98 protein-coding genes, 2 tRNA genes and 1 pseudogene (1 of these 101 running past the window's edge) are annotated in these 115343 nt (G+C 57.0%); 54 read left to right on the forward strand and 47 right to left on the reverse strand.

Translation table 11 applies throughout. The features are described 5' to 3' along the window. Both ABJO75_RS20570 and ABJO75_RS20575 read left to right on the forward strand, forming a co-directional pair. On the forward strand, positions 1-477 hold a 477-nt coding region (locus ABJO75_RS20570; RefSeq protein ID WP_348432558.1), incomplete at its 5' end, for an enoyl-CoA hydratase-related protein. Next, positions 474-1973: a class I adenylate-forming enzyme family protein gene (locus tag ABJO75_RS20575; RefSeq protein ID WP_348133590.1), complete on the forward strand. Its 1500-nt coding sequence runs from the start codon at positions 474-476 to the stop codon at positions 1971-1973. The genes ABJO75_RS20570 and ABJO75_RS20575, both read left to right, overlap by 4 nt. 130 nt (positions 1974-2103) lie before the next feature. Here ABJO75_RS20575 and ABJO75_RS20580 read toward each other — a convergent pair whose 3' ends face one another. Together ABJO75_RS20580 and rpsU are read right to left on the reverse strand one after the other, a co-directional pair. Then, positions 2104-2928: a CAP domain-containing protein gene (locus tag ABJO75_RS20580; RefSeq protein WP_348133593.1), complete on the reverse strand. Its 825-nt coding sequence runs from the start codon at positions 2926-2928 to the stop codon at positions 2104-2106. A 293-nt stretch (positions 2929-3221) separates the two neighbouring features. Then, complete coding sequence (gene rpsU, locus ABJO75_RS20585) at positions 3222-3428, reverse strand: 30S ribosomal protein S21 (protein ID WP_008207378.1); 207 nt, start codon at positions 3426-3428, stop codon at positions 3222-3224. A 108-nt stretch (positions 3429-3536) separates the two neighbouring features. On the opposite strand from rpsU, the gene ABJO75_RS20590 reads away from it, so the two are divergent. Both ABJO75_RS20590 and ABJO75_RS20595 read left to right on the forward strand, forming a co-directional pair. Next, positions 3537-4232 carry a COQ9 family protein gene (locus tag ABJO75_RS20590; protein WP_348133597.1) on the forward strand — a complete coding sequence of 232 codons (696 nt, stop codon included), beginning with the start codon at positions 3537-3539 and terminating at the stop codon, positions 4230-4232. Between the two features lie 61 nt (positions 4233-4293). Beyond that, on the forward strand, positions 4294-5280 hold the full coding sequence (locus tag ABJO75_RS20595; protein ID WP_348133599.1) for an NAD(P)H-quinone oxidoreductase: 987 nt from the start codon (positions 4294-4296) through the stop codon (positions 5278-5280). A 6-nt stretch (positions 5281-5286) separates the two neighbouring features. Here ABJO75_RS20595 and ABJO75_RS20600 read toward each other — a convergent pair whose 3' ends face one another. Continuing rightward, positions 5287-6141 carry a DUF2189 domain-containing protein gene (locus ABJO75_RS20600; protein ID WP_348133602.1) on the reverse strand — a complete coding sequence of 285 codons (855 nt, stop codon included), beginning with the start codon at positions 6139-6141 and terminating at the stop codon, positions 5287-5289. A gap of 217 nt (positions 6142-6358) precedes the next feature. Between ABJO75_RS20600 and ABJO75_RS20605 the strand changes: the two genes are divergently transcribed. The 3 genes from ABJO75_RS20605 to ABJO75_RS20615 all read left to right on the forward strand — a co-directional run bounded on the left by ABJO75_RS20605 (position 6359) and on the right by ABJO75_RS20615 (position 8936). Continuing rightward, a complete protein-coding gene (locus tag ABJO75_RS20605) occupies positions 6359-7333 on the forward strand; it encodes a quinone oxidoreductase (RefSeq protein ID WP_348133604.1) in 975 nt (324 codons plus the stop codon). A 290-nt stretch (positions 7334-7623) separates the two neighbouring features. Continuing rightward, positions 7624-8295, forward strand: coding sequence for a VPLPA-CTERM sorting domain-containing protein (locus tag ABJO75_RS20610; RefSeq protein ID WP_348133607.1), 672 nt, complete (start codon positions 7624-7626; stop codon positions 8293-8295). Between the two features lie 143 nt (positions 8296-8438). Then, the gene (locus ABJO75_RS20615; protein WP_348133610.1) at positions 8439-8936 is read left to right on the forward strand and encodes a hypothetical protein; all 498 of its coding nucleotides are present in this window, start codon (positions 8439-8441) and stop codon (positions 8934-8936) included. A gap of 5 nt (positions 8937-8941) precedes the next feature. Here the strand turns inward: ABJO75_RS20615 and ABJO75_RS20620 are convergent, their stop codons facing one another. Beyond that, entirely contained in the window at positions 8942-9568 is a 627-nt protein-coding gene (locus ABJO75_RS20620) for a ribonuclease T2 (protein ID WP_348133974.1), read from the reverse strand. 157 nt (positions 9569-9725) lie between these two features. On the opposite strand from ABJO75_RS20620, the gene ABJO75_RS20625 reads away from it, so the two are divergent. Further along, on the forward strand, positions 9726-10508 hold the full coding sequence (locus ABJO75_RS20625; RefSeq protein ID WP_348133613.1) for a cell cycle transcriptional regulator TrcR: 783 nt from the start codon (positions 9726-9728) through the stop codon (positions 10506-10508). A 218-nt stretch (positions 10509-10726) separates the two neighbouring features. Here ABJO75_RS20625 and ABJO75_RS20630 read toward each other — a convergent pair whose 3' ends face one another. Next, positions 10727-12436, reverse strand: coding sequence for a bifunctional sulfate adenylyltransferase/adenylylsulfate kinase (locus tag ABJO75_RS20630; RefSeq protein WP_348133976.1), 1710 nt, complete (start codon positions 12434-12436; stop codon positions 10727-10729). A 336-nt stretch (positions 12437-12772) separates the two neighbouring features. Next, a complete protein-coding gene (gene trxB, locus ABJO75_RS20635; protein ID WP_348133616.1) occupies positions 12773-13717 on the reverse strand; it encodes a thioredoxin-disulfide reductase in 945 nt (314 codons plus the stop codon). 204 nt (positions 13718-13921) lie between these two features. On the opposite strand from trxB, the gene ABJO75_RS20640 reads away from it, so the two are divergent. Further along, positions 13922-14422: an Lrp/AsnC family transcriptional regulator gene (locus ABJO75_RS20640; protein WP_348133619.1), complete on the forward strand. Its 501-nt coding sequence runs from the start codon at positions 13922-13924 to the stop codon at positions 14420-14422. A gap of 7 nt (positions 14423-14429) precedes the next feature. On the opposite strand, the gene ABJO75_RS20645 is transcribed toward ABJO75_RS20640, so the two are convergent. From ABJO75_RS20645 to lgt, 4 genes are all read right to left on the reverse strand, one after another. Beyond that, the gene (locus tag ABJO75_RS20645) at positions 14430-15215 is read right to left on the reverse strand and encodes a Hint domain-containing protein (RefSeq protein WP_348133622.1); all 786 of its coding nucleotides are present in this window, start codon (positions 15213-15215) and stop codon (positions 14430-14432) included. A gap of 379 nt (positions 15216-15594) precedes the next feature. After that, the gene (gene pgeF / locus ABJO75_RS20650; RefSeq protein WP_348133625.1) at positions 15595-16350 is read right to left on the reverse strand and encodes a peptidoglycan editing factor PgeF; all 756 of its coding nucleotides are present in this window, start codon (positions 16348-16350) and stop codon (positions 15595-15597) included. Beyond that, positions 16347-17414: an SAM-dependent methyltransferase gene (locus ABJO75_RS20655; RefSeq protein WP_348133628.1), complete on the reverse strand. Its 1068-nt coding sequence runs from the start codon at positions 17412-17414 to the stop codon at positions 16347-16349. Before ABJO75_RS20655 ends, pgeF begins: the two co-directional genes overlap by 4 nt. Continuing rightward, positions 17411-18289, reverse strand: a complete 879-nt coding sequence (lgt, locus tag ABJO75_RS20660) for a prolipoprotein diacylglyceryl transferase (RefSeq protein WP_348133630.1) — start codon at positions 18287-18289, stop codon at positions 17411-17413. The genes ABJO75_RS20655 and lgt overlap by 4 nt, the downstream gene beginning before the upstream one ends. Positions 18290-18382: 93 nt before the next feature. On the opposite strand from lgt, the gene ABJO75_RS20665 reads away from it, so the two are divergent. The 4 genes from ABJO75_RS20665 (at position 18383) to ABJO75_RS20680 (ending at position 20612) form a co-directional block, all read left to right on the forward strand. Continuing rightward, positions 18383-18631: an accessory factor UbiK family protein gene (locus ABJO75_RS20665; RefSeq protein WP_348133633.1), complete on the forward strand. Its 249-nt coding sequence runs from the start codon at positions 18383-18385 to the stop codon at positions 18629-18631. Positions 18632-18929: 298 nt separating this feature from the next. Next, positions 18930-19430 carry a YbjN domain-containing protein gene (locus tag ABJO75_RS20670; protein WP_348133636.1) on the forward strand — a complete coding sequence of 167 codons (501 nt, stop codon included), beginning with the start codon at positions 18930-18932 and terminating at the stop codon, positions 19428-19430. 35 nt (positions 19431-19465) lie between these two features. Then, positions 19466-20281: a pyrroline-5-carboxylate reductase gene (gene proC, locus ABJO75_RS20675; protein ID WP_348133639.1), complete on the forward strand. Its 816-nt coding sequence runs from the start codon at positions 19466-19468 to the stop codon at positions 20279-20281. Continuing rightward, a complete protein-coding gene (locus ABJO75_RS20680; protein WP_348133641.1) occupies positions 20274-20612 on the forward strand; it encodes a tRNA-binding protein in 339 nt (112 codons plus the stop codon). Before proC ends, ABJO75_RS20680 begins: the two co-directional genes overlap by 8 nt. A gap of 15 nt (positions 20613-20627) precedes the next feature. Here ABJO75_RS20680 and ABJO75_RS20685 read toward each other — a convergent pair whose 3' ends face one another. After that, on the reverse strand, positions 20628-21218 hold the full coding sequence (locus ABJO75_RS20685) for a thymidine kinase (protein ID WP_348133644.1): 591 nt from the start codon (positions 21216-21218) through the stop codon (positions 20628-20630). 328 nt (positions 21219-21546) lie between these two features. Here ABJO75_RS20685 and ABJO75_RS20690 point away from each other — a divergent pair, with 328 nt between their 5' ends. Continuing rightward, positions 21547-22008, forward strand: a complete 462-nt coding sequence (locus ABJO75_RS20690) for a hypothetical protein (RefSeq protein WP_348133647.1) — start codon at positions 21547-21549, stop codon at positions 22006-22008. Here ABJO75_RS20690 and ABJO75_RS20695 read toward each other — a convergent pair. The 6 genes from ABJO75_RS20695 to ABJO75_RS20720 form a co-directional block, all read right to left on the reverse strand. Beyond that, a complete protein-coding gene (locus ABJO75_RS20695) occupies positions 22005-23132 on the reverse strand; it encodes a beta-ketoacyl-ACP synthase III (RefSeq protein ID WP_348133649.1) in 1128 nt (375 codons plus the stop codon). The two genes, ABJO75_RS20690 and ABJO75_RS20695, sit on opposite strands and share 4 nt — an antisense overlap. A gap of 92 nt (positions 23133-23224) precedes the next feature. After that, positions 23225-23833, reverse strand: coding sequence for a glycerol-3-phosphate 1-O-acyltransferase PlsY (gene plsY, locus ABJO75_RS20700; protein ID WP_348133652.1), 609 nt, complete (start codon positions 23831-23833; stop codon positions 23225-23227). Beyond that, complete coding sequence (gene pyrC, locus ABJO75_RS20705) at positions 23833-25113, reverse strand: dihydroorotase (protein ID WP_348133655.1); 1281 nt, start codon at positions 25111-25113, stop codon at positions 23833-23835. The genes plsY and pyrC overlap by 1 nt, the downstream gene beginning before the upstream one ends. Further along, positions 25110-25499, reverse strand: a complete 390-nt coding sequence (locus ABJO75_RS20710; protein WP_348133658.1) for a hypothetical protein — start codon at positions 25497-25499, stop codon at positions 25110-25112. The genes pyrC and ABJO75_RS20710 overlap by 4 nt, the downstream gene beginning before the upstream one ends. Then, the gene (locus ABJO75_RS20715; RefSeq protein ID WP_348133660.1) at positions 25496-26017 is read right to left on the reverse strand and encodes a hypothetical protein; all 522 of its coding nucleotides are present in this window, start codon (positions 26015-26017) and stop codon (positions 25496-25498) included. Before ABJO75_RS20715 ends, ABJO75_RS20710 begins: the two co-directional genes overlap by 4 nt. Then, on the reverse strand, positions 26014-26961 hold the full coding sequence (locus tag ABJO75_RS20720; RefSeq protein ID WP_348133663.1) for an aspartate carbamoyltransferase catalytic subunit: 948 nt from the start codon (positions 26959-26961) through the stop codon (positions 26014-26016). Before ABJO75_RS20720 ends, ABJO75_RS20715 begins: the two co-directional genes overlap by 4 nt. Before the next feature lie 175 nt (positions 26962-27136). Here ABJO75_RS20720 and ABJO75_RS20725 point away from each other — a divergent pair, with 175 nt between their 5' ends. Further along, a complete protein-coding gene (locus ABJO75_RS20725; protein WP_348133666.1) occupies positions 27137-27496 on the forward strand; it encodes a hypothetical protein in 360 nt (119 codons plus the stop codon). Between the two features lie 25 nt (positions 27497-27521). Here ABJO75_RS20725 and rlmH read toward each other — a convergent pair whose 3' ends face one another. The 3 genes from rlmH to ABJO75_RS20740 form a co-directional block, all read right to left on the reverse strand. Beyond that, a complete protein-coding gene (rlmH, locus tag ABJO75_RS20730) occupies positions 27522-27992 on the reverse strand; it encodes a 23S rRNA (pseudouridine(1915)-N(3))-methyltransferase RlmH (RefSeq protein WP_348133669.1) in 471 nt (156 codons plus the stop codon). Between the two features lie 35 nt (positions 27993-28027). Beyond that, a complete protein-coding gene (rsfS, locus tag ABJO75_RS20735; RefSeq protein ID WP_348133671.1) occupies positions 28028-28390 on the reverse strand; it encodes a ribosome silencing factor in 363 nt (120 codons plus the stop codon). 162 nt (positions 28391-28552) lie between these two features. Then, on the reverse strand, positions 28553-29824 hold the full coding sequence (locus ABJO75_RS20740) for a mechanosensitive ion channel domain-containing protein (protein WP_348133978.1): 1272 nt from the start codon (positions 29822-29824) through the stop codon (positions 28553-28555). A 215-nt stretch (positions 29825-30039) separates the two neighbouring features. On the opposite strand from ABJO75_RS20740, the gene ABJO75_RS20745 reads away from it, so the two are divergent. From ABJO75_RS20745 to ABJO75_RS20770, 6 genes are all read left to right on the forward strand, one after another. Next, on the forward strand, positions 30040-30159 hold the full coding sequence (locus tag ABJO75_RS20745) for an isopropylmalate isomerase (RefSeq protein ID WP_348133674.1): 120 nt from the start codon (positions 30040-30042) through the stop codon (positions 30157-30159). Positions 30160-30211: 52 nt separating this feature from the next. Continuing rightward, complete coding sequence (gene leuC, locus ABJO75_RS20750; protein ID WP_348133676.1) at positions 30212-31615, forward strand: 3-isopropylmalate dehydratase large subunit; 1404 nt, start codon at positions 30212-30214, stop codon at positions 31613-31615. A gap of 34 nt (positions 31616-31649) precedes the next feature. Beyond that, complete coding sequence (locus ABJO75_RS20755) at positions 31650-32204, forward strand: DUF308 domain-containing protein (RefSeq protein ID WP_348133679.1); 555 nt, start codon at positions 31650-31652, stop codon at positions 32202-32204. A gap of 42 nt (positions 32205-32246) precedes the next feature. Beyond that, complete coding sequence (gene leuD / locus ABJO75_RS20760) at positions 32247-32852, forward strand: 3-isopropylmalate dehydratase small subunit (protein ID WP_348133682.1); 606 nt, start codon at positions 32247-32249, stop codon at positions 32850-32852. 312 nt (positions 32853-33164) lie between these two features. After that, positions 33165-33998, forward strand: a complete 834-nt coding sequence (locus tag ABJO75_RS20765; protein WP_348133685.1) for a hypothetical protein — start codon at positions 33165-33167, stop codon at positions 33996-33998. Further along, positions 33995-35089, forward strand: coding sequence for an endonuclease/exonuclease/phosphatase family protein (locus tag ABJO75_RS20770; RefSeq protein WP_348133688.1), 1095 nt, complete (start codon positions 33995-33997; stop codon positions 35087-35089). Before ABJO75_RS20765 ends, ABJO75_RS20770 begins: the two co-directional genes overlap by 4 nt. On the opposite strand, the gene ABJO75_RS20775 is transcribed toward ABJO75_RS20770, so the two are convergent. Beyond that, positions 35039-35947 carry a sugar nucleotide-binding protein gene (locus tag ABJO75_RS20775; RefSeq protein ID WP_348133691.1) on the reverse strand — a complete coding sequence of 303 codons (909 nt, stop codon included), beginning with the start codon at positions 35945-35947 and terminating at the stop codon, positions 35039-35041. The genes ABJO75_RS20770 and ABJO75_RS20775 overlap by 51 nt on opposite strands. A gap of 98 nt (positions 35948-36045) precedes the next feature. Here ABJO75_RS20775 and ABJO75_RS20780 point away from each other — a divergent pair, with 98 nt between their 5' ends. From ABJO75_RS20780 to ABJO75_RS20795, 4 genes are all read left to right on the forward strand, one after another. After that, positions 36046-36936: a LysR family transcriptional regulator gene (locus ABJO75_RS20780; RefSeq protein WP_348133693.1), complete on the forward strand. Its 891-nt coding sequence runs from the start codon at positions 36046-36048 to the stop codon at positions 36934-36936. Between the two features lie 82 nt (positions 36937-37018). Next, entirely contained in the window at positions 37019-38125 is a 1107-nt protein-coding gene (gene leuB, locus ABJO75_RS20785; RefSeq protein WP_348133696.1) for a 3-isopropylmalate dehydrogenase, read from the forward strand. A gap of 89 nt (positions 38126-38214) precedes the next feature. Next, positions 38215-39186 (forward strand): DMT family transporter, encoded by a 972-nt coding sequence (locus ABJO75_RS20790; RefSeq protein ID WP_348133698.1) that lies wholly within the window; start codon positions 38215-38217, stop codon positions 39184-39186. A gap of 46 nt (positions 39187-39232) precedes the next feature. Beyond that, a tRNA-Pro gene (locus ABJO75_RS20795) sits at positions 39233-39309 on the forward strand. Positions 39310-39506: 197 nt separating this feature from the next. Here the strand turns inward: ABJO75_RS20795 and ABJO75_RS20800 are convergent. Beyond that, positions 39507-39897 (reverse strand): annotated as a pseudogene (locus ABJO75_RS20800) (transposase); the annotation flags it as partial. A gap of 327 nt (positions 39898-40224) precedes the next feature. Next, positions 40225-40611: an XRE family transcriptional regulator gene (locus ABJO75_RS20805; protein ID WP_348133701.1), complete on the reverse strand. Its 387-nt coding sequence runs from the start codon at positions 40609-40611 to the stop codon at positions 40225-40227. 124 nt (positions 40612-40735) lie between these two features. Between ABJO75_RS20805 and ABJO75_RS20810 the strand changes: the two genes are divergently transcribed. The 4 genes from ABJO75_RS20810 to ABJO75_RS20825 all read left to right on the forward strand — a co-directional run bounded on the left by ABJO75_RS20810 (position 40736) and on the right by ABJO75_RS20825 (position 47878). Beyond that, complete coding sequence (locus ABJO75_RS20810) at positions 40736-42277, forward strand: recombinase family protein (protein WP_348133704.1); 1542 nt, start codon at positions 40736-40738, stop codon at positions 42275-42277. Then, positions 42277-43167: a plasmid partitioning protein RepB C-terminal domain-containing protein gene (locus tag ABJO75_RS20815; RefSeq protein WP_348133707.1), complete on the forward strand. Its 891-nt coding sequence runs from the start codon at positions 42277-42279 to the stop codon at positions 43165-43167. Before ABJO75_RS20810 ends, ABJO75_RS20815 begins: the two co-directional genes overlap by 1 nt. Beyond that, positions 43167-44066, forward strand: a complete 900-nt coding sequence (locus ABJO75_RS20820; RefSeq protein WP_348133710.1) for a plasmid partitioning protein RepB C-terminal domain-containing protein — start codon at positions 43167-43169, stop codon at positions 44064-44066. Before ABJO75_RS20815 ends, ABJO75_RS20820 begins: the two co-directional genes overlap by 1 nt. Positions 44067-44386: 320 nt before the next feature. After that, positions 44387-47878 carry a phospholipase D family protein gene (locus tag ABJO75_RS20825; protein WP_348133713.1) on the forward strand — a complete coding sequence of 1164 codons (3492 nt, stop codon included), beginning with the start codon at positions 44387-44389 and terminating at the stop codon, positions 47876-47878. 30 nt (positions 47879-47908) lie between these two features. Here ABJO75_RS20825 and ABJO75_RS20830 read toward each other — a convergent pair whose 3' ends face one another. The 11 genes from ABJO75_RS20830 to ABJO75_RS20880 all read right to left on the reverse strand — a co-directional run bounded on the left by ABJO75_RS20830 (position 47909) and on the right by ABJO75_RS20880 (position 68472). Beyond that, positions 47909-48919: a DUF429 domain-containing protein gene (locus tag ABJO75_RS20830; RefSeq protein ID WP_348133716.1), complete on the reverse strand. Its 1011-nt coding sequence runs from the start codon at positions 48917-48919 to the stop codon at positions 47909-47911. Between the two features lie 3 nt (positions 48920-48922). Next, positions 48923-49480 (reverse strand): gamma-glutamylcyclotransferase family protein, encoded by a 558-nt coding sequence (locus tag ABJO75_RS20835; protein ID WP_348133719.1) that lies wholly within the window; start codon positions 49478-49480, stop codon positions 48923-48925. Positions 49481-49530: 50 nt separating this feature from the next. Beyond that, positions 49531-51039, reverse strand: coding sequence for a hypothetical protein (locus ABJO75_RS20840; RefSeq protein WP_348133721.1), 1509 nt, complete (start codon positions 51037-51039; stop codon positions 49531-49533). A 3-nt stretch (positions 51040-51042) separates the two neighbouring features. Then, a complete protein-coding gene (locus ABJO75_RS20845; RefSeq protein WP_348133724.1) occupies positions 51043-53436 on the reverse strand; it encodes a hypothetical protein in 2394 nt (797 codons plus the stop codon). A 42-nt stretch (positions 53437-53478) separates the two neighbouring features. After that, positions 53479-56880: a TM0106 family RecB-like putative nuclease gene (locus tag ABJO75_RS20850; RefSeq protein ID WP_348133726.1), complete on the reverse strand. Its 3402-nt coding sequence runs from the start codon at positions 56878-56880 to the stop codon at positions 53479-53481. A gap of 126 nt (positions 56881-57006) precedes the next feature. Next, entirely contained in the window at positions 57007-58899 is a 1893-nt protein-coding gene (locus tag ABJO75_RS20855; RefSeq protein ID WP_348133729.1) for an ATP-dependent endonuclease, read from the reverse strand. A 158-nt stretch (positions 58900-59057) separates the two neighbouring features. Next, positions 59058-60187, reverse strand: a protein-coding gene (locus ABJO75_RS20860; protein WP_348133732.1) for an IS3 family transposase whose coding sequence is annotated in 2 segments (ribosomal slippage) — positions 59058-59956 and positions 59956-60187 — 1131 coding nt in all. Because the reading frame shifts where the segments join, the coding sequence is not laid out codon by codon here. Positions 60188-60231: 44 nt separating this feature from the next. Then, positions 60232-60768 carry a DNA repair exonuclease gene (locus ABJO75_RS20865; protein ID WP_348133735.1) on the reverse strand — a complete coding sequence of 179 codons (537 nt, stop codon included), beginning with the start codon at positions 60766-60768 and terminating at the stop codon, positions 60232-60234. Between the two features lie 151 nt (positions 60769-60919). After that, positions 60920-61849 carry a 3'-5' exonuclease gene (locus ABJO75_RS20870; protein WP_348133738.1) on the reverse strand — a complete coding sequence of 310 codons (930 nt, stop codon included), beginning with the start codon at positions 61847-61849 and terminating at the stop codon, positions 60920-60922. Between the two features lie 97 nt (positions 61850-61946). Further along, the gene (locus ABJO75_RS20875) at positions 61947-63662 is read right to left on the reverse strand and encodes an AAA family ATPase (RefSeq protein ID WP_348133741.1); all 1716 of its coding nucleotides are present in this window, start codon (positions 63660-63662) and stop codon (positions 61947-61949) included. 4 nt (positions 63663-63666) lie between these two features. Next, the gene (locus ABJO75_RS20880; protein WP_348133743.1) at positions 63667-68472 is read right to left on the reverse strand and encodes a DUF3883 domain-containing protein; all 4806 of its coding nucleotides are present in this window, start codon (positions 68470-68472) and stop codon (positions 63667-63669) included. A gap of 148 nt (positions 68473-68620) precedes the next feature. Between ABJO75_RS20880 and ABJO75_RS20885 the strand changes: the two genes are divergently transcribed. The 15 genes from ABJO75_RS20885 (at position 68621) to ABJO75_RS20955 (ending at position 92325) form a co-directional block, all read left to right on the forward strand. Continuing rightward, entirely contained in the window at positions 68621-69709 is a 1089-nt protein-coding gene (locus ABJO75_RS20885) for a DUF3578 domain-containing protein (RefSeq protein ID WP_348133746.1), read from the forward strand. Positions 69710-69968: 259 nt separating this feature from the next. Then, on the forward strand, positions 69969-71066 hold the full coding sequence (locus ABJO75_RS20890; protein ID WP_348133980.1) for a DNA cytosine methyltransferase: 1098 nt from the start codon (positions 69969-69971) through the stop codon (positions 71064-71066). After that, the gene (locus ABJO75_RS20895; RefSeq protein WP_348133749.1) at positions 71026-71454 is read left to right on the forward strand and encodes a very short patch repair endonuclease; all 429 of its coding nucleotides are present in this window, start codon (positions 71026-71028) and stop codon (positions 71452-71454) included. The genes ABJO75_RS20890 and ABJO75_RS20895 overlap by 41 nt, the downstream gene beginning before the upstream one ends. Continuing rightward, a complete protein-coding gene (gene drmD / locus ABJO75_RS20900; protein WP_348133752.1) occupies positions 71451-74567 on the forward strand; it encodes a DISARM system SNF2-like helicase DrmD in 3117 nt (1038 codons plus the stop codon). Before ABJO75_RS20895 ends, drmD begins: the two co-directional genes overlap by 4 nt. Continuing rightward, positions 74564-78841, forward strand: a complete 4278-nt coding sequence (locus tag ABJO75_RS20905; RefSeq protein WP_348133755.1) for a type IIL restriction-modification enzyme MmeI — start codon at positions 74564-74566, stop codon at positions 78839-78841. The genes drmD and ABJO75_RS20905 overlap by 4 nt, the downstream gene beginning before the upstream one ends. Positions 78842-78963: 122 nt before the next feature. After that, positions 78964-82965 carry a DISARM system helicase DrmA gene (gene drmA / locus ABJO75_RS20910; RefSeq protein ID WP_348133757.1) on the forward strand — a complete coding sequence of 1334 codons (4002 nt, stop codon included), beginning with the start codon at positions 78964-78966 and terminating at the stop codon, positions 82963-82965. Then, complete coding sequence (locus tag ABJO75_RS20915; RefSeq protein WP_348133760.1) at positions 82962-84785, forward strand: DUF1998 domain-containing protein; 1824 nt, start codon at positions 82962-82964, stop codon at positions 84783-84785. Before drmA ends, ABJO75_RS20915 begins: the two co-directional genes overlap by 4 nt. Next, positions 84782-85549, forward strand: a complete 768-nt coding sequence (gene drmC, locus ABJO75_RS20920) for a DISARM system phospholipase D-like protein DrmC (protein WP_348133763.1) — start codon at positions 84782-84784, stop codon at positions 85547-85549. The genes ABJO75_RS20915 and drmC overlap by 4 nt, the downstream gene beginning before the upstream one ends. Positions 85550-86073: 524 nt before the next feature. Beyond that, positions 86074-87375 (forward strand): DNA methyltransferase, encoded by a 1302-nt coding sequence (locus ABJO75_RS20925; protein WP_348133765.1) that lies wholly within the window; start codon positions 86074-86076, stop codon positions 87373-87375. Beyond that, entirely contained in the window at positions 87372-87752 is a 381-nt protein-coding gene (locus ABJO75_RS20930; RefSeq protein ID WP_348133768.1) for a DUF5681 domain-containing protein, read from the forward strand. The genes ABJO75_RS20925 and ABJO75_RS20930 overlap by 4 nt, the downstream gene beginning before the upstream one ends. Next, positions 87749-88138 carry a DUF5681 domain-containing protein gene (locus ABJO75_RS20935; protein ID WP_348133771.1) on the forward strand — a complete coding sequence of 130 codons (390 nt, stop codon included), beginning with the start codon at positions 87749-87751 and terminating at the stop codon, positions 88136-88138. Before ABJO75_RS20930 ends, ABJO75_RS20935 begins: the two co-directional genes overlap by 4 nt. A 124-nt stretch (positions 88139-88262) precedes the next feature. Continuing rightward, on the forward strand, positions 88263-88508 hold the full coding sequence (locus ABJO75_RS20940; protein WP_348133774.1) for a DUF3489 domain-containing protein: 246 nt from the start codon (positions 88263-88265) through the stop codon (positions 88506-88508). A gap of 8 nt (positions 88509-88516) precedes the next feature. Continuing rightward, complete coding sequence (locus tag ABJO75_RS20945) at positions 88517-88909, forward strand: DUF2924 domain-containing protein (RefSeq protein WP_348133776.1); 393 nt, start codon at positions 88517-88519, stop codon at positions 88907-88909. A 2-nt stretch (positions 88910-88911) separates the two neighbouring features. Continuing rightward, positions 88912-90606 carry a recombinase family protein gene (locus tag ABJO75_RS20950; protein WP_348133778.1) on the forward strand — a complete coding sequence of 565 codons (1695 nt, stop codon included), beginning with the start codon at positions 88912-88914 and terminating at the stop codon, positions 90604-90606. 519 nt (positions 90607-91125) lie between these two features. Beyond that, on the forward strand, positions 91126-92325 hold the full coding sequence (locus tag ABJO75_RS20955) for an integrase arm-type DNA-binding domain-containing protein (protein WP_348133780.1): 1200 nt from the start codon (positions 91126-91128) through the stop codon (positions 92323-92325). A 12-nt stretch (positions 92326-92337) separates the two neighbouring features. On the opposite strand, the gene ABJO75_RS20960 is transcribed toward ABJO75_RS20955, so the two are convergent. The 5 genes from ABJO75_RS20960 to ABJO75_RS20980 all read right to left on the reverse strand — a co-directional run bounded on the left by ABJO75_RS20960 (position 92338) and on the right by ABJO75_RS20980 (position 98493). Further along, entirely contained in the window at positions 92338-94659 is a 2322-nt protein-coding gene (locus ABJO75_RS20960) for a DEAD/DEAH box helicase family protein (RefSeq protein ID WP_348133782.1), read from the reverse strand. Positions 94660-94667: 8 nt separating this feature from the next. Then, entirely contained in the window at positions 94668-95492 is an 825-nt protein-coding gene (locus ABJO75_RS20965; RefSeq protein WP_348133784.1) for a CBS domain-containing protein, read from the reverse strand. A gap of 106 nt (positions 95493-95598) precedes the next feature. Next, positions 95599-95865, reverse strand: a complete 267-nt coding sequence (locus ABJO75_RS20970) for a DUF1413 domain-containing protein (RefSeq protein ID WP_348133785.1) — start codon at positions 95863-95865, stop codon at positions 95599-95601. Positions 95866-95869: 4 nt separating this feature from the next. Beyond that, entirely contained in the window at positions 95870-97048 is a 1179-nt protein-coding gene (locus ABJO75_RS20975; RefSeq protein WP_348133787.1) for a restriction endonuclease subunit S, read from the reverse strand. Further along, positions 97045-98493: an N-6 DNA methylase gene (locus tag ABJO75_RS20980; protein WP_348133789.1), complete on the reverse strand. Its 1449-nt coding sequence runs from the start codon at positions 98491-98493 to the stop codon at positions 97045-97047. Before ABJO75_RS20980 ends, ABJO75_RS20975 begins: the two co-directional genes overlap by 4 nt. A gap of 197 nt (positions 98494-98690) precedes the next feature. Between ABJO75_RS20980 and ABJO75_RS20985 the strand changes: the two genes are divergently transcribed. From ABJO75_RS20985 to ABJO75_RS21005, 5 genes are all read left to right on the forward strand, one after another. Beyond that, complete coding sequence (locus tag ABJO75_RS20985) at positions 98691-99842, forward strand: hypothetical protein (protein WP_348133791.1); 1152 nt, start codon at positions 98691-98693, stop codon at positions 99840-99842. After that, complete coding sequence (locus ABJO75_RS20990; RefSeq protein ID WP_348133794.1) at positions 99839-100654, forward strand: hypothetical protein; 816 nt, start codon at positions 99839-99841, stop codon at positions 100652-100654. Before ABJO75_RS20985 ends, ABJO75_RS20990 begins: the two co-directional genes overlap by 4 nt. An 84-nt stretch (positions 100655-100738) precedes the next feature. Continuing rightward, positions 100739-100954, forward strand: coding sequence for a helix-turn-helix domain-containing protein (locus ABJO75_RS20995; protein ID WP_348133796.1), 216 nt, complete (start codon positions 100739-100741; stop codon positions 100952-100954). A 7-nt stretch (positions 100955-100961) separates the two neighbouring features. After that, positions 100962-101387: a helix-turn-helix domain-containing protein gene (locus ABJO75_RS21000; RefSeq protein WP_348133798.1), complete on the forward strand. Its 426-nt coding sequence runs from the start codon at positions 100962-100964 to the stop codon at positions 101385-101387. 92 nt (positions 101388-101479) lie between these two features. Next, positions 101480-102520 (forward strand): tyrosine-type recombinase/integrase, encoded by a 1041-nt coding sequence (locus ABJO75_RS21005; RefSeq protein ID WP_348133800.1) that lies wholly within the window; start codon positions 101480-101482, stop codon positions 102518-102520. A gap of 113 nt (positions 102521-102633) precedes the next feature. On the opposite strand, the gene ABJO75_RS21010 is transcribed toward ABJO75_RS21005, so the two are convergent. From ABJO75_RS21010 to cyoA, 6 genes are all read right to left on the reverse strand, one after another. Continuing rightward, positions 102634-102723 (reverse strand) — tRNA-Ser (locus ABJO75_RS21010). An 898-nt stretch (positions 102724-103621) separates the two neighbouring features. Continuing rightward, complete coding sequence (locus tag ABJO75_RS21015; RefSeq protein WP_348133803.1) at positions 103622-104347, reverse strand: SURF1 family protein; 726 nt, start codon at positions 104345-104347, stop codon at positions 103622-103624. After that, the gene (gene cyoD, locus ABJO75_RS21020) at positions 104348-104698 is read right to left on the reverse strand and encodes a cytochrome o ubiquinol oxidase subunit IV (protein WP_348133805.1); all 351 of its coding nucleotides are present in this window, start codon (positions 104696-104698) and stop codon (positions 104348-104350) included. Beyond that, positions 104698-105324, reverse strand: coding sequence for a cytochrome o ubiquinol oxidase subunit III (gene cyoC / locus ABJO75_RS21025; protein WP_348133808.1), 627 nt, complete (start codon positions 105322-105324; stop codon positions 104698-104700). Before cyoC ends, cyoD begins: the two co-directional genes overlap by 1 nt. Beyond that, on the reverse strand, positions 105321-107339 hold the full coding sequence (gene cyoB, locus ABJO75_RS21030; RefSeq protein ID WP_348133811.1) for a cytochrome o ubiquinol oxidase subunit I: 2019 nt from the start codon (positions 107337-107339) through the stop codon (positions 105321-105323). Before cyoB ends, cyoC begins: the two co-directional genes overlap by 4 nt. Positions 107340-107351: 12 nt before the next feature. After that, positions 107352-108350, reverse strand: coding sequence for a ubiquinol oxidase subunit II (gene cyoA / locus ABJO75_RS21035; protein ID WP_348133814.1), 999 nt, complete (start codon positions 108348-108350; stop codon positions 107352-107354). Between the two features lie 265 nt (positions 108351-108615). Here cyoA and ABJO75_RS21040 point away from each other — a divergent pair, with 265 nt between their 5' ends. From ABJO75_RS21040 to ABJO75_RS21050, 3 genes are all read left to right on the forward strand, one after another. After that, positions 108616-109935, forward strand: a complete 1320-nt coding sequence (locus ABJO75_RS21040; RefSeq protein WP_348133817.1) for an MFS transporter — start codon at positions 108616-108618, stop codon at positions 109933-109935. Positions 109936-110097: 162 nt separating this feature from the next. Then, on the forward strand, positions 110098-110733 hold the full coding sequence (locus ABJO75_RS21045; RefSeq protein ID WP_348432566.1) for a sigma-70 family RNA polymerase sigma factor: 636 nt from the start codon (positions 110098-110100) through the stop codon (positions 110731-110733). Then, the gene (locus ABJO75_RS21050) at positions 110730-111365 is read left to right on the forward strand and encodes a ChrR family anti-sigma-E factor (RefSeq protein ID WP_348133820.1); all 636 of its coding nucleotides are present in this window, start codon (positions 110730-110732) and stop codon (positions 111363-111365) included. The genes ABJO75_RS21045 and ABJO75_RS21050 overlap by 4 nt, the downstream gene beginning before the upstream one ends. A 115-nt stretch (positions 111366-111480) precedes the next feature. Here the strand turns inward: ABJO75_RS21050 and ABJO75_RS21055 are convergent, their stop codons facing one another. Both ABJO75_RS21055 and ABJO75_RS21060 read right to left on the reverse strand, forming a co-directional pair. Continuing rightward, positions 111481-112206 carry an SDR family NAD(P)-dependent oxidoreductase gene (locus ABJO75_RS21055; RefSeq protein WP_348133823.1) on the reverse strand — a complete coding sequence of 242 codons (726 nt, stop codon included), beginning with the start codon at positions 112204-112206 and terminating at the stop codon, positions 111481-111483. After that, entirely contained in the window at positions 112203-112973 is a 771-nt protein-coding gene (locus ABJO75_RS21060) for a DUF1365 domain-containing protein (protein ID WP_348133826.1), read from the reverse strand. Before ABJO75_RS21060 ends, ABJO75_RS21055 begins: the two co-directional genes overlap by 4 nt. A 127-nt stretch (positions 112974-113100) precedes the next feature. Between ABJO75_RS21060 and ABJO75_RS21065 the strand changes: the two genes are divergently transcribed. Further along, on the forward strand, positions 113101-114444 hold the full coding sequence (locus ABJO75_RS21065) for an FAD-dependent oxidoreductase (RefSeq protein WP_348133829.1): 1344 nt from the start codon (positions 113101-113103) through the stop codon (positions 114442-114444). Continuing rightward, positions 114383-115343: the 5' portion of a cyclopropane-fatty-acyl-phospholipid synthase family protein gene (locus ABJO75_RS21070; protein ID WP_348133832.1), read on the forward strand. Its footprint extends 197 nt past the window's final position; 961 of the gene's 1158 nt are visible here — the first part of the coding sequence; its start codon is at positions 114383-114385; its stop codon lies beyond the right edge, outside the window. The genes ABJO75_RS21065 and ABJO75_RS21070 overlap by 62 nt, the downstream gene beginning before the upstream one ends.

The raw sequence follows: 115343 nt of genomic DNA on the forward strand, positions 1-115343 counted from the left end.
GCGTCGGTCGAGGGCGGTGCGGCAGGGGCGGGCGCATCGCTGGCGTTAGCTTGTGATCTGATCGTTGCAGCCAAAGGGGCCAAGTTCACCGCTGCCTATGTCAAGGCAGGGTTGGTGCCCGATGGCGGGCTGACCTCGGCGCTTGCGCGTATGTTGCCGCGTTCTCTGGCGATGGAGATGTGTCTGTTGGCCAAGCCGATACCCTCTGAGCAGATGCACGCGCTTGGCGTGGTGAATGCGCTGGTGCCTCCGGGGCACTGCGATGTGCAGGCCCATGCATTGGCCGACGCTCTGGCCGCAGGTCCGCGCGACGCGCAGCGGGTGATCCGAGGCCTTGTGGCGTCGGCCTATGAAAACACCGAGGCCGCGCAGCTTGATGCCGAACGCAACGCCATGGCCCACGCCGCTGGTGGACCCGAGGCTGCCGAAGGTATCGCGGCGTTTCTCGAAAAACGGCGCCCGGACTTCTCGGAATGACGTCGCGCTGGCACAGTTTCCTCGATCATCAGGCGACCACCCGACCCACTGCGCCGGCGCTGGCCGATACCACCGGAATTCACTGGACCTATGGCGAACTCGGGGCGGCCTGTGACGCGCTAAAGCAGCGTTTGGTCGACGCTGGTGTGCAAGCGGGCGACCGTGTTCTGATCCTGTCCGAAAATTCTGCCACGGCGGTTGCGGCGCTCTTTACCTGCTCGCGCCTTGGTGTCATCGCGATCCCGGTCAATGCGCGTCTGACCGCCGGTGAAATTGACCGTATCGCGGATCACGCCCGCCCGGCGGCGGTGCTGTTTACGTCCGAGGTCTCGCCTGATGCGACGGCACATGCCACGCGCATGGGGGCAGAGCACATCACCGGCGCTTTTGGCGCACTGCACATTGCGACGCCCTATCCATCGGCACCCGATGACGACAGGGAACTTGCGGTTATTCTTTACACGACCGGCACGACTGGGGCGCCCAAAGGTGTCATGCTGTCCCATGACAATCTGGTTTTTGCGGGCAAGGCCTCGGTTGTCGTGCGTGATATGCGCTCTGATGACGTGATCTATGGCGTCTTGCCGATCACTCATGTGTTTGGCCTTGCTTCGATCGTCACCGCAGTCTCTTGCGCCGGTGCATTCATCCGGTTTGAGCCCCGGTTTTCCGCCGCCAAACTGTATGAGGCGTTGAATGATGGGGTGACATTGTTGTCGGCAGTGCCGCAGATGCACGCGCTGCTGATGCAGTATACGCGGGAGCAGGGACACGAAAGCCTGGCGGGCAGCAAGCTGCGGGTTGTCACGTCGGGAGCGGCTCCGCTGGATCCCACGTGGAAGCGAAAGGCCGAGGCGTTTTATGGGGTCGCCTTGCAAAACGGGTATGGCATGACCGAAACAACTGCCGGGGTCTGTGTCACGACGAACGCATTTGGGGATCCGGATATCTCCACAGGGCCGGTCCTGCCGGGCGTCGAAATTGACATCAACGAACATGTGCCCGGCGGAGGGGATGGAACCGGCGAGATTCTGGTGCGCGGCCCGGTGGTGATGAAAGGCTATTATCGCAATCCCGAAGCCACAGCCGCAGTGATAAATTCCGAGGGTTGGCTGCGCACGGGAGACCTCGGCCGGATTGATGAGCGCAAGCATCTGCACATCATTGGGCGCACGAAGGAATTGATCATTCACGGCGGGTTCAACGTCTATCCGCCCGAGGTTGAGGCGGCGCTGAATGACCATCCGCAGGTGATCCAATGCGCCGTGGTCGGGCGTAGCGTCGATGGTGACGAACAGGTGCTTGCCTTTGTGCAGGCGACAGAGGCAAACTGGCCCAACGTCGATGACCTGCGCGCCTTTGCGGCGGATCGGCTTGTCGGATACAAACGACCCGCCCGGATCATCGTTGCCACCACACTGCCAGCCGCGCCCACGGGAAAGATCCTCAAGCACAAGCTGGTCGAGCATTTCGCCGCCGAGTTGGCGGACGGGTAACTTTAGCCAAAGTGCCTGCTCGGCTATCGGCCTTTCCGTGACCCTTTAATGAGCCCATGAGATTGTAATATCCCGCTGCAGGTGATGCGCGCGGGATATCATGTTTTTCAACTGTTCTCTTGAACGAGGATCAGGCCATTGCCACCCAGTCATCGGCGGACAGGGTGGTCAGTGTAAACTCTTCCCATTCGCTGACGGAGTCGCCATCATACACGCGGACCTGCAACGTCGTATCACCCGGATTCTTGTTCGGTCCAACGCGGATCTGATCGAAATCTTCCGCCGCAACACGATAGGGCGTGTCGGCGTCGATCTTGCCCTGGCCCTTGAGGCGGAAATTATCCCGCCCAACACTGTCGAGCAACTCGAACCAAACGGGATCGTCACCATCGGCATCGGAAAAATCCATGTGCTTTTCCAACTTGGTGGTCCGCACACCGTCGAGTTTACCGACCGTGATGTCCGACACGTTCAGTTCCGGCGCGCTGTTGCCGGGCTGGTCCAGTTGGACGTCTGCCCCGGTGCGCGCAAAGTTCTGCGTCACGATCACCCCGTCCCAGCCGTTGTATTCGCCTTGTTCGATGCCGATGCCGATCACTTCGAAATCCGGATTCAGGATGTTGGCGCGGTGGCCGGGGCTGTTCATGAGCGACTGGTGCAGGTCCTCCACGTCATCGGCAAGGCCCGGTGCGCCGCGTTCCGACTGGATTGCGATGTTTTCGCCCCAGGTCCAGCTTCCGGAAAACTCGAACCCAGAGTCCCGCATACGGTCGCCTGGATTCGATCCCCCGCTGCCGGTATGCGAAAAGTTGTCCGTGTCCAGCATCCAGTCGCTGTGATCCTCGGACGAGTCGTTCAGCCGCAATTCCAGATCCAGCGGATCCAGCCCGTTTGCATCACGTTCTTCATTGATCAGGCTTAGCATCAGCCATTCAAGATCGCTCGCTTTTGACATTTTGTGCTCCTTGTCTTCTGCCTCGTGACAATCGTCGTAGGCGCGGCCCGATGACGTGCACAGAGATATGCGTCGCCTTGCCCGGATTGCGCCGATTGACGCCCAGAATCACCGGTTGGAGATGGCGAAAGCTTGCCGGAAAACACCCGCCCGCAGGCGTGCGCCAATTCGCGCGCAGGGCCGGGACCTGTCTGGCGGAAAGTGACCGATCGCAGCAATCGTTCGGACAAAGAAAAACCCCCGAGGCCATGCCGCGGGGGTCGTCATTCGTGTCGAAAATTGCTGCGAAACTCTTACAGCATCCCTTCGCGCTGTGCCTTTTTACGAGCCAGCTTGCGGGCGCGCCGAATCGCTTCGGCTTTCTCGCGTGCTTTTTTCTCGGACGGCTTCTCGAAATGTTGCTTGAGCTTCATTTCGCGGAATACGCCTTCACGCTGCAGCTTTTTCTTCAGGGCACGAAGTGCCTGATCGACATTGTTGTCGCGAACACTAACCTGCATGTGGTTTTCACCACCTTTCTAAGTTGAGTTGCAAGGATTTGCAGGAGGTCGCCGTATAGCAAAGCCGGGCTAGCTTGTCTAGTATGCTGACAATCGTAGGAGAACCCGATGACACCGACCGATCAGAGCCTGCAAGACCAACTGCTGGATGCCGCGTTGATGCATGTGCCGTTTGATGGCTGGACCGATGCCGCGTTTACGGCGGCGGCAACAGATATCGGCATCGACACTGCAATGGCCAGAACGGTTTTTCCGCGTGGTCCGGTCGATCTGGCCTTGGCCTACCACGCACGTGGCGATCAGGCGATGGTGGACAGACTCAAGTCCGAGGATTTGAGCAATCTGAAATTCCGCGAGAAAATTGCCGCTGCCGTGCGCTTTCGCCTTGAGGCGGTCGAAGATCGGGAACTGGTGCGCCGAGGCACCACGCTATTTTCACTGCCGCATTACGCACCCGATGGCGCGCGCGCGGTCTGGCAGACCTGCGATCTGATCTGGACAGAGCTTGGCGATACCTCTGACGATGTGAACTGGTACACCAAACGCGCCACGCTGGCCGGTGTCTATTCCGCAACGGTGCTTTACTGGCTGGGCGATAACAGCCCGGATCACGCGGCGACGTGGGCCTTTCTTGACCGCCGCATCGACGACGTGATGCAGATCGAGACCTTGAAGGCCAAGGTGCGGGATTCGGCAATTCTGAAACCGTTTCTTGCCGGGCCGAACTGGCTGGCCAGCCAGATCAAGCCACCGGCAAAGATGCCCGATCTTGATCTGCCGGGTATGATGAAACCCCGCAAATAGACAGGTTCCGCAATCTGCCTGCCGGTGTTACCTCTGTCCCAAGCAAAGGGAAGATTAACACATGACAGAGCGAATGCGCGCCGTTGAAATCACCAGCCCCGGTGGGCCGGAAGTCTTGCAGATCACCAGCCGCCCGGTGCCTGAACCTGCACACGGGCAAGTGGTGTTGCGCGTCGCCTATGCCGGGGTAAACCGACCGGATGCGTTGCAACGGGCCGGGAGTTATGCGCCGCCTCCGGGGGCAAGCGATCTGCCGGGGCTTGAGGCTTCGGGCGAGGTCGTGGCGTTGGGCGATGGTGTGACCGCGCTGTCGATTGGCGACAAGGTGTGCGCCTTGCTGCCGGGAGGCGGGTATGCCGAATATGTTGCGACCCCTTCCGCGCATTGCCTGCCGGTGCCGGATGCGCTCGACATGAAACAGGCGGCCTGCCTGCCGGAAACCTGTTTTACCGTCTATTCCAACGTGTTCACGCGTGGCGGTCTGCAGGCGGGTGAACGCTTTCTGATTCACGGTGGCTCAAGCGGGATTGGCACAACTGCGGTCCAACTGGCGAACGCCATAGGCGCGCGGATTTTCGTCACCGCAGGGTCCGATGCCAAATGCCAGGCCTGTCTTGATCTGGGGGCGGAACGCGCCATCAACTATAAGACCGACGATTTTGTCGACGTTATGCAGGCCGAAGGTGGCGCACAGCTGATCCTTGATATGGTCGGTGGGGATTACATCCCCCGCAATCTCAAGGCGCTCGCCAACGATGGACGGCTGGTGCAGATCGCCTTTTTGCAAGGGCCGCAGGTGCAGGTGAATTTTGCCGAGATGATGACACGCCGGTTGCATCTCACCGGGTCCACGTTGCGCCCACAGTCCGATCTGGCCAAGGCGCGGATTGCAGAAGACTTGCGGGAAAAGGTCTGGCCACTGATTGCGGCGGGTCGGTTTGCGCCTGTTATGGATAGCGAATTTGACCTTGCCGAGGCCGCCGCCGCCCATGCCAGGATGGAAAGCAGCGGACATATCGGCAAGATCGTCCTGAAGGTCGGAGGCTAAAGGTCGTCAGCCAACAGCCCTGCGATAGAAATGCCAGGTTGCGTGACCCAGGATTGGCATGATCACCACCAGACCGACCAGGAACGGGATTGATCCCAGAACCAACCCTCCTGCGACGACCGCTCCCCAGGTCAGGGTGACGCGCGGGTTTCTCTGCATCACCCGGAATGACGTCACGATCGCGACCGGTACACCGACATGCCGATCCAGAAGCAAGGGAAAGGACACGACGCTCATTGCCAGCGCGATGAGGGCAAAGGCAAAACCGACGGCGAACCCGGCAATGATCATCGTCCACCCTGCCGGGGTTGAAACGACATCGCTTGCAAAGGCGGCGAGCGATGCTGGCGGCTCGGGACCCAGCGTCCAGTTATAGATTTGCAGAGCGGCAAACATCCACACGACGAACAGGCCGAGCATATAGAGCCCCATCACCAGAACCGCGCCAAAAGAGGGTGACTGGATCACTGCAAAGGCGCTTTGCCAGCTGACGGGTTGCCCCGCTTCGCGGCGGCGACTCATTTCATAGAGACCCACTGCCGCGACTGGCCCCAGCAGGGCAAAGCCTGCAAGCAGCGGAAACAGCAACGGCATACGATCAGAATGAAAGCCAACGACGATCAGGGCCAGACCCATCAGCGGATAAATCAGCACGGCAAAGATGGCGTCGGTTCGACAAGCGAGAAAATCGTCCTTGCCCGCACGCAGGGCGGCCCCGACATCGTGCATGGTCAACTTTTTCACCCGTGGCGGGGCTGCGGCCTCTCCACCAAGCTCGGCCGTCGTGGCGGCGATGTGATCTCCGGCGGACCCGAACTGCCGGGCCGTCCAGGACAGTGGGTTTCCGATTGTCTTTTCCATGATTGATCCCTCCGATAGCGACAGGCTCATGCGCCAACATCGAAAGGTCCGGACGCGTCGCGGGCCGGGCCTCGCTGTGACGCTGCCCCTACTATAACACAGATTGCCGTCGATGGGTTCACGGTATCGGGAGCACCGGAACGGGGCTGGTCAAACCGGCTTTGATCGGTGCAGAGTTCAGGGCAAACGCATCCGGAAAATACGAAAAGGAACACCAATGGCACAGACGGTTATCATCGAATCCGCAGGCGGACCGGAAATGCTGAAACTGGTTGACCGCCCGGTGGGCGAGCCCGGTCCGGGCGAAGTCCGGATTGCGCACAAGGTCTGTGGACTCAACTTTATCGACGTCTACCAGCGCTCGGGGCTCTATCCCCTGCCTATGCCGCACGCGATGGGAATGGAGGCGGCCGGAGTTATCGAGGCCGTCGGCGAGGGCGTTACGCACCTGAAACCCGGCGACAGAGCCGCCTATGCCGCAAACCCGCCGGGCGCTTATTGCGAAGCGCGCGTGATGCCCGCGGCGCAGGTTTGTCCGCTGCCCGACAGCGTGTCCTTTGAACAGGCTGCGGCAATGATGCTCAAGGGGATGACGGTGGAATACCTGTTTCATCGCACCACCCCATTGCGGGCGGGTGACACGGTGCTGTTTCATGCTGCCGCCGGGGGTGTCGGACTGATCGCCTGCCAATGGGCCCGCTCTGAAGGCATCACCTTGATCGGAACCGCCGGAACTGACGAGAAATGCCAACTGGCGCTCGAACACGGGGCGAGCCAGTGCATCAACTACCGAACGCAGGATTGGGTCAAACACGTGCGCGATCTGACGTCGAACAAGGGTGTTGACGTGGTGATGGATGCGGTTGGGGCTGACACGTTCGAAGGTTCGCTCGACTGTCTGAAACCGCTCGGAATGATGATCTCGTTTGGCAACGCATCGGGGCCAGTGCCGCCCTTCAACATCGGCATCCTCGGTCAAAAGGGGTCTCTGAAAATAACACGTCCGGTCCTGTTCACGCACACCGCAGATCATGACACCTGTCAGGCGATGGCACAGCATCTCTTTGCCAAGCTTGCCGACGGAGATATCACGATCCGTATCAGCCAGCGCTTTCCGCTGGAACAGGTGGCAGATGCGCAACGCGCGCTTGAGGCACGCAAGACGACAGGATCGACAGTACTGGAGGTTTGATACTCGGCTTTCTGGTTTGACGGCCCCAGTCTGAACCGGCAAGGGACGCACGAGTTGTACGTTTCGATCCAGCATCTGGCTGCCCGTGTTTGCACAGGATGACGACAATCAGCGCAAATGACCTCAATTGGCTAATCTTTCGTCGCAAATTTGCCCTAATATTTGAGGATTACTCCCCCTGAGTGTTACAGGCCGCTGGGTTGTGCAAATTTGCAATCACGAAGCGGCATTTGTGCTGTGTTTAACAAGTCTGCGGGCGATTGCGCCCGTCAAGTAATTAGGAAAGATAAATGATGAAGCGTATTTGTACCGCCGCCGCATTGGCGACAACATTTCTTGCGGGCGCGGCTTCGGCCACGACCGTCAACACGACCTATCAGGTCGACGGCAATCCGTTCGGAACCGACAACCTGCGACAGGTCGTCCGCGTCCACAGCCCCGAACTGACGACCAATGTTTATGCCGGCCTGTACCAGATGAACGGCGACAATGGTTTTGGCGATTTCGCGGCATTCTGCGTGGATTTGGCCGAGTGGCTGCATGATCCGGTGACCTATACAACCCAGCCGACCCTGTTTGGCGAAGCGGTTCGTGACAACGTTGCCAAGCTTTACAACAGTGTTCTGGGTGGCAGCACGGTTGCCGACGTCATCGACACCAGCCTCGAAGCCGCAGGTTTTCAGGTAGCGCTGTGGGAGATCGTGACCGAGACAGGGTCTTCGATGGATGTGTCAGGCGGTGCGTTCCGTGTGAGCAACAACTCTGGCGTCGCCAACTTGGCGCAATCCTATCTGGACAACATGGGCAGCGCGGCCACCGATGGCTATGACATCACCTATCTCTACAACGATGGGTATCAGGACCTCGCAACAGTCGCCCCCGTTCCGGTGCCGGCTGCTGGCCTGCTTTTGCTGACCGGTTTTGGTGGTCTGGTTGCGATGCGCCGCCGCAAGAAAGCCTGAGTATTATTAAAGTAGTGAGTTTCGGGTCGATCCTTTTGGGGTCGGCCCTTTTTTGTTTCCACAACCGATCGTCGTTAGTCATGGGCAAAGCCCGAACAGACTGCTACTCCCTATCTGAGCCTTGATCAGATCGGAGACAGCCCATGAAAACCCTCGCAGTTCTTTGCGCCACGGCGATCCTGTCCCTTGGCGCCGTTGCCGTGTCCGCACAGGCGTTGATCGACAAGGGTTTCGTTTCGGGCTGGAACGTCATGGTTGACCCATCCTTTGGCAATGGTTGCCTGATCCAGACGGTCTATCAGGATTATTCGATTGTCCGCATCGGCTATGACGCAACCGGAAATCGTGGTTATTTCGTCGTGTTCCACAAGGGCTGGGGCGATATCGAAAAGGGCAAGAAATACGATATCACCTTTGATTTGGACGGCCAGAAATACGACGCCGTCGCAACAGGTTTCGTGCAGGATCGGGTGCCAGGTGCCGGAGTATTCTTTACCGACCGCGAGTTTATCCATTCGATTGCGCAGAAAAAGGTCATGACCGTCTATAATCAGGCCGGAGAACAGGTGATCGCGATTGATCTGAAAGGATCGGCAAAGGCGCTAGACTATGCCCGCAAATGTCAGGCTGCTGAGGGCTGAGGTCTTTATCGCACCGGCGCAAACACCGCATTATTCATGCGACAGTCCCGGATCACGTCCTGCCCGCAGGGAACAGGGTCAAGATCGCGCGACAGGCAAAGGCGCGCCTCTTGGATATGCCCGTCCTTGCAGGTGATCGTCAGCATGTTTCGATCCCAATCCGGATTGGCCTTGATAAACGCGTCCTCAACCACCGAGGCGGGCAATTTGACGGTCTTGTCAAGTTTGCGAAAGACTTCGGGCCGATTGACCAGCCCGTATGCCTCGCGTGAGAGCGCGTAATACTCGGCCGCAGACAGGCCCGAACAGGTGCCGTGCTTTTTCCATTGATGCCAGGCGAGCCCCGAGGTGCCCATGATGTCGGCCATCTCAGCCGTCATGCCGCGCGAGGGCGGGCGTTCGACTGTTCGACAATGGGACGGGTATCCGCGATGGAATTGCGGCCACAGCCCGTGCATGATCCAGCCATGGTCGTGGCGGGCATCACATTGATCAGATCCTTGCGCGTCTCCGGTGACGGCGCACCAGTTGGGTGACCAGCTGAGGCTGAGTACATAGTAGTCGAATTCGCCTGTTGCCTCGCCATCGGCGGCGGCAGGCAGGGCCCAGAGGATCGTCAGCAGGGTCAGGATTCTAAGCAAAGATTCGGCTCTTCCATTTTTTTCTGCTCCCGACTATATAGACGCCAAGTTCCCCGACAACGGTAACCCGCCTTGAGAGCCAAGGCCGCCTGCTTCGCCAGGCCACGGGAAAGATTTGTCGGATGATATGAGATAGGAGAAAACACCGATGGCAAAATTGCTGCACCCCAAGGCCACGGCTGTCTGGCTGGTCGACAATACCACCATGAGCTTTAAGCAGATCGCCGATTTTGTTGGCATGCACGAACTCGAGGTGCAAGGCATCGCCGACGGAGACGTGGCCACCGGCGTCAAAGGCTTTGATCCGATTGCAAACAACCAGTTGACGCAAAAGGAAATCGACGACGCGCAGGCGAACCCGCTCTACAAGCTGGCGATCAAGTCGAACTCGGCAGCAGTCGGCGAAGAGAAACGCCGCGGCCCGCGCTATACGCCATTGTCCAAGCGTCAGGATCGTCCGAATTCGATCCTTTGGCTGGTCAAGTTCCATCCCGAACTCACCGATGGGCAGATCGCCAAGCTGGTTGGTACGACCAAGCCGACAATTCAATCGATTCGCGAACGCACCCACTGGAACATCTCAAACATGCAGCCGATCGATCCGGTCGCTTTGGGTCTGTGTAAGCAGTCAGAGCTGGATACGGTCGTTCAGAAAGCCGCTGCCAAGAGAGCCGCAGAAGGCGAAGTCATGAGTGACGACGAGCGCCGCAAGCTGGTCAGCACCGAGCAGTCGTTGGGCATGGATTCCGAACCAAAAATCCCGACCGCGATTGAAGGTCTGGAAACCTTTACCCTCGGCGGGTCGATGGATGTTGTCGACGACGACGACGAAGATGACACCTCCAAGATCGTTGATGCCGACAGCTTCTTCAATCTGCCTGCTGGCGGCGACGATGACGAGGACGAAGAAGACGATCAGCCACGCGTCTGATCGTATGAATACCGGGTTGGGAGGCCCGCGGCGGTTGCTGTCTACATCTGAACGGTAGGAACATCGCCCGCTTATCGCCGCCGCAGATTTGCGGCGGCGTTTTGGTTTTCGGCGCGGCCATCGCCAACATAGGGTGCTCGGGCCGGTTGTTGTTATCGCGTATCCGCAACAAAAAAGGCCCGGCAAAGCCGAGCCTTTTTCGTTTTCTGAATGTCGGGTTAGCCCGCGATCAAACCCATGTTTTCGAGTTTGAGCAGAACCTGATGGGCGCAGTTGTCCACGTCTGTGCCTTCGGTGTCGAGGCTCATCTCGGGGTTTGCTGGCACATCATAGGGGTCGGAGATGCCTGTGAATTCCTTGATCTTGCCTTCGCGCGCCAGTTTGTACAGACCTTTGCGGTCACGGCGTTCGCATTCCTCGATCGAGGTGGCGACGTGGACTTCGATGAACGCACCGAATGCCTCGATATCCTCGCGGACCGCGCGGCGGGTGGTGGAATAGGGCGCGATGGGCGCACAAATGGCGATGCCGCCGTTCTTGGTGATTTCAGACGCCACATAGCCGATACGGCGGATGTTGAGGTCACGGTGCTCTTTTGAGAACCCGAGTTCTGACGACAGGTTTTTCCGCACGATGTCCCCATCCAGCAGAGTAACCGGACGACCACCCATCTCCATCAGTTTGACCATAAGCGCGTTGGCGATGGTAGATTTGCCTGAACCGGAGAAGCCGGTGAAGAACACGGTAAAGCCTTGCTGGCTGCGCGGTGGCTTGGTCTTGCGCAGTTCAGTCACAACCTCGGGGAAGGAAAACCATTCCGGAATTTCCAGCCCTTCGGCCAGACGGCGGCGCAGTTCGGTACCCGAAATGTTGAGGATGGTAACGTCATCCTTATCTTCGATCTCGTCATTGGGTTCGTACTGGGCGCGCTCCTGCACATAGACCATGTGTTTGAAGTCGACCATTTCGATGCCCATTTCGTCCTGATGCTTGCGGAACAGGTCCTGCGCATCATAGGGGCCGTAAAAATCGTCGCCTGCGCTGTTTTTGCCGGGGCCGGCGTGGTCGCGACCAACGATGAAGTGGGTGCAGCCAAAGTTGGCGCGGATCAGGCCGTGCCAAACCGCTTCGCGCGGACCAGCCATACGCATTGCCAGAGGCAGCAGCGACATGGTTGTGGTGGAGGCTGGGTATTTGTCCAGCACCGCCTCATAGCAGCGGACGCGGGTAAAGTGATCGACATCGCCGGGTTTGGTCATGCCGACAACCGGATGGATCAGCAGGTTGGCCTGAGCTTCGCGTGCGGCGCGGAAGGTCAGTTCCTGGTGGGCACGGTGCAGCGGGTTGCGGGTCTGGAACGCGACAACGCGGCGCCAGCCCAATTTGCGGAAATAGGCGCGCAACTCGTTGGGCGTGTCACGGCGACCGCGGAAATCATAATGCACCGGTTGCTGAATGCCGGTCACCGGGCCACCAAGGTAAACATCGCCCGCAGTGTTGTGCAAATAGTTGACGGCCGGGTGGGCGCTGTCATCGGCACCAAAGACTTTCTCGGCTTCAAGCGCCTTGTTCGGCGTCCAGCGGTCGGTGACGGTCATGGTCGCGAGGATCACGCCTTCCTGATCGCGCAGGGCAATGTCTTCACCAACTTCGAGGGTCTCGGCAAATTTGCTGGAGACATCCAGATTGATCGGCATCGGCCACAGCGTGCCGTCGGTCAGGCGCATATCATTGACGACGCCATCATAGTCCGCTTCGGTCAGAAAACCTTTGAGCGGGTTAAAGCCGCCATTCATCAGCAATTCCAGATCGCAAATCTGGCGCGGGGTCAGGTCATAGCTCTTGAGGTTGCCTGCCTCGACCTTGAGCTTTTGCGCCGAGTCGTAAGAGACATACAATTCGGGGATTGGAGCCAGATTGGCGAGCATGGTCATGAAAGAAACTCTCGATTGATTGTGAATGGTGCGTGAGCCAGAAGAAGCCGGTCGCGCGGGGCATAGACTCGGAGACTTGGAAAAGTCTAGGCGCAGAAATCAATTAAACGCGGTTTGTGCTGTTATGGCCCGGTTTTCCGCTCTGAGAGGGCGCGAAGTGCTCAATCCAGAGGGGTCTGTTACAAATTTGCGCTTGGTGCATACCGGCCATGTTGTCAGATCAACGGGATTAATCAGGCTGCCATTGGCACCGCCCCTACCGGGCGATGCCACATCTGTGGCGGGCCAGCGAAACCGCCGCTCGAAGACGGCGACTGGCCAGAACCGCGTTCAGCTCTCTTGCTCGGCAAGGAACCGTTCAGCATCAAGCGCAGCCATACAGCCCATGCCGGCGCTGGTGACAGCCTGACGATACTTGTGATCGGTCAGATCGCCCGCCGCAAAGACACCCGGCACCGAGGTTTCCGTGGTGCCCGGTTTGACGCTGACATAGCCGCCGTTGTGCATCTCAAGCACGTCCTTGACCAGCTCGTTGGCAGGCGCATGGCCGATGGCGATGAAGACACCTTTGGCCGCGATTTCGGTGACCTCGTCGGTCTGGACATTACGGACCCGCACGCCTTCGACGCCCAGCGGTGAGTCCGCACCGATGACCTCTTCGAGCGTGTGAAACCACATGGGCTCGATCTTTGGGTGCTTCAGCAGACGATCCTGCAAGATCTTCTCGGCGCGCAGCTCGTCACGGCGGTGAATCAGCGTGACCTTGGAGGCAAAGTTGGTCAGAAACAGCGCTTCTTCAACGGCAGTATTGCCGCCGCCGACCACGACGATCTCTTGCCCACGATAAAAGAAGCCGTCGCAGGTGGCACAGGCCGAGACGCCAAAGCCCTTGAATTTCTCTTCGCTGGGCAGCCCCAGCCATTTGGCCCGCGCGCCTGTCGCCAGAATGACTGCATCGGCAGTATAGGTCGTGCCGCTGTCGCCTGTCGCGGTGAATGGACGCTTTGACAGATCCAGATTGGTGATGATGTCAGATGCGATGTCGCACCCCATCGCCTTGGCATGGGCCTCCATGCGGATCATCAGATCGGGGCCTTGCACCTCGGTATCACCGGGCCAGTTTTCGACTTCGGTGGTTGTGGTCAGCTGACCGCCCGGTTCCAGACCCTGCACCAACAGCGGTTCAAGCATGGCGCGGCTGGCGTAGACCGCGGCGGTATAACCCGCAGGGCCGGACCCGATGATCAGAACCTTGGTGTGGCGTGTTTCACCCATGACTTTCCCCAATGCAGCGTGATGCGTGGGCGAGTAGCCCATCGGATTGTCGATATAGCGACGGACCCCGCCGGCTTAAACCCCCCGAATTCAGGGGAAACCGGTTGGCTTGACCGGACGTCAGAGTTATTGCATCGCGGCGAAATATTATTGCGCGCACTGGCGGCGCTGATATAAGAATTGAAAATTCCGAGGGAGCAGATCATGGTTGCAACACGCCTCGATCCGATCGATCGCAAGATTTTGTCGGAGCTTCAGGCAGATGGGCGCATGACAAATGTAGAACTTGCCAAGCGGGTCGGTATATCGGCACCGCCCTGTTTGCGGCGTGTTCGGACACTGGAAGAATCGGGCCTGATCCAAGGCTACCATGCGGATGTGAATGCCCGCGATCTTGGCTTTGAGGTTCAGGTCTTTGCCATGGTCGGGCTGGACAGTCAGGCCGAGGCAGAGCTGAGCGCGTTTGAAGCGCTTTGCCGGGAGTGGCCGTTGGTTCGCGAATGTCACATGCTGAATGGCGAAGTAGATTTCATCCTGAAATGTGTTTCGCCCGATCTGAGCAGTTTCCAGAGCTTTTTGACGGGTGAGCTGCTGACAACACCCAACGTTGCCAGCGTAAAGACGTCGCTGGTGATCCGGGGCGCCAAGGATGAGCCTGGCGTTCCCTTTGACATTCTTGAAGAACGTTTAAGCCGCAGCGCCTAGCGTATTTTCAAGCCGTCAACGCGTCGTGGTCGCCATCGCCTGCGCGAGCATAGGCAAGATCGCCGAAATCGCAGAGCTGCGAAATATGCGGAAAGAGGTCGAGATAAACGTTGCGCATCGCGTGGCTGATGCTGCGCGCGGCATTTGCACCGGGGTGGTAGCTCTCGAATTCGAGCCCGGCAACCCGGATGACAGCGTGGCGCGGCAGGCAGATATGGAACAGTTCCACCGCTGTGGGTGGCGCGGTTTCGATCACGTTCATTCCGTCCTGAAACTCTTGCACTGGGGTTAGTGTTTGAAGACCGCCTGAAATTGCCCGCAGGTGGTCAGGTGTGTGCAGAAGACGGGCGGATGGTCCGGCAATGACGCAGGACATCGGTCGCTGCATGCCGAAACTGTCGGCCATGATCCGGGTCAGGCGCAGGTTGCGACCCTGTGGTCCGGGACGCCCGGGTACAAGCGTAGTGCTGCCTTTCCAGATCAAGGGCTGGCTAGGGCCGTCCTTGGTCAGGATTTGATCGCCGGGCAGCAAATCTTCGACACAAATGGTGCCGGTTTCGGTTTCGACCATCGAGCCACGGGAAAAGGCGCAGAAGGCGTCTTCAAAGATCGGCAGCGCCGGGGCGATGTGACGTGTTTCTGCAATGTCGCCGTTGGGCAGTAGCGCGCTGACTTCGTAGCGGCGCAGTTGCGGTTTTGGCTGCGCGCGCAATGCGGCGGGATCGATCAGGGCGGGGACATTGGTCTGGACGGCACGGTTCGCCGCGCGGCTCATCGGGATTGGGAGCGTCATGGATTCGTGGCCCTTCTTGCCGGTCAAATCTGCGTCGGCCCCCACCGACAACACAGACCGACACAGTTGTGCATTGGTCTGTAATGATCCAATTTTGCCCGGATATGGTTCAAATTGTCAACGAAAGTAGAGCACATTTAGTGAAATTAGACCAAATTACCCCCTACGGAGTGTACCGTTGCACGGTTCGGTCACATTCCCGATCCTTCGTGTCAATTCCTCGTTATCTCTGTGTCAGGAACCCGCCGCGAATATGTCAGCGCGATGGCGAAGGAGCAGGGCGTCGTAAACGAAACAAAGGAAAAGCAGAATCAGTTAGCGCAAACATGGCTGATTTTGATTCGCGAGATTGGATTTGGAAGGCCTCGCAGGTCCCGTTTTAAAGCCGGATAACCGAAATCAACCGGCCATAGTCAGCTTCCTTGCTGTGTACGCTGCGGCGATAGGAATAGAAGCGGTTCTGATCGGAATAGGTGCAGTGCCGGGTCCATTCGGCCTGATTAATGCCCGCACGCCGCAGCCGATGCAGGCCAAACCCCTGCAGATCAAATTGCAGCCGGTCGCCATTGCCGTTGGCAAAGAACCGGGCGTTCTCAGGGTCGTCTGCCATGAACTCATCCATGAACTCGGGGCCGACTTCATAGGCGCGCTGGCTGATCGAGGGGCCGATGACCGCCTTGGTCTCCTCGCGTTTCGCGCCAAGCGCCTCCATCGCATCAAGCGTGGCCTCAAGCACACCGTCGAGCGCTCCGCGCCAGCCGGCATGGGCGGCACCAATGACGCCAGCCTCGGTATCGGCAAAAAGAACGGGCTGACAGTCCGCAGTCAGAATGGACAGGGCAATCCCCGGCGTCGCAGTGACCATCGCATCGGCGCGGGGTTTGTCGTGCAATGGCGCGTTTACCTCGACCACATCTGGCGAGTGGATTTGGTTCACTGACACCAGCGAGTCTGGCGCAACACCAAGCGCATCGGCGACGCGGCCGCGGTTGATCGCAACCACATCTGCTTGATCGCTGGATCCAGTGCCGCAGTTCAATCCGGCAAACACGCCTGATGACGCACCGCCACGCCGGGTAAAGAACCCGTGTCGCAGGGGGGAAAGGCTGTCCGCTGTCAGGATTTCCAGTGTCATGGTTCCAGTCCAGGTGGCGGTGTGGCGGTTTTGGGATAGAGACCCAATGTCTTGAACAGGTTTCCCATTTCCGTGGGGTGCGTCAACCTGCGATGCGCTGTGATCAGATTTTCCTGTGCCTCTCCCGTTGCCACGCTGGCCAGCCTTTGCGCACGGGCGGTGATGCCGAGCCGTTCGAGAAAAACCCCCTGTGTGGTCAAACGACTATGGGCACATCCCGCCGCGTTGGCGACGGTTGCAAGTGCTTCAAAATCCACATGCGCGGTCAGGTCAGCGTCACCGGGGGTGCTCAGAATATCGGCGGCCTTATGGGCGCGAAGGGCTTGCAGCGTGTCGCCAAGCGAACGCCAGTCGCCATAGTCAATGATCAGGGCGGCACCGCCGTACGTGCCGATTCGCTGGGCCAGAGCAGTGATGACCGGCGTTGCGGCGGGGCAGATCTCGACCAGATCGCCGTCCTTTGTGTCATTCAGTCGATGGTCAAGCGCGGGATATGGGGCGGGGTCCGTCAGGCCGATCATCAGATCGCCATCCGGCGCTCCGACGCGGCGCTCACGCCAGTGTGGGCCTGCGCGGACGAATTGCCTGATCGGCAGTGCATCAAAGAACTCGTTCGCGATCAGAAAGAGCGGTTGATCGGGCAGCGCATCCATGTCCTCGTGCCAGCTCGGATCGTGGTTCGCCAGCGCCTTGCCCTGTAATTCACGCAGCGGCAGAGAGCGTTCGACAAACGCGATATGCGCGGCGGCGTGAAAACCCGGGACCGCGCGGGTGGCCCGCAGCAAGTCGGCCATGAGGGTGCCGCGACCGGGGCCAAGCTCGGCGAGGGTGAAGGGGGCAGGGCTACCCTGATCCATCCACGCTTGCGCCAGAGACAGGCCGATCAGCTCTCCGAACATCTGGCTGATCTCGGGCGCGGTGATGAAATCCCCCTTGGCACCCAGCGGATCGCGGGTGGCGTAATACCCCAGCGTTGGATGCAGCAGGCAGTCATTCATGTAGCTTGCGACGCTGATGGGTCCGTCGGCACGGATGCGGGAAAGGATCTGGTCCTTCAGGCTCATGCGGTTGGTGTTTGCCGGGCGCGGATGATCAGCCAGAGACCGAGCGCCATCATCGGCAGGCACAGCGTTTGTCCCATGGTCAGCCCATAGCCACCGACCTGCCAGGCAAGGCCCAGCGGATTGCCCGGAGACGCAAACTGTGCATCTGGCTGACGGGCGAATTCAACGATGAACCGGGCCAGACCATACCCGGCAAAGAATGTCCCCGCGACGAGGCCGGGCCGTTTCAGCGCGCCGCGACGGTAGACCAGCCAAAGGAGCAGCGCGCCGAGGATGAGACCCTCAAGCAGCGCCTCGTAGAGCTGCGAGGGGTGCCGCGCGCAAAGCCCTTCGATGCCGGGACAATCCTGTGCCGCAATGCCGGGAAAGATTACACCCCACGGCAGATCGGTGGGGCGGCCCCAGAGTTCAGCATTGATGAAATTTGCCAACCGCCCCAACAGCAGACCGGGCGGCACCACATGCGCCACGAGATCGGCGATGGCCAGTCGCGGGATGTTGTGGCGGACGGCATAGAGCCAAGTTGCGACAATCACGCCCAGCAGGCCGCCATGAAAGGCCATGCCGCCTTGCCAGACCTTTAGGATCTCGAGCGGGTTCTGCAGGTAATAGGCGGGCTGGTAGAACAGCACAAAGCCAAGCCGCCCGCCGAGGATGACGCCGAGAATGATCCATGTCAGCAGATCCTCGATCTGCGTCGGCGTCGCCGGTGCCTGATTGGCGGGCCACAGGGCCGGGCGGCGGACCGCCATCACGGCCAGCCGCCAGGCGATCAGGATGCCGACAATATAGGCCAGCGCATACCAGCGCAGGGCCAGTTCCATGCCAAAGATCGAGATCGAAAACAGTTCGGGAGAGAGGTTGGGGAATTGCATGGCGCCTTCTGACCGCGCGGGCGCGGCGAAGTCAACCTTGTCGCCGACGCTTTGCTTGCCCATATAGAGGGCAACCCGATACGGAGAAGACAGATGCAAACCCGCAACAAGATCCTGGACGACATTTCGCAACTGATGACCAACGCAATGGGCGTCGCACAAGGCGCAAAGGGCGAAGCTGAAACGGCGATGAAATCGCTGCTGGACCGGTGGCTGGCTGATCGCGACTTTGTGACCCGTGAAGAGTTTGATGCGGTTCGTGCGATGGCCCAAAAAGCGCGCGAAGAGAATGACGCGCTCGCGGCACGGATTGCCGCGCTTGAGGCAAAAGCCGGGGACTGACCCAAAGGCGGCGCTGCTGCGCCACTTTGAATTCTGGCATTTGTCGGACGCGACGCAGAACTCTGCCAACTTATGCGATCTGAGACCGTGATATAGTGCTACTGCCAATATTTTGGCCAGTTGCGCATTCTGTCCACAACTTATTGAGGCTCCCCCCAAAATAGGGGGTTGTCAGAGAAGCACATGCAGCGCACCATATATTGTATGAGATCGGGGGATCGCCCCGGCTTGTAGAGCAGTCAGCTAGCGCTAGGGGCGCTACACCGCCCCCGCTGCTAGAGATCAGTGAGGTGGCATTATGGCCCTTTCCGAACAGTATCTGGAAGACGACATTCACCCGATCGACATCGTCGAGCATATCGCGTCCGATCATGATTGGGATTTTGACCGTATTGGCGACGATCAGATCGCCATGGCCGTCGAGGGGCAATGGCGCACCTATTCCATCACCCTTGCCTGGTCTGCCTATGACGAAACCTTGCGCATGGTCTGTACGTTTGAACTGGAACCACCGGAAGAAAAGCTGCCGTCGCTTTACGAGTTGATCAACCGGATGAACGATCAGTGTTGGGCTGGCGCCTTTACCTACTGGAATGAACAGAAGCTGATGGTCTATCGCTATGGTCTGGTTCTGACCGGTGGGCAGATGGCATCGCCGGATCAGATTGATACGATGATCAGCTCCGCGGTCCTGAGTGCCGAGCGGTACTATCCTGCGGTACAGCTGATGATCTGGGGCGACCGCACACCGCGCGAAGCGATGCAAGTCGCCATTGCGGAGGCCTACGGCCGGGCGTAAACCTCTGCCCTGAACCGGTTGGGTAAGGGGCAATCATGGATATGAAAGATGTAGCGGACCGCGGGCTGGTCCTGCTGGGCTGTGGCAAGATGGGGTCGGCCATGCTGGCCGGCTGGCTGGATGGCGGGTTGCCTGCACGTTCGGTCTGGGTGCTCGATCCTTATCCGTCGGACTGGGTCAAAGCGCAGGGGGTGCATCTGAACACCGACCTCCCTGCGCAGCCCGCAATCATCCTGATCGCGGTCAAACCCCAAATGATGGGCGATGCGTTACCTGCCATCGCGGCCAAGGGCGGTGGTGGAACGTTGTTCGTTTCGGTGGCGGCCGGAACGACGATTGCGGCGTTTGAGGCGATACTCGGGGCGGCATCGCCTATCGTGCGCGCGATGCCGAACACGCCCGCTGCCGTCGGTCGCGGGATCACCGCCATGATTGGCAATGCCAGCACCAATGCGGGTGATGTTGATTTGGCCGAGGCGTTGCTGTCGGCGGTTGGGCAGACGGTGCGTCTCGAGAATGAAGCGCAGATCGATGCGGTCACCGGCGTCAGCGGTTCTGGCCCAGCTTACGTGTTTCACATGATCGAGACGATGGCGGCGGCAGGCGAGGCGCAGGGATTGCCCGCCGAAATGGCGATGAAGCTTGCCAAAGCCACGGTTGCGGGGGCAGGTGCCTTGGCAGAGGCGGCGGACGAAGATCCAAGCCAATTGCGTGTTAACGTGACAAGCCCGAATGGCACGACACAGGCGGCGCTGGAAGTTTTGATGAATGAGGAAAATGGCTTTCCCTCATTGCTAAAGCGGGCTGTCGCTGCGGCTGCGGACCGGTCGAGAGAATTGGCAAATGGCTGAAATTTCGTTTGATGATTTCCTGAAGGTGGATATTCGCGTCGGCAAGGTCCTGCGTGCTGAACCCTATCCCGAGGCCCGCAAACCGGCGATCAAGCTGTGGATTGATTTCGGTGGCGAGATTGGTGAGCGCAAGTCTTCTGCGCAGATCACCGCCCACTATCAGCCCGAGGTGCTGATCGGCAAACAGGTGATGGCGGTCGTCAATTTTCCGCCACGCCAAATCGGCCGGTTCATGTCCGAGGTACTGGTGCTGGGCTTGCCGGATGAGGCGGGCGAGATCGTCCTGATCGGGCCGGATGGCAAGGTTCCGGTTGGCGGAAAGGTGCACTGAAAATTGGCGTCGCGGCTACTTGGGCGCAACGTCGCCAACAGCCTCGCGCCAGTGGCGGCGACAGAGTGACACATAGGTTTCGTTGCCGCCGATCTGCACCTGCGCACCTTCGGTGATGATACGGCCCTCGGCATCCTGCCGGATGACCATCGTGGCCTTTCGCCCGCAGCGACAGATGGTCCGGACCTCGCGCATTTCATCCGCCAGCGCCAAAAGCGTCGCAGACCCCGGAAAAAGCTCGCCCCGAAAATCGACGCGCAAGCCATAACACAGCACAGGCACGTTCAAATCATCAACGACACGCGCCAGTTGCCAGACCTGTTCGTGGGTCAGAAACTGTGCCTCATCCACAAAGACGCAGGCGATTGTTCCTTGCTTTTGATGCACGCTGATCATGGCAAAGAGATCATCGGTGGGCGCAAAGATGTCGGCCTCTGCCCCGATGCCGATGCGCGATGCAATGCGCCCGGCGCCAGCGCGATCATCGACCCGTGCGGTCAACAGATAGGTGTCCATGCCGTGTTCGCGGTAGTTGTGCGACGCCTGCAGCAGCAGCGTCGATTTACCTGCGTTCATAGACGAGTAGTTGAAGAAAAGCTTGGCCATTGCCGCCGTCTACCGCGTTTTGCCGGGGCTTAGAAGCGGGGGAATGAGTGTTTTTCGCAATTTCAGATCGGATGGTTTTGCCGCAGCGCGTATACGGTCAGCAGGGAGGGACACTGACCGTATATCGCTGACAAAGACCGCGGACTTGATGCGGTCCGCGGTCAACTCTTTAAATAGTGCCTCTTGAGGCGCAAACTCGTACCGCTACCTCTTCTGCTGAGAGGTATGGAATATATATGACATCTGGATTAAGACCACGTTATGGGAAAACAGTTCTGTCTTTCCCCCTCAACGGAACAAGATGCGTACCAGTTCAGGGAACAATTGAATGAATGAGGCCGGCGGTTACCTGAAAAAGCACACGGAATCCCTGATCAAGGATGTCGGGATCGAAGCCGCATGCAAGATCACGGGGAAGTCCAAGGCCACGCTTGGTCGGTATTATTCAGAACATGACGAGCATTCGGATCGTTTCATTCCGGTGGACGCCGTTGCCAAGCTTGAGGCCGAGTCATCCTTTCCGCATGTGACCAGCGCCTTGGCAGATCTGAAAAAGATCACTCTGTCCTATGATGATCGTCACCCCAACATGCCCGAGAGCGGGGGCGTGAACCATGACGTGATCGCGTTAAGTCAGCGGTTTGCGATGCTGATGGCCGAGTATCAGCAGTCCATCGAAGATGGCGTCATCAGCATCAACGAGGCAAAGCGCTTGCTGCGTGAAACGCTGATGCTGCAACAGGTGCTGATCGATATGAAACTACACCTCGAAGAGGAACAGCGCGCCTAGACGTGGCGCTGCAGCAGGACCGACCCGACAGAATACCCGGCCCCGAACGAGCAGATCAGGCCATGCTCGCCATCCTGCAGATCATCTGAATACTTTGAGAAGGCGATGATCGAGCCCGCAGACGAGGTGTTTGCGTAATCCTGTAGGATATTGGGTTGCTCGCCCGGTTCAGGGGCGCGGCCCAGCACCTTGCGCCCGATGAAATCGTTCATCGACTTGTTGGCCTGATGCAGCCAAAGGCGTTTCAGATCGTTGGCCTGAACCCCATGCTCGGCAATGTGATTGGTGATATGTTCGCTGACCATCGGCACCACTTCCTTGAACACCTTGCGCCCGTTCTGCATGAACTGCATGTCGCGGCGGTCCTTGACGCCGTCCGGGCGCGAGCGGCGCAGAAAACCGTTGTTGTTGCGGATGTTGTTTGAAAATTCGGTGGCGCAGCGGGTTGATTTGATCTCGAAATACGCGCCGTTTGCGTCTTCGGCGCGTTCAATCAACGTGGCGGTGGCGACATCGCCAAAGATAAAGTGACAATCGCGGTCACGCCATTCCAGATGCGCTGAACAAATTTCTGGATTGACCACCAATGCCGACCGGATCGAACCAGCGCGAACCATGTCGGCGGCGGTCTGGATGCCAAATGTGGCGGAACTGCAGGCGACATTCATGTCGAAGGCAAAGCCCTGAACCCCGAGAAGCTTCTGGATCTCAACCGCGATGGCGGGATAGGCACGTTCCATGTTTGAGGCGGCGCAGATCACCAGATCGACGTCGCTGGCGGTGCGACCTGCAGCGGCGAGTGCCTTTTCGGCGGCATCTACGCCCATCTCGGCCATCAGCGAGGGTTCATCATCGCTGCGCTGGCGCAGCAGCGGATGCATGACGGTCGGGTCGAGAATGCCGGATTTGTCGATCACATACCGTTGCTCGATGCCTGATGCCTTAAAGATGAACTCTTCGCTGGAGTGATCCTTGGCGTCGATCGTGCCAGCGGCGATGGCTTTGGCGTTTTCGGCATTGAACAGGTCGGCATAGGCATTGAACGCCTTGACCAGTTCCGCGTTGGAGATGGTCTGCTCCGGAGTGAACAGGCCGGTTCCGGTGATTGCGGGTGTGTTTGTCACGTTGGCGTCCTTCTGGGTTCAGAAGAACTTAGCTATGCCGATGTGCCGGAGCAAGAGGTGCGACAAAATGGGGCCAGTTTGGGCGGCTGCGCTCAGCCTTTTTGGCCTATCCGGCTTTCGGTGCCTGCACGGATCCTGACGATGTTTTCGCGGTGCCGCCAGAACACAAGGATCGTGACCAGCCCGCCAAAGATCAACGTTGTGCCATAGCCGAGAAACACTGCGCACAGGGTCGACCCTGCGGCGGCAACCAACGCCCCCATAGAGGAAATGCGTGTTACAGCCGCCGCAGCGAGCCAGAGCGCGCAACAGGCCAGCCCGACCGGCCATGCCAATGCCAGCCAGATGCCAATGAATGTGGCAACCCCCTTGCCGCCGCGAAAGCCGAGCCAGACGGGATAGCAATGCCCCAGCATCGCGGCGAGTGCTGCGACTTGCACCGAGTCCTCTGGTGCAAAGGCACGGGCCAGCAGGACCGCGACGGCCCCCTTGCCGCCGTCGAGCAGCACAGTCAGGGCGGCTGCGGTCTTGTTCCCGGTGCGCAGAACATTGGTGGCACCGATGTTGCCCGAGCCGATATCCCGCAGATTGCCCAGACCCATGAGGCGCGCGAGGACCATGCCAAACGGGATCGAGCCAAGCCCGTAACCGACGAGCGCCCACAGGATCAACTGTGCGATTGAGGAATCAAGGACGGGCATCAGGCTCTCCGATAGACCGGGCTTCCGGCAACATAGGTTGCGAGGACCCTACCTTGCATCCGTTGCCCGTCAAACGGTGTGTTGCGGGATTTCGATTGCAGCGTCGCGCGGTCGAGTACAAAGGGCACATCGGGGTCAAACAGCACCAGATCGGCGGGCGCACCGGGAGCAAGCCGCCCGCAGTCAAGCCCAAGCCGCCGCGCGGGGTTCAGCGAAAGCGCCGCAAACAACGCTGGCAGGTCGAGATGATCCGCATGGTAAAGACGCATCGCAGCAGGCAGCAGAGTTTCAAGGGCAACTGCGCCGCTGGCAGCTTCTTCAAAGGGCAGGCGCTTGCTCTCTTCGTCTTGCGGGGTGTGCATCGAACTGATGATGTCGATCAGGCCGGTGCGAACCGCGTCGATCACGGCGAGGCGGTCATCCTCAGATCGCAGCGGCGGTTTGACCTTGAAGAAGGTCCGATAGTCCGCAACGTCAAGTTCATTCAGCGTCAGGTGGTGGATGCTGACCCCCGCGGTGATGTCCAGCCCGTTCTTGCGGGCGCGCTCCAGCGCGGGCAGAGCGCGGGCGGTGGTGATCTGATCCGCGTGATACCGCGCACCGGTCATCTCCAGCAGCGCAATGTCGCGATCCAGCCCCATCCGTTCGGCCATGGGCGACACCGCAGGCAATCCGCGCAGCGAGGCGAACTTTCCAGAGGTGACACAGGCCCCGGCGGAAAGTCCGGGCTCCTGTGGATGGGCAATGACCAATGCGCCAAGGCTGCGGGCATAGGTCAGTGCGCGCGAGAAAACCTTGGTGTTTTGCACGATGTGATCGCAATCGGTGAAGGCCACCGCGCCTGCATCCATGAGAAAGCCGATTTCGGTCATTTCACGGCCTTCACGCCCCTTGGTCAGCGCCGCCATCGGCAACACGTTGACCGGAGCCGCCTCGTTGGCGCGGCGGGTGACGAATTCGAGCGTTTCCGGGCTGTCGATGGTCGGCACGGTATCCGGCCGGGTGACCATGGTGGTGACACCGCCCGCCGCCGCCGCAAGCCCGGCAGAGCGATAGCTTTCCTTGTGCCGCTCTCCGGGTTCACAAACCTTGACGCCGATATCGACGATGCCCGGGGCGAGGCATTTGCCGCCGCAATCAATCGGTTCCGCGTCCTCAGGCACCGCGACTTCAGGTCCTGAGGCCACAATGCGGCCATCGCGAACGAGCAGGGCACCGAGACTATCGGTTCGGGCCTCGGGGTCGATGAGGCGTGCGTTTGTGTAGAGTTGGGCGGTCATCGGCGATGCCTTTCGATGGTCGCTATGGTGGCAGCGAGGTCAGCCTGGTATTTGATCAGGTGCTTGTCGCCACCTTTGGTGATGACCTGCACAAAAGAGGTCATGCTGCGCAGGGTTTCGATCTGATCGAGGGGGACGCGACGACCGCCGGGACCGATCAGGGTATCACCTGTGATTTCCCAAACCTCGGCAAGTTGTTCGGATGCAAGGAACCAGCCCCGCGCCGTGATCCCGGCGAGGCCGGCGATTGCGCCGGTCCAGACATGGGGGCTGCCCATCATCCACAGTATGAACATGGCCAGTGCCATCGCCACAGCGGCCAGAGTTATGTGGTTCTGAATGTAGGCCTGTCGGTCGGCGGTGAAGCGGATGGGCGTTTCGGTCATCGGATCACGAGGTAGATCACGAACACGACCAACAGCATGACCGCAAGAAAGATGCCGCCGCCGATTCGCCGGGCACCGGTGCGGGCGGCGCGTGGCGATTGCGGCGATCCGCTGCGGCGTTTGGCGCTTTCGGGGGTGGCTTCGGGCTGCGAGGTCCAGTTGGTGGGGGTGGCAGAGTAGGTGCCAAGCGGGACTAGCGTGGCGGCAGGTTTCAGAGTTGCGGCACGGCCGCCCAGGGCGCGGCTGTGCACGATCAGCACGTTGCCGGTGGTGTCGGCAAGGACGGGGTCGATCTGGTCGGCGGGGATGGCGTGGCCTTGATTCAGGTAGCCGGGCAGGCCGAGTTCATCCAGATCACTGACCGGAAAGATCTCGACATGGTCGATGTCCACCCCGGTGACGCCCAGCACATCGTCAAGCGCGCCGGGTTCGCGCAGGAATTTCACCTGTTCGGGCGGCATGTTCAGCGAAAACAAGCGCAGCACGCCGGTTTCGTTTTCGGGAAGGGTAAGGTTCATGCTGCATCCGTCCTTGCGCTGCGCAGGTTGCGGGCCAACAGTTCCATAGCGGCCATGCGGACGGCGACGCCCATCTCGACCTGATCCTGAATGACCGAGCGATTGATGTCATCCGCCAGTGTCCCGTCAATTTCGACACCGCGGTTCATCGGGCCGGGATGCATGACGATGGCGTCGGGTTTGGCCAGCGTAAGTTTGTCGGCATCAAGCCCGAAGCGATGATAATATTCCCGCTCGGACGGTATAAAACCGCCATCCATCCGTTCGCGTTGAAGCCTGAGCATCATAACCACATCGACATCGGCGAGGCCCTTTTCCATGTCGTCAAACACCTCGACGCCAAATGCGTCGATCTGCGCGGGCATCAGGGTCGGCGGACCGATCAGGCGGATGCGGTTTTCCATCTTGCCCAACAGTAGGATGTTGGATCGCGCCACGCGTGAATGTGCAATGTCGCCACAGATGGCGATCGACAGACGGTGCAGCCGCCCCTTGGCCCGTCGGATGGTCAGCGCATCCAAGAGCGCCTGTGTCGGGTGCTCGTGGCGACCGTCGCCCGCGTTAAGCACCGCGCAATTGACCTTTTGCGCCAATAGATCGACCGCACCGGATTGCGGGTGACGCACCACCAGCAGGTCGGGATGCATGGCGTTCAGCGTGAGTGCCGTATCAATCAGGGTTTCGCCTTTTTTGATCGAACTGGCCTGCATCGCCATGTTCATTACATCGGCCCCAAGCCGCTTGCCTGCAATCTCAAAGCTCGCCTGCGTGCGGGTCGAATTCTCAAAAAACATGTTGATCTGCGTCAGCCCGGCGAGAACGTCAGAGTGCTTTGCCGGGCCGCGGTTCAACGTCACGTAATCTTCGGCGAGATCAAGAATGGTGGTGATATCGAGCGGGCCGAGTTGTTCGATACCCAGCAGGTGGCGATGGTCAAAGGACATAGGCGCTCCGCATGTTGGCAGAAGCCTTATAGGTAGGAGGAGAGGCACGGGCAAGCGGCGGGGACGGGAGAATTCCCCGCCCAGTGCGTCAGGATGGCCCCGGAACTGGTTGCGGAAGGCAACGCGCGGTTATTTTGGGATTTCCACGGATGGCAGCACCGTCTAATCTTGCGACATGATTATTCAACGCCTGCTCTGCGCCGCCCTTTGCCTCATCCCTCTGTCAGCGGGTGCCGATGCCCCCGTGATCGAGAACGTGACCGTACGCGGTGGGGCAGGCGGGCTGACCTTTGATGTCACCCTGTCCCATCCGGATACCGGCTGGGAGCATTATGCCGACGGGTGGCGGGTGCTTGATATGGACGGGAACGAACTGGGGATGCGGGTATTGTATCATCCGCATGTCGAGGAACAGCCGTTCACCCGCTCGCTTGGTGGTGTCACGGTGCCGAGCGGGACCACACAAGTGCAGATACAGGCGAGGTGCCTCGTCGACGGATGGTCTGATCAAACCACCGTCGTGACGCTGCCGTAACCTGATTCGATTCGCGGTAGTTGAATCACGCCCTGTGATAGGGCCCGCCCGCCAGGATGTTGGCCGCGCGATAGAGTTGTTCGCTCAGCATCACGCGGACAAGCATGTGGGGCCAGACCATCGCGCCGAACGACAGGCTGAAATCGGTTTGAGCGCGCAACGACGGGTCCAGCCCATCCGCGCCGCCGATCAACAGCGCGAGGTCGCGGCAGCCATCGTCGCGCCACCCGGCCAGCCGTTTTGCAAAACTGGGCGATGACAGGGTTCGTCCGCGCTCGTCCATGGTGCAGATCAGGGACCCATCGGGCAGGGCGCGGCGCAGCAGGTCTGCCTCGCCGCTCATCCCGCCGCCTTTTCTTTCGTCAATCTCGATGATCTGTGCAGGGCCAAGGGCCAGCGCGCGACCGGTTCGATCAAACCGCGTCAGGTAATCGTCAATCAGTGTCTTTTCCGGTCCGGTCTTTAGTCGACCGACCGCACAAATCGTTATGCGCACAGCATCTTTCCAGCCGGGTTACCGGCAATCTGCATTCAGTTGGCGGTTGCCGTACCGCCCGAGGGCAGCCACATTTTTTCCAACTGATAGAAATCCCGCACTTCGGGACGGAAGATATGCACGATTACATCGCCGGTGTCGATCAGAACCCAGTCCCCGGTATCCTTGCCTTCGACCTTGCTGCTCCGGCCGAACTCTTGCTTGAGTCGGTCGGTCAGTTTTTCGGCCATGGACGACACCTGACGCGTCGAGCGTCCCGAGGCCACGACCATATAGTCGCCGATCTCGGTCTTGCCGCGCAGATCAATTTGCACAACGTCTTCCGCCTTGTCGTCGTCAAGTGATGTAAGGATACGCGCCAACAGCGCTTCGCTTGTTGGCTGGGTCTGGGCCGTCATGATTCCGGCCCGATCGTCAGCGGGAAAACCCGCTTCAGCATGGATTGACAGGACATTGTCCTCCTTCTGGCGCGCCGACAGACCCCCGACGCTGGGGCTGCATCTAAAATAGCAACCCGAGCGTCTCTTTTCAATTGGCAGCGGTGCAATGATCGGAAGGTGTCACCCGGTTGCGCCATCGCTGGTTATGACGTGCGCGGGCCCGTCGGCCTCGGGGTCGTTCAGCGTCCGGACCTCTCGTTGCGGGAATGGGATCGAGATGTTGTTTTCCTTGAAGATATCCCAGAGCGCCAGATAGACATTTCCCCGCACGTTGGTCAGCCCGGCGGTCGGATCCCCGATCCAGAACCGCAGGATGTAATCCACACTGCTGTCGCCAAACCCGACAATATGACACACCGGCGTGTTGGGCTGTACGAGAACACGCTTTACACCGGATGCGGCCTCGATCGCCAACGCCCGCACCTTGTGTGGATCATCGTCATAGGCCGTCCCGAAATAGATATCGAGGCGTACCAGCTGGTTGGAGTGAGTCCAGTTGACAACTTGATTGGCTATCAGGTCCTCGTTCGGGATCAGATATTCCAGCCCCTCCCGCGTCACCACCGATACATATCGCGCGCTGAGTGAATCGATCCAACCAAACGTATCCCCAAGCGAAATCACGTCGCCCGGTTTGATCGATTTATCCAGCAGGATGATCAGGCCGGACACTAGGTTTGACACCACCTTTTGCAGGCCGAACCCAAGGCCAACACCGATGATACCGTAAAGAAACGCCAACCCGGTCAGGTCAAATCCGATGGCCTGTGCCCCGATATAGATCGCGAGCCCATAGAGTAAAAGCTGTACGCCTTTGGTCGTCAGTTCCTGCATCGACGGGGAAATGTCCCGGTTTTTGCGGACATTTGCGGTGAACATGCGTGTCAACAGGCGGGCACCCGCAAGCAAAATTCCCAGAATGACCAGGGCCGAGATGACCGAAAGCGCCGAGACCCGCGTTTCGCCAAATTCGATGGCGAGCCGGTCGAGAAAGGCGGTAATTTCGTCAAGCGCGTTCAGGAAGTAGAGCGTCGCGTAGATCCAGAGAAACCATCGCAGGATGTTCCGGAGTGACCGGTTGCGGACCAGTTGGGCGGCCAGCCCGATAGAGAGCCAGACCGTTGAAAGGGTCGCAGCCAGCCCGATCAGATAACTGCGCGAGGGCCATGTGACATGTTGCATCACGATGTAAACCAGCCCGGCAAGCAGCGAGAACCACACCAGGAGCATCCGGCGGCGCACCTGCACGAGCAGGCGAAGTCGCCATTTCGGCCATCCCTCGCGTGCACGTGCCCAATTTTGCAGCTTGGGCTCGGTCAGGGCTTTGAAAAGCCATGCAAGCGCAATGAGACCGAGAATGATCAGAATTTGGTAGAGGCGCCAACCGGGCATGAGGAACCAGACGGCGGTCTCGCGGGCCTGCCCGAAATAGAGCAGTATAGTCTGGATGAGGGTATTGGTGACTTCGGTAACCGGGTCCATGCCGCTCCTCTTTAGGCACAGGCTTGCATGACACAAACAAACGCGCAAGCGTGTCTGCACAGGCAAGGCCGGTGGCTGCCCATGCGACATTGGCGATCCGCATGATCAACCTTGAATGAATCTAATTGCGCCTGTATCTGATCGGCATGATTTCTTCTGTAACGCCAAGACTTGACCTTCAGGACCGGCTTCGCCTGCGCGAGCGGTTCTTTGGCGCAACCCGCACGGTGCTGGCGCGGCTATAGTCCGCGCGCATTTTCTCACGCTGTTCAATTTCCAAGAAACGGGAGAGGACCCATGTCCCCCAAAACGCTCTATGACAAGATCTGGGATGCCCATGTCGCCCACGAGGCCGAAGATGGCACCACCCTTCTCTATATCGACCGCCACCTCGTTCACGAGGTGACAAGCCCGCAAGCCTTTGAAGGGCTGCGGATGACCAACCGCACCGTACGCGCGCCGGACAAGACCATCGCTGTACCGGATCACAACGTCCCCACGACGCTGGATCGTGAACAGGGCATCGACAACGAAGAAAGCCGTATTCAGGTCGAGGCGCTCGACAAGAACTCCAGGGATTTTGACATCCACTATTATCCGGTCAGCGATGTGCGTCAGGGGATCGTGCATATCGTCGGTCCTGAACAGGGGTGGACGCTGCCGGGAATGACTGTGGTGTGCGGTGACAGCCATACGGCGACCCACGGCGCGTTTGGCGCGCTGGCGCACGGGATCGGCACGTCCGAAGTGGAGCATGTTCTTGCGACGCAGACGCTGATTCAAAAGAAATCCAAGAACATGAAGGTGGAAATCACCGGCAAGCTGCGCCCTGGCGTCACCGCAAAGGACATCACCCTGTCCGTCATCGGTGAAACCGGCACAGCGGGCGGCACCGGCTATGTCATCGAGTATTGTGGTGAAGCGATCCGCGATCTTTCGATGGAAGGCCGCATGACCGTCTGTAACATGGCAATCGAAGGCGGCGCCCGTGCGGGACTGATCGCACCGGATGAAAAGACGTTTGAATACTGCAAGGGCCGCCCCCACGCGCCCAAGGCTGCGCAGTGGGAATCGGCGATGGCATGGTGGAAAACCTTATATTCCGATGACGACGCGCATTGGGACAAGGTCATCACCATCAAAGGCGAAGATATCGCGCCAGTCGTCACATGGGGCACCAGCCCCGAGGACGTCCTGCCGATCACCGCGACAGTGCCCAGCCCGACCGATTTCAAGGGCGGCAAGGTCGAGGCAGCGCAACGCTCTCTTGACTATATGGGTCTGACACCCGGTATGCCGCTGAGCGAGATCGAAATTGATACAGTGTTCATCGGATCCTGCACCAACGGGCGGATCGAAGATCTTCGCGCTGCCGCAGAGATTCTGCGCGGCAAAAAGATCAAGGACGGGTTGCGGGCGATGGTCGTGCCGGGATCCGGTCTTGTCCGGGCGCAGGCCGAGGAAGAGGGGCTTGCCGATGTTTTCAAGGACGCCGGCTTTGAATGGCGCCTTGCGGGCTGTTCCATGTGTCTCGCCATGAACCCGGATCAGTTGGCCCCCGGCGAACGCTGTGCGGCAACCAGCAACCGCAACTTTGAAGGCCGGCAGGGGCGCGGCGGACGCACGCATCTGCTGAGCCCGGCAATGGCCGCCGCAGCGGCGATAACGGGACACCTGACAGACATAAGAGAGTTGATGTAACGTCGGCGCATACAACCTATGAAGGAATACTGATATGAAGACTTGGGTAAAGTGGCTCATCCTCGGAATCGTCTCGATCGCTTTTGGCCTCTTTGTGCTCGCCAATCCGGTAGCAGCGTCGATCAGCGTTACGGTGCTGGCGGGGATCATGTTCATGCTGACTGGCGGCATTCAATTGTTTGCCGGGTTTGGCGAAGAGGGCGCTTGGGGCAAGTTTGTCGGCATTGGGCTTGGTGTCTTGATGCTGCTGTTGGGCCTGTCGCTGATCTGGCATCCGCTGGAAGGTGTGATTTCGTTGACGCTGTTGGTTGCAATCCTGTTTGCCGCCAGTGGGGTCGCCCGTGTGATCACGTCGTTCCAGATGCGCGAGACGCCATTCTTCTGGCCGATGCTGCTGTCGGGCGCGCTGTCGGTGCTGCTGGCAGGCTATATTTTCGCCAACTTCGCGGCGGTCGCACCCAGCCTGCTGGGCCTTCTGCTTGGGATCGAACTGCTGTTCAACGGTGCGGGTTTGATCGCGCTTGCGTTCTTTTTGCGCACCGCAAAGGGCGCCATCAAAGACAAGCTTCAGGCGAAATTCGACAAGTAGAACCAACCGGGGTGACATGCGTTTCGCCCTACGGAGACGAATATGGATAAGTTCACGACAATCACGGGGATCGCGGCACCGATGCCGATGATCAATATCGATACGGATATGATCATCCCCAAGCAATTTCTCAAAACGATCAAGCGATCGGGTTTGGGCGTCAATCTGTTTGACGAGATGCGGTATGACGACGACGGCAACGAACTGCCTGACTTTGTGCTGAACAAACCACAGTATCGCGACGCCGAAGTTCTGGTTGCTGGCGACAATTTCGGCTGTGGCAGTTCTCGGGAACACGCGCCATGGGCGATCAAGGATTTCGGGATCCGCTGCGTGATCGCGCCCGGCTTTGCCGACATCTTTTTCAACAACTGCTTCAAGAACGGGATTCTGCCAATTGCCCTGCCGCAAGAGGTCGTCGACGTTCTGATGAAGGACGCGGAAAAGGGTGCAAATGCACGGATGACCATTGATCTTGAGGCGCAGACTGTCACCACGTCGGATGGCGAGAGCTTTGCGTTCGAGGTCGACTCGTTTAAGAAACACTGCCTGCTTGAGGGTTTGGACGACATCGGCCTGACGATGGAAAAGGTATCGTCGATTGATACTTACGAATCCCGGAACGCGATGGAGCGTCCCTGGGTCTGATCCAAGCTGATCAACGTCACGTAACTTTACGGGCCGCGCACTCTGCGTGGCCCGATTACGTTCAGGGCCCGGCGTCCGCGTGCACACGCATAGATTGTGATTGCTGTTGGGTCAAATTGATGCAAACCGGCACCAGTTCGCCGCTGTTTTCGCCCCATTGCACAGTTCATTGCGACATAGGCTTGAGCGATTGTCCCCTCTTGCGCAGTAATGACGCGAGGGGCGCCGTGCCACCCGCAAGTTTTGCGGTTCAAGTTGGTAATGCGGCACGGGCGAGTATCGCTGTCGGTCCAGTTTGAAGGGAAAGAGCCAGTGTTTAGACGGATTGCCGGAGCATTCACGCGCGGAATTCTGGTGGCCCTGATAATCGCGGCACCATCGTTGTTGTTGCCCGGGTATATGACCGACGCGACAGAAATCGTCGCTTTGCTTGCCATTGTTGGGGCAGGTCTGACATTCGCCGAATATTACACGAACTTTCCCAGCATCGTTGAATTTCGCGATGCCCCGCCGCTGAACCGCTTGCGTTATATCGCTCTGCTTATGATGGTTCTTGTGCTGACTCTAGCGACCAAGAACGCTTACGAGCCCACTGCCATCACCGCGATTTTTAACGGGATTGGGCAGGTCGTCGGGCATTACAGCGACTTTCCCTATTCACCGGTTCGGTTGGTCATCGGGATGTTGCCCGACAACACTTCGGTCGTGATCATGGAACGGGTGCGCGATGCCGCCGGCGTTGCCTATGCGATTGCGCTGATCAGCGTGCTGGCATTTCTGGGTTCGGTGCGGCTCTTTGGCTGGCCGACCCGGCACGGGGCGTTCAACGTCTGGGTGAACCTGCCGCGTTTTGATCCGACGACGGGTGGAGATGTCGTGCATCGCCTGCAGCGCGATGGGCGGATCAACGCGGTCCTTGGGATTCTGCTGCCGTTTCTCATTCCGACCTTGGTCAGAATGGCATCCGACCTGATTGATCCGATAACGCTGAACCATCCGCAAACGATGATCTGGACGATCAGCGCATGGGCCTTTCTGCCAGCGAGCATGATCATGCGGGGGATCGCCATGATGCGCATTGCCGAACTGATAGAGGAAAAACGCCGCCGCGCCTCGCAAGATTCCGAGCCTGTGCATCTGCTATGATGGCGACGCTTCGGGCGCTCGCGCTTTGCGTGGCTTCCTTGGTTGGTCTGTCGCCTCCGGTCTGGGGCGAAACCCTGCGCGTCGCCACGTTCAACGCCGAATTGCAAGGTGACGGCCCCGGCCTGCTGTTGCGCGATCTCATGCGAGAAAAATCCGATCAGATCGAGGCGGTTGTGCGTGTGATCGAACAAACCTCTCCGGATATTCTTGCGCTTCAGGGGGTCGATTGGGATTTTGATGGTGCCGCTTTGGGCGCGTTGGCCGATCTGCTCGCGGCGAGTGGTGTGCCCTATCCCTACCGTTTTGCGGCGCAACCCAATTCCGGGATGGCGACCGAACTGGATCTGGACGGCGACGGGCAGTTGGGTGGCCCCGGTGACGCGCAGGGGTTCGGAGATTTCACCGGACAGAGCGGGCTTGCGGTGCTCTCGCGATATCCTATCCGAACCGAACAAGTTCAAGACTTCAGCAGCCTGCTTTGGCAAGATATTCCCGATGCTCAATTGCCAACTTATGAGGACGGAAAACCCTTTCCCTCTGAAGAGGCGCAAGCGATTCAGAGGCTTTCAAGTATAGCGCATTGGATCGTTCCAATCGACTTGCCGGACGGCAGCGTTCTGTCCCTGATGACCTTCCATGCAAGCCCGCCGGTGTTTGACGGGCCCGAAGACCGTAACGGCCGTCGCAACCACGACGAAATTCTGCTCTGGCGTGCGATACTGGATGGTGAATACGGCGACCCGCCCGAAAGGTTCGTGCTCGCCGGAGATACCAACCTGGATCCGCAGGACAGCGATGGAAGAACCCAAGCGATCCGCGCGCTGTTGCGGGACCCTCGATTGCAGGACCCGAAACCTGCGAGCGCTGGAGCGGCAGCGATGCCAGATCAGGGCCACATCAGCCAGAACGCGCTCGACACCGTTGATTGGGACGGCATCGGACGATTCCGGGTGGATTATGTTCTGCCCTCCACGCAACTGGTCGTCGCCGACGCGGGCGTTTACTGGCCCGCGCCGGACGAACCGGGTCATGACGATGTCCTAGCTGCCAGCCGTCACCGTCTGGTTTGGGTTGATCTGCTGTTCGATTGACGGCAGGGACACAGCGGATGCCAGTGCCTCGCGCACCGGAGTGGTCTGAAAGCCCGGCAAAACCCGGTCAAAGTCGGCCCGGTCCAGCCAGTGTGGCGTATTCCATACGTACTGCATCTCAAGCAGACATCCGGCCAGACGCCAGAATGGCTGGGCGAGGATCAAGGGCAGCCATGACATCTTGCCCAGGCGCACCGGACCCGGTGAAACCCGTTCGAGGATCTCTGCCATTTCGCGGCCAGTCATCGTGTATCCCGGAAATGGAATGTCGGTGAATGCCGATAACGTTTCGCGCCGCTCTGCAAGTTGGACAATGGCCCGGCAGTAGTCGGGCAGATAGGCCCAGGCGTGGGGAATGTCCGGATTGCCGGGATAGGTGAACCTGCCCTTTGCGAGGGATTTGATCAGGACCTTGTCAAACCAATTGCCTGAGTTTTGAGTGTCGATAAAGTCGCCACCGCGCAGCAGGATGGTACGCACACCGGACTGCCGGTAGGCCTGTTCCATTTGTATCCTTATGCGGCCAAGGGGATTTTTCGCGCCGTGGTCCGATGCCGCTGTCCACGGGGCAGGGGTGTCCGGACCAAAGACATAGACATTGCCTGGCAGGATCACGGTGGCACCGGTCTGTCTCGCAGCTTTGATCACCCGCGCATGAAGTTCGGGAACCTGCTCTGCCCAATCCGTGTAGGCCGGGTTCCAGCCGTTCACGATCACATCGGCGCCGCGTGCCGAGGTCATCAGATCATCGCGCGAGCGGTCAAATTCACGAACCACCCATCCGGCAGCGGCAAACTGCTCGGCGGCATTGCGGCCAAAGCGGCCGGTTGCGCCAAGTATCAATGCGGTTTGGGTCATGGTGATCTCCTGATTGAATGCTGTGTCATTGAAAGAGATATCCATTCATCATCAGTGTAGATATTGCCAAAATGTGACGATATGGTATTCATAAGTGTATGGATTTGCCCCCCAAACTCAAAGACTGGTCACTGGTCCAAAGCTTCCTTGCCGTCGCCGACACAGGGTCTCTGTCAGCGGGTGCGCGGCTCTTGGGGTGTAGCCAGCCGACTTTGGGGCGGCAAATTCAGGCGCTTGAGAGCGAATTGAGCGTCGAGCTTTTTACCCGGCACGCACGTGGCTTTGCGCTGAGTGATGCTGGGGCGGGCCTTGTTCCGATGGCGCGGCAGATGCAAAGCGCGATGCAGGCGATGACCCTCGCGGCTGCGGGGCAATCCAAACAGCTTGAGGGGACCGTCAGGATCACGGCCAGCGTCTTTGCCTCGCACCATCTTCTTCCGCCAATTATGGCCGAGATCCGCGAGGCGGAGCCAGCGATACAGCTCGACCTAATACCATCAGACACAACCGAGAACCTACTGTTTCGAGAGGCCGACATAGCGATCCGTATGTACCGGCCAACGCAACTCGACCTCGTAGCGCGTCATGTTGCCGACCTTGAACTGGGCGTGTTTGCGGCGTGCAGTTATCTGGATCGTGTGGGGCGTCCGAAGACCGCCGAGGACCTGCTGAAGTGCGATCTTATCGGTTACGACCGCAATGATCTGATCCTGCGCACGATGAGCGAAATGGGCTGGACAGTGCGGCGCGAAGACTTTGCCATGCGTTGCGATAATCAGGCGACCTATTGGGAACTCTTGCGTGCGGGCTGTGGCGTCGGATTCTCGCAGGTCGGTGTTGCGCGCGCAGATCCGACTGTCGAGCAGATTGATCTGGGCTTCGCCATGCCCTCCCTTCCAGTCTGGTTGACGGCGCATCAGGCCATGCGCCAGACCCCGCGTCTGCGCCGGGTGTGGGATCTTTTGGCCTCGGGGCTGGCGCAGGCCTGAGGCGATCCCTCATACGCGCGACTTATTGACCCGGTGGGTTGCGCACGGTAGGGGCAGGCAAGGAAAATTCAGGAGAGCCCGCATGTCCAACCCCTCGCTTCTTATCCTTGCCGGTGACGGTATCGGCCCCGAGGTCATGACCCAGGTAAACCGGGTCATTGATTGGTTCGGAGCCAAGCGTGGCCTGGCGTTTGACGTGTCCGAGGATCTGGTCGGCGGTGCGGCCTATGACAAGCATGGCAGCCCCCTGCATGACGACACAATGGCCAAGGCAATGGAAGTTGATGCAGTTCTGTTGGGCGCAGTCGGCGGCCCCAATTACGACGCGCTCGATTTCAGCGTAAAGCCAGAGCGCGGCTTGCTGCGCCTGCGCAAGGAAATGGACCTTTTTGCCAACCTGCGCCCGGCTCAGTGCTTTGATGCCCTTGCGGATTTCAGCTCGCTCAAGCGGGACGTGGTCGCAGGACTGGATATCATGATCGTGCGCGAACTGACCAGCGGCATCTATTTCGGCGAGCCCCGTGGCATCATCCACGAAGGCAACGAACGCGTCGGCATCAACACGCAACGTTACACCGAAAGTGAAATCGACCGCGTGGCCCGCTCGGCGTTTGAACTGGCCCGTCGGCGCAACAACAAGGTCTGCTCGATGGAGAAGGCCAACGTCATGGAATCCGGCATCCTGTGGCGCGAAGTCGTGCAAAAGGTGCACGACGAGGATTACCCCGATGTCGAGCTCTCGCATATGTATGCGGATGCTGGCGCCATGCAGTTGTGCCGCTGGCCCAAGCAGTTTGACGTGATCGTCACCGACAACCTGTTTGGTGATCTGCTGTCGGATGCCGCTGCAATGTTGACCGGTTCGCTTGGCATGTTGCCCTCTGCGTCACTCGGCGCACCGATGGCCAATGGCCGCCCCAAGGCCTTGTATGAACCGGTGCACGGGTCCGCGCCCGACATCGCCGGACAGGGCAAGGCCAATCCGATCGCCTGTATCCTCAGCTTTGCCATGGCACTGCGGTATTCCTTTGATCAGGGCGAAGAAGCCGAGCGCATCGAAAATGCCGTGGAAAAAGTATTGGCTGATGGCCTGCGCACCGCCGATCTGATCGGAGAAGACGGCGTCGAGCCGGTCAGCACCGAGCAAATGGGCGACGCGATTTTGGCCGCACTGGACGCAAGCCTCTGATATCCTGCACGCGGGGCCAGCCTCCGCGTGCACTTCCCGAGACCGCGCCGCCAATCGGGTCGGCGGATTTCCGAAAGGCGAACCGCCTCTTGTCCAACGAGCAGCCCCAATCGAGAAACCTGTCCGGTGCCCTGTTCGGTCTGCTGGGGTTCGCGATTTTTGCGTCGCATGACGTCATCATCAAATATCTCGGTGGTGTCTATTCCCCTATCCAGATCGCCTTTTTCAGTGCGCTGCTCACATTTCCGCTGATGACGGCCTTGCTGATTGGCGACAATGTCCCCGGGACGCTGCGCCCGGTGCATCCTTGGTGGATGTTCGTGCGCAGCGTTTCCGCGGTGGTTGCTGCGGTGAGCGCGTTTTTCGCATTCTCGCTGATCCCATTGGCGCAGGTTTACGCGGTGCTGTTTGCAACGCCGCTCTTGATTACCGTTCTCTCGGTTCCGCTGTTGGGTGAAAAGGTCGGCGTGCACAGAGGTTTGGCCGTTGTTGTCGGGCTGGCCGGTGTTCTTGTAGTCCTGCGCCCGGGATCAACAGAACTGAGCCTTGGGCATTCTGCTGCGCTTGTGGCGGCGGTCGCAGGGGCCTTGAACTCGATCGTTGTGCGCAAGATCGGCAATGACGAACGCGCCGTGTTGATGGTGCTCTATCCGATGCTGACAAGTTTCCTGATGATGGGTGTCGCATTGCCATTTGTGTACCGCCCGATGCCGATTGCGGATTTCGGGGCGCTCGCGATTGTCGCAGTCCTGGTGTTGCTGGCGATGTCCTGCATGGTAACCGCCTATCGGCGTGCCGATGCCGCCATCGTCGCACCAATGCAGTACTCGCAAATCCTGTGGGCCGCGCTGTTCGGGGCCATGCTGTTTGGTGAATATCCCGATGCGATGACCTATGTCGGGACTGCTATTATCACCGCAAGCGGTCTCTATATTCTCCGCCGCGAGTCCCATGGCAGCCGTTCGCAAAACCGTCCCGTCCTTGAAACCAAGACCCGCACCGGCTTGATGGCTGGCCTGCGGGTGGGGGCTTTGTCAAGGGTCATGAAAAGGCGCAAATGATTGGTCTTGCCAAATCCTGACCATATCTGTAATCGCTCCCCACGGTCGGAGTGTAGCTCAGCCTGGTAGAGCACTGTCTTCGGGAGGCAGGGGTCGTGAGTTCGAATCTCGCCACTCCGACCAATTAGATCAAAAACATAGAGGTATTTGGCTTTGCTCGTAAATGAGCGAAACTGTGATGCCTCACAGTTTTGTGTCGCAACTAGGGTGTTGTTTTTCCTTCGAGCATCGCCTGAACACCATTCCTGATACAGCTAAATTAGCAATTTCGACCGACAAACGACCACCTCGGTGATCGCTTCGTTCCACCCGTTCAGGCGCTCCTCGTCGGCATACCCCTGTGGCAATCGCCGTTGTGTAGATCGGTGCTGGCCCAGGACACGGCAAACGCGACGCTCAGAAGCCTTCATCCGCCTGCGCACCAAGTTGATGCATGCACGTCGTCGTGAGGGGCTCGGAAGTTTCCCCGTGCGGCTTCCGAAAGGATTAGCTTATCCAGCGTCAGATCCGATACGGCTCGGCGAAGGCGTTCGTTCTCTTTCTGAAGCCGCTTCAGTTTTTTGAGCTGTTCTGCGCCCATTCCGCCGCACCCTCAGCATCGCGCTTGAACCAATGGCGCTCCGATGCTTCGATCTTCCAGCGGTAATAGGTTTGTTCAGTCACACCGATCTGTCTGATCGCATTAGTCGGGGTCACGCCTTGCCCCATCAGAACTTAAACCTGCCGCAGCTCCACGGCAATCTCTTCGGGCTTGGGTCTCTTAATGGCCATATCAGCTCCTTCGCTTTCCTAACTATAGGGGCGGGCCGCTTCAAAGGGGGAGGCTCAAGACGGTAGAACGGTTTCTCAGGGGAAAGTGGCGGTGCTGGGAGACCAATGCGAACCAGTCTCTACTAAAGTGGCGGCACGCGAGAGCACCCGGCGAACTCCGGGCGATTTCCTAACTTTCTGAATTTTCTCGGTTTTGATCGAGCGAAACGACTTCGAACTGAAGGTCGCTCTACTCAGGAGTGCCCCGCACCTGGCGCGAAACGCCGCCTACTCGTTTTCACCAGCCCCTGCCCCGGAAGTTCCGAGAAGGCCGTCCAAAACATCGAGCAACTGAAGAAGGGTCTCGCGAGTTTCGTGAAGTCCCGCCCCTACCTTCAACTCGCTCCGCCCGGCCAACGAAAGCACAGCGAACGACACCTCGTTCGAATTCCGCATGAGCTCGACCAGGTGCTCACCAGCCGGGCCATGGGCGCCCGCGAGCCAGTTCTTCGCCGTTCGCTCCGAGACACCCGTCCAACGCATCACAATCTTGATCGCCCGGTGAGAACCACCGAGCTCCCGCTTCAGCGCAGCCGCAATGGCCATTTGATATTTTAGTCGATCGACCTTCGCTTCGTCGTCATCTGGAAAAGTCTTGCCCATCTTAGGAAACATTTTTCCGAACCTCCGCGTCTATGCTTCGGCTCCATGGAATCACATGCATTCCCAGCGACTTGGCGATTGATGAGAATGAAAGGCTCAGCACTTGAGTTGGAAGGACGGACATGACGGAGGCGCGATGACGCCAAAGGGAGCGCAGCCTCGGCGCGCCGCTCAATACGTCCGTATGTCGACCGAGCATCAGCGCTATTCTACAGAAAACCAGTCTGACGCCATGGCGCGCTATGCAGAGCAGCGCGGCATAGAAATTGTTCACACGTATTCGGATGCAGGAAAAAGCGGGCTACGCATCCAAGGGCGCGATGGCCTGAAGCAACTGATTGATGACATTCAGTCCGGTCGCGCGGATTTCGAAGTGGTGCTCGTTTACGACATCAGCCGCTGGGGCCGGTTTCAGGATGCGGACGAAAGCGCTTATTACGAATACATCTGCAAACGCGCTGGCATCTCCGTCATCTATTGCGCCGAGCAATTCGAAAACGATGGCAGCCCCGTCTCGACGATCGTCAAAGGCGTCAAGCGCGCCATGGCCGGAGAGTACAGCCGAGAGCTCTCGCAGAAGGTTTTTACAGGCCAATGCCGCCTGATCGAGCTCGGCTATCGCCAAGGCGGTCCGCCCGGCTTCGGTTTGCGGCGCATGCTGATCGACGAACAAGGTATCACAAAAGGAATCCTGGAGCGCGGTGAGCACAAGAGCATTCAGACGGATCGTGTCACCCTGGTCCCGGGGCCAGCCGAGGAAATCGCCGTTGTTCAGGAGATATTTCACCGCTTCGTCGACGATCGAAAGTTCGAGACCGAGATTGCCGAGGTTCTGAATGCCCGTGGCATCCTGACGGATCTCGGTCGCGCCTGGACGCGCGGGACCGTCCACCAAATCCTGATCAACGAGAAATACATCGGCAACAACGTCTGGAACCGCAGCTCCTTCAAACTGAAGAAGCGGCGTGTGCAAAACGATCCCGACATATGGGTTCGCGCCGAGGGTGCTTTCGAGGGGATCGTCGATCCAGATCTGTTTGCAGCCGCCAACGCCATCATCAGCGCGCGATCAAGCAAGCTCACCGAAGACGAAATGCTCGAAGGTTTGAAAGAGGTTTACGAGGCTCAGGGCTTCCTGTCCGGCCTCGTTATCGATGAAGCGGAAGCGCTGCCATCGAGCAGCGCGTACCGATCACGGTTTGGCAGCCTGCTGCGCGCCTACCGGCTGGTCGGTTTCAAGCCTGATCGAGACTACAGATACATCGAGATCAATCGACGCTTGCGCGAGTTGCATCCGGACATTGTCGCCGAGACGATTGCCGGCCTCGAAGCCTCGGGCGGCAGCGTCGAACGACATCCCCGAACAGACCTGCTCACCATCAATGGTGAATTCACTGCGTCCCTCGTCATCGTCCGATGCAGCGAAACCAATGCGGGGTCTCTGCGTTGGAACATCCGCTTCGACATGAGCCTCAAACCCGACATCACAATCGCTGTCCGCATGGATCGGCCAAACCAACGGCCGCTCGACTACTACCTGCTCCCCAGCCTCGATATGACTCTTCCCCGCATCCGGCTAGCCGAGCACAACGGCTTGTCTCTCGATGCCTATCGCTTCGAGAAGCTGGCCCCCTTGTTCGACATGGCGGTCCACGTCCCAGTACCGGAGGTGGCCTGATGCCAGATCCGCACCCCCAGACCGCCGAATTGATCCCAATGGATCGCATCACCGTGGTGAACCCGCGGGTTCGCAATCGGAAAGCATTTAGGGAGATCGTCGACAACATCGCCGAGCTCGGACTGAAACGGCCGATCACCGTAGCAGCCCGCCACAGCGAGGATGGCTTGCGATACGATTTGGTCTGTGGCCAGGGGCGCCTTGTGGCTTTTCAGGAACTCGGACAAACAGAGATCCCTGCGATCGTGATCAATGCCAGCAGCGAAGATTGCCTCGTGATGAGTCTAGTGGAGAACCTGGCGCGTCGTCAACATCGCGCCCTTGATCTTCTGCGCGATATCAAAGGCTTGAAGGAGCGCGGCTATTCTGGCCCGGAGATCGCGCGGAAGACGCATCTGTCCCTCAAATATGTCCGCGGCGTTCTTCGGCTCCTTGAGAGCCGCGAGCATAGATTGCTCAGAGCTGTTGAAAGCGGAAAGCTTCCTGTCAGTGTCGCCGTCGATATCGCGGAAGCAAAAGACTCGGACGTGCAGGACGTTCTCCGCGAGGCCTATGAGAACAACCAGCTGCGCGGAGGTCGACTGATGGCCGCGAAACGCCTGGTCGAAGCACGTCAGCAGTACGGAAAAGGACAACCGAGTGCAGACCGAAAGAAAAGGCGCTCGCTGTCCGTCGAAGGCCTGATCCGGACCTATCAGAACGACGTCGAAAAGAAACAAGTCCTTCTGCGTAAGGCGACCGCGACCCGTAACGAGCTGATGTTCATCACGGAAGCCCTGCGCAAACTGCTGAATGACGAAAACTTCGTCACGCTTCTCAGGGCCGAAGGGTTGGCGACGATCCCAAAGAACCTCTCTGACCGCCTGGCCGCTCGAACGGGAGACCTCTGATGGCGAGATCCGGACGCACCAAATCGATCAGCATGGCGTTTGAAAAAGACCTCATTCAACTGCCACTGGAGCAGATCTGCCCGCTCTACGCCGTTCGCAAAGAAACCAAGGATACGGTGAAATTCCGCCAGGTCGTTGCTTCCATCAAAGAAGTCGGGCTGGTCGAACCCCTCGTCGTGGTCCGCGACCAATCCGATCCCGAAAAATATATGCTGCTCAATGGTCACGTGCGCCTTGCGATCCTGAGCGACCTCGGCGAACAGGATGCGCCGTGTCAGGTTTCGACGGACGACGAGGCCTTCACCTACAACAAGCGCATCAGCCGTCTCGCGACCATTCAGGAACACAAGATGATCCTGAAGGCGCTCGAACGCGGCGTTCCCGAAGAACGGCTGGCCCGGGCGCTCAATGTGAACGTCAAATCTTTGCAGGACAAAAAGCGCTTGCTAGATGGCATCTGCCCAGAGGCAGCTGAGCTTCTCAAGGACAAGCAGGTCGCGCTGACCGGGTTCCAGATCCTCAAGAAGATGAAGCCGATGCGTCAGATCGAGGCTGCGGAACTGATGGTGACGATGAACAAATACACCGTCAATTACGCCCGCTCGCTTTTGGCTGCGACGCCGGCCAGCCAGCTGAAAGATCCGGAGAAGCCTAAAGCTGTGAAAGGGATCTCCCGGCAGCAACTCGAGCTGATGGAGCGCGAGTCCGCAAACTTGGAGCGAGAGTTGCGCCTGGTCGAGGACACATACGGTAGTGATCACCTCGATCTGGTTCTCGCGCGTGGCTATGTCTCCAAGCTCATCACCAATGCACGCGTCACACGGTATCTCGAGATGTATCATCCCGAGTTTCTGCCTGAGTTCGAAAAGATCACGGAGACGGAGGCCCTGGCCTCCTGATCCAAGCAGTTTGGTCAATTTCGGCCGAGCTGCATCTGGGGACCCGGACCCATAGAAGCGCGGGGACCGCAGGAGACGCCGCACGGTGGGGCGGATCGAGTGCGGCGGTGGGGATGGCGGCGAACCCGCGCGGGGCCCACCAAGCCGAGATTATTCACTCGGCCGGACTTGCGAGAATTATCTCGCATTGGAGCCGAAGCAACTGACCTGGCGGCAGACTGCTTCGGCTCATCAATCCTAGCAGCCTTATACGAATTGTTCCGAATTCAATGGGTTGGAGGAATCATTTGATGCGTTAGACTGCTCTGGAGGTGACCGGAATGGCGCGCGAGCGAGCAGACAGTTTTTTATCAAGATTTTTGTTTCGTGGTTCCAAGGAGCGCGAGCAAGAGGCCGTGGGCACCGGTATTGAGGCCACACTCGCGTCCGAAAGCGTCACCGAGCATGAATTGGTGTGGGCGACAAACGGAGAGCAATCCGTCCAAAAGCTCGTTGAGCGCACTCTAAATGGATCAGGCGCTCTCGTAGTGACCGGATACCAGGACTTCCTGTCCGCGATGTCGATCATACTTCGCGTTCGGCCAAGCATTGCATCCGAGCCCCCTGGAACGATCCGGATCATATTTGGGACGAATACTGACAATCAAAACCGCATGGACGGTGGTGGGCGTGAGCTGTCGGAAGAGGCCCGTGACTATTACCTCGAAACACGTGGGCTTTCGCTACACTCACTCGACGATCTAAGGGCTGTCCTCGCCTACGATGCGATCGCATCGGGAGCTATCTCGCTCCGCATCTTCGATTCTGATTTGGCCCGGGAGCGGTTCGGTCGCACCCACGCGATGCTTCACGCGAAGCTCTTCATCAGTGACGCGGGCGCGCTCGCAGGCAGCGCCAACTTCTCGGTCGGCGGCCTTAGACGCAATCTTGAGTACGTCGACGAACTTCAAGCGTTTCCTGACCTTGCCGCAACGCGACGACAGGCCGCTGAAGACTTCTGGACCCTTGGTACCGACTGGACCGAACAGGCTCTTGAGATCCTGCGCGCACTTCTGAGGCCCGTAAGCGCCGAAGAAGCCCTCGCCCGAACGGTTCACGAAATGACATCCTTTTCGCCCTGGCGTGTCGGCGGTGACGGCGCCGCTGGGCGACCGCCGCTGCTATTCCAGAAAGATCTCGTCTACGAGGCCGCAGGGACTGCCTACGAACACGGGTTTGCATTTGTCGAAGCACCGACAGGTGCAGGCAAGACGGACATCGGCAAGCACTTGGCGACTGTCTTGCCGACGATGCACTCGAGCGTCGTTCTTAGACATGGAAATGAACGTCCTGACCAAACGCGCAATGGTGCGCTCGGCATCATTCCGGCAAGCGTTCTCAGCAATTGGACCAAGATCAAGCCTCCCAATCTCGATCTCATTAAGCATAGCCAATTATCCCAAAAGAAGGGCGATCAGGCCGAAGAGCTGGCTGAGATCAATCGAGGCGCCCGGTCATCAGCGTCTATGATCGTAGACGAAAGCCATCGATTAAACTCCCGCTATCTCGCCCCGTCGAGACGTTCTCTGGTCTTTGAACAAAGCCCTGCGATTTGGACGTCGTGTCTGTCGGCAACCTTGATGGGAAACCAGGGCTTGGACGGATTGCTCGCCTTCCATGAACGACGTGCGTCGATTTATGTGCCCCCGGAAATCACCGCCAGGATCAATGACAACCTCAAGCGGGGACGCGAGAGAGCACTAGAGTTGAACGCACTCCGCGCACTTAGGCAGAACTTCGAGGATCGTCAGCGGTCTGGCATGGAAGACATGTTCCTGTCCGAAGCAGACCTCGCCCAACCAATCGAAGAAGCCGAAGAACGACTTGCGATCAAGCGGCTCGATCCGCGCGAAATCCAAGCCGACATGGCGGATGCTCTGGCACCCTATGTCGTTCGGCGTCAGCGCCACTGCGTCGGAGAATCTAAGAAACGCGGACCAGGTATTTATGCGTACCCAGCGATCGAAAGCATCCGGATCGACGCCGAGCTCACGCCCAAGCAGTCGGCCATCCTGGACGAAATCAGAAAACTGGCTGAAAGCATCTCCACGGGCACAACTCTTGTATCTGCCGACCCAAAACGGGCGGGCCACACGGAAGTCCGCTTTCATGACAAGGCGCGGATCCACATTCGGAATTTTCTGGCGATCTTGAGATCGTCGATCACCTTCGCACGGGAAGATTGGGAACGTAGGCGGGCCGCGGATGCAGATGCCCGCGGCCGTACGTCGATTGGCGAGAGCCTTAGGCGCTCAGAACGTGAAAGCCGCGGCGGGAAAACCGCAACGATCACTACGACACCGAAGAGCGGCGAACTCCCTCTCGACAAAAGGACGACGACGCCGATTTGTGATCGCATCGGAGAACTGCTGCAGAGCCCTGAACTTAATCCGATCGATGAGCAGCGCGCCGAACATATGGCTGAGATGCTCAATGAGCATCGCCAGGTGATCTTCCTTTCTGAGCGGATTGGAGTTCTGGAGGTCTACGCGCGCCTCCTCTCCTCCCGTAAGGGCCCAAAACCCGACGTGATCCTCGTGGCTGCCAATCACAAATTGGGTCCTGGTACCGGCATTACCGTTGCCCGAAATGGTGCAGAAGCCCAAGAATACCTTGCTCTCGATGGCAAGAAGGCGTCCGATGACAAACGCCGAGCCATGTTCATGACCTTTCAAATGGCAGAAGGCATCAACCTTCAGCGCGCACGCGCCCTCGGTATCGTCGGCGTGACCTCGGACATAAAGAGCATGCTTCAAGGCCTGGGGCGGATCGACCGGATTGATAGCCCGCACTCCAAGATCACCTACACCACCTTCGATCTTCCCGGGCTTGTCCTGTCGTCCGACAAGAAAGGCCGTGATCGCATCGAGTCGATCGCTCTGCTTTCGGGGGTCGGTGCTTCAGATCTCGCGGACGAATACCTCGAATTCTCTGCTGGCGACCTGACAGACCTGATCCTGGAGCAGCACAAGAAGCTGCGGCCACTTCGCCGGAACAACCTCTACGATCTGGTTGAAGACATGCGGCGCAAGCTGCCAAACGATCTCCTCAAATCCATGGAGCGCATCAAACCTCAAAGTCTTTGGGGCGCTGAGCTTTGTCTTCTCGCCGGCAAGACACCGATGACGATCATTGCCCTTGGTGCGCGCGCGCCTTCGCTGGTCGAGGCGTCCTATTTGCCACCCCGACTATTGGCCGTCCGCGAGACCGGCGATCGTCAGGAAATCATCCGAGATCAGCCAGAAGTGACAAGACTGCTGCGCGAGTCTTTCGGCGAGACCGTCAAATCCGGGAAACACCGGGACCGGCCGACAGAAACAGAGTTGAGCTATGTGATCGAGGGCCTCCAGCCGACTTTGGAAGGTCTGGCTCACTGGGATATTCGTCCCGAGAGAACGGTTTCACTCTTGGAGTCTTTGGATAGATTTCTGGCGTCTGGACCCTCGAAGAACCAAGGATACAACCGGTTCGGTCATTTGACGCTCCCATCCTTAGAAAAGCTAGCGGAGGCTTGGGCCCAAGAACTCGACCCCTATTGGATTGAGGCCAAGAAAGACGTCAGCCAACGCAGCGAAAAGGAAAGAGAGATTCCAGATTATCTGGGGATCGATGCGATTTTCGGCTTTTTTGAGCAGCAACCGTCGAAGACGCTCTCAGAGGTGCGCGCGCGAATGGAAGAGTTGGTCGGCGCGGCGGAGCAAGCTTCGCGCAATGCAAATACACAGATCTTGGATCGGATCGCCGTGATATTTCAGACAGCTAAGCGTACTTAGCCGTGTCTTACTGAGACGGTCATTGTGTCGCTACTGGTCACCGAGATTGGTATCGAGAAACTGAATGAGATAGTCCTCCGCCGTCATGGCGTCTCGGACTTCGCCTGGAGACTTGGTATTCGAGCTTCCCGCGATGGTGCGTGCGGCTTCGTAGGTACTTCGACTTATCTTAAGATTTACCACGACGACATCGCCATCCTGTGCTTCTTTGAGCTCTGACCCGAGCGTTCGACCAGACACCAGGGGATCGGCGATCCACCCCTCCAACTCGTCGGGGTCTTCAGGGACGCCATATCCATTGTTGTGCTGGCTCCAAGCCCACGCAGCCTGTACAGCGCAAAGCAGGGCGTCGAGTGTGTCAGCCCCTGGATCGTCGCACAGGGATGGATCGGCTTTAATCGTCAGGCCGTATAGCTCCTGACCTCCCGACACCAGCTTTTGGAAAAGCTCTTGGCGGGCACGGAATTGATCGATGGTCTGCTTGCTCTTGGTGTCGTTCTTGTAACTGCGCCGGCCAATCAACCTTCGGGCAATAACACCGGGATATGCTTCGACGGCAATCCGATCTTGAGCGCCGTTAAGTAAATACGGAATTGTTACTCCGGATCGCAAAAGGCGCGGAGCTCCCTCGAAGAACATCAGTCCCACCGGTACACCAAAGAGCTTTTGCGGACTAATCGATCCAGCGGCACTATCGGTTGCGCGACGATGTTCCTTGTCGCCGTCAGGACGTGCAGCACGATATTCGTCGAGCGCTTTGCGGAAGCCATCGCGGGTAAGACTCTGCGCGTGCCCAACGTATTCGGCCCAGTTCTTCGGCCAACCGATAGTGTTAATGAAGCGGCGCGCCTGCCCGAATGGGAAGTTGATGCCCGCAATCCATGGACCGGGTGAGGCTAGCATCTCTTCAAAACCTTTGAAATCCGGCCAGCTCTCAAGATCGCCTGCCGTCAAAGTGTCTCCTTCTAGGCTGCAGCTCAGTGCCGTAATCGGTTTGCGGCGCGACGGACTGCTCGTAAAATCGATGCCGATGACCTTCATGGCTTACACTCTCGGTTCCTGCAGCAAGGAGTGGTGATCATCATATCCGTGCTGCAAAAGCGCCTGGAGAGCCTCGATGCGAACTTTGCGTCCGTGATCGCTGTCAACGATATGGTTGATCGCCCGCAGGCGCCTAATGTGATCTTCCTGCAAGGCGTGATGATGGCTGCCAGCTAGCACCAGAGCTAGATACCAATCGAACGGCTTAAGTTCAGGTTTGGTGGTGCTTGCAAGATAGGTTTTTGCGTTCACCGTTGCTCCGGTTGAAGCGCAGGCCACACGGAAACTATCATCACGATCGTAGCCGTAGCCGGCGCCTTCGGCGCGATCGAGGTTGCGCAATTCTGACCGTTCTATCTCGAAGAGCACGCCCGGGGTGACAACCTCTTGAAGTTCAGACTTAATCAGCGTCGCCTTGCCGGAGCCGTCCTTGCTCGGTTTGCTGAATTCTAATCCGAAGCTGTAAGCATGCGCCGTTCCGATCACACGGGCCGTGCTGCATCGGGCTTGCAGACGCGCCGGCAGCATGTTCGATCCGTATGCGAAGTATGCAAAGCTCATCTTTGCTCTCCCGTCCCGAGAACTCCAACCAACGTTTTCACCTTCAGCAATTACTGTTCCTCCAATCCGTACTCCACCGCAAAGGACAAGGCGGAATCCAAACGATCTGGAGTCGGATTTGGTGGAGCAAGAGACGAAGCACCAGGCACCAATGCCCAACCTTCTTCTTCAATTACGATCTTAAGACGCAGTATTAGCTTTCCTCTAGAGCGAGCATCGGTCAGCCCACGCCCGATCGCCCAGAATGTGTGCTGTCCGAGCATCCAAACCTCAAGAATATATCTTAAGAAATCTCGTGCTTTATCGTCCTTGTGCTGAATATACTCCGCTTGGGCTCTCCATAGCGGCAAGCGCTCAGGTCTCTGCGTTTCATCTGCTTCATTGGGACTCTTCAGAAGACAATACGAGAGCGCCGAGACCAGCATAGAAGGCAATGTATTTAGTTCACCACCCTCCAACGCGCCCCTTATTTCATCAACTATGTCAACCGGGCACATTTTTGCTTCAAAAGACGCTCTGAGCCACTCTTCCGCCCTCAAGCCAGAAATATCATCTGGCAGCTCCGAAATGAAACTCGAGACGATCCTGTCCACAGGCTGTGTTTGACCGTCCAATTTCCGTACAACCCAGTAAAACAGAGCTTCCATTGCGAGACGAAATGCCTGTCGAACCTGCACATTGCGCCAAGCTTCTTGTGTCAGGCCCAGGCTGCCCTCCTGCTGAAACTTCGGCATACAACCTGCCATTAGCTTTCTAATGCTCCGCGATTCCGAGGTCTTGCCGAAGGCGCAAGCGGCCTCCATAAGTTCTATGCCACGCTTGCGAGCCGTTGGTGCTGGCTCGCCCTTCATAGCCCTTTTTGCAGCCTTGCGCTCGCTGTCGGTCAAATTTCCAAGAGCCCAGGCCACTCCAAGTTCTTGCACCGCCTCTCTCGATATCTCTACGGGTCCAAATCTCGAGAAGACCGGGAGTTCCAAGTATTGTGTGAACTGCGCCTGGAAATCATCGAGGGCGTTCTCGAAATCCGGGTTAGCTACAAACACTCCCGGCTGGTCCTCATGTGGAAGTATCCATTCCATTGATTTCGCCAAGGGGCCATAGTTCAGAGCGGCACTTAGCGCGGTTGAGTCACGCCGCGCCTCACGCCGCTTCGCCCATTCACCCCCACCGAACTCATAGCGGTCCACTTCAAACAATGGCTGAAGAACTTGACGACCAGGTAAATCGACGTTGCTGGCAACTAAAAACTGCGACCAAACATAGAGCACATCAATCCGATCAACGAAATCTTCTAGCGAGTTTACGTCGACACTAGCTTGACCACTCTTTTCAGCGACCTGACGTGCTCGGCGCCAAGCCCACGCAATAACGACAAGAGGTCTAATGTGGCGCGCAACATTATTGAGATTTGGCATGACGCGATCCATCAAATCAAAATTGATCTGCCTCATCCCAAGTGGATCGACACCGCCGAGGCGCACATTCACCGAAGGGCAAAAACTGGGACCATCCGCCAAAGCAGACTTTCTCACCAACTCATTTAGGTCCTGTTTGGCCACGTCTCAAAGCCTTCTAGATACGATAACGCGACGGCAACAGTTCCTTGCCGTACAAACGGATTTTGATAGCAGATTGCCGTACTCAGCCTTTGGTAAGGCAATGTGACATTTGGGGCAGCTACTTTGGGGTTTTGGGATGAGCAACAATTTCTGCCGCTGGCCAGAATTCGCGAGCGCGCTCTCAAGAACTGACCATTCCTCCAGAGCTCGCAGGTCGGCAAATTCTCCGGTAGCTCGCCCATGCTCCAACAGCTCTAGGTATGAGTGAACCTGCTCTTGAAATGTTCGCGTTAAAGCAATTTTCAGAAAAAAATCTTTAGTGTTTATTCGGCTTCCAAGGATGTCCAAAAATCCTCCCAACTCATCTAAGTTTGGGGGGCCAGCATCGAAGTTGAAGCCGATCTTTAGTAAACTACGGCGGGCATTCTTGGGCGCGTCATCACGGCCTTCGCATGCGTGAAAAAGAAACACTGCGCAAGCGACCAACTCTCTTTCCGCTTCGGATACCCCATGCCTGAGACACGACACCATCGCCTGCCTCAGCCATATCTTGGCTAAAGGGTAATCGGGTGCCAATCGGTCACAAATGTAGTTTGCAAGATTGAGTGCAGTAAAAGCGAAATAGCTGCTACTACTATTTTTGGTTAAGCGATCAAAGAGCTTTTCAAAGTTCTTTAGAGTCCGCTTCTTTTCCTTTTCGAATTTCTTTTTTCGCTGTGCAGCATCGGACGGTGAAGGGAGGTCATCATCATCCCCTGACCCTTCTCCCTTGGCCTCGGGAAAAGAGCCTCGGCGCTTTCGCATGGAGGAAAAAAGGGCACTCAAGAATCTTTCCCATGCCGCTCCTACTCGTTTTTCAGAATCGATTTTGCCGGCCAGCGGGCTGCTTGCTCTGCCAAGCTGACTAACAGCAATCCACTGTTCATCTTCGGAGTGTTTGTCAGAGGCGCCATTTACTGCGCTGGATTGCACGATCGAGCCAACCAAGCGCCGTGGATCTTCATAAAACCAGGACATGATAGCAGAAACGTCTTCGGGTGTTTCCGTACCTGAAAGTATAGCCATAAATCGCGCGGCGTTGGTTCCGGCCCTTTTAGTCAACTCTGAGAAGGCCGCGAGTGATATGAATCCTCTGGCCATTCTATCGTCCGGCCCTTTGATGCTCAGGACCAAGCGCCCGCCCGTCCATGCCCGCAGTTCAAGGTCTGGTGCCGCAAAGGCGAAGCGACCGTCCACGTCAACAGTTGTCTCTCCGCCTAGATCCGCACCGCCAAGACCGTGGATGGAGAAGGTGACATCTCCGCATAATCTCGAACCAATCAAACTGCCTGAGATAGTGTCTCCATCAAGAACTGCTCGAAGAATATCCTCGGGATATTGCGTCTCTTCTTCCGATTCATCTGTCAGCTGTGCGCTTGTCAGCGGGTCGCTGGAGGCAAAATTCCAAGCTAAAAACGCATCACGTTGAATCCTCACAACGCAGGTTTCCACATTCCGCGTCGATCCTAAGGCCGCTGTAGTCATGTTGGGACTGCCGCTCAGAATGACGCGCCCGCGCTCGCAGACTATCTCATAGATCTTTGCATGAAGCCGACGCGGCGACTTTTCATGATCAAAGATGTGAACTGAGACGGGTTTTATTTCGACACGATCAGATTTTGGCCAGTTGGTGCCAATTTTTCCTTCGACGGTTCCTCCGAAGTGATGCGCATGTATGAAGGCATGGTCTAGTGAGAGTGCATCGCATAGCGAACCAATTGCATCACCATTATTGTCATAAAATGGTGATACAGAAACCAAACGCCTTGCTCCTCCCAAATCTGCAATAACCTGTGAGACCTGTTCTACAATCGGCCTGTCTAGGTTGTTAAAAAGGCGAATGCTTTCTGAATCACTGCTCTCACTTCCGAGGCGCATCAGGCGCTCTGAGGTTTCCCCGCATAGCTCCGCGGCATGATGGTGTAGCCGATTACTATCGGCCATGCCGGCAAAGAACTGCGCCGCATCTCGGAAGGCATTGCCAGCGAACGAGGGATGCAGGTGTTCAATGCATTCCAAATTCAGTCCCCAACCGCCAAATGTGAGATTCCCGGACCCAACGAGCATATGGCCATCCTCTGGATCGAGGAGCAGGCTAAGCTTCGAATGGAAAACACCACCGCTCACACTCACAGGTTCAACCTCATAATCGCGACCCACACGTTGAGCGCCTTGCTCACTCAAAGCAGAGCGCAATCCATCGGTGTCTGCCAAAATCGTCGCAGATTTTGCGCCGCCCCTTACGAGCGCATCCAAGGCAACTGCTTCAAAAAAGGAAAGGCTCAGCGCATATGTTGTAAATATCGCCTTATCCCATGGTCGCGCGGCGAGGATATCAATCGGCCTAATGTCACTCATCGAGTCGCCACTTTGAATTGCCTAGTTTACGCAAGGCTGTTCCTAAATAACCATTTCAATATATCTGCAGAACGCATTCGCCAACTGCATCTGCCGCGGCGTCCGACATTCCGCCTCGAAGACCCTTGGCGACGCGACTAAGACCGCAACACACTTCGCGCGAGAGATCGCGACGTTGAACCGGTTTGCACTGTACAGGAACTCCATGCCTCGCGGTGCGTCCGTATGGCTCGAAGTCGCCATCGAGTAGATCGCTATGGGTGCCTCCTGGCCTTGGAACTTGTCGACGGTCCCTACGCGGGAACGCGGCAACCGCTGCTGAATCTCAAAGACCTGCGCGTTGTAGGGCGCGATGATCAGGATGTCCTCGAGCGTGAGAGGCTTCTCCTGACCCACCCGATCAATCCATGTCGGCTGACCGGACAAGACATCTCCAACAAGACTGGCAACTGCATCGGCCTCCTCAATCGAAGAGCTTTGATTGCCCGTATGCTCGACCGGTAAGTACCGAAGACCTGTTCCGGTCAGGTGCCCGGCACCACGGGTTTCCTGCAGCTCACATCCCTCTACTGAATGCAGCTTGTCGTCATAGAAGAGCTCAGAATTGAACCGGCAGATATCGGGATGCAGGCGCCAGGTTTCCTCCAGGAAAAGGCCCTCGTCTTCGGCAATCGTATGTGCGCCGCTAAGAACATGCTCGAGCGCGGATACGCCTGTGCCGTCCGGATGCGTGCCCTGCATGGGCTGGTCCAGCTGTTGCGGGTCTCCAAGCAAGATCAGGGCCTTCGCGCTCTGAGCAACTGCCAGGACATTGGCCAGAGACATCTGCGCGGCTTCGTCAATCACGAGCACATCGAGCACTTCATGTGCGTCAGAGCGTGACCAATGGAAGTGCGTCGCACCTGCAACCTGCGCCGACCCTGAGCCCAGCGCGGCATAAACCCCGGCGTTGTCGGACACGAACTTCAACCGATCCTGATCAGGCTCCATCTCGCCGGACTTCGGTTTCTGAACGCAGCAGAGATCGACCTTCATCTCAGGGGCGGCTTCAATGACCTTGTCGATCAGGTTGCGGATCACCTTATGACTGTTTGCCGTGATCCCAACCTTCTTTCCACGCTTGACGAGTTGGCAGACCATTCGGGCGCCCGTGTAGGACTTTCCCGTTCCCGGAGGCCCCTGGATCGGGAAGACGCCTTCACCAAGCTCGCGAGCGACACGAAGCGCAGCCTCCAGGGTCGTTTCGTCAGGCTGCTGGATCGGTCCATCGCCAAACTCCGGCTTGAGGCGCAGCAAGAGCGCCCGGGCGCTCTGATATGGCCCATCTCCTTCGATGCCATGATCAGCGACATACTCCCCGAGCCGCATCAAACTGCCTGCTTGTTCTTTCGTATTGAACATCTGATGCGCGAAGACGCCCTCAGGATGGATGTCAGCCATCTTTCCCATCTTCTTGATGTCGACTGTCCGGTCGTCAGCAGAAACCGCGATAACGCTGCCGATTCTGTCACCGCCGTTCATTCGCAACGCTTCGTCGCCACGAAGATCCGTGTCCTGCTGCGGGAACGCATAGCGGTGCACAGGCGTCCGAGCGCCCGGTGGCGACACGTCTCCAACAAACACTAGCTGCGACAACGCGGCGCGCTCGTCGACGAGCTCCTCGGGGGTGAGCGCAGAGAGGCGGAAGTATTCCCACCAGGCTGCCTTGTCCTCTCGACGATGCCAGTCGAGAATATTCGCGAGGATCCAGCGGGCGTGCTGTTCGGTGCTCCGCTCTTCGATATCCGCGGGCACATTGGCGGTAAGTCTCTCGATCAGAGCCTGCACCGCTTCTTGACGTTCTGTCAGCGCCTCGCTTGGCTCCTGCTCGGAGGGCAAGGGGCGCAGAACATCGGTGCCGGCATCCACAAGATCCTGGCGGCGATCTTCAAGCCAGTCGCGGAGGGCAATGGTCGAGGTGCAATCCTCGTAATTGTAGGACTGTACGGTTGCGCGCACCTCATCGTCGATAGCATCGATATCGCCCAGTTCGAGTCCAGCTTGCAGACGTGCAAGCGCGACATTGGCATCTGGCAGACTGGTGTCCCGCTCAAAGTCGTAGATCGGCTCCAACTTCTTGATCGAATAGCTTTCGACGCCGGCGCGCAGGCCGTTGCGTACGACGCTGTAGAGATCGACTAAGAGATTGCTGCGCAGGAAGTCATCGATCTCACCTTCGCGGGTCGCGTACCGGCCCATGAGCCGTTTCAGCGCCCCTGGCTCGTAAGGTGCGTAGTGGTAGATGTGCAGATCCGGATACTGTTCTCTTCGCGCATTCACGAAGTCCACGAAGCGCTCGAAGATGGCCTTCTCGCCTTCCCGGTCAAACGCCCAGTCGGCTGTGTAGCTCCAGGCACCGTTATCATCGCGGAAGATGTAACCAAACAGGTACTCAAGACCGTGTTCACCAACAAAGGCGTCGCTTTCGATGTCAAAGAAAATATCACCCTCAGATGGCTCCGGAAGCAAGCACAGGCCGATGCCGTCAACGATCGGCAAGAGCTCATACTGCGCGGTACCCGCTTCCCGTGATTTCATCTGAATACGTGCCTGCTCTCGGGCTTTTTCAAAGGAGAGCGGTGAATCCTTCTTCGGCTTCCAGGGCATCGGCGTGGGCATCGCAGCGAGCTCTGCCGCCGTCGTGATCCCGTTTTCCTGAAGCTCAGCCGTCTGGTTCTTGCTGATCCCGGCCACAAGGCAAAGATGATCGTCCGCACGTCGGCGCGCGTCACACTGGGTGCTCCATCTGCAGACATCGCAGTGCTCTTTCGGCTCCGGATAAACTGCGCTTTTCACTTCACCCGCAGTTGCTGCCTCAGCTGCCGCTTTCGCTTTACGAAAATAGGCAGCGTAGTCAGCGAACCGGAATTGCTGCGGCTCATAATCTGACCACGGTGCGACGACGTAGACATATTCAGGGTATATGCCCTGCATCTTTTCCAGAAGATCAGCATAGAGGCAGAGCTGGAGTACGGAGCCAGCCTTGGTCTCGCGTGCAAGCTTCGTGTCGATGATCTCGTAGGACCAGGGCCCGAGATCACTCGGGCTTTCAACGCGTCTCAGGATATCGGCCCGTCCGACCCACCTTCCGTCTTCTAACGCTGCCTGGACAATGAGCTCGGCACCGGACGCCATTGCTGCTCTGGTCGCGGAGACCGCCGCAGGCGTGATGTCGACCCCGTCGATCCGGACAGATGTCAGGCCCTGAGCCTCAAGGTGATCGATGAACGCCTTTTCATGCTGGTCACCCCGCTCGCGCAAGACCTCGAGAAGCGGATCCCAGTGCTTTGGTTTCGCAAGTGCCCCTTCGGTGACCTGAAGATCCAGCTCCGTCAGATGGGCGCAGTTCAAATGGCCGACGAGGTCGGATGCGCTCAGGGCGATCTTATCGAAATGCTTTTTCATGGTCGCACCTCCCAGAGCGGCTCCGAAAAGCGATTTTCCGCTAGGTCACTCAAAGCCGAGTTCTTCTGACAGAACCGTTGCACGTGTTGATCCAGCTTGAGTGATCCGGCATGTCAATTGTCCTTTCTAAGAGAGCACCCTGTCGATGACGGATCCAATCGTAGTGAACTTCACACCATCGTCCCACGCAGCGGACATGCATGCGGCTACAAAAAGAGGATGCTTCTTTGTGCTACCGAGGTTCCCCACGGCATCCCGTCCCGCCCGATAGTATTTTTCCGTTTCCGGTCCAAACTCTTCTTCGAGCACCTTCTCGATGTCGAAGTGCCATGCCGTCAGATTGTCCTTCAAGATATGGGACGCCGGGAAACCTCCCATCTTTGCATGACCTGTGAGTGCTAAAATGGCATCGTTATCTCGAATGTGCTCATCGTGCGCGCGTTGATATTTAGGAGCATCCTTCTCAATGAGTGACTTGTAACCGGAATCACAATCGAAAATCACATGATGATGTATTCCAAAACTCTTTGCTACAAGGAGCATTAGCGCTAACGAGCTCTTACCCTCACAAACGACGATAAATGATCCGGACTTCTGGAAATCCTTCTTCCTATCGGACAGTCGAAGGTAGGCCTCAATGCAGGCGAGATCTGAAATACCCTCTACCAAAACAACTCGTTCGGCGAAAAAAAGCTCGTTGAATTTCGGCTGTGTTTGAATGGCGAGCTTCGTACGTGCCTGGTCTTCATTCTGAAGTTTCTTTTTGAATGCCTTATTATATTCCTCGAGGACGCATTCAAAACTGGACTTTGAGATCTCCACCGACCCTGAGTTATTTCGGAACATTTTTATGCCGTCGAAATAGTCGACATCGATGAAATATGGGCTGTGCGTGGTAACGAAGACTTGGGCATCAGCTTTCGAGAGCTCCATCAAAATCTCGGCAAGATGCCGGGCTTGAGGGGGATGTTGATAAAGTTCGGGTTCTTCGCACCCCAAGATCAGCGTTGGGCTAACTGTACTATCGACAGCCATCAGTTCCTGCAAAATTACAAGGAGAAAAGACCTTTGGAGACCGTGTCCGAACTTCTCCACTCGGTCACTGTACCCACGCTCAGAGAGCATGACCTGGGCAGTCGGAGCGTCAACTGACACGGATTTCTCATCTTGCTTCCAAGCAAGCTCAAGACCAGCATCGGTCATGACCGCAGACTGAAGTCTCTCAGCGAGGCGAGACTCAAGTCCTTCTAGGTGCTTTCGCTGACTATTCAACAGGCCCGAATATGCCTCGAAAGCCTCTTTTCTGATCCGCTCGAGCTCAGCTTCATAGTCCATTTGTGAGCGGATCGTGTGTTGGATCAGCTTGCCGAGATGCGAAGATTTGCCCTCTTCGGATTCTGTGGCGGCCTCCTTCACGGCTGGGATATAGACCCAACTGACATGGCGCTGGAACTTGTGCGCCCCTTTACTCACACCAAAAAACTCGGCGCCACTTGGCGTGAGCTCTTTCTCCTCGTCAGGCAAGGCTTCCTCGTAAGCGAGAAGAGCGGCCTCGCGCGCTCCGTCATTGGTGGCGCTCTCAATTCCAGGGTGGTCTTCGCGCAGCTTGTCGAAGACCTGCTTCCGTGGGTTGGCTCCACTCGTCTCAAAAAAGCTCTTGAATGGAGGGAATACTAGACGCTCACCGCGTACCGTCTTCTTGAATGTCCCATCCGGATCTTTGGCGACTTCCGCTTGGACCACGAGCAGGCCTGATCTGACGTAGTGACTGAACTCCTCGATCGCCTCATCGCTGAGTTCATGGAATGTAACCTTCACCACAATAGGATGACTGTCATCGCGTTGATGGAAGTCCTCTTCAGAAAAGTTACTGATTTCGCCGAAGAAGAGATTAAGCGCATTCAAGACCGTGGATTTCCCAGCGCCGTTTGGGCCAACAAATGAGTTAAATCTCTCACAGTCGATCGTTGCCTCTTTGATCGATCGGAAGTTTTCAATATGAATCTGCTTAATTCTCATACAATCGCCATCTATTTTAGTCTTCTGCTGGTGAGCCTGACTTGCTTGGCAGCCCTAGGGTGAAGTGAACTCGTGGACCGTTAGTCCATCTCCGCAGACCTTTTGCGCCAGTTCCACCACTGGACCTGTCGCGCTTCTGTGCCGCTCCAAGTGCTCGTTTAAGCCACTTTCCGTTCGAAGGCGACGGGGCTTTTCCAGCCCAATGCTGAGTGCCGTCGACGCGGATTGTAGAAGCCGTTGATGTATTCAAAGATCGCTATCTCAGCCTGCCGCCTGGTTGCCCATGACCTCCGCCAGATCAGCTCTGCCTTGATGGTTTTGAAGAACGTCTCGACGGCTGCATTGTCATAACAATTACCTTTGCCGCTCATCGAGACCCGGAAGCCGTGCTGGCGCAGGATCTTCTGATAGTCATGCGAACAGTATTGGCTGCCGCGATCGCTGTGGAAGATGCAGCCCTTGGGTGGCGCTCGGAAGGCGATGGCCATTTTTAAGGCCCGGATCGCCAGATCGCGCTTCATGCGGTTGCTGATGGCCCAGCCGATCACGCGGCGGGAATGCAGATCCAAGATGACTGCCAGATACAACCAACCCTCACGGGTCCAGATATAACTGATGTCGCCAGCCCATTTCTGGTTCGGCTGATCTGCTTTGAAGTCGCGATCCAGCAGGTTCGGGGCGATGTTGAACGTATGATCGCTGTCTGTGGTCGCCTTGAACTTGCGCGTTCTTTCAACAGTAATCCCGTTTTCGCGCATCAGGCGACCGACGCGTCGATGCCCGACATCGACACCGACCTCCTTCAGTTCCTCGGTCATTCGCGGCCTGCCGTAGCTGCCCAGGCTCAGACGCGACTGTTCCTTGATGTGCGCCAGAACAACCATATCCGTGCGCTGCCTGAGGCTGGCAGGCCGGCTACGGAAAGCCCGCAACCCGCGGGGGCTGACGTTCACGACCTGACACAGCCGGCCGATCGGGAAGGCACCGCGCTGTTCTTCGACGAACCTGAACCTCATGGCCTTTGGCTCGCGAAGAACTGGGTGGCTTTTTTTAAGATGTCCCTCTCCTCCTTGAGGATGCGGTTCTCGCGCCGAAGCCGTTCGTTCTCCCGTGCAAGCTCGCGATCCTCGGGCGACACCACATCCGTGTCGCGGTGCGCTGCCACCCACTTGTTCAGCGTCGAAAGACCAACGCCCAAATCATCCGCAACTTGCCGCCGTGTCAGCCCGCTGGTCAGTGCAATTCGCACTGCATCCTTCCGGAATTCATCCGTTCTTCCCGTGCCCATAGTTCGTCTCCTTTGTTGCAGTAAATGCTATCAAAGGAGCGGCATCAAACCGCGACAGGTCCACAGGTGTCGTGACCTGCCGCTCCGGCGAGGCTCGTGTGCAAAAGCCCGATATTGAACAAGCCAGGGACAGGGGCCCTGTATCTCGGGAGCAGGCTCTCTGGTGCCTGCGGCTTGGCAAAGCTGACGCCATGAATGGCGACGCCATATTCGGGGAGTTCCACTGTACCACCATGACCGCTGAACACTTCGACATTGGGTGGGAGCTCGAGTTCACGGGTCAAGACGCTCTCCGCGTCGTGGTTGCCGCGGATCACATAGACGCTGATCCCCGCCTCATTTAACCTTTCCATTTGGCTCACAAGGAAGGCGGCTGTCTTCATGCTCCGCATATCGCCGTCGTAGAGGTCGCCAGAAATCAGGAGCGTATCGACCCTTTCCTCCAGGCAAAGCTCGACGATGCGCTCGAGCGCCCGACGTGTAGCATTGCCCACAAGCTCCGAGAGTTCCTCATCCTTTAGCGCCAAGCTCTTGAGAGGGGCATCGAGATGGAGATCAGCCGTATGAATCAACCGAAACATAATCCATTAACCCTAAGAATTTCTTATAATATATTTTCATTATGCGAGCGAAATCGGCTTTCACACAAGTCTTGAATTGAGACAAAGGAGAGGCAATTCAAATGGCCGACGAGGCCGGATGCGCTCAGGACGACCTGATCGACATGCTTTTTCATGACTGCACCTCCCAAAGGCGTTCTGAGAAGCGGTTCAGCGCCGTGACTTTGTGCGTCGGCACATTGGTGTCCCGGCCGTAGATCTCGGCTCGGAGCCAGTCGATCTCCGCCTTGGGATCCGACTTGATCGTCCACCAGACCTTGCCAAGTGAAAGTTCTGCCGGTCGCCAGCGATAGCCGCGTTCCTTCAGTCTCAGGCGTTCATCGTAGGGGGCATCGACCGCCCTTATGAGGTATTCGTCCTGCAGAGCCGCATCCCGAACGGCGGACATGATCCGCTGGCCCGACTGAGGCAACTCCTGTGAAAGCAGCGCAAGGCAAGCCTCGCAATCCGCAAGCGCCCGGTGACAGTCGTAGAACCAACCGAACTGCATGCCGAGGTAATCCAGTTTGCCGGCAGAGAAGCCTTCGCGCAGCCAGTCAACGCTCGTTAGCGTGCAGCCCCAGGGTTTCTCGGCAAAGCAGGGCCAGTGCTTCTCAACCATCACCCGATCGAAGCTGGCGTTGTGCGCAATGATCAGATCGGCATGGGCAACAAGTGTCTCCACAGCTGACGTATCGATCGTCCGCCCCGCGACCGATTCAGCGGTCAGACCGGTGACCAGACTGGCTTCCTCCGAGATCGGAACACTAGGCTCACGCAGTCCATCGAAGGCCCGGCCGTGGGCAATTTCAAGGACACGACCAGTGTCGAGCTCGTAGGTGAACGGAAGCATGGCGAGCTGGATGACCTCGTCGCCCTCGAGCGAAAGGCCGGTGGTCTCGACATCCAGAACGAAGGCATGTTTCACAGCACCCCCGTGAGGATTGTTCAGGCGGTGTGGCAGAGCCAGCCGGCGAAGGAGGCGCCAGTCGTCCACGTGGGTGTGCGCTGCGGTCTGAATGACCTGGTCAGCGCGGATCGCAAAGAGACTGTGATCGTTCATCGCGCCACCTCTTTAAGCATTTTCAACAAGGATTGATCAGCTGCTCGCCATCTCACAATCGACGTTTTCCCTTTCAATTCGCCAGCAAAGGCTTCTCTCAAACGCCTTCCAACACATCCGAACAAATTGCGTCCCACCCACAAAGTGCCAAGATGGATTTGGCGCGCGAGATCCCGACATACAGCGTGCCACGGCGTTCATTTCTTGGTAGTTCGTCCAACCCCCACAAAACAAGGACCTCGCCTTCCAAACCCTTGAACCTGGCGACCGTTTCTACGGTAACACCTGGTTTGCTTGTATTTTCGATACCCATCCAGCAGAGGCCTGATGGCAGGGACAAGCGATGTAAGGCGCTCTCGTAGTCTTTACGCTTCATCCTGTCCGCAATCAAAACGACGATTGACGAACTTGGGATCTTTTCGACGGTCAAAAGCTTCGAGACAAATTCTTGGATCTTCTTCGCCTGTTTAGGCAAATCGGGTGCCGCCAAGATCTCGATATTGTCGCCATCCAAATCCGGCGGGTCGATCAATGGACCTTTGTAATACTGGTAAGCCGTTTCGTGAATTTTTTTTGTATTCCGGCAATTGAAGGACAGCGTGATGGGCGAGGCGTCGGCGGGAAAGGTGCTCGCTCTCGTGTAAACGTCTTGGTTCTCATCGTGAAAAACATAGAGTGGTGAGGTATTGCCGTCCCGCAGCAGCATTTCGATTGGAAGCCAATACTCTTCTCCAAAATCTTGGCCTTCATCGACGACGATGGCGTCGTAGCGAACATCGACGATATCGAGCGCATACGCTAGTGCGATCGGAAAATAGTGATCCCAAAGTTCCAATCCAGGGAAGGACGCCTTGGCCTCGGCGATCAGATCTCGACCACTCTCACGACACGCTTCATCCACGATACGCTTGCAGAGCTTGTGAAAACCTAAGACATTAAGGTTTTCTTGGCCGCTACAGACGTCCTCCAAATGGCTTGCCAATGGGACGTTGTAGCAGGTCAGTAATGTTTTGAAGCCCTCGTCTGCAAGCCGCTTCGCTTTCTCTACTGCAAGAACCGTCTTCCCAGTTCCTGCGCCGCCGCTGATCGCGACCCGCCTTTGCCGGGAGAGCAGATCCAGTGTTTGAATCTGCCTATTGGTCAGGCGCAGTCGCTGGCTTTCTTCCAGCTCGATTTGAGCAGACAAGAGCGGCCGAGTTTGTACGACGCGAGCAAATATCCGCTGCATCAACTGAATACCACCAGCACCCAAAGGGTTGGTCCAGGAGTTGGCGTTGTCGCTGGACCAATAACTAAAAGCCTGCTCCAACCAGGCACCGAGATTGGCAAGATCTGACCGGTCTCCAATGATCTCCGTTGGGGCATTGGGGCCCTTCAAAGCCCGTCCATCATCCACGTCTGGAAAGAAGGCTGCGTGCCCCGTCGAAACTTTCTTGAGCCCTAAGCGCGCCCAGTCCCGATGTTCTCTGAGCTTGGACAAGACATTGAATTTTCCCGTCATGGATTGGCGAAATGGATCCTTGATCTTGTGCTCTCGACCATTTCGATCGATTGATGACCATTCGCCTGTTGTGTAGTCCGCTCGTATGCGTCCCCCCTTGACTTCCACGACCAAGAACCCGCGATCGGGGTGACAAACTAGAAAATCTGCTTCACCATCTCGAGCACCACCCTCCGATCTCGAAATCCACCCCACCGAGTGAAACACATGATACTCGCCCTCGAGGGAGGTGCAGGCTTCGTAGAACTTGATTTCGGCGGAGGGGATGTCTTCCCCGTAGTTACCTCGATAGTCTGGATAAAGTCTCACCACGGCATCAATCCTCCAGCAATTCCATAGTGGTCGCATTGAAGGTTATTGATTTCGTCCCCCAATCTTTGAATTCGATCTTGAGCTGGGTCATGACGCCGATTTTCTTGATTTCGAGGATTGTTCCAACACCAAAGCCTTCTACTTGGATACGGCGGCCAGCTACGAATTGTGCTTTGTAGTCCCCTCCCTTTTCTTCCGCGACCTCTCGCCAAACCCGATCAAACCAAAATTCATCTGCTTTGAAAAATGGATTTTTGATCGCATTGATCTTTCTCTTCTTTGGCTCCAAAGCGTGTTCGACGACGTAGAGCCAAGCTTCATCTGGATGATCCTGGGCGAATGAAATCTGCGTTCTTGAGAGCTTCACCCCTCTGTCAGTCCATTCACCGTCCAAACCTTTCACCTCGATGAGGCGCTTCTCGTCAGCTTTTTTGGATCGGGACATCACATCGTAGCCTGGATTGAAATGCGGCTGACGTTCTGGTAGGAAATCCCGGTTCAGCTCGTAATCCATCACTGCTTTCATGGCCGCCTCGTCGATTGCCGAAATCCGCTCACGACTAGGCCCAGATCCTTTCCCGGCTTCTCCTGGCTCGTCTTTCTCGGGTTTGACGTAAGACCTCATCCATTCGGTTCTTGCCTTCCTAGTCGTTTTTGCGGGGTCCTTGTCTGTGGATGACGATCCAGAGCTTGAGCCTGGAGTTTCGCTCGTTGCAGTTCCAGACGACCCTTCACTTCGCTTGCGTCCGGGCTCTTGGGTTCCTGAAGATTCAACACCAGTTGCCTTCTTCTTGGCTTCCGCAGCGATATGCGCGTCGGATGCGGCTTTCTCTGCACCTATGTCTGGATCGTCGATCACCTCGTCGTCTTCAACATCCCAATCGGCTGGATCTTGCTCAGATCCCGTTCCAAAACCCAGCTCCCCGACTTCGTCTTCAGGCAGCACTTCGGTTGGAAATTCTTCTGTCTCTGGCGTGTCGTAGCCGGCTTGCCTGAGTTCGTACGCCGCATCTTCGCGAGAATTTGCACTCAGAACCAACTTGGCAATCAGAGCAAGCTGGCCGATTGACGCTTTGTTTTCCCCTGCCAGTAGCGTCGAGAATATCGCTCGAAAGGCCGGAATCCAGTAGTTGCCGGGCAAGTCTAGAAGCACATACACTCTCGCCTCGTCGGAATCGAAGACCACTTCGTCATTTCGTGGCGGCGACGCGAACGGAACATCATCCAACTCGAAGATAGAACGAGCGGTCAGAGCATCCGTCCGAACCAGGTCGATGTTTCGAAGAGTCTTTTCGAGATGGATTCGTGTTTCCCTGCGCAGATCGACACATAGCCATCCAAGGAGATCACTTCGTTCTCGCACCAACTGCGTCGCATCTTCGTCGTCGATCACGTCTCCCAAATCAACGATTTCCAGCCGTGTCACCATAGATAGCGGCCGTATCTTGAACCAATCGATGAGCTCTACCGTTTCAGCAGACGAACGCACCAAACGTGCGTCCAGATCTCCTCCGAACGGCTCTGCTAGCCAATCACTATCCTGTATGGCGACTTCGTCGACGAAAGCGAGTGTTCCTGCGAGGGTGAATAGAAACGGATGTTCCCGAAGTCGTTCCAGGTGCAGAGATGTGCCCGCAGGATCGTCGCGTAGCTTTTCCGAAAGGGTTCTGGTGCAAACATCATGAACCAGCGAGATCTCGCCGGGCAAAAGCGATGCGTCGCCACCAAACTCTTCGGCGATGTCGATCAGTACGTCCACGTATGTTTCGGTGGAGGGCTCTTCAGTTACACCAAGAAAGTCGAATAGATCCTTGTATTCATGCATCCACTCTGGTGCCTTGAAACAGTACCGCGCAAGATGCGGTTTGCTCCAAAAGAAACGATCAGTTCCGATGAACTCCTTCCTCTTGGGGGCGTAGATGCATCTCTCGTTCTTCAATCGCTCGATGAAGAACTGGTCGTCTTCCTTCTTCAGACGCTCACTCAAGATCTGATAAATGTGCTTGCTCGGCTCCAGCCCACGTTCGATACAGTCTTCGAGATGGTCGACGATGATCGACGTGTCCGGTTCTGCCGGCATTTCGAGAAATTCCAGGAATTCCCTATTCAGCCGACCCCCCAAACCGGTCACACCCAGCACTGCCACCTGTGACGAAAACCCTCCCGCCCGGAATGGCTGATGCAGTTCATGTGGGGCATACCAATACTCGGTATCCAGCTTGCCTTCTTTCTCGGCGGGAAGCCAATCCGTATGCCGCATTCTTGATATTTCGTCCTCGAACTGCTCTTCGTTCTTAGCCAAACTCTCGTTTTGATAGACTTCGAGTATGAAACCAAAGATTTTGGAAATGACGCCTCGTGTTTTGTCTGAGGGCGGATCCTCCAAGACCGCATCGATCCGATCCAGGGCATGCGTCAGCGAAGGCCTGGATCGCATGCCAAGAGACCGAAAGAAGCCCAGATAGAGCTCCTTCCTCGACTCGCCGAAGATGCTTTCGTCGACCCATAGTGCATCATCGTCGCCTAGGATTTCAGCGAGTTCATCCGTCTTCACGTAGCACTCACAGGAAGGTCGCAGGAGGCCATCCTTGGACCTAACCAGAGGCATAGCCGCTAGCGTTTCTTTCGTGCCTTCTTTATCGAGCAAGTCCTTCTTAGATACGAACACTTCCAGCAACGCGACGTAATGCTCATTCGAGAGGTCTTCGTCCAGAATGTCTGCCAAATGCTCTTCGATGTAAGCCTGAAGCGTCAACGTCTCGACCTTCAGGACCTCTCTGACGAACCTTCGCGCTCTTTCCCCAAAGAATTCGAGAGCTAGCGTATCGAAGCGCCCGATCGGATCGTCGAACCCGCCGGGCAAGACGGCGAGTCGTGGTGTCAGAAAACGTCCATGACCCGCCAGAAATGGTGTCGAGGCCACTATTGACGAGTAATCCCCCTCCTCATCGCGGGGATATTCGACAAGAAAATCGTAGAACGCACGCACCCGTTTTTTGTCGTGAGACAAAAATGAAACTGCCGTATCTTCATTTTGCACTCGCTCCGCCAACTCGCCTAAAACGTCTTCGAAGATGAATTCAGGTATGAGCGAGAAAAGCTCCGGGAATTGTACAAAATCTTCCGAAGCCATCGGCAACTCAGGAAAAAAATTGCGGACATCTTCTACTTTTGCCTGGGCAGGCAGCCTTTTCAATTCGGACAGCTTGGCCAATCGACCATCGAAACTTGGGGCAATCCGCAATTTACACAAGTCTTCTTTTTGCCGTCGCAGTTCACTCTCTGGCCCGCTAATCACCCGTAAGTTTTGCCTCGGTTTTTCCGACTGTGTATTTTCCAAGAAATCTTCCAAGATACGCCAAATGGGAGAGACGGCATAATGCAGACTAAGCCAATCCGGTTCGGTACCGTGGTCAAATTCGGCCTGATCCCAGGACTTCAGAGCGCCTAGGAGTCTCTTGAAAGTCAAATCAGACACACCCACCGCTCGAATGACCGACTTGAATGCCTGCAAAGACGAGTTGACTGTCGGTATTCCTATTTTTCCCAATGACCTTTCTTGATCAGCCCCAAATTGCGCTGGCAAAAGCCTGCAATCCGAACGGCCAACCCATTCGTCGGCACTCGTCAAATAAATACTGGCGTCTACCGCTGCTTCAGAAATCTCCGCCCAGAACACCCCGAAGTGGTCATCGTTTCGATTTTGGTACGCCTCGTCTATCAGCTTCCAAAGCCCCTTGGGACCGAGAACATCCTTCAAGCTTTCCAAACGCCCAGCAACCTCCTGGGCGGCATACCCCAAAAGCATCTCGTTCCAATGTCGTTCGTGCTGCTCACCGGTGAGAACGAGAGCTTTTCGTGTCTGCTCCGGAAAAAAGTCCGCGTTGATGTGGCAGGGTACTGGTGAATCCTGTTCGGTGGGAAGGTACGCAAAAAGTCGTCCCGTGCGTCCCTCGTGTTCGTCGAGCCGAAAGGCGATTTGAGCCGTTGTCTGTCGGTCTAGCCTCTCGATTGCCACGAATCTTTCTTTCAGCGGGCGCGCTGCCTCTTCGGCATCCAGATGAATGACGTACCACTTTTCACGTCTGTTCTTTCTTTCGAAAAAAAGTTCTAGGTGGTTTTCATCTGTGACGATCTTCTGAACGAAACTCACTCTTTTTCCGTTCCGAAGGATCTCTATCGAGCCTAGGTTTTTCAAGAATAGAAGGCAGTCCTCGGCGGTGGTCACCAGATCGTCTTGAAGTGGCTTTAAGCTCTCCAACGAAAAGGCCGAAGCGCTGAGAGCCTCCCGGATTGGGCTTCGGTCATCCAGCGTCCACGTTATTTGAATCTCCGATCCGTCGACCGGATCAATCGTTCGGATCTGGTTCTTTTCAGTCAGAGGGTCGAGCGTTAGCTCGATGTCCCCAGAACGAATGATGGGTTGATCCGTCAATTGGTAGACCGAGACGAAACCGATACCGAACCTACCGATCAATCCGGGCTGATTGTATTTGTTTCCGCTTCCTACCTTGCTGATCGCGTGGAAGTCACAAGCCTTTCGCCTCCCGAGCTGCGGACTTCCATCCGTTGTCCAAGGGCACTCATCCGAGTTAAGTCCACAACTGAGGAACTCTGCGTCGTTCCACACGACCAACGCGTCGTCAGTGATGTCGAAACGAATGTTCTTTGCACCTGCATCATCGGCGTTCTGAATGATTTCGCGCGCCATGGAATCGAAGCCTTGGAGGCCCGTCAGGATCTGCCGAATGTTGCTAATAAGTGGTGCAGAGTAAGACAGCTCTCTGATGCGTACGGCTTCGTTCGGCATTTAGGGTCTCTCGATTCAAAGTGAAACGACTGGTGCGTTCTAATCCAATCTACAGTAATCTGAGGGGGCCTGATGTCATTTATGTGGCTAATGTTTCTCCAAAAATAAAAAATAACAATGATTTGCATCAAGAAACGAGGATCTTCCCATGTGGCACCAATTGTTGAGAATTCTCGAACTCCAACCGTCGTACTCCTCTGAGAATACTCCAGCCATGCAGGAGCGTGGAGAAATCCTTCGGCACGAAATCAAGGCCTCCCTCGAAGATCGGTCCGAAACGCTCTCTAGGATCCTCGGTCGCTTCGGGGGAGATTTTCACGTGGATGCATCGGATGGGATAGGTCGTAAGACCGAGCTTCCGTGGGTGCGCTTCTGTTCGTCTTCCATGTCCCCGCGACCGACGGAGGGCTTTTATTTCGTGATGCATTTCTCGACGGATGGCTCCGCTGTGCACTTCACGGTCGGTTGTGGCTCCTCGCGTTTCGTCAACGGCGAATTCGCGGTGCTTCCCGATGAAGAGATCGACGCTCAAACCCAATGGGCTCAATCCGTGGTGATTGAGGAATTTGGGTCTTTGAGACCATTCGACGATCCTGCCGATTTCGGAGCGAGACGGCCACTTCCCAAATCTTTCGAACGAGCAACGGCATTTTCTAAACGCATCCCGAGGGACGAACTGGAAACGACCGATCTGGACGAACTCCTGAAATTGGCAGCAATGCGGCTAAGGGTCATCTATGAGGCACAGTCGATCGGAAGAGACGTGACCCCAGCAGAGCTCGAGGAAGCCGAAATCGAAGCGCTCATGAATCCGCAGAGAACCTCGGGTCGAAGACAGGGATACGGTCTTTCGGCACCGGCACGACGTGCCGTAGAATTCAGAGCGATGGAGCTGGCCCGGCAATGGTTGCTAGATCAAGGATATCGAGTCGAAGATCGATCGGCGACCAAGCCTTATGACTTGGAGGCCATGAAAGGCGACGAGAAGACGAAAGTAGAGGTCAAAGGGACGACAAGCGATCGTGCAGACACCATCCTGATGAAAAGAAACGAAGTTGATCTCCATAGGCGAGAAAAGGGCCAAACCTGCCTTATCATCGTCTCGCGCATTGAACTCACCGAGCAAGATGGAAAGTTCGCGACTGGTGGGGGCCATATCGAGGTGTCGATGGGGTGGGACATTGACGAATGGTCACTCGAGCCAACCGCCTTCCGCGTGGCACGCAATGGCCGTTAACTTCGCCCGGAACAGAAAGCACCAAACATCATGTTCTGGGTAAAACCAATGGTCAATTGCGCTTCCTGACGTGTGTCGGCGTGATTGAAAGAATTGCGAAATTTCACAACAGGTTGCGGGTTGTCGTGCTCCATGTCACAAAATAGAGTGTGGGCTACAGGCGTCTCATATCCAAATCGATTCTCGGTGTTTGGCGACGCCGAAACGATTCTACCGCGTTGAGGGAAGGGTCAATAATTTGGGGAGAGGCTTCGAGCGATTGACTGACATTGCCTGCATAGATCTTTTTTGTGGAGCTGGAGGCTTGACCCGGGGGCTCCAGAACGTCGGCGTGAACGTCGTCGCCGGGGTCGATGTCGATCAGGCCTGCAAACACACCTTCGAAGTCAATAACGATGCGAAGTTTCTACTCGAAGACGTCAGCGAGTTGTCGCCCGAGATACTGAACGATCATTTTGGAGACGCGTCCATTCGGGTGCTCGCAGGGTGCGCCCCGTGTCAGCCGTTCTCGACCTACTCGCAGCGCTACGAAACCGTCGGCACGCCGCGTTGGGGCCTGATGTATCACTTCGCGCGCTTGGTCAAAAACACGCGCCCCGAATTCGTGACCATGGAAAACGTGCCCACGGTGATCAAACACGACGTCTACAAGGACTTCGTTCGAACGCTCGTGAATCTGGGCTATCACGTCTCGAGTGGCGTCGTGGATTGCACGAAATATGGGCTCCCGCAGACCCGGCGCAGAACCGTGCTCTTGGCCTCGCTGGACCGAACGATCGACCTGATCGCCCCACCCGAAGACGCAATGCGCACGGTTCGAGACGCGATCGGCACCATGCCGGCACTCGAACAGAGCCAATCATCCGAAGATGATCCGCTTCACACGGCCGCAAGCCTTTCGGATCTGAACCTCGAACGTATCCGTGCGTCCCGACCCGGAGGCACCTGGCGGGATTGGCCGCCAGAGCTCGTCGCCGCATGCCACCGTAAAGACAGTGGCCGCACTTATCCTGGCGTCTACGGTCGAATGGTCTGGGACGCACCTTCACCGACGATGACGACGCAGTTCTTCGGCTTTGGCAATGGTCGCTTTGGCCATCCAGAGCAAGACCGGGCAATTTCATTGCGCGAAGGCGCTATTTTACAGGGGTTTCCACTCGATTATTCTTTCGTTCCCGAAGGATCCCCTATTCATTTCAAGACATTGGGGCGCATGATCGGCAACGCCGTTCCGGTCACCCTCGGAGAAATCATTGGACAGAGTATCTTGGCTAGTCTCGACGAGACCGAACAACCGACGAACAGAGAAGACGATCATGAAACCGAGCGGGGGTGTGGTGAAACCCTCGTCGCCTGAGGCTTCGGCTCGACTGGCACGCGTCCGACAGAAAGACACGGCGGCGGAGCTCAAACTGAGACGCACGCTGCACGCGCGAGGACTGCGATACCGCCTTCACGTCCCACTTCTCGAAAAACCACGTCGCGTCGCGGACATCGTCTTCAGGCGTAGGAAGCTGGCCATCTTCGTCGACGGCTGCTTTTGGCATGGCTGTCCCGAACACGGCACGAGTTCCAAGAGCAATGCCGATTTCTGGCAAGACAAGATCGAGACGAACAAGAAGCGCGATCTCGATACCAACCAACGCCTCACCGAAGCCGGGTGGCGTGTCTTACGGGTCTGGGAGCACGAAGACGTCGAGGACGCGGCGGACAGGATCATGGAAGCATTGGAGTTCGACGCATGACATCGATAGTGGCCGCATCCGGCGAACGCACCATCTCCTTTGCGCCTCCGGAAGTCGGGCAATTGGTCGACGTTCGGCGACGTCAATGGATCGTGGCCGATGTCGATAGCAGTTCCCTTCGCCCCGGAGCGCCCAAGCAGAGCCGTGTACGCCTGGCCTCGATCGACGAGGATGCGCTCGGTGAAGAGCTCGAGGTGATCTGGGAGTTGGAGCCCGGCGCTCACACCTTGGAGCGCGCCGGTCTGCCGACGATGACAGGCTTCGACGATCCAGACGATCTGCAAGCCTTTCTCGACGCCGTAAGATGGGGAGCTGCCACGAATGCGGATCGCGGCTATCTGCAGTCGCCGTTTCGAAGTGGTGTCAGTATCGAGGACTATCAGCTGGACCCGCTGGTGCGGGCCATCGACATGGCGCGTACGAACCTCCTCATCGCCGACGACGTCGGTTTGGGAAAGACGATCGAAGCCGGCCTCGTCGTTCAGGAAATGCTTCTGCGCCACCGTGCGCGCACCTTGCTCGTACTGTGCCCTGCCTCACTCCAGGAAAAGTGGCGTCTCGAAATGGAGGAGAAGTTCGGGCTCGAGTTCAAGATCGTCGACACGGACTACGTCAAGGCTCTACGCCGCAAACGTGGGCTCCACGCCAACCCCTGGACGTCCTACCCTCGGTTGATCACGTCGATCGACTGGGCGAAGCAAGGCGAAGGATTGCGGCTCTTCAAAGATGCCATTCCCGCCCATATCGGGCATCCACGCAAGTTCGATCTCATGATCGTCGACGAGGCCCACAACGTTTCACCGACGGTCGGGAAATGGGCCGTGGAAAGCCTGCGAACACGGTTGGTGCGCCTGATCGCCCCGCATTTCCAACACAAGCTTTTTTTGACGGCGACACCCCATGACGGATACACCGAGTCCTTCACGGCTTTGCTCGAACTTCTGGACGACCAAAGATTTGCCCGCAACGTTCTTCCGAACGAGACACAACTGTCTCGCGTGATGGTCCGTCGCCTCAAGAGCGACTTGGTCGATGCGAACGGAAAGAAGATCTATCCAGAGCGTCGTCTCGAAGCCCTCGAAGTCCAGTATTCCGAAGAGGAACGCGCAGCTCGCAGGCTTCTGGACGACTACATTGCTGAGCGGACGGGCAACGATGCAGGGGGACACGCAGGCGCCTTTGTCTACCAACTCCTCAGAAAACGTCTCGCGTCATCACCGGCAGCCTTCGCAGCTACCCTCGAAAAACACATCGAGACGATCGAAGGCCGCAGACGGGTCGAGCGCAAATCGAGCAAACTCGATGAGCGGATCCTCCGGCGTGCGATAGACCGCACACGGGAAGACTATGACGATGACGACCTTCGGGAGACCGTCGAGAGCGAGGCACTGGAAGAAATCGGACGCCGGCTGCGTCCCCCGACGGAAACGGAAAGCCGCGTTCTCGCCAAGCTGAGCGGTTGGGCAAACGGCGCGCGGCATCGCTCCGACGCCAAAGCCGAATCCATTCTCGAGTGGTTGGAAAGCCATCTGAAGAAAGACGGGGAATGGACCGAGGAACGCGTGATCCTCTTCACCGAGTATCGCGCCACGCAAACCTGGTTGCAGGAAATCCTCGTGAGCCATGGTTTCGGTGGAGATCGACTGCGCATGATCTTTGGAGGGATGGACAAGGACGAGCGCGAGGAAATCAAAGCCGCATTCCAAGCCGATCCGTCCCGATCACCCGTTCGGATCCTGCTCGCAACGGACGCAGCTTCCGAAGGGATCGACCTCCAGAACCATTGTCATCTGATGATCCATCTCGAGATCCCCTACAACCCGAACGTCATGGAACAACGCAATGGCCGCATCGATCGACATGGGCAGCGTGCAGATGAGGTCGTCATTTGGCACCCCGTCGATGCCGACGGCTCTCACGGCCAGGATATCCTGAAGGCCCTTCAAAAACTCGATACGATGCGCGCCGATATGGGCAGCGTGAACCCGGTGATTGCCCCACAGCTGCCAGACTTGCTGGAAGGCCGCCGCAACGCGCTCGATACGACGCTCGCGGAGGCACGCATCGCGCGATCGAAGCAATTCGTGCGGGCCGAGAAAGATCTCGGAGAGCGCGTGAAAAAGCTCCACGACCGCTTGACGGAAACACGCGACCTGCAACGGTTCTCACCTGAAAACGTCGAACGATGTGTGCGAACGGCCCTGCGTCTCGCGGATTGGCCGGATCTCGAGCCCGTCTCTCTCCAGCGCGCACCGGACGGCACCACGTTCCGAATGCCTGCGCTATCGGGATCCTGGCAACGCTGTCTCGAAGGCCTTCAGCATCCGTTTTCGGGCGAGGTCCGCCCGATCACCTTCGATCATGACGTCGCCAAGGGCAGAGACGACGTCGTGTTGGTGCACCTCAACCACCAACTGGTGCAAATGAGCCTGCGCCTCTTGCGTGCTCAGATCTGGGCGCGTGACGACGTCAAGAAACTGGAACGTGTGGCCGTGCGCTCGCTACCAGATGATCGTTTGTCCGAACCCGTCGCCCTCGTGGTCTCAAGGCTGGTCGTCATCGGGGGCAACCATCATCGCCTCCACGAGGAGCTGACGGAAGCCGGTGGATACCTTCGCGCGCAGGGCTTCCGGCGCGAAGACCGGGTGTCAAACGTCAGATCTATGCTCGACGACTCTCGTCCGGCCGAGGTCTCCGAGGACATAGCGCGCATGATCACCGAACGTTTCGACACTAACCGAGATGCATTGCTCGCATCCGTCGAAGCCCGTTCGAAAGATCGTTTGAGCAACCTGCGCAATACGATCGACACGAGACGTAAACGAGAAATAGCAGATATCCAGAAAGTCCTCGACGAGCTGGAACGCTCTCTCGAAGACGAGCTGAAAAAAGAAAAAGAACCTCAGCAGTTGTCGCTCTTCAGCGAAGACGAACGGCTGCAATTGACGCGTGACATCTCCGCACTCGAGGCACGTCTGGCACGCATACCCGAGGAACGCGAGAGCGAAACCCGCGTTATCGAAGAGCGCCACGCCAATGTCGCCGAACATACCTTCCCGGTGGCCGTTCTGGTCATCCTGCCCGAAAGCATGACGAAGGGAGCCGTCCCATGAGTGTCGATCTAGACTGGCTGAACCTTCTCGAAGTTTCGGGACCTTTTCTCGCCGAACCAGTTTTGAAGCAGGCCTTCCCGGATGGGTTGGATTTGCTCGACCAAGGCGTACCTCAAAGACTGAGGGCGACCTATGACGAATGGCGCAATGCCGTCGACCTCCGCGATCCAGATCTTTCTCTCTTTCATGAGGCTTGGATCGACGAGGTCCTGACCGGGGCCTTGGAATTCGACGAGACATGCATTCGCAAAGGATCAGAACTTCCCGATACCGCGAAGGCCGATCTCCCGGAGCACGGCGTGCATCTCGAAGCCGACATCTCGATCGTCGATCCCTCGAAACCCGATGTTCCGCTTCTCCTCATTTCGACTTATGCACCCGACACTGATCTCGACGCTGTCTTTGAAAAGGATGGATTGGCGGCATCGCCGGCCGATCGCATGGTGACGCTCTCTCGGCGGACGGAATGCCCGATCGGTCTCGTCACCAACGGTGAGCGTTGGATGCTCGTTCATGCGCCCTCTGGATCCGTTGCCGGTTACACGAGCTGGTATGCGCGCCTCTGGGGTCAGGAGCGGGAGACCCTCCGCGCCTTCGTGAGCCTTCTGGGTATTCGCCGCCTCACTGGCCCTGAGGAAGACGCTCTGCCAGGCCTCTTCGAGCGCTCCCTTGCCCATCAGGGTGACGTGACCGATGCCCTGGGAGGGCAAGTCGCTCAAGCCATCGAAGTGCTGATGCGTGCGCTCGATCGTGCCGACCAAGACCGAAACCGCGAGCTATTGAAGGGCATTCCGCCCGAAACGATCTACGAGGCCGGGCTGACGCTGATGATGCGCTTGGTCTTCGTACTATCTGCAGAAGAACGTGGGCTCCTACTTCTTGGTGACCCAACCTACGACGCCCACTACGCCATTTCGAGCCTCAGAGCCCAACTTGCAGAAGAAGACGCCAAGGTCTTGGAACATCGCATGTCGGCGTGGTCTCGGCTCCTGGCGACGTTTCGTGCTGTCTATGCCGGCATCGGACACCCGGATCTCCACATGCCTGCCATGGGTGGCTCGCTCTTCGATCCGGATCGCTTTGAATTTCTAGAGGGCCGCAAGAGGGGCACGACTTGGCGGACCGAGCCCGCCGATCCACTGCCGATCGACGATCGGACCGTTCTCTTGCTGCTCGAAGCCATCCAAACGTTCAAAGGTCGAACGCTCTCTTACCGCGCGCTCGACGTCGAGCAGATCGGGCATGTCTACGAGGGTCTTCTCGAACGGACCGTGGACCACGTCCATGGCGTCACGTTGCAGCTGAAAGCAAGTACCAATGTCGGGACATGTCTGTCGACGCTTCGCGAACTCGAAACTGCACATGAAAGCGGGCAAGACGCGCTGATCAAGCTTCTCCAAGACAAGACGGAACGGAGCCCAAGCGCAATTGGCACTGACTTGTCCGAAAACGCTGACCTAAGTGACGTATCGGGCCTGTTGTCCTCCTGCCGCGGCGACGCGGCGCTGAGAGATCGCATCCTGCCCTTCGTGCGCCTCATCGAAACCGACCCTTGGGGCTTCCCTCTCGTTCACCACAAGGGTGCAATTGTCGTCGTGCACGGATCGGATCGCCGCGAAACCGGAACGCACTACACGCCAAAGAGCCTCACCGAAAAGATCGTCGAAGAGACACTCGACCCCGTCGTCTATCGCGGTCCAGCCGAAGGCGTTCCCCGAGCCGAATGGCAGCTCAAGACGCCTGCGGAAATCCTCGACCTCAAGATTTGCGATCCGGCTATGGGGTCTGGTGCATTCCTAGTCCAGGTGTGCAGGTGGCTTGCGGAACGGCTTCTGGAATCCTGGGCAAGCGAGGAGGACAAGGGTCGGCACATAGACGTGGAAGGTCACGTCTGGGAAGATGCCAACGACGTTTCCGAGCCGCTTCCTCGCGACCCCGAGGAACGCGCCACACTTGCAAGACGCATGATTGCAGAGAAATGCCTCTATGGCGTCGACATGAACCCGCTGGCGGTCGAACTTGCGAAACTGTCGCTGTGGCTGACGACGCTTGCAAAAGGTCGACCCTTCGGCTTCCTCGACCACAATCTCAAAAGTGGCGACAGCCTGCTTGGGATCAGCAACCTCGAACAGCTGATCGAACTCGACATCAACCCTAAGCAGAGGGGGCAGTTGCGCCTCTTCGGACGGAGTATTCGCAAGTCCGTCGAAGACGCTACCGAATTGAGGTCTCGCCTGCGGGAGATCCCGGTCCGCGACATCACGGATGTCGAAGCCATGGCTCGGTTGGATAGCCAGTCACGTCGCACTCTGGATCTGCCCAAACTGGTTGGGGATGCATTCGTCGGGGGAATTCTGGCCAACAAGAAGGTCGCGGATCGCGATGCGCGCATCGAAACAATCGCTGCGCTTTCGGACGATGCTGCGGCGGAAGACGCGAGCGCAATCGTAACACTAGAAAACCTGGCGAGCGAAGACCTCGCGAAGGACGAGCCGAATGGGCGGCCGCGTCGGCCGTTTCATTGGCCTTTGGAGTTTCCAGAGGTGTTTGGCCGGGAGAATGGTGGGTTTGATGCGTTTGTGGGCAATCCCCCTTTTGCTGGTGGCAAGCTCATTGGTCGACGCTTGGGTATGGCCTACCAAGTATACTTGGACATTGTTCGCAACGGCGTAGTTGGTGCCGCTGATCTATGCACATATTTCTTTCTACGGTGTTTCGCGCTACAAAATGCTGAAGGTTGCCTTGGGCTTATCGCAACAAAGGCAATCTCGGAATCTGGTTCTCGAAATGTTGGCCTTGACCAAATCTTGAAACTTAGCGGCGTAGTTTTCCAATCAGTCACTGACATGCCTTGGCCAGGAAATGCTTCTGTAGTTATTTCCATCGTATGGATTTCCAAACAAAAATGGCATGGCAAAGCAAGTTTGAATGGAAAGCTAGTCGGCAAAATCAATGGAGCTTTAGAGGAAGATTCTGGACTTCGCGAACCAGTGAAACTCAAAGAGCTGAAGAATTACTTTTCCGAAGGTCAAAACGTTATGGGAAAGGGATTTGAGCTAAATGAAAACAATCGCCGTCAAATGATTAATCAAGATCAAAGGTGTGAGAGAGTGATTTTTCCGCTTTACAATGGTCAAGATCTCAATTCGATGCCAAAAATGAATCCATCACGTTGGGCGATCTATTTTCGAGACTGGCCCGAAGAAAAAGCTAGGGAATATCAGGCCGCTTTTTCAAAATTGGAGGAAGAGGTTAAACCATATCGCGACTCACTAACTGGTCAAATACACCAAGATTGCTTTTGGAAGTTTTGGGATCTTCGGCCGAAATTGTTAGAGGAGTTTGAGAAGAAAAAAAATGTTCTCGCCATTGCATCCGTTACCAAGCACGTGTGCTTTAGGAGAGTAACAACACATGCGGTTTACAATACCCAAATCAAGGTGCTTTTCTTTGATGGCTGGAAAGAGTTTGGTATTCTTCAGTCTTCCCTTCATGAGGCTTGGGTCCGATGGCGCAGCGGGAAACTGGGGACTTCAACACTAAGATATTTCACATCCCGCGTTCTTGAAACCTGGCCCATGCCTGCGTTCAACAATGATCCACTTCTCGAAGTGACGGCTAAGGCGTACCATGACGCCCGGGAAGATTATCAAAATGCACATGAAATTGGACCAACCGCATTCTACAATTCACTGAGCGATCCTCACGAAGAAAACTCCAAATTAAATGATCTCAGGGATCTGCAAATCAAATTGGACGTCGCCGCTCTGCGAGCCTACGGTTGGGATGATATCAGGCTTGAACATGATTTTAGAGAGGTGACTTACCTACCGCAGAATGACCGATTGCGCTTCACAATCTCAGAAGATGCCCGTCGCGAAGTGCTTCACCGCCTCGCAGAGCTGAACCGTGAACGGTATCAACAAGAAGTCGAACAAGGCCTTCACGGCGACGTTGACCAGCCTAGAAAAAAGACCCCGGCTGCTCGCAAAAAGAAGCAAGCTGTCGCATCGACACCAACGCTGGATCTGGCCCCACCAGCTCCTGCAACAACGATTGAAAAGCCCAAAGTCGAGAAGCCTGAACTTCCAATCGAACGACTCTACAATTGGCTTTACAATCAGAATGGCAAGTGGGTGCCAAAGAAGCAGGCCGCCTCGGCCATCGGAATCGCGCCGGAAGAGTTCGAGAAAGCCGTCCGTACACTTGTTGCCGACGATGATTTGATCGTGCGAGGCGAAGGCGAAGAGACGCTCCTGAAAGTCAAAGGCTGATCCATGGCGCGGATCGTACACAGCGAAGACATCGCCAACATTCCAACCAGGAACGGTTTCAACACAGATGAACTCGTCGACAGCTTTTTAAAGAACGAGTTTGGAAATTCGAGGGATCAAATATGAGCGACGAACTATCAGGACCGATCGGCCAAATGTCCGCCTGGGTCGCCCGTCCCACCGTACCCTCCCTTTCCGATTACGTTGTGGATGTGGTCACGCCCGCGGGCTCCAAAACTGCAGTCAAGGGAGGCGATTGGGCACTGGTCCTTGATGAAGACGAGATCCGAAAGGTAGGGCGTATCGTTCGCGTTCGTCAGGACCTGAAGGGCACTTCGATCTATTTCGACAAAATGCATGCGGTCGCGACAGCCATTGCCCCCTCTGATATTGGCCTGACACCCTCGTCTGCACCTATCTTGCGCGTTGGGTGGGGCGACTTCACTGGCAGCCTATCCAAGCTCGGAATTTCAAGACTGGATGACGTTCCTACGGTCAATGATCCCGTTTATGTCCGTGACCTCCTAGAGGTGTCCGTCCGAGACGATCTCTTGGGCCCCGCCGGTGGGCCCGAGGAATTGATTGTCGATATGAGCGTCAGAGACCGATACCTCGTCGGCAAGCTGGCCCCGCGGAACCCTGGTCCCAGTGAAGGCCCAACGATCGAACCGGCTCAGGCTGCTGACGAAATCGGTGATCTCGAGGACGAACACGAGGCTCCCATTCATGAACCCGGCGCCGAGTTTTCCGGAGTGTCGGGCAAGGTCGACGCCGAAGCAGACGCCCACGATGAAATCGATACATCGAACAACCAATCCCTTGTGCCTTCCAGCTTCGGCATGACTTTTTGCGTCGAGCCAGGCGCGGAAGAGATCCAGGTCGAAGCGCATTGGGGAAGTTACGAACGTATCCCGGGTGACGAGCACGATATTACCAAGAAACGGAAAAACAGGCAGACCGGCGCAGAGGAAGAAGTCAAAGCTCGAGTTTGGCGCAGAAATCCGTTTGGAGGGTCGAAGAAGCTACGGCTCAAAGACGGCCCAATCAAACCCATCCTACCTGATGACGCTCAACCCGAAGTGCGCATTCAGGGGATGGTAAGAACCAACCAAGACGGCGAGCGCCTCGTCACGCTCTTCTTGGTCAATGGCCAATTGGAGCCGGAGCAGAACAAGGACACGGCATGGGTATTCCAGCCCCAGCTTGTCGTGACATCTGCTGCTGCAGATCCCGGAGATGCCGTTTTCCGGCGCCGGCCCTCTGGGGATGCATTCGTACAGGACCCCGAGCGTGATCGCCTGGCGCTCATCTATCGAAACCGTCTCGAGTTTGCCGTCGGACACGGTGTCTCTGTGCATGCTGATGTAGATACCGTCGATCCATCCAAGGCTCATGTCATTCGGTCGGAACTGATCCCACGTCAGGAAATCCAAGTCACCGAGACCCCAGGTCTGCGAGTCGAAGACCGAAAGGCCATGCGTCAATTGGTGGAGAATGGTTGGCTCGACATGACCAAACTCTCTCAGATGGACGAAGTTGAACTGCGTACCGCCCTTTCGTGCCTCCTGGACGACCACTCGAAATGGATCAGCGAACAACAGGCACGACTTGGAACGGAAATCAAAGGCTTCGACGGTCCAGGAAACGATGTGATCGACAGCTGTAGAGAAACGAACCAGAGACTTCGGGAAGGAATGGAAACGCTCTTCAAAGACCCCGATGCACTCGAAGCCTTTAGGTTTGCCAACCGCGCCATGGCACTGCAGCGTGTCCACAGCATCTACGCCCAACAACGCCGTCGCGGCAACGATGCTAAAGTTGCCAATCTAGATATCCCAAAAAACAGATCATGGCGCGCATTTCAGTTGGCGTTTCTTTTGCTATCAGTGCCGTCACTTGCGGATCCCAGACATCAGGATCGGACCGCTCCATCAGATGCGTTTGCGGACTTGCTTTGGTTTCCGACGGGCGGTGGCAAAACGGAGGCTTACCTTGGGGTCGCAGCTTTTGCGATGGCAATGCGCCGCCTCAAACCTGATCTGGGCGGCCTGGATGCCTCGCGCGGCCTTTCCGTAATCATGCGCTACACGTTGAGGCTCCTGACTCTACAGCAGTTTCAGCGGGCGACAGCCCTTCTTTGCTCAATGGAAGCCATCCGTCTCGGAGAAGAAACGAAATGGGGCAGTACACCCTTTACTCTCGGCCTATGGGTCGGAAATCGCGTCACACCTGGAAATACGAAAGCCGCAAAAGATGCACTGACGAAACTCAAAGGCGAGGGATTCAACAAGGCGGGTTTGGCCTCTCCTGCCCAATTGACCAGTTGTCCTTGGTGTGGTTCGTCCATTCTCCCTGGACGTGACATCGAAGTCGACACCGATGTCGGCAGAACGACGATCTACTGCGGAGACAAATTCAATCAATGTGAATTCTCCAAAGGCCGGTCCTCAAAGCGCGTTCATCCCGGACTACCAGTCAACGTCGTCGATGAAGAAATCTACCACAGACCGCCGACGATGATGATCGCTACGGTCGATAAATTCGCGATGATGGCCTGGCGCACCGAGGCTGGAAATTTGTTTGGACGGGTCAACGAAGAGTGTGAGCGGCATGGCCTACTTTGGCCAGGTCACGAATGCAAATCTGGGCATCACAAAAAGGGGAAATTGCCACCTGCGAGCGTCGTGCCGACAGGCCGAATTCGACCGCCTGATCTCATCATACAAGACGAATTCCACCTGATCAGCGGTCCCCTCGGGACGATGGTCGGGCTATACGAAACTGCCGTCGATGAACTGAGCAGTTGGGAAATCGATGGGAAAAAAGTTCGCCCGAAGGTCGTGGCCTCGACAGCTACGGTTCGACGTGCAGAAGACCAAGTCAAGAACGTCTTTATGCGCAAGGTTTCGATCTTCCCCCCATCGGGCCTAGACGTCGAAGACAATTTCTTTTCGGTGCAGCGATCGATCGAAGACGTGCCTGGGCGCCGCTACGTCGGCATTTGTGCTCCGGGGAGTTCACGACCTGCTGTGCTTATCCGCGTATACACGGCATTCTTGACCGCGTCGCAGTGGCTATACGAACGCTTTGGTCCAGTTGCCGACCCCTATATGACTCTGGTCGGATACTTCAATTCGCTCAGGGAATTGGGCGGAATGAAGCGCCTAGCCGAGGACGACGTACAAACGCGTTCATATCGCGTCGCCATGAGCTTGGTGCAAAGGCCAGGCTTGGCACAAAGATCGATCGGGCAAGTCAGCGAGTTGACCTCGCGTGTTTCTAGCCAAGACATTCCAAGATATCTGGATGATCTCGAACTTACCTTCAAAGGGTCGATCGACCCGACCTCCAAGCTTTGGGGCACCGAATGGCAAAAAGGTGAGCGCCCGACGGATGTCGTCCTCGCGACGAACATGTTGTCGGTCGGTGTAGACGTCGATCGCCTCGGCTTGATGGTCGTCAACGGTCAGCCCAAAGGAACGGCCGAGTACATCCAGGCATCAAGCCGCGTCGGACGATCGGCGAGTGGGCCTGGGCTTGTCGCTTCGGTCCTGACGTGGGCTCGTCCACGGGATTTGTCTCATTATGAAAGTTTCGAACACTTTCATTCGACGTTCTATCAATATGTCGAGGCCCAATCCGTCACGCCATTTTCACCTCGTGCTCTGGATCGTGGCCTGACGGGTTCGATGGTCTCCATTCTTCGTCACGATCACAATGACTTTAGGTCCAATACGGATGCAGGCGAGATGACGAGTGCAACACTTCCGGAGTTCGCCGAGACGAGAGACACGATCACGTCTCGCACCTGGGAAGCCACCGAAGACCCTCTTCGAAAAAAGCTCTGCGAAAAAGAAATCAACGCGCGAGCAGACGACTGGGCAAAGGAGTCGGGAGTCGGTGGAAGAACACTGGTTTACAAAAAAAGGGGCGGAGCTGCCGGCGGAACCGACAAGCAATTGTTGGATGAGCCAGGTCTGACCTCGTGGCGCATGTGGACGGCGCCAATGTCGATGCGGGAAGTTGAGCCAGGAGTCAGATTGATCATGTCCAGTGCCAAGTCTTCCGCCGATCCAGAATGGCGCGCTCGCGTCAAGCCAAAGGATGAGGGAGACGAGCAATGAATACGCCCGTAGGTGAAATCCGCCCAAGCCAGCTCCTTTGGACATATGGACCCGGAGCCTTGATCGATCTGCCGAACATTTCTGTGGTGACGCAGGGTATCGAAAAATGGAACGTAGATCACGGAGATCAAGTGCAAGAGGCACGGCTCTTGAGTGCTGTTCGAAAAGTGCTGGGCCCCCAAGTTCAGTCCCTCAACATGCCCCCCATGCCCGATACGCCACCAACGGACCCGTTCTCGGCGACGGCAAAGATCGGCGTACCCGTAAAACCGTTCCCCAGATGGCTTCGTTGCGTGAAATGCGGACTACTGTCCCCTTTCGACAGTGGTCTGTTCGAGCTCAGAGAAAATGCGTACAAACCCGAAGCCACGCGTTTCGTTCATCCAAAATGCAAGGGCGGTCGCGATGCGGATGCCGTTCCAGCGAGGTTCCTGCTTGCTTGCCGCGCAGGGCACTTGGATGACTTTCCTTGGCATTGGTTCGTCCACGGAGGACCGAGCTCCTGCAAGGGCACTTTGCGGTTCTATGAGAGTGGCGCTTCTCTCCAAACCGAGAATCTTTGGGTCAAATGTGACGAATGTGGCGCTGCGAAGAACATGGCGCAGGCTTCTGGTAAGATCGGAAACGAAAATCTTCCCGCCTGCCGCGGACGTCATCCTCACCTCGACTTGTTCGACGCCAAGTGTGACGAAGCGCCCAGGACGATCAACCTCGGCGCTACGAACGGATGGTTCGCCGTGTCACTTTCGGTGTTGGCGATCCCGCAAACTGGCAATCCAGTCGAACAGATCGTAGTAGATGGATGGAAGTTCTTCGAAAAATGCAATTCGAAGGACCAACTGGAACCCATCTTCGATACATTGAAATTGGGTGGGATGTTACCGGGCCTGGAACGCTTCGAACTCGATCAGGTCTGGGCGGCAATTGAGAAGTATCGGTCAGGTGACGACACCGAAGACCAAGACGATCTAAAAGCGCCGGAATGGGAAGTCTTGTCCTCCGACAACCCGCCGAAAGACTACCCACACTTCATGAGCGAGAAAGTCGGTGTTCCCAGTGGCTTTACCAATGTGATTGATCGGGTTCTCCGTTTGGAGCGGCTGCGTGAAGTCAATGCTCTCTTGGGCTTCACTCGGGTCGAGTCTCCCGATGAAGGCACTGGCGACCAAGCTGCACCCAGAGCACCATTGTGTCGAAACGCACCAGATTGGATTCCCGCCTCCGAAGTTCACGGTGAAGGCATATTCTTGAAATTCAAAGCCGATGCTTTGGATAAGTGGGCCCAAAAACCGTCGGTGAAGGCACTGGATCAGAAGCTTCGAGTTGGCAATAGAGGCTGGCGGCTAAAGCGGAATCTCGACCCAGATCAGGGCTATCCCGGGGTCAGATATTTGATGCTTCACACCCTCGCTCATTTGTTGATCAGGGAACTGGCGCTCGAGTGCGGTTACAATGCGGCAAGCATAAGAGAACGAGTGTATGCAGATGTCGAGGATGGGCGCGATCAAGCCGGGTTCTTGATCTACACGGCGGCGGCCGACTCCGATGGGACACTTGGTGGCCTCGTCGATCTGGGAAAGCCCGCCAACCTCGGCCCAATCATCAATCAGGCGCTAAAGCGTGCAAGGGTATGTGCCTCTGATCCACTCTGCTCGGAACATGACCCTGGAAAAGATCAATCGCTTCACGGTGCGGCTTGCCATGCGTGCAGCTTCGTGGCCGAGACCTCCTGCGAATGTGGAAATCGATTCCTGGATCGGTCTTTGGTCGTTCCGACTTTGGAAACTCCAGACGCTGCATTCTTCATGGATCTATCGTGAGCGTGCTTCTGGACAGAGCTTATGACTTGGCGACTTTGCTGCCGCCATCGAGGATCTCTGCGATCGCAAAAAAGATGGGGGACTTGGACAAGTCTGCAAAGATCGATCAAGTCTTGTCGTCGGTCACTTCAGGCACGGCTCGTGATAGACTTGAAGAGTTTCTGAAGGCATGGCGAGAAAGCTCGCTTTCGGGGGGAGAGGCAGGATACCTACTCATTGCATCCAGCCATAGCCTCAATAGGGCGAACGATGAGAACCAAACCGAGTTGGTTCTGACAGGACCGACGACACCATTCGTGGCCACACGAAGAACGGAACGCGTGATACTCGACGTGATCGCTAGCGCCCAATCGGAGCTATTCATCGTAAGTTTCGTCGCACATGAGAGGCCTTCAATTCTGGAAGCCTTGAAGAAGGCGGCCGACAAAGGGGTTCGAGTGAATGTAGTCTTGGAATCCTCGGTGGACTCTGGGGGCACTTTGGAAAGTGACCAATTCATTGGTTTGAAGGCAGCATTGCCAGACGCGACTTTCTACCATTGGACAGCCCGAGACGGGATATTTGCCGGGGGTAAAGTACATGCCAAGATTGTCGTCTCGGACCAAAAGTCCGCTTTTCTGACGAGTGCCAACCTTACAGGTCACGCCATGGAAAGAAACATCGAGGCTGGCGCGTTGTTTCGTGGCGGCGATACGCCGCGTGACGTCGCTCGACATTTACGCGGTCTGATTGATCTGAAGATCCTCACCAGACTCGACGATTGAGGACCTCCGGATTCGCAGTGAGATCCAAGCTTCCGCTCGCTCGGATCGACGTGCGTCACCATGGGACGTTCTTGGAAAAAGACCTGAACATTGATTCGTTTTGGGTCCGACTTTTTGGATGATCAACGGCGACAGGTTCACGAAATCAGGCCAAAATGTAAGATTCTGTATAAACCATTTATATGGTTTGAATTTTTTCCTTGCGTTTAACCGATGGCACTCCCATCTCTTTTCCACCCACCGTTCATTGCCAGCTTTGGCATCTGAACGACGGGGCGAACGGCGACGACTGCGCCGTTCGCAGATCAGGTCACCCTGATCCTTCGTGAGCGACCTCAAGGGTCCTGCTTACGCATCAACGGAGAAACCGCGGTGTTCAGCACCGCACGAAAGTTTCGAAGAAGCCTTCCGGGCAGTCCGGCGGGCGTGGTGCATGAGGAGGACCTACTGTGCCAAATGTGAAGACCAGGGCGAACAGCCCAACCCTACCGGAAACGCTCCGGCTCAAGATCACCTACCGAAAGGTGGACGATCTCAAATCCTTTGCGGGCAACGCCCGTACCCATACCGACAAGCAAATCGCACAGATCGCGACATCAATCGAACAGTTTGGCTTCACTAACCCTGTGCTGATCGATGATGCCGATGGCATCGTCGCCGGACATGGACGTGTCGCAGCGGCGCGCAAGCTTGGACTAGCGGAAGTGCCCGTGATCAAACTGGCACATCTCAGCGACGCCGAGCGCCGCGCCTATGTCATCGCCGACAACCGCCTGGCCGAACTCGCCGGCTGGGATCACGAGATCCTCGCAATTGAATTGCAGGCCCTGTCCGACATGGAACTCGATTTCGACCTCGAGATTACGGGCTTTGAAACCGCTGAAATCGACCTGCTGCTCGACGATGACGATGTCAGCGACCATGACCCTGCCGATGTCGTTCCTGAGCCTGTGCCTGGCCCGGCGGTCACCCAGCCCGGTGACGTCTGGCACCTCGGCCGTCACAAACTGATCTGCGGCGATGCCCTGGATGCCGAGACGTATCAGATGTTGATGGGTGATGAACGCGCCCGCGCTGTCTTCACCGATCCGCCCTACAACGTGAAAATCGATGGCCACGTATGCGGCTCCGGTAAGGTCAAACATCGCGAATTCGTAATGGCCTCCGGTGAGATGGACAAATCTAGCTTCACCGATTTCCTTCACGATGCGCTCGCCGCTCTGGCCGATGTCAGCCTCGACGGTGCAATCCACTTCGTCTGTATGGATTGGCGTCATATGGACGAACTCAGCGCTGCTGGCGACAAAATCTATTCCGAACTCAAAAACCTCGTCGTCTGGGCCAAGACCAATGGCGGCATGGGCACCTTCTATCGCTCCCGCCATGAGCTGATCTTCGTTTACAAGGTCGGAACGGCAAAACACCTGAACACCTTCGGCCTCGGTGAAACCGGCCGCTACCGGACCAATGTCTGGGACTACCCTGGTGTCAACAGTTTCGGCGGCAACCAGGAAAATCTGGCGCTTCACCCGACCGTCAAACCTGTGGCGCTCGTGGCAGATGCGATCCGCGACGTAACCCGCCGCAATGATACCGTTCTAGATGGTTTTGGCGGCTCAGGCACCACGTTGATCGCGGCCGAACGCACGGGGCGCGTGGCGCGGATGATTGAACTCGATCCACTCTATTGCGATGTGATCTGCCGCCGCTTTGAAACGCTCACTGGCAAGCCAGCCATACTCGACGGCTCGGAGCAAACCTTCAATGACGTGGAAATCGAGCGTGCCAATGAATTGGCCGCGAAAACCGTGGAGGCCGCAGAATGACAGATCGCGACACTCCAAAGACCGGCTTCATGAATCCGCCTGAACACACCCGCTTCAAAAAGGGCAAGTCTGGTAATCCGCAGGGCCGCCCGCGCAAACCAAAGGACCTGAACACGGTTTTGCAGCAGGTGCTCAACCGCAAAGTCCGGATCAAGGACAACGAACGGAAGATGCCGATCCGTGATGCCCTTATCTGGACACTGCGTGGGTTGGCCCTCCAGGGCGACAAACAGGCTTTGTCCCTTCAGCGGCGGATCATCGAACAGGCAGGCCTGACACAAACCAAGTTGAATGATCCTGAGGCGAAGAAAGAAGAAATCCTGAACGCTTTGGAAAACATGGGCATCAAAGTAAAAAGATCGGAGGGTAAAAAATGAGCAGTGCAGACAAAGTTGGCTTCGGCGCCCCGCCAAAGCAGACCCGCTGGAAGAAGGGTGAGTCCGGTAATCCCAAGGGTCGGCCAAAGTCCAGATCAGAAATGATGATGGACGCCGCCAGTATCCTGACCCAGCCCATTGACGCGCGAACACCCGATGGCAAAACAATCAAACTCGACGGGATCGAAGCAGCCTTTCTTGCACTTTGCAAGAAAGGTCTGAAGGGTCACAAAGCATCCCTGCTGGAGGCGATAAGGATCATGCTGGAAGTCGGCCCCGCGGTGTTGGCGAAAGAAAACGAAGAAAAAGCTAAACGTCAGCAGATCTTGGAAAGCCTGGAACGCATGGGGGTGAAAATCTCCAAGGACTCCAAAATGTGCGACTAGTGCCAATTCAAACTGGACTTCCCGTTCGACACGAGCGTCACTGATCCCAAGCCCGGCCGAACCCCGGGCGCACCTCGGTACCAGGGCCAGCATACTGCTGGCCCGGCACACCCGAGGAGCAAACATGTCCAAATCCCAATCGAAACCGTCGCGCGAAACTAAGGCCTCAATCCTGCGCAAGCTTTTGAGCCGCAAGACTGGCGCCAATCTTGCCACCCTGCAGTCTGCCACCGGTTGGCAGCCCCACTCGGTCCGAGCGGCGCTGAGCGGGCTCAGGAAAGCCGGATACACCATCGACCGCGCTAATTCTGCCAAAGCTGGCAACGGGCTTATCTACCGCATCACTGGCACACCAGAGGACGCCCGGTGAGGCTCTCCGTGACCGAAATCGAAACCATGGACCGGGCGGCGCTGATCGCCGCCTGGGACGAGGCCTTCGGCACGCCCGTCCCGAAGCGCCTCAGTAGCCCGTTCCTGCACCGGTATCTGGCCTTCGAAATGCAGGCGAAGGAATGCGGCGGATTGCCCAAAGGGTTTGTCGGCAAGCTGGAAAAGGCGGCACGTGAAGACCGAGGCACCAACAACCCCACCCTCAAGACCGGTGGCCGCCTCATCCGTGAATGGAATGGCGTGACGCATGTTGTCGATGTCGTCGATGGCGGGTTCCTCTGGAACGGGCAGCGCTTTACTTCACTGTCGCCCATCGCCCGCGCGATTACCGGGGCCCGGTGGTCGGGTCCGCGGTTCTTCGGCCTGAAACGATCGGCGTGACCATGAGCAAACCGCGGATCCGCTGCGCCATCTATACACGCAAATCGTCTGATGAGGGGCTCGACCAAGACTTCAACTCGCTCGACGCCCAGCATGAGGCCTGTGTTGCCTATATCGCCAGCCAGCGGCATGAGGGCTGGGTTGCGGGCAAAACCCGCTACGACGACGGCGGCATCTCCGGCGGCACGCTCGACCGACCCGGCCTTCATCGCCTGCTAGCAGACATCGACGCGGGTCGCGTTCAGATGGTTGTGGTCTATAAGATCGACCGCCTGACACGATCCCTTGCCGACTTCGCCAAGCTAGTCGAGCGCTTCGATGCCACCGGCTGTTCTTTCGTCTCGGTCACGCAGGCCTTCAACACCGCTTCTTCCATGGGTCGGCTGACGCTGAATGTTCTGTTGTCCTTTGCCCAATTCGAGCGTGAGGTCACGGCCGAGCGCATCCGGGACAAGATTGCTGCCTCCAAGAAGAAGGGGCTCTGGATGGGCGGGGTACCCCCGCTGGGATACGATCCGCATCCTGACCCAAATATCCGCGGCCTGGTCGTCAATGTCGACGAGGCAGAAACCGTGCGAGAGATCTTCGCGCTCTACGACAAGTTCGCCTGCCTGAACGCAGTCATGCGCCGTGCGAATGAGATGGGCCTGCGCTCCAAGCTGCACCACTTCAAATCCGGGCGCATCCAGGGCGGCAATCCCTTCTCGCGCGGCCAGATCTATGCGCTGCTGCGCAACCCGATCTACATCGGCAAGATCCGACACAAGGCAAAGGTCTGGGACGGTCAACATGATGCTATCATTGACATTGAGTATTGGGATCGAGTGCAGGACAAGTTGCAGGCCGCCAGCGCGCGGCCGCGCGGCCGCGTGGGAGTAACACGGGCGTCAGGCTCTCACTATACAAGCCCGCTCACTGGCAAGTTGCGCGACGAAACCGGAGATCGACTGACGCCAACGCACACAAAACGTCGAGGCCGTCAGTTGCGATACTACACATCCAATCGGCTCATATCTGGTGGCACCGATCCGAGTGGCTGGCGGTTACCCGCGGGCCAGTTGGAACAAGCCGTTGCCAACATAATTGCGGAGCACATAGGAAATCTCGCCCGTGGTCATCGGATCCTTGTCAAGGCAGATCTCCAGGCAGGTGATGCAATTCGCGACAAGGCACTGGGGTTGGCGATGCAGCTATCGGAAAGCGCGCCAGAGCTAATTCGAAACCTTGTGTCGGAAGGATGCATCGGAAATGGGCGCATCACGTTGATTTTGGCAGCAACTGAACTGGCAAACGAACTGAGCCTGAAGTCGGATGCGATTGATGCGATGGCGCTCCAGATCGAAGCGCCGTTTGCGCTGCGTCGGCGGGGCGTCGAGGGCAAGATTGTTGTCGGGGATCGCGAGCCCGAACCAGACCAAACCCTTCTACGTGCCTTGGCCCGGGCACATGTCTGGACGGCAGATCTGCGCACCGGCAAACCCTTGAGCAAAATAGCCCTCGGAACCAGCCATTCCGAATCCTACATCCGGACCCGGGCCCAGCTCGCCTTTCTTTCACCCGCGATCCAGAAAGCGATCTTTGAAGGTCGCCAGCCATCAGACCTCACCCTCGAAAGGATCGTCCGCAAACCTATTCCACTCGAATGGGATGGGCAGGCCAAGTTGTACGGCTTTGACAGAAGTTCAGGTTTTCCCTGATCCCCATCTGCACTTCCCTGTTTCTGCAGAAAAGTTCCCTGATAATTACGAAAAAGTTCCCTGTTAATTTGCGCAGGGAAATCGCCTGTAACGCATTGAAATAACGTCCGGATTTACAGGGCAGTTTGGTCAGATAGCTCAGATTCCTGGAATTTTCCCTGTTAATTCCCTGTTAGCAGGGAATTTTTCCCTAACCGAAGCGCGTGATGGTGCCTCCGGAGACGACCCTGGAAAATCGCCCTGAACAACGGCACAACGATCGTCTCTCTGGAAAATGCAACAGTCCAAGCCCCCGGAAAATCGGGAGAAAACAGGGAAAAAAGCAGTTTGCTGACAGAGACTGGGGTGGGTGGCGGAGACGAAGTCCGTATAATTCCTGTTCCTTTGCATCTTCTGTCGTTCGCCTGTGTTCAACATATCGTATATATTTCAATAAGATAAATTCGCAGCACACCATTGAAGTTCGCTCACGTTCGCGCTAAATCAAGACAAAGTGTGGGAACAAATGTGGGAACGATCATGACTCTCAGCGCGCGCAAGGCGGAAACGGCGAAGCCGGGGCGGCACGGTGATGGGCGCGGTCTGTTCCTATACGTCAAACCAACGGGCGCGCGCTCTTGGGTGCTGCGCTATCAGGTACAAGGGCGGCGGCGTGATCTAGGTCTCGGGCCTTATCCCGATGTAAGCCTCGCCATGGCGCGAGAGCGCGCATCCGAGGCGCGGCGGCTCATTGCCATGGGTGACGACCCGATTGCCAAGAAACAGCAGGCCATGCCCAAGACGTTTCGAGATGCAGCCCTTGAACTGATCGAGAGCAAGCGCCCCGGCTGGAAAAGCGCCAAACACGCGTCGCAATGGACCTCGACCCTTGAAGCCTATGTTTTCCCGAAAGTAGGGCAGGTTCAGGTCGCTAAGATCGAAACCGCCGATGTGATGGGTACGCTTACCCCGATTTGGTCAAAGAAACCCGAGACAGCAAACCGGGTGCGCCAACGTATCGAAGCGGTGATCGACTATGCCACCGCGCTTGGCATCCGCGCGGGCGACAACCCGGCCCGGTGGCGTGGGCACCTCGACCACCTCTTGCCCAAGCCAACCAAGGTGCGCGCGGTCAAACATCACCCTGCCTTGCCCTATGCCGAAATTGCCGAGTTCATGGGCGATCTCTCGCAACGCAGGGGTGTTGCGGCGCGCGCTTTGGGCTTCACCATCCTGACAGCGGCACGCTCGGGAGAGACGCGCGGTATGACTTGGGGCGAAGTTGACCTCGAAAACGGCGTTTGGACCATTCCCGCGAACCGGATGAAAGCGGGCAAGGAGCACCGTGTGCCGTTGAGCGCGGGCACAATCGCCTTGCTTGGTCCCCGGCGGGATATTGCTTCCTTGGTGTTCGAAAGCGAAGCCAGACTGGGGAAGCCCATTTCCGACATGAGTATGACGGCGGTCCTGCGCCGCATGGGGCGCGATGGGATCACAGTTCATGGGTTCCGCTCCACCTTCCGTGATTGGGCTGGCGAAACAACCGGCTTTCCTCGTGAAGTGATCGAGGCCGCGCTGGCGCATGGGATCAAGGACAAGGCAGAGGCGGCATATGCCCGGTCGGACCTCTTTGATAAGCGGCGCGATTTGATGGCGGCTTGGGAGGGCGCTGCGAATTCATATGATCTTGGCGCAAATATTGTCCCGCTTTCGCAAGCATCTGAGAAAAGGCCGAAATAAAATCAATGCGGATCAATCCACATAGAGAGCTTTTTGCATTTTGATGAAAGCCTGTTTTACAGCACTTAGACCACCAAGTTTTTGCTTGCCTTCACCGACACTACCGTAGCGCGCAGACAGAAAGTTTCCGAGTTTGCCATGCGATAGCTCACCTTCGCCGCGCGTCTCATAGGCGCTCAGTATGGCAAGGAGCAATTCCTTCATGTCTCCGCTTGTTTCAACCAGTCCGTCCGTTCTGACGCCATCCGCGCGTTCGTGGCGTGTCTTGGGCGGGTGAGTGAACAAGGCATAACTCAGCACGTCAAACAAATCGCTGTCATGTGCGTCCACAAGTCTCCGAATGTCGTTCAACCTCTCTTGGTCATAGCCTCGATCTGAGAGTTGAGTGACAAAGTGTTCACGCGTATCGGGGTCGCTCCAGACCGCGCGCAATTGGTCTTCGTCTGCGACGATGCCAGACAGATCGCCACACAGTCGTTCCAATAACTGAATCGCCGACATGGGTTTGCCGTCTGGCCCCCAGTATGTCGTCGTCGCAAGATATGCGATCTGGCGGGTCTTGCCGTCCGAAAGCTTTACAACGATCTTCTCACGGGGCGGATCATCATCGCCGCCCGGCTCTGGTGGATCGCTATCAGTACCCGGCACCGGCGGATCGACAGGTGGACGCTTTCCGTTGGGAGGCTCAGGCGCTAGAGGTTCACCATCCCACTCAGGGTCGTTGAAATTCTCGTGAGCCTTCACGAAATCCCAGATCGTGAAGAAGTCCTTGCCGTCATAGGTACGCGTCCCGCGCCCGATGATCTGTTTGAATTCGATCATGGACCTCACCGGACGCATCAAGACGATGTGACGGACATTCCGCGCATCCACCCCGGTCGAAAGTTTTTGCGAGGTTGTGAGGATCGTTGGGATCGTCTTCTCGTTGTCCTGAAAATCGCGCAGCCATTGTTCGCCAACCGTGCCATCCTCAGCCGTTACGCGGTGGCAATAGTTGGGGTTGTCGCTGTCCTTCGCTTGGTTGATCAGGTCGCGGACCAGCGCAGCATGGTCCTGAGTGGCACAGAAAATAATCGTCTTCTGGCGCTGGTCAATCTGGTCCAGGAACTCGCGCACGCGACTTAATTCGCGGTCCTCGATGATGATCCGCGTATTGAAATCACCTTCGGTGAAGGTCTCGCCAACCTCGGCCTCACCAGCGACCAATTCATCCACCCCGTCATAGACGTATTCGTCAATCGTGCTGACCATCTGGCGCACTTTGAACGGAGTCAGGTAACCATCCTCGATCCCGTCGCGTAGCGCATAGGTGTAAACCGGCTCGCCGAAATAGGCGTAGGTGTCGGCGTTGTGCTTACGCTTGGGCGTGGCAGTCAGGCCGAGTTGGGCGGCGGGTTCGAAATATTCCAGCACTTGCCGCCATTGGCTTTCGTCTTTCGCCCCGCCTCGATGGCATTCGTCGATCACGATGAAATCGAAGAAGTCGGGCGGATACTGCGTGTAAACCGGCTCACCCTCGCCGGTCATGAAGGTCTGAAAAATGGTGAAGAAGAGGCTGGCGTTCTTGGGCACGCCCTTGTTCTTGCGAATGGTGCCGGGGTCGATGCGGGTGACGGCATCGTTGGGGAAGGCACTGAAGGCGTTGTAGGCCTGATCGGCGAGGATGTTGCGATCGGCGAGGAACAGAATGCGCGGGCGGCGGACTGGTTCGCCCGACAGGTTCCACTTGGCCTGAAACAGCTTCCACGCGATCTGGAACGCAATTGAGGTCTTGCCGGTGCCGGTCGCAAGCGTCAGCAGGATGCGCCGGTCGCCCTTTGCGAGGGACTCCAGCGCTGCGTTGACGGCTTTGTGTTGATAGTAGCGCAGTTCCCATTTGCCGCCATCCGTCTCGAACTCCACGGCACCGAAACGTTCGCGCCAATCGTTGTTGGTGGCAAAGGTGCGGTCCCAAAGTTCATCGGGCGTGGGGAATGGCAGGACCATGTCGGCCTCGGCCCCCGTGGTCATGTCGATCTGATACCAGCACAGCCCGTTGGAGGCGTAGGCATAGCGCGAGCCTAGGCGGGTCGCGTAGTCTTTGGCCTGACCGATGCCGTTGCGGTGGCTGACGCCTGCGCGCTTGGCTTCCAACACGGCGAGCTTCTGCCCCTTGTGGATGAGGACATAATCGGCAGATAGTCCCTTGCCGCGCGTGCCGCCGGACTGGATGCGCCCAGGACAAATAACCTCACGACGCACCTTCGAGCCGTTCTGCCCCCAGCCTGCCGCCGCAAGGACGGGGTCTATGCGCTCGGCGCGGGTATCGGCTTCGGTCTCGGTGGTGAATGACATGGCTTAAATCAGCTTTCTTTAGCCTCAATTACTTTCAGAAGGTTCGCTTTCATCGAATAAATCGACCTCACAGCACGGCACACGCTCTTCGCGGTCTCCGGGGTCGCGGCGTATTGATCTGCATGTGCCACTTTGTTGCGCAGGCGTTCTATGTCGCGAAAGGTTTTTCCGAGCTTGTTGCGGCCTTCGTTTAAGAGGTTGGATTTACATATGACGCCTGCTTTGTCGCTCAATTGAGCGAAGGCAATTTCACTTACGAAACTGTCGCGTTTTTTTGCATCGTCTATGGCATCCTTCAATTTTTGTTTCCGCCCATCACTGAGAAGGTTCATCCAATCTGCGGGAGCTTTCCAGTTTCGTTCAATGGCCAAGGCCATTGCCATTTCCAGACTGGTAATCAGGGCAAAAAGAGAGGCTCTGACAGGCAGTTTCTGGAGGTCCGACAGACTGACTAACCCGGCGATCTGATTGCCCGACACGACGAGATTGGTCGGGTGTGTGTCCGCCTGCATTACGAAGTCGAAAATGCTTGCGTCGGCCCCTATGACGATGTCCTCGGAGAGAGGAGCGAAATCGTGGGAAATTCGCGTCTCAGGAGCATCTTCAGTGAACCAACGTTCCGCGTGATAAAGCCCAATGACGCGCTTATCCCCGTTCACGACGGGAAAATAGCTGAACTGGTGCAGGTTTCGCGCCTTCACCTGAGCGGCAGTCTCGTCGGGTGTGCAGGTCACAAAGTCTTCTCGCGGCACCATCATCAATTCGACCTTCAGACTGCCCTGAACAAGTTTCAGGGCGTCGAGGCTGGCATCGTGATTAGTGGCCCAGTTCATGCCAGCACACACGGCCCCATTGAACCGTTTTGACCCAAGCCCGCCGCCGCAACGACGGGGTCTATGCGCTCGGCGCGGGTATCGGCTTCGGTTTCGTCGTGAATGCTCATCCGGCTCCTTCGTCCTGCGCTGGATCGTAGTTGTACCGGGCTTCATTGCCGCCGGGGTTCACTCGTGTTGCATTGCGGGATACTCCCGGAAAATCTTCATTCTTAACACCGGTGCCGAAGCGCCGTCCGAACTGCTGTCGTGCCTGTCCATCACCGATAGCTTGCCATTCTTCTTTCGTGAACAAGTGTTCGATTTCGAATCCATTTTGCGGTTCCTGTTGACGCAGCCGCTCCTGGATCGTGCCAAAATACTCCTCAAACATGCTGTTACCTCGTAAGTTCGCCCGCGAAGGCTTTCTGCAAAAGGGATTGGCGAAGATCGCCAAGGTCTTGGAGTTTTTCAGTATACTCGGTTTTTAACCTACGGGAATGTGCGTCTATTCTGGAAATTTGGTCAATTGCCGCGCGCTGAAAATTAAAGTCTGGGATTGGAAAAAGGCGACTGCTAAAGGTTCCGAGATTTATGTTATCCCTAGCGCTGCCTTTTCCGGCTTCTTTCAACTCAGCCTTTACGAATTGCAGTAGAAAATCGAGGAACTCGGAGTCAGCTTTGCTTGGATCGGGGACCATCCCGATCACGCTATCTGGGAAGCAAGCGTCGAATTCCAGAATAGCACTTTCGCCAATCGTAGCACCGACGATGGCAACGCAAACTGTCCCTTTCGGCCAAACTCTGCTTTGCGCCACGCCTTCGGGTGAGTACGTCTGAGTAAAGTCAACGAGAAAATGATCTGCCCGGCTCAAGTCGCCGGTCTGAACAAAAGGCATATCACCGCCATAAAGACGCGGATCGTTGCGTGGCCTGTGCCTCGACTTACCACGACCAAATTCAACGCAAACGTCTGCAATGTTCCGCAGCGGCCAATTTTCTCGATTGTCTGAGAACAAGGAGCGGAGAGACGCGGTGAACAACTCCTGAGTGTTTTGGAGGTTGGCTTCGGCGTGAGCGCGGGCGCGGTCCAGACCCTCAAAGGCCTCGTCCAGAATCGTAACAATTCGCTGTTGTTCTACGAGAGGCGGGATTGGGATGGGTAGTTTTGCAAGGTCGCGAGGATAAACATGCGGCTGAGCAGCTCCCCGCGCTAGCTCAGAGTAGATGAACGGCTGAATTGCAAGTAGGTAGCGATAGACAAACTGTACGTCGAGATTGTCGTTTGTGGGGAGCACTGTTGAGCTGTCTGATGCCCAGATTGGTACATCAAAGAAATTCACGAAGCCTGCGTTCGCGCCTGAACCAGACACTGTAACAACGTTTGCCGGACGGTTCGGAGTATCATGAAAATATGCCGGATTTATTCCTCCAGCTACTACTGGAACGTTCCCTGACCGCGCCGTTTTCTTGGTGATCGTGGTGCCTCTCGTAACATCACAAACTTCACCTAGCGGCTTGCATGGCCATTTGCTTTCGCCAAGAGGGTTATCGTAATCTTGACCGCTATCCTTCACAACATCCCCCGAATGTTCTCCAGAATGTCCGCCGTCTCGATATCGCGCGCCAACATGTCAGCGATGATCTCTTCAGGACCGCGCAGCGCCTCGGCCTCTGGCGCGTTTGGGTTCTTGACCGACAAATCAATCGTTTCCTCGTCCAGATCGGCGCGTTTGACGATCCAGCTTTTTGGCCCGTTGGTGCGGGTGCGCTGCAACTCAACGAACTCCGCCAGATCGTCGTCGTTCAGCGGGTTGGTCTTGCCCATGTTGCGCCCCGGATCGAGCTGGTAAAACCAGATGCCCCGCGTCGGTGCGCCCTTTTCAAAGAACAGCACCACAGTTTTCACACCCGCCCCCTGAAAAGTACCGGACGGGCAATCGAGGATGGTGTGCAGTTCCGACGCCTCCAGCAGTTCCTTGCGAAGCGCGACGCTCGCGTTGTCAGTATTGCTGAGGAAGGTGTTCTTGATGACGACAGCGGCGCGGCCACCGGCTCGCAGCTTGCGGATGAAGTGTTGCAGGAACAGGTAGGCGGTCTCGCCCGTGCGGATCGGGAAGTTCTGCTGCACCTCGCGCCGCTCGCCGCCACCGAAAGGGGGATTGGCGAGGATGATATCGTGGCGGTCCTTTTCCTGAATATCCATCACGTTTTCATTCAGCGTGTTGGAGTGGACAAGGTTCGGGGCCTCGATGCCGTGCAGGACCAAGTTCATGATCCCGATTATGTAGGCGAGGCCCTTCTTTTCCTGTCCATAGAAGGTCTTGGTTTGCAGGGTCTCAAATTCAGATGCCGACAGGGTATCGGTGCGCATGTAGTTATAGGCTTCGCAGAGGAAGCCCGCAGAGCCGACCGCGCCGTCATAGACCGTTTCGCCGATCTTTGGGTCGGTGACCTTGATCATGGCGCGGATAAGCGGGCGCGGCGTGTAATATTCGCCGCCATTTCTTCCTGCATTTCCCATGCGCCGGATGCGGGATTCGTAAAGTTGTGATAGCTCGTGGCGCTGGTCCTGCGTGTTGAACGCCAGCCCGTCCACCTGTTCCAGCACGTCGCGCAGGATGTAGCCTGAGCGGAACTTGTTGCGCAGTTCGGTGAAGACCTCGCCGATCTTGTATTCGATGGTCTGCGGCCCGGTAGCAGATTGGCGGAATGCGGCAAGGTATGGGAACAATTCCTGATCGACGAAAGTGATCAGATCGTCGCCGATGCGCGCCGCGTTGTGATCGAACTCGCCATCCGCCTTGGGAGCGGCCCATTTGTCCCACTGATAAGCGCCGGTGATGATCGGGGCGTAGTCATTCCCTTCGAGTTCTGCACGGTCGGCGCGCTCGGCTTCGAGGTCGTGCAGGTATTTCAGGAACAACACCCAAGAGGTTTGTTCGACGTAGTCCAGTTCGTTGGCGATACCTTCTTCAGCCCGGAGGTCTCGTTCAATTTTACTAAATGCGTTTTCGTACACGGCCCGCTCAATCGCTAATTGTTTCAGCGCTGATGTGATCAGGAATTACCGGCGAACTCAAGAGACTTGAAGCGGATGCCGGTGAACCCCATAATGAGAATGTCATTAGGGATCAGGTGCTGCATATGGCTTCTTCCAGCGGATTCTTACGAAAGTCTCCCCCGGCGCGGCTGCAACATTTTTTCACTGAGCGGCTGGTGCCTTTTCCAGATGGCTTTGACTGGACAAGCGATGGGCGCGGAACGGCTTTGGTTCGGTCGATTGAGGCACTCATTTCAGAATTGCCCGATCTCCAGCAGGACAACATCAATGCGGAACTCGACCACCTGTCCAGCTTGGCCGATACCGATGGTATGACCAGTGCGGAGCAAATCTGTGCGGGCAACAGCATTGAGCTTGAAGGACTAGAGGGTGTTGAGGATGCTCTTTTGATGCTTGCGATTGCGCATCCCCAGATGATCGACAGGGTGTCGGCGCAGGCGTCCTTGATGCGCAGGACAGGCGGCAGGAACTGGTCAGCGTTCCAATTTGACAACGATGGAAAGCCATGGGCGCTGGGAAGTGACGCGGCACGCAATGGATTCCTTGCTGACGCCATTTCAATTCTCGACCTGCCCGAGCATCGCAAGCGCGAAGCGGATTGGTACAAGACCATCAAGACCAATCCGATCACGGGCGAGGAAACCGAAATCGTTCACGCCACGATTTACGTCGAAGCGAGAGCGGAAAGTGAATTGGCGTTTGGTGCGTCAAATACCCTTGACCGCCAATTGGTGCAAAAGGTGATGGAAGTTGGGATTGCCTGCGATGCCAAGGAGCGGATCGTCGAGATTTGCGCGAAGGGAGGAAAGAAGGTCCGGGATGAATACGTTGCCTCTTTTGCCAAGCATTTTGCGCCCCAATCGGAAACCCCAGTCGAAACGCCGCGCCGGAATGTCATGCTCGACACCCTGAAATCCCCACAAATTTTTCTGACGGAACCAGCTGACGGCATTGAGCGGGTGGAAGTTTCGTCGCTGGATTTCTTTTCGACCGGCGGCGGTTTCACACGGATTGAGAAACGCGGTGAGGGCGAAACACTCTACCATTTCCTTGAACGAAGATTTGGTGGTTTTTCGCCGCTTCGCCTGGGCGGCTGGCACATGACGGGGGCGACCATTCGAATCATCATTGCCGCAAAGGAGGACCAGCGTCGCCATACCCTGACCGTAACGCTTCGGACGCCCAACACGACGACCCTGCCCAATAAGACCGAGCAGGATCGGCAATTCGTTTTTGGGCTATTGGAACGGTGGAACCTGCTTGCTCCTCGGCACATGGATGATGCAAAAGTCGAGGTGGTAGATTGAGCGCAATTGAACTGCTCGCACAGATCATCGCTCAAAGGGTTAAGATCTCATCCGCGTCTCTCCGTATGGCACCGGGGTTTGGCCACCTTATGCAACACGGCTATCTCCGCGATGCCGGTGTGGTGTCGTCGCTGGCATGTATGGATTGCGATCAGGCACACGATGCCGAGGTGGTTTTTGACCACGGCCAATACGGCTATTCCTGCCCTGACCTTGGTTTTATCCCTGTCGGACGTGACGAGGTCCAAGCGGTCATTCCTCACATACCCAAGCTCATAGAAAGCCTCGCCGATGCCTTTCAGTGCAAACGCCGCAAGGCGTCACCCTTGCGCGCAGAAACATGGCGGATCGGCGCTGTCGATCTCGGTCGGGGCGACGCAATACTATTTTTTCAACCCAGCCTCCGCGACGCAGAAGACTTGCACGCATTTGATGATGCGCAGTCCCGCGAAGTAAGATCGGCTTGGCGTTTGATTGTCACGGCAGAGGGTGCGTCGACCGTGCACGGGGCCACAGCAATTCGCTTGTGCGAGTTAGTTGAAATGGACGAGAAGGATGGGCGGTTGGTTCCGATGTCGGGCCTTGGCGCGCTGCTTGGTATTCCATCGAAGAATGCAGGCGGCGCACCCAATCGGTTCGGTGAGCCACTCAGTGCCATCATCAAAGCCCGGAAACGGAATCACCAAACTCTGACGGGAGTCAATAAGGAGGCCAGAGCCGTCCTGGCGGTCTTTGAACGGGAGCACCCAGACCTCGACCCGCCCTCTATATCCAGTGTAAAGAGCTATTTGAGCAAAATTCAGGGCGGTTAATAACTGGTCAGAAACCTCTGATCTGTTTCTGCCCAGCTCGCGTCCGCCACCGTTCGTCTGTACCCAAGCAAAGGAGTATGGGCCATGACAAACGCAACGGACATTCTGAACCACGCCAGCCAGATCATCGCTGTTTCACCAAACGAAGCCGCGCGCCTGTGCAGCATCGGGCGCACCACGCTCTACGCTGCCCTGTCCTCGGGCGAGTTGAAGAGCATCAAGATCGGCACGCGCCGCCTGATCACGTTAGAGGCCCTTCGCGATTGGTTGAAGCGCAACGAAACCACGGTAGGCGAGTGAGGTGCAGATGCCAAAGCAAGCGCGCCTGAGTGGGATTAAAGCGGCCCGCTGCTACACCATCGAGGAGGCGGCGGAGGTTTCCGGCGTCTCTCCCCGCACGATCCGCAATTGGGCGTCGGATGGATTGCGTGTCATGGACGGCACTCGTCCCGCGCTGATCCGGGGCGACGATCTGCGCGACTTCATCAAAGCCGCGCGTGACAGCCGCAAGGTAAAAACCCAAATCGACACGTTCTACTGTTTTCGGTGCCGCAAGGCGCGGCATGCCGCCGAGGGTCTCGCGGATTGTGTGATCAAGGCAAACCGCGCCACGCTGACCGCGCTCTGTGAAACCTGCGAAACGGTGGTTTCCAAGCCGGTGGCAGAGGCCCGCATCCCCGAGATTGCCCGCACCCTCGACCTCAAAATCAAGCGGCATGACGCGACATTATAGTGGTGGACACGACCCCCCGTGTTTTTCCGCATCCCGGCCTGGCCGGTCGGCACCCGTTTTCCCCAATAGCAAGCCCCTGAAAGGAGACCAGAATGACTAAGCGACCGAATGAGAAAAATGAGCGCCTCAAGCGGCGGTTTCTGGAGTATCGCAAATACGCGCGGCAACTCTCCGACAAGACCCTCGACCGTGAACTTGCCGCGCTGGAACGCTTCGATGTTTGGAACGCGCGCAAGGATATTGGCAGGTTCCACATCGAATGGGCCATGGGATTTCGCAGCCATTTGGAGCAGGCCAAGGGCGCGAGCGGCAAACCCTTGGGCAAGTCCACAACCCGCGCCATTCTGGCGACGCTGCGCGAGTTCACACTGTGGCTTTCTCAGCAAGACGGGTTTCGCAGCCGGATCAGGGCAGCAGACGCGGACTATTTTAACCTGTCGCGCCGGGATGAGGCAGAGGCGCGCGCCGCGCCAACCCGACCTGCCCCCAGCATCAAACAGGCCAAACACGCGCTGGCGACGATGCCCTTGACCACACCGCGCCAGTTGCGTGACAAGGCGGTTTTTGCGCTGTTGTGCCTGACGGGTGTTCGCGCGGGCGCGTTGATCACCTTGCGGGTCAAACACGTTAATCTCGATGAGAAATCCGTAACGCAAAACCCGCGTGAGGTGGCGACCAAGTTTGGCAAGAGCATCGACACCTTCTTTGCCCAAGGCTTCCCCGAGGCCGAAGCTGCTTTGGCTGTTTGGATGGCGTATCTCGACGACGACGCGCTGTATGGCCCGGACGACCCGTTGTTTCCGGCAACCGCCATCGCTCCGCAATCCAACACCGGCTTCTCAGCCGAGGGCTTTGCGCGCCGCTCGTGGAAAAGCACCGAACCCGTGCGCAAGATCGTCAACGAGGCCTTTGCCGCCGCAAATCTAGATGCCTTCGGCCCGCACGCCTTTCGCCACATGCTGGCGCGCCATGCAGCCAAGACTTGCGTCTCGGTGGCCGAACTGGTCGCCACATCGCAGAACCTCGGCCATACCGACGTGCTGACGACATTGCGCAGCTACGGCCAAATCAGTCGCGAGCGGCAACGGGCACTGATCACCGGCGAGTCAGAGGATGATGTGTTGGAGGATTGAGGCGCTGGGTTGAGGGGGCATTCAAAGGCGCGCGGAGTGTGGGAACAGGTGTGGGAACGCAGCAATCCTGATCCAAGTTTTCCGTCTAAATTCAACGCCTTACTTGAGGCTTGTGGCGGAGACGAAGGGATTCGAACCCTCGAAACGGTTCCCCGTTTACTCCCTTAGCAGGGGAGCGCCTTCGACCACTCGGCCACGTCTCCACCGACGCGTATAGCCAAGGAAACATCGGGATTACAAGGCGAAAATCGCCATACTTGGAATTTTCCTGCATGGGCAACAAACCCCTCAAAATGGCACTGGGATTGGGAAACATCTGGTCAGTTTTTCTCTGTGTCGATAGGGGGGTAAGAAGCTGATACTGGGGCGGAGCACAAGTCGGCGGCTTAGAGCCGCGCCTTGGGGCGTGATGACTTTGAGTGGCAATCAGGTTCCAAGACGCGTTGGCCGGCAGGCCAACCGGATGATGATTGGTTCTTGGCGAGCCGGGATATACTCGAATTGAGCCGATACCTTTCGCCACTCACCTCAAGACTTCTTTTGTTTTGGGTTCGCCGGTGGAGCAGGCGCGCTGGTCTGAACCGCAGCGGGTTTGCCGGGCGGACACTGTTGGACGGTATGGGCAGCATAAAAGGCGTTGGGCGACGACTGTGCCGAAGATCGGTTGTGCACCGCAAACGCTGAATGAATAGGCTTAGAAGATCGAGGACGATACGGGTCAGTGTGGTGGCATCACGACTGAGCAAGCCGAAATGATGAAGGATTTGGAACGCAACGCGCGTGAACGGAAGCAGACCAATGAGATCAATTGCAAAGCGTCGGCGTGTTTGCTCCCGCTCTCATCGCCGCGACGCGGCACGGAACTCAACTGCCCGCTGAAACGATGAACAGGTTCCTAGCAGGTCACCGCACTGATCATGGTTTGGCGCTGCGACTGGCACGCGCGTCGAGAACTCGAGATCATCTGCGTCGAATACATAAACGACTTCTACAGCCCGCTCCGAAATCATTCACGCAGGGGAGGGAATTCACACGTGGCCTTCGAACAGAGGGCTGCCTAACATATGCACCAGGCCGCAGCGAAACTTGTGGAGGTCCAAATCAGCGGAGTTGCCTTTCATGATGAATGACGAACGCCATTCCGAAAGCAACCAGCACGGCGAGAGCAAACCATGTCACCGCATAGATCAGATGGGTATTTCGAAATTTCACAACGGTGAGGCCGCCGATCGGCGCGGCAACCGATGCCTCGGCGTCGACAAAGATGCTGGCGGTTGGGCCCAAGGCTCTGGCCCTTTTAATCGCGGCCACATCGCGGGAATACCACAGGTCGGCCTGCGGATCGTTGTCCCTTAGAAACCCGCCCTTGGGTTCGCTGAGACGTATCAGACCGGTTACCGTCACGGGACCGTCGATCAGCCCGTCCTGACGGGTTGTCGGGTCGCGGCGATCAGGTGGAACGAAACCGCGATTGATCAGCACTGTTTGCCCATCATCCACACGCAAAGGTGTGATCACCCAGTACCCGCCGCCCAACTCGGTGACCGCCTTGGTGAAGGTCTCGGCGGTGTGATCGAACACGCCGGACACCTGTACCCGCCGGTATTCCTGATCTTCCGGCGCGAGATCGAAAACCGTATCCAACGGCACCGGTTCTGCTGACAAATGCGTCTGGACACTGTCGATCAAGTCGCGTTTCCAGGCGAGGCGTTCAATCTGCCAAACACCCAGCCCTATAAACAACAGGGCAAGCAATGCGCCTGAGATCAGGACAAGCGTGACCTGCCAGAACGGGCGTCGGCGGTCATGATCTGGCAAATGTGCCAACTACATGCCGGGCATCATGTACGAGTTCATGTTGTGCATGACCCACATCGTACCAACGAGGGCGATGATCAAAACGATCATGGTGAAGACCAGGGAAATGAACCGCCAGCCGCCTTCGGATTTGAGGTTCATATGCAGGAAATAGATCATGTGAACGACGATTTGGACGATGGCGAAGGCCAGAACCACAAAAGCGGTCAACCTGGCCGAGGCAAACCCACCAGCCATGACGAGTGCAAAGGGGATGAATGTCAGGATCACAGCCAGCACGAACCCGGTCATATAGGATCGCCTTGTGCCATGCGGCATCTCGGCTGCATGATCCTCGCTGTGGGCTTGCGGAGTGCTCATCAGATCATCCCCATCAGATAGACAAAGGTGAATACGCCGATCCAGATGACGTCAAGGAAATGCCAGAACATCGACAGGCAGCCCAAGCGCCGGCGGTTCGCCGTGGTCAGCCCGTGTTTGCGGACCTGCAGAGCCAGCGTTCCCATCCAGATCAGGCCAAATGTAACATGCAGTCCATGGGTGCCGACCAGGACAAAGAACGCCGACAGAAACGCAGACCGCGACGGCCCTGCTCCTTCGCCGATTAGGTGGGTAAATTCATGGAGTTCAATACACAAGAAACCCAACCCGCAGGCCGCAGTAATCGTCAACCACTTCATCACCTGCGGTTGATCATTGTCCTGCATGGCGAGCATGGCGAACCCGAAGGTGATGGACGAGATCAACAGCAGGACCGTGTTTACCGCCACCAAATTCAGCTCGAACAACTCTTTTGGGCCGGGGCCACCGCCGTAGTTGTTGCCCAGCACCGCAAAGGTCGCAAACAAGGTCGAAAAGATCAGGCAATCGCTCATCAGGTAAATCCAGAAACCCAATGGGGTGCTGTGACCTTCTGAATGATGCGGCTCGGTCGCCGGATGGAAAACTCGGGGATCATCGGGTGTGGAAACGGTTTGCAAGGTCATGATTGCTGCACCCTAGTACTCAGGGACAGTGTCCTCGCCCCTTCGATCTCTTCGACATCCGATGATGGAATGTCGAAATCCCGGTCATAGTTGAATGTGTGAAGAATGGCCGTTGCAATCAGCGTGACAAACGACACGATCACAAGCCACCAGATATGCCAGACCAGCGCAAAGCCCAACACGGTGCTGAGGACTGCCAGTATTAGTCCGGCGCCGGTATTGCGCGGCATGTGAATAGGTTCAAAGCCGGTTTCGGGCCTTTGATAGCCATGCTCTTTCATGTCGTGCCATCCATCGAGATCATGAACCATCGGGGTCTTGGCAAAGTTATAGCTTGGCGGCGGCGAGGAAGTTGACCATTCCAGCGTGCGCCCACCCCAGATGTCGCCCGTCTCATCCGTCAGTTGCTTTCGGTCGCGGACCGAGACAAAGATCTGAACCAGCAGCGCAATAATCCCGCACGCAATCAACAAAGCGCCAATGCCGGCGATGGCGAAATAGATCTGAAGCGAGTCGTCTTCAAACACCCGCATCCGCCGCGTCACGCCCATCAAGCCAATGACGTAGAGCGGCGCGAATGCGACCCAGAAACCCGTAACCCAGAACCAGAAGCTGACCCGGCCCCAAAACTCATTCAGCCGAAAGCCAAAGGCCTTGGGAAACCAATAGTTGATGCCGGCAAAGACGCCAAAGACCACACCGCCAATGATCACGTTATGGAAATGCGCGACCAGAAACAGCGAGTTGTGCAGCACGAAATCTGCTGGCGGTACGGCGAGCATCACGCCTGTCATACCGCCGATACAGAATGTCAGCATGAACGCGACGGTCCACATCATCGGTAGTTCGAACCGGATTTGGCCCTTATACATGGTGAACAGCCAGTTGAATATCTTGGCTCCGGTCGGGATTGAGATGACCATTGTCGCGATCCCGAAGAACGAGTTCACCGACGGCCCGGACCCCATGGTAAAGAAATGGTGCAGCCAGACCAGATAGGACATGATGGTAATGCAGATCGTCGCATAGACCATCGAGTTGTAGCCAAACAACCGCTTGCCGCTGAAGGTCGCCGCAACTTCGGAAAAGACTCCAAAGACCGGCAGGATCAGAACATAGACCTCCGGATGCCCCCAGACCCATATCAGGTTGATATAGAGCATCGGGTTTCCGCCCAGGTCGTTGGTAAAGAAATTCATCCCAAGATAGCGATCTGCCGCGAGCATCGCCAAGGTCGCCGTCAGGACCGGGAAAATCGCGATGATCAGTACATTGGTGCAGAGGGCTGTCCAGACGAACACGGGCATCCGCATCATGGTCATGCCGGGGCAGCGCAGTTTCAGGATGGTTGCCAGCAGATTGATCGCAGACAAGGTCGTTCCCACCCCGGCGATCTGAACGCCCCAGATATAATAATCGACCCCTTCATCCGGACTCGCCTCAACCCCGGATAGCGGTGGAAAGGCCAGCCATCCTGTACGGGCAAATTCGCCGACAAAGAGCGAAATCATCACCAGGATCGCGCCTCCGACGGTCATCCAGAAACTAAAGTTGTTGAGGAACGGAAACGACACGTCGCGTGCGCCGATTTGCAACGGCACAGCAAAGTTCATCAGGCCGGTGACAAAGGGCATCGCCACGAAAAAGATCATGATCGTGCCATGCGCGGAGAAAATCTGATCGTAGTGGTGCGGAACCAAGTAACCTTCGGAGCCGCCGAATGCCATGACCTGCTGCAGCCGCATCATGATCGCATCGGCAAACCCACGCAGGAACATGATCAGGGCCAGAACCATGTACATGATCCCGATCTTCTTGTGATCCACGCTGGTGAACCATTCGCGCCACAAATAGCCCCAAAGCCTGAAATAGGTTATCGCGGCAAGCACACAGATTCCGAGTATCGCCACGACAACAAAGGTCCCCAATACGACGGGTACGTCGAATGGCAGTTTTTCCAGGGTCAGGCGCCCGAAAAGGAAACTGCTCTTGATAGCGTGTTCTTCGGCTGCCATGCCAGTACCCTGTCAGTTTGAGCGGCTTGTGGTAGAATCGCCAAGTGAAGCGCTTCCCTCAACCGAGGCAAGGCAGAGATCATCTTTTATATTGAAGAGACCTGTGGTGGCATTTTCGGCGTGTTTCTGATGCGACATCATCTCATCCATGCATGTTTGTCCCGGTTCAACGCAGCGGTTGACGATATCATGGTAAAGTGTGTCGTCCTCAGCCTTAAAATATGCCACCGGATTGCGGGAACTGGGTTTGAGCAGTTCACCGTATCTGTCCCTGTTCAGGATTTCGCCAGTGCTGCCGACGGTCTTGATCCATTCATCGAAATCGCCATCTGACAGCCCGTGAAACTTGAACCGCATCCCGGAAAAGCCCGCGCCGCTGTAATGCGATGACCGACCCTTATAGACACCCGGCTTGTTCATCACCGCATGCAGCTGGGTTTGCATCGAAGGCATCGTGTAAATCATGCCTGCCAATGCGGGGACGTAAAACGCGTTCATCACCTCGGTCGAGGTCAGTACGAAACGGATGGGCCGATCCACCGGTGCGGCCACCTCGTTCACCGTGGCAACGCCGTATTGTGGATAGAAGAACAGCCATTTCCAATCCATCGACACAACCTGGATTTTCAGCGGAATTTCTCCTTCGGTGACACCTGTCGCCTCGGTATCAAGAGGGCGGTAGGGATCAAGCTTGTGAGTGCTCACCCAGGTCAGGGCGCCCAGCCAGATGATAATGATCAGCGGTGCAGCCCAGATCAGCAGCTCAAGCTGTGATGAATGGTGAAACTCTGGATCGTACGCACCCGTCCCCTTGGACTTTCGATAGCGAACCGCAAACACGACGATGGTCACCATCACTGGAAGCACGATCACCAGAATCAGCACGGTGGTAATCGTCAGCACATCCCGCAATTGTTCGGCGATGTATCCGGATGGCGCCAGCACATCGAACTGACAGCCGGACAACAAGATCGACGACATAATAACGGGTATGTGCTTGTATCTGATCACATCACGACATCTCTCTACCTACCAGAACAACGGAAGAATGTGCTAACGCGCTGGCGATAATTTTGACCGGGCATGTGGCGCAGGATACCTATTTTCCTATCGGCATCTAGCTATTTCTGACTTTTTCCTACACTCTCATCTCAGCGAGAAAAAGTTCTAGCTGTTTGTATGCAAGTGACAAAAACACCCGGCCATGCTTTGCTAACGGCCAAGGGTTAGTAAATTGGTCGCGGACCGTGAACGATTGAATGCCATGAGGTATCAGATGCAGTCTGTTTCAGAAACTCAGCCACGTGGTTCTCGCGAACACGTAAGTGTTTCTGATATCGTTATCGGCGTTGTGATCGGGCGCACGGCGGAATTTTTCGATTTCTTCGTCTTTGCGATCGCATCTGTTCTGGTCTTTCCAAAATACATGTTTCCATTCGCATCGCCTGTCGCCGGGATGCTCTATGCCTTTCTCATCCTGGCGTTGGCATTTGTGGCCCGGCCTGTCGGGACATTGATATTCACCGAAGTCGACAGACGTTATGGCCGCGGCACCAAGCTGACGGCTGCGCTGTTTCTTCTGGGCACAAGTACCGTGGCGATCGCCTTTATTCCCGGCTACGAACAGGAAGGGTGGCTCAGCATCGCGAGCTTGTGCCTTTTCCGCATGGGGCAGGGCGCAGCGTTTGGCGGTTCATGGGACGGAATGTCTTCACTGCTGGCAATGAATGCGCCCAAAGACCGCAGGGGAAGAATGGCCCTGATCCCGCAACTTGGCGCGCCCCTGGGGCTGATCATGGCCAGCGGGCTGTACATCTATCTGACGACGTCGCTCACCGAAGAAGAGTTTCTCATCTTTGGCTGGCGTTATCCGTTCTTTGTCGTCATCGGAATTAACATCGTGGCGCTGTTTGCGCGGCTGCGCATGGTGATCAGCGACGAATTCAAGACACTGTTTTCCGAGACCGAGTTAAGCCCCGGGCCGCCCCTGACAACTGTTCGGGAGGAATGGTGGGACATCATTCTTGGGGCCTTTACCCCGCTGGCGACACTGGCGCTGTTCCATATGGTCACGGTTTTCCCGATGGGCTGGATCATGTTGCACGCAGAGCAGGATTTGATCTCCTTTCTGTTTATCGAGATCATTGGCGCCGTGTGCGGTGTCGGTGCGATTGTTGCCTCGGGTCCCATCGCAGACAAGTACGGGCGCGTCCCATTTCTGTCGGCCTGCGCCATGGCGATCGCAGGGTTTGCGGTGATATTCCCGGCTGTCCTGAGTATGGGGTTCATCGGTGAGACCCTTTATGTCGTTTTTGGGTTCATATTGCTTGGCCTGTCTTTCGGTCAGTCGTCTGGTTTCGGGGCATCCGGATTTGCCCTGAAAAATCGCTACACGGCTTCGAATCTGACAGCGGATCTTGCATGGATGTTCGGTGCGGGCTTTGCACCTTTTGTTGCACTGGCGTTGACCGAAAGCCTGGGGTTGTGGTCCGCCGGTGCCTATCTTCTTTCTGGCGCGATTTGCACATTGGTCGCGCTCAACCTGTTCCGCCGACGCCACGATGATCACCCGCGTGAGAGCGATGCAAGACCATGACACGGACAACCCGCGTCGCGTTATTTTCAAGGATTAATACACAGAACCCGCTGGCATTCTATGTCGGCATGCCAGAACTGGGTGGTGTGGGTCCGTAAGGACCCTCGGGGAACTTTTCCAAAGAATATTGATCCATGTTCCCTGTCGCTGCGTAGTCTGATTATGTTGACACAGACCGCATCCATCGGGCAGCGCCCGCGCCGTGTTCCCACGGTACCCCGCGAGGAAAAGAAACCCGTGCCGCAGACAAATACCGACCTGTCGCAGCAAACACTCTGGATGATCGCTGTTCGTGACAAACGCGACCGCGCCGCCTTTGGGGCGTTGTTCGATTTCTTCGCACCGCGCCTGAAAGGGTTCATCATGCGGTCGGGGGCCTCGAGCCATCGGGCCGAAGAAATCGTGCAGGATGTGATGCTGACCGTATGGCGCAAAGCGGGGATGTTCGATCCTCACCGCGCACAGGTTTCGGCCTGGGTCTATCAAATCGCGCGAAATCGTCAGATCGACGTTGCGCGAAAGGAAAGCCGGCCGATGCCGGAAGAGTTGCGCGAAGACCCCGGAGCGGAGCCGGATGCCAGCCAGATCCTGGGGCTGGAGCAGGAAACGGAACTGTTGAAGCAAGCTCTCGCCCGGCTCACTGCCGAGCAGCGAGACATGATTGAAAAAGCATATATGGGCGACATGTCCCATCAAGAGATCAGCACGCAGACCGGGCTGCCCCTTGGAACTATAAAGTCGCGTATCCGGTTGGGACTGGAACGCCTGAGACACGAATTGAAGGACCTCAACTCATGAGTGCCATAACTCACCACATTTCCGACGGCTTGTTGGCGGCTTATGCGGCAGGAACTCTGCCGCGCGCCTTTGCCGTGGTCGTCGCCAGCCATGTTTCCATGTGCGCACAGTGCCGCGCCGGGTTGCAGGCGCATCAGGCCGTTGGTGGTGTCCTGCTTGAAGAGACGGATACTGTTGCAGTCTCATCGGGACTGAAAGACGACATCCTTTCCCTGCTGGACGCACCGTTTACACCCGAACCGATCTATGAGCGGTCAGGGGTCTATCCCGGACCGGTCATGGAGGCGCTAAAGGGGCGTGCCCCGCGCTGGAAGACACTGGGCATGGGGGTCCGACAGGATATCCTGTCTGAAGATCAAAACGGGTCGGTACGCCTTTTGCACATTCCACCTGGTCAGGCTGTGCCTGATCACGGCCATAACGGGATGGAGCTGACCTTGGTCCTACAGGGCAGTTTCAGTGACGAGACCGGTCGGTTCGGCGTTGGCGATCTGGAGATTGCCGACGAAGACCTCGAACATACTCCTGTCGCCGATCCGGGCGATGCCTGTATCTGTCTTGCGGCAACGGATGCCCGGCTGCGGTTCAACGCACTCGTGCCACGATTGCTGCAACCGATTTTTAGAATCTGAACCAACCACCACTCACGGCTACTTCAGATAACGGAACCACCGGATTTCACGGTGGTTCCTTTTTGTTTCAAGCTGTTCGAGCGGAGTTAATGGCTATGTGCTGGACCGTAAGATGTCAGCGCCCGCGATAGATCAGCCAATCCGGCACAAACGGCAGTACACGGATTGCCCAGGAAAACGGGGCCGGAAAATCGGTACGAAAGCGTCGCTTGCGCATCGCTTTCAACACACGCTCTGCTGCGTCTTCGGCCGTCATAAGCATCGGCATGCGAAAGCTGTTCTTTTCGGTGAGGCGGGTCTTGATAAATCCGGGGTTAACGACGCGTACAACCACGCCCGAATTCCTGAGATCAAAACGCATCGTTTCAGCAAGGCTGATCAGCGCGGCCTTGCTGGCACCATAGCCGATCGCGGCTGGCAGACCGTGATAGCCGGCCAGGGACCCGACCAACGTGATATCGCCGCTTCCCTGCGCCACGAAACGTGGCACGACCTGTCCCAGCACACGTAGAGCACCCGTGAAATTCACATCACTCATCGTAAGTGCCGCGTCACTGTCCCAATCTGTTGCAGGCATCGGGTCATAGGACCCGGCGTTGTAGATTACGCCATCAATCTGTCTGATTTCGTCGACCGCGGATTGTACCGCCTTTGGGTCCGTCACATCCAACGGCAAGGGGCGGGCGTTTGGAATGCTGTCGCAGAGGCTCCGGAGCCGTTCTTCATTGCGGGCGCTTAGGATCAAATGTGCGCCTTGCGCACTCAACTGCTTTGCCAGTTCGCGTCCCATGCCCTCGCTGGCACCGACGAGCCAATAGGTCTTGCCGGAAAACGAAATCATCTTGGCGCATCCCGATGCCCGTTGCCCTCAGTGATCAAGAGGTCCGGCGCCGGTTGGCGACGCAAGAACGGCGCCTTTTTGAGAAACAGGATCAGAGCCTGCCAATGTATCAAGGCCACCACCCGTCCCGCGCCCAGAGGGCGCTGCAGCGCTGCACGTATTAATGACCCGTTACCGGCGGTCTGTCGTTTTCCGGTCAAGGTTGCCAGAACACCCTGGTCACCGTTCTCGTAGGAAATCCGGATATCGACCGCATCTTCGGTAATGCCGAAATTGAATAGGTACGTCCCCTGAACTTTTTGGAACGGAGAGACATGCATCATCTTTTCGGCGGTCATTCTATCGGATCGTTCGATCGGGCGGAAATCGTCATGGGCGCAGAAATAGCAGTGCCGCTGCCCAAACGTGCTGTTGACCTCGGCAACAAAGGCCCGAGGTCTGCCGTCGACCATGGCGATCCAAAAGCTGACGGGATTAAATTGAAACCAGAGACACGCGGGTTGTGTCAGCAACAGCAGATGTGCGGTGTCATCAAAGAACCCCCGCTCGGCCAGAACGTCGCGAAACCAGGCGACGCCGCGACCTTCACCACGCGGGCCACCGTAATCGCGATCCCGAATTGACCAGAGATTAAAACGATTGCGCGAGATCAGGGCGGGCCAGTCCGATTGCAGATCGGTCAACACAAAATCGACGCCATAGGTGAAGGCGTTTTTTAACGCGCCTCTGCGGCTGTGATGGGTTCTGGCAGCGACATATTCTAGCATTTCAATTCAGTTACGCATGCGATGGCCCATCGGATCAATCCCACGCGAAAATTTCCTGTAGAAACAAGTGATCCGCCCAGCCGACTGGCGCGTATCTTACCCATAACGATTGAAAGATGAGGACTGAATGCTGGATCAAACTTCGGGAGCGCGCAAGAAGATTGCTATTGTCGGAGGTGGCATTTCCGGTCTCTCTGCGGCGTATTACCTGTCCCCCTATCACGATGTGACCCTGTATGAGGCCGCGCCAAGGCTGGGCGGTCATGCCCGGACAGTGATTGCGGGTAAGAACGGGGATCAACCGGTCGATACCGGGTTCATCGTTTTCAATTACGCGACCTATCCAAACCTGATCCGGCTGTTTCGGGATCTCGATGTGCCAGTCATCAAGAGCGAGATGAGCTTTGGCGCCAGTATCGACGACGGCCGGTTCGAGTACGGTCTGACCAATTTGGGCTCGATCACTGCGCAGAAGCGCAATCTTTTCCGACCGCAGTATTACAAAATGATTGCCGACATCCTTCGCTTTGGTAAACGCGCCGAGGCCGCCGCCAACAGCGACGACATGACGATCGGAGAGTTGGTCGCAGAACTCGGATTGGGCGAGAGTTTTCGCCAGCATTACCTGATGCCCATGTGTGGGGCCATCTGGTCCACGCCTGTTGCCGAAGTCGATCAGTTCCCGGCCAGATCGTTGGTGCGATTTTTCCGCAATCACGCTTTGTTGGCCGGATCGACGGAACATCAATGGTGGACGGTCAAGGGTGGAAGCATCGAATACGTAAAGCGCCTTGAGGCCGCGTTGATCGCGCGCGGGTGCAGCATTCGCACTGGAACGCCGGTCCGCAATGTGCACCGCGGCGAGTTGCAGGTGCAGCTTGAAACAGATGGCAATGAACCTGAAATCTATGACGAATTGGTGCTGACCTGTCACTCGGATCAGGCCTTGGGCATTCTTGGCGAACAGGCCACGCCTTCAGAAACCGCGGCCTTGTCAAGCATCCGGTACCAACCGAACCGCGCGGTTCTGCATTGCGATCCCAACCAGATGCCGCGCCGTCGCGCCTGTTGGTCGAGCTGGAGCTATCGCTCGCAACAGGGGCATATCGGCGTGACCTACTGGATGAACCGGTTGCAGGGCATTCCAGAAAGCGATCCGTTGTTCGTGACGCTGAATCCATCGCGCGAAATTCCGCAAGACATGATCTATGACACGGTCGAGTTCGCCCACCCGGTTTTCGACGAGGCGGCACTTTCTGCGCAGCGAGACATTCTCGAACTACAGGGGCAGAACCGCACTTGGTTTGCAGGTGCATGGAACCGTCACGGCTTTCACGAAGACGGCATCGCCAGCGCCATGCGCATTGTGCGCAGACTGAATGACCCCCTAAACCACAGAGGACTGAACAATGCGTTTGACCAACAGGGCCCTGAAAACGAATTTCCTGTCGACCTGCGCGCATGTGCGTGAGGGGCAACTGATCCTGCGCACCCCTGAAGGGGAACGCTATCGCTTTGGTCATTCCGGACCGGAGGCGGAGATCAAGATTCACGACTGGGCTGCCGTGTCCGCAATGGCGGCGCATGGGCAGGTGGGTCTTGGCGAGACCTATGTTCAGGGTCTTTGGGATACACCGTCAATCGAAACCCTGATGTCATTGGTCATGCGCAACCGTGCGCATCTGAGTTCCTATGATCAGGCGAGCCCGCTCAGCCGCGCAAAGTTCCGGATGGTCGATACCATGCTGCGAGCAAACTCAAGGCGGGGAGCACGCCGCAATATCCGGTCGCATTACGACGTGGGGAATGAATTCTACGGGTTGTGGTTGGATGATGGCATGACCTATTCCGCCGGGCTGTTTGCGGATGGGGAAACCGACCTAGCGCGGGCGCAGACCCGCAAGAATGCCCGCGTGTTGTCACGATTGGGATCGGGCGAGCGCGTGCTGGAAATTGGCTGCGGCTGGGGCGGCTTTGCCGAACAGGCCAGTTCCGAGGGGCGCGACGTGACCGGTGTGACCATTTCGCCCAGCCAGCACAGTTATGCAGATTGCCGCCTCGACGGGCGCGCTGACATCCAGTTGCGTGACTACCGGGACATTGAGGGGACTTACGACAATATCGTGTCCATTGAAATGATCGAAGCCGTGGGGGCGCGGTACTGGCCTGACTATTTCGATGTTCTCAAACGCAAACTCGCCGAGGGTGGCCGCATTCTTTTGCAGGTTATTACCGTCAAGGATGGCTTTTTCGACACTTACCGGACCTCGTCGGACTATATCCGCCAATATGTCTTTCCAGGCGGCATGTTGCTTTCGGATCGCGTGATCCGGGAACAGGCACAGGCCGCAGGTCTCAAAGTGCAGGACA

It is taken from the genome of Sedimentitalea sp., from assembly GCF_039973035.1.
GTDB lineage: Bacteria > Pseudomonadota > Alphaproteobacteria > Rhodobacterales > Rhodobacteraceae > Sedimentitalea.

What these genes read in the sequence shown, in the direction of transcription:
- ABJO75_RS20575 (WP_348133590.1), top strand. Translation starts at nt 474, where the DNA reads ATGACGTCGCGCTGGCACAGTTTCCTCGATCATCAGGCGACCACCCGA.
- ABJO75_RS20580 (WP_348133593.1), bottom strand. Translation starts at nt 2,928, where the DNA reads ATGTCAAAAGCGAGCGATCTTGAATGGCTGATGCTAAGCCTGATCAAT.
- rpsU (WP_008207378.1), bottom strand. Translation starts at nt 3,428, where the DNA reads ATGCAGGTTAGTGTTCGCGACAACAATGTCGATCAGGCACTTCGTGCC.
- ABJO75_RS20590 (WP_348133597.1), top strand. Translation starts at nt 3,537, where the DNA reads ATGACACCGACCGATCAGAGCCTGCAAGACCAACTGCTGGATGCCGCG.
- ABJO75_RS20595 (WP_348133599.1), top strand. Translation starts at nt 4,294, where the DNA reads ATGACAGAGCGAATGCGCGCCGTTGAAATCACCAGCCCCGGTGGGCCG.
- ABJO75_RS20600 (WP_348133602.1), bottom strand. Translation starts at nt 6,141, where the DNA reads ATGGAAAAGACAATCGGAAACCCACTGTCCTGGACGGCCCGGCAGTTC.
- ABJO75_RS20605 (WP_348133604.1), top strand. Translation starts at nt 6,359, where the DNA reads ATGGCACAGACGGTTATCATCGAATCCGCAGGCGGACCGGAAATGCTG.
- ABJO75_RS20610 (WP_348133607.1), top strand. Translation starts at nt 7,624, where the DNA reads ATGATGAAGCGTATTTGTACCGCCGCCGCATTGGCGACAACATTTCTT.
- ABJO75_RS20615 (WP_348133610.1), top strand. Translation starts at nt 8,439, where the DNA reads ATGAAAACCCTCGCAGTTCTTTGCGCCACGGCGATCCTGTCCCTTGGC.
- ABJO75_RS20625 (WP_348133613.1), top strand. Translation starts at nt 9,726, where the DNA reads ATGGCAAAATTGCTGCACCCCAAGGCCACGGCTGTCTGGCTGGTCGAC.
- ABJO75_RS20630 (WP_348133976.1), bottom strand. Translation starts at nt 12,436, where the DNA reads ATGCTCGCCAATCTGGCTCCAATCCCCGAATTGTATGTCTCTTACGAC.
- trxB (WP_348133616.1), bottom strand. Translation starts at nt 13,717, where the DNA reads ATGGGTGAAACACGCCACACCAAGGTTCTGATCATCGGGTCCGGCCCT.
- ABJO75_RS20640 (WP_348133619.1), top strand. Translation starts at nt 13,922, where the DNA reads ATGGTTGCAACACGCCTCGATCCGATCGATCGCAAGATTTTGTCGGAG.
- ABJO75_RS20645 (WP_348133622.1), bottom strand. Translation starts at nt 15,215, where the DNA reads ATGACGCTCCCAATCCCGATGAGCCGCGCGGCGAACCGTGCCGTCCAG.
- pgeF (WP_348133625.1), bottom strand. Translation starts at nt 16,350, where the DNA reads ATGACACTGGAAATCCTGACAGCGGACAGCCTTTCCCCCCTGCGACAC.
- ABJO75_RS20655 (WP_348133628.1), bottom strand. Translation starts at nt 17,414, where the DNA reads ATGAGCCTGAAGGACCAGATCCTTTCCCGCATCCGTGCCGACGGACCC.
- lgt (WP_348133630.1), bottom strand. Translation starts at nt 18,289, where the DNA reads ATGCAATTCCCCAACCTCTCTCCCGAACTGTTTTCGATCTCGATCTTT.
- ABJO75_RS20665 (WP_348133633.1), top strand. Translation starts at nt 18,383, where the DNA reads ATGCAAACCCGCAACAAGATCCTGGACGACATTTCGCAACTGATGACC.
- ABJO75_RS20670 (WP_348133636.1), top strand. Translation starts at nt 18,930, where the DNA reads ATGGCCCTTTCCGAACAGTATCTGGAAGACGACATTCACCCGATCGAC.
- proC (WP_348133639.1), top strand. Translation starts at nt 19,466, where the DNA reads ATGGATATGAAAGATGTAGCGGACCGCGGGCTGGTCCTGCTGGGCTGT.
- ABJO75_RS20680 (WP_348133641.1), top strand. Translation starts at nt 20,274, where the DNA reads ATGGCTGAAATTTCGTTTGATGATTTCCTGAAGGTGGATATTCGCGTC.
- ABJO75_RS20685 (WP_348133644.1), bottom strand. Translation starts at nt 21,218, where the DNA reads ATGGCCAAGCTTTTCTTCAACTACTCGTCTATGAACGCAGGTAAATCG.
- ABJO75_RS20690 (WP_348133647.1), top strand. Translation starts at nt 21,547, where the DNA reads ATGAATGAGGCCGGCGGTTACCTGAAAAAGCACACGGAATCCCTGATC.
- plsY (WP_348133652.1), bottom strand. Translation starts at nt 23,833, where the DNA reads ATGCCCGTCCTTGATTCCTCAATCGCACAGTTGATCCTGTGGGCGCTC.
- pyrC (WP_348133655.1), bottom strand. Translation starts at nt 25,113, where the DNA reads ATGACCGCCCAACTCTACACAAACGCACGCCTCATCGACCCCGAGGCC.
- ABJO75_RS20710 (WP_348133658.1), bottom strand. Translation starts at nt 25,499, where the DNA reads ATGACCGAAACGCCCATCCGCTTCACCGCCGACCGACAGGCCTACATT.
- ABJO75_RS20715 (WP_348133660.1), bottom strand. Translation starts at nt 26,017, where the DNA reads ATGAACCTTACCCTTCCCGAAAACGAAACCGGCGTGCTGCGCTTGTTT.
- ABJO75_RS20720 (WP_348133663.1), bottom strand. Translation starts at nt 26,961, where the DNA reads ATGTCCTTTGACCATCGCCACCTGCTGGGTATCGAACAACTCGGCCCG.
- ABJO75_RS20725 (WP_348133666.1), top strand. Translation starts at nt 27,137, where the DNA reads ATGATTATTCAACGCCTGCTCTGCGCCGCCCTTTGCCTCATCCCTCTG.
- rsfS (WP_348133671.1), bottom strand. Translation starts at nt 28,390, where the DNA reads ATGACGGCCCAGACCCAGCCAACAAGCGAAGCGCTGTTGGCGCGTATC.
- ABJO75_RS20740 (WP_348133978.1), bottom strand. Translation starts at nt 29,824, where the DNA reads ATGCCCGGTTGGCGCCTCTACCAAATTCTGATCATTCTCGGTCTCATT.
- leuC (WP_348133676.1), top strand. Translation starts at nt 30,212, where the DNA reads ATGTCCCCCAAAACGCTCTATGACAAGATCTGGGATGCCCATGTCGCC.
- ABJO75_RS20755 (WP_348133679.1), top strand. Translation starts at nt 31,650, where the DNA reads ATGAAGACTTGGGTAAAGTGGCTCATCCTCGGAATCGTCTCGATCGCT.
- leuD (WP_348133682.1), top strand. Translation starts at nt 32,247, where the DNA reads ATGGATAAGTTCACGACAATCACGGGGATCGCGGCACCGATGCCGATG.
- ABJO75_RS20770 (WP_348133688.1), top strand. Translation starts at nt 33,995, where the DNA reads ATGATGGCGACGCTTCGGGCGCTCGCGCTTTGCGTGGCTTCCTTGGTT.
- ABJO75_RS20775 (WP_348133691.1), bottom strand. Translation starts at nt 35,947, where the DNA reads ATGACCCAAACCGCATTGATACTTGGCGCAACCGGCCGCTTTGGCCGC.
- ABJO75_RS20780 (WP_348133693.1), top strand. Translation starts at nt 36,046, where the DNA reads ATGGATTTGCCCCCCAAACTCAAAGACTGGTCACTGGTCCAAAGCTTC.
- leuB (WP_348133696.1), top strand. Translation starts at nt 37,019, where the DNA reads ATGTCCAACCCCTCGCTTCTTATCCTTGCCGGTGACGGTATCGGCCCC.
- ABJO75_RS20805 (WP_348133701.1), bottom strand. Translation starts at nt 40,611, where the DNA reads ATGTTTCCTAAGATGGGCAAGACTTTTCCAGATGACGACGAAGCGAAG.
- ABJO75_RS20810 (WP_348133704.1), top strand. Translation starts at nt 40,736, where the DNA reads ATGACGCCAAAGGGAGCGCAGCCTCGGCGCGCCGCTCAATACGTCCGT.
- ABJO75_RS20815 (WP_348133707.1), top strand. Translation starts at nt 42,277, where the DNA reads ATGCCAGATCCGCACCCCCAGACCGCCGAATTGATCCCAATGGATCGC.
- ABJO75_RS20820 (WP_348133710.1), top strand. Translation starts at nt 43,167, where the DNA reads ATGGCGAGATCCGGACGCACCAAATCGATCAGCATGGCGTTTGAAAAA.
- ABJO75_RS20825 (WP_348133713.1), top strand. Translation starts at nt 44,387, where the DNA reads ATGGCGCGCGAGCGAGCAGACAGTTTTTTATCAAGATTTTTGTTTCGT.
- ABJO75_RS20830 (WP_348133716.1), bottom strand. Translation starts at nt 48,919, where the DNA reads ATGAAGGTCATCGGCATCGATTTTACGAGCAGTCCGTCGCGCCGCAAA.
- ABJO75_RS20835 (WP_348133719.1), bottom strand. Translation starts at nt 49,480, where the DNA reads ATGAGCTTTGCATACTTCGCATACGGATCGAACATGCTGCCGGCGCGT.
- ABJO75_RS20845 (WP_348133724.1), bottom strand. Translation starts at nt 53,436, where the DNA reads ATGAGTGACATTAGGCCGATTGATATCCTCGCCGCGCGACCATGGGAT.
- ABJO75_RS20850 (WP_348133726.1), bottom strand. Translation starts at nt 56,880, where the DNA reads ATGAAAAAGCATTTCGATAAGATCGCCCTGAGCGCATCCGACCTCGTC.
- ABJO75_RS20855 (WP_348133729.1), bottom strand. Translation starts at nt 58,899, where the DNA reads ATGAGAATTAAGCAGATTCATATTGAAAACTTCCGATCGATCAAAGAG.
- ABJO75_RS20865 (WP_348133735.1), bottom strand. Translation starts at nt 60,768, where the DNA reads ATGTTTCGGTTGATTCATACGGCTGATCTCCATCTCGATGCCCCTCTC.
- ABJO75_RS20870 (WP_348133738.1), bottom strand. Translation starts at nt 61,849, where the DNA reads ATGAACGATCACAGTCTCTTTGCGATCCGCGCTGACCAGGTCATTCAG.
- ABJO75_RS20880 (WP_348133743.1), bottom strand. Translation starts at nt 68,472, where the DNA reads ATGCCGAACGAAGCCGTACGCATCAGAGAGCTGTCTTACTCTGCACCA.
- ABJO75_RS20885 (WP_348133746.1), top strand. Translation starts at nt 68,621, where the DNA reads ATGTGGCACCAATTGTTGAGAATTCTCGAACTCCAACCGTCGTACTCC.
- ABJO75_RS20895 (WP_348133749.1), top strand. Translation starts at nt 71,026, where the DNA reads ATGAAACCGAGCGGGGGTGTGGTGAAACCCTCGTCGCCTGAGGCTTCG.
- drmD (WP_348133752.1), top strand. Translation starts at nt 71,451, where the DNA reads ATGACATCGATAGTGGCCGCATCCGGCGAACGCACCATCTCCTTTGCG.
- ABJO75_RS20905 (WP_348133755.1), top strand. Translation starts at nt 74,564, where the DNA reads ATGAGTGTCGATCTAGACTGGCTGAACCTTCTCGAAGTTTCGGGACCT.
- drmA (WP_348133757.1), top strand. Translation starts at nt 78,964, where the DNA reads ATGAGCGACGAACTATCAGGACCGATCGGCCAAATGTCCGCCTGGGTC.
- ABJO75_RS20915 (WP_348133760.1), top strand. Translation starts at nt 82,962, where the DNA reads ATGAATACGCCCGTAGGTGAAATCCGCCCAAGCCAGCTCCTTTGGACA.
- ABJO75_RS20930 (WP_348133768.1), top strand. Translation starts at nt 87,372, where the DNA reads ATGACAGATCGCGACACTCCAAAGACCGGCTTCATGAATCCGCCTGAA.
- ABJO75_RS20935 (WP_348133771.1), top strand. Translation starts at nt 87,749, where the DNA reads ATGAGCAGTGCAGACAAAGTTGGCTTCGGCGCCCCGCCAAAGCAGACC.
- ABJO75_RS20940 (WP_348133774.1), top strand. Translation starts at nt 88,263, where the DNA reads ATGTCCAAATCCCAATCGAAACCGTCGCGCGAAACTAAGGCCTCAATC.
- ABJO75_RS20950 (WP_348133778.1), top strand. Translation starts at nt 88,912, where the DNA reads ATGAGCAAACCGCGGATCCGCTGCGCCATCTATACACGCAAATCGTCT.
- ABJO75_RS20955 (WP_348133780.1), top strand. Translation starts at nt 91,126, where the DNA reads ATGACTCTCAGCGCGCGCAAGGCGGAAACGGCGAAGCCGGGGCGGCAC.
- ABJO75_RS20960 (WP_348133782.1), bottom strand. Translation starts at nt 94,659, where the DNA reads ATGTCATTCACCACCGAGACCGAAGCCGATACCCGCGCCGAGCGCATA.
- ABJO75_RS20965 (WP_348133784.1), bottom strand. Translation starts at nt 95,492, where the DNA reads ATGAACTGGGCCACTAATCACGATGCCAGCCTCGACGCCCTGAAACTT.
- ABJO75_RS20970 (WP_348133785.1), bottom strand. Translation starts at nt 95,865, where the DNA reads ATGTTTGAGGAGTATTTTGGCACGATCCAGGAGCGGCTGCGTCAACAG.
- ABJO75_RS20995 (WP_348133796.1), top strand. Translation starts at nt 100,739, where the DNA reads ATGACAAACGCAACGGACATTCTGAACCACGCCAGCCAGATCATCGCT.
- ABJO75_RS21000 (WP_348133798.1), top strand. Translation starts at nt 100,962, where the DNA reads ATGCCAAAGCAAGCGCGCCTGAGTGGGATTAAAGCGGCCCGCTGCTAC.
- ABJO75_RS21005 (WP_348133800.1), top strand. Translation starts at nt 101,480, where the DNA reads ATGACTAAGCGACCGAATGAGAAAAATGAGCGCCTCAAGCGGCGGTTT.
- cyoD (WP_348133805.1), bottom strand. Translation starts at nt 104,698, where the DNA reads ATGAGCACTCCGCAAGCCCACAGCGAGGATCATGCAGCCGAGATGCCG.
- cyoC (WP_348133808.1), bottom strand. Translation starts at nt 105,324, where the DNA reads ATGACCTTGCAAACCGTTTCCACACCCGATGATCCCCGAGTTTTCCAT.
- cyoB (WP_348133811.1), bottom strand. Translation starts at nt 107,339, where the DNA reads ATGGCAGCCGAAGAACACGCTATCAAGAGCAGTTTCCTTTTCGGGCGC.
- ABJO75_RS21040 (WP_348133817.1), top strand. Translation starts at nt 108,616, where the DNA reads ATGCAGTCTGTTTCAGAAACTCAGCCACGTGGTTCTCGCGAACACGTA.
- ABJO75_RS21045 (WP_348432566.1), top strand. Translation starts at nt 110,098, where the DNA reads ATGTTGACACAGACCGCATCCATCGGGCAGCGCCCGCGCCGTGTTCCC.
- ABJO75_RS21050 (WP_348133820.1), top strand. Translation starts at nt 110,730, where the DNA reads ATGAGTGCCATAACTCACCACATTTCCGACGGCTTGTTGGCGGCTTAT.
- ABJO75_RS21055 (WP_348133823.1), bottom strand. Translation starts at nt 112,206, where the DNA reads ATGATTTCGTTTTCCGGCAAGACCTATTGGCTCGTCGGTGCCAGCGAG.
- ABJO75_RS21060 (WP_348133826.1), bottom strand. Translation starts at nt 112,973, where the DNA reads ATGCTAGAATATGTCGCTGCCAGAACCCATCACAGCCGCAGAGGCGCG.
- ABJO75_RS21065 (WP_348133829.1), top strand. Translation starts at nt 113,101, where the DNA reads ATGCTGGATCAAACTTCGGGAGCGCGCAAGAAGATTGCTATTGTCGGA.